Below are 115,343 nucleotides of genomic sequence, written 5' to 3' on the forward strand. Positions count from 1 at the left end.
CGAGCTGTGCTGGGACCTGGCGACGACCCTGACGACCTTGTTCGAGGGGCGCGGATACTTCGACGAGTGGGAGCGGACGCACGAACTCGCCCTGGCCGCCGTCCGGGCGGCCGGCAACACGCGCGGCCGGCGGGCGGGGAGCGGGGCGCGGCGGGGGCGGACCGGCCCCCCTCGGACGGTTCCTGGCCAAGGCCGCCGCCGTCACCGCCGGACTCACCGCGGCGGGCGCGGTGTTCGGCCTCGTACGGGATCAGACCATCGCGCACCTCTTCGGCGCGGGCCACGACAGCGACGCCTTCCTGATCGCCTGGACCGTCCCCGAGATGGCCTCCACGCTGCTCATCGAGGACGCCATGGCACTGCTGATGGTGCCCGCCTTCAGCCACGCCCTGGCCCGCCGGGCCGCCAGCCGGGCCGGGCTCACCCGCAAACAGGCCCGCAGCCAGGACCCGGTACGGCTGCTCGTCGGCGCCACCCTGCCCCGACTCGCCGTGTTCCTGGCCGCCGTCGCCTCCCTGCTCGTCCTCGCCGCGCCGCTCGTGGTGAGTGTGCTCGCACCGGGTCTGCCGGACCCGGAACTCGCCGTCCAGTGCACCCGGATGACCGCCCTCACGGTGCTCACCTTCGGGGTCGCCGGTTACTTCAGCGCCGCGCTGCGCGCACACCGCTCGTTCCTGCCACCCGCCGCGATCTACGTCTCGTACAACGTCGGCATCATCGGCACGATGGTCGTGCTGCACGCGCTCTGGGGCGTACGCGCGGCGGCCGCCGGAGTCGCCGTCGGCGGCGCGCTGATGGTCCTCGTGCAACTCCCCGCGTTCATCCGCAACGTGGGCTTCGGACCGAACCGCGTCAAAGCGGCCACGCGCAGCCAGCGTGACCGGGACCGGCCGACGCTCATCGCCTTCGGCCTGATCGCGCCCGTCATCTTCTTCGCCGTGTTCCGCCAGTCACAGGTGCTCGTGGAACGCTTCCTCGCCGCTTCCCTGCCACCCGGCGCCATCTCGCACCTCAACTACGCGCAGAAGGTCGCGCAGATGCCGATGGTGCTCTCCCTGATGATCTGTACCGTCACCTTCCCCGTCGTCGCCCAGGCCATGGCGGGCGGCGAGCGGGAGAAGGCCCGCCGGCGCGTGGAACAGGACCTGGCACTCGCCTCGCTCGCCGTCCTGATGGGCACCGCCCTCGTCATCGGGTACGCCCCCCAGATCATCCAGGTCCTCTTCGAGCGGGGCGCGTTCACCCACCTCGACACCGTGGCCACCGCCTCCGTCATGCGCGTCTACGGCCTCGGGCTGCTGGGCCACTGCCTCGTCGGGGCGCTGAGCAGGCCCTTCTTCTCCACCGACCGGCCCACCTGGTTCCCCGCGCTCGCGATGGGCGCGGGGCTCCTCGTCAACATCGTGGCCGGTGCCTTCGCCGTCGGCTGGTGGGGCACCTACGGCATCGCCGCCGCCAACGCGGCCGGCATCACCACCACCGCCGTCCTCCTCCTCACCGGACTCGGCTCCCGAATCGTCCCCATCCAGCTCCGCCGGGTCGCCGTCAGCATCGGCCGGCTCGCCGTCGCCGCCCTCGCGGCCTGCGGCACCGGGTGGATCGCCGGACCGATGATCCCCGACCCGCTGCTCAGCGCCGCGCTCGGCTGCCTGCTCGTCCCCGCCATGTTCGGGGCCACCGGGATGGCCATGCGGGCCCTGGAGATCACCGCCCTGCCCGAACAGATCAGCCAGCTCACCTCCCAGCTCACCCAGAGGTTCCGCCATGCCCGCTGACACCGACACGGCGCCCGTCGCCTCGGTGGTGCCCACCCGCCGGACCGCATCGCCGTGGGTCCTGATGTACCACTCCGTCGCCGAGTTCACCGACCCCGCCGAGGACCCGTACGGGATCACCGTCACCCCGGGCGCCCTGGAGGCCCAACTGCTCTGGCTGCGCTCCCGGGGCCTGCGCGGGGTGTCCGTCGGCGAACTGCTCCGGGCCCGCGACGCCGGGCGCGACGCCGGCCTCGTCGGGCTCACCTTCGACGACGGCTACACCGACTTCCTGACCCGGGCGCTGCCCCTGCTGCGCCGCTACGACTGCACCTCCACCCTGTTCGTGCTGCCCGGCCGGCTCGGCGTGGACAACGTGTGGGACCCGCTCGGCCCGCGCAAGCCGCTGCTCACCGCCGAGGGCATCCGCGAAGTGGCCGCGTCGGGTCAGGAGATCGGCTCGCACGGGTTGCTGCACCAGGACCTCACCGTCACGCCCGACGACGTGCTCCAGCAGGAGCTGCGCGGCAGTCGGGAGCTGATCCGCGAGCTGACCGGGACCCTGCCCGAAGGGTTCTGCTACCCGTACGGACACCTCGACGCCCGGGTGGTCGGGGCGACGGAGGCCGCCGGTTACGGGTACGCCTGCGCCATCGACCCCGGCCGGCTCGCGGGACGCCACGCCATGCCGCGCACGCACGTCAGCCAGGCCGACGGCGGAGCCCGGCTGCGGGTCAAGCAACTGCGCCACCAGGGCCGGCAACTGGTCCGCGGGGTGCGGTGGTGAAGGCACTGCACGTCATCACGGGGCTGGGCGTGGGTGGCGCCGAGCAGCAACTGCGTTTGCTGCTGCGGCACCTGCCGATGCACTGCGACGTGCTGACGCTGACCAACCCGGGACCGGTGGCCGAGGGGCTGCGGGCCGACGGGGTCCGGGTCGTGCACCTCGCCATGAACGGCAACCGGGACCTGGCCGCGCTGCCGAAGCTGGTCCGGTTCATCCGGCGCGGCCGGTACGACCTGGTCCATACGCACCTGTACCGGGCCTGCCTGTACGGGCGGCTCGCCGCCCGGCTCGCGGGGGTCCGGGCGATCGTCGCCACCGAACACTCCCTGGGCGCCGCCGAGATCGAGGGCCGGCCGCTGTCCGGCGGGGTGCGGGCGCTGTACCTGGCCGGTGAACGGCTCGGCGCTGCGACGGTGGCCGTCTCGGAGACGGTGGCGACCCGGTTGGAGGCCTGGGGGGTGCCGGCCGAGCGGGTGCACGTCGTACCGAACGGGATCGAAGCCGTCCGTTTCCGCTTCGACGAGGGCGTACGCCGCTCCACGCGGGCCCGGACCGGGCTGCCCGAGCGGGCGTTCGTCGTGGGCGGGGTCGGGCGGCTGGTGCCGGGGAAGCGCTTCGACGTACTGGTACGGGCCGTGGCCGCGCTGCCGGGAGCGCACCTGGTGCTGGCCGGGGACGGTCCGGAGCGGTCCGCGCTGCGGCGGCTGGCCGGGGAACTCGGGGCGCAGGCCCGTGTCCACCTGCTGGGAGAGCGGGACCCGTTGGGGGACGGCTCGGACGGGCGCACCCCCGGGGTCGCGGCACTGCTCGCGGCGATGGACGTGTTCGTCTCGCCGTCGCGGGAGGAGGCGTTCGGGCTGGCGGTGGTCGAGGCGCTGGCCGCCGGCCTGCCGGTGCTGCACGTGACCTGTCCGGCGATCGACGACCTCCCGGCGGCGCAGGCGCCGGGGGCACGGCGGATCGGCACGGGCACGGAGGAACTGGTCGCCGCGCTGCGGGGGCACATGGAGGCGGGGGCGCGTCGTCTGCCGGTACCTCCGGTGGTGCGGCGGTACGACATCGCGCGCAGCGCGGAACAACTCCTGGCCGTCTACGCGACGGCCCTGTCCCCCCGGGGCGCCCCCCCGGGCCCCGTGCCGGGCGCCGCACAGGTTCCGGCCCCGGCCCCTGCCCCGCGCCCCGGGGCCGCCACGCCGCAATCGCAGGTGGCACCGGACGCGCCGGCGCCCGGCGGGTCGGACGGGCGGTGCGCCGGTGCGGGGTCGGATGGGCCGGACAGTGCCCCGCCCGCCGCGCGAGCTCCGGCGGGAACCGAGTCGTCACGGCCCGGCGGGTCGGACGGGCCGGGGGCCGACCGTCAGTGCGCCGGAGTCACACCGGAGCCGCAGGCTCCGGGGTGCGCCGGCGCGGGACCGGACGCGCGCGGCACCGGCCCCGGCGAAGCCCCGTCACTTTCCGCGCCCGGCCAGGGCAACGGCGCCGGCGATCACGTCGGGTGAACAGTCCCCCCGCAAGGGTCCCCGTTCGGGGGCCGAAGGAAGTCCCCTCCACTCAGGAAGCGAGCACGCACATGGCCGACACCGCCGATCAGAAGAAGTCCGACCACCGCCGCAGGGTCCGGGTCCCGCGCCCGCCCGCGTGGTGGCCGTTGCCCGCCTGCGCGCTGCTGGGGATGGTGGCGGGCGGAGCGTACGGGGTGCTCAAGGCGCCCGAGTACGCCGCCACCAGTTACGTCGTCGCCGTACCCAACGAGGCCACCGAGCCCGCCACCGCACTCGGCTTCGCCCAGGCCTACGCCCGCATCGCGACCAGCAGTTCCACCCTCGCCTACGCCCAGCCCCGCGCGGGCATCGGCGCCCGGCAGCTGCGCACGCGGGTGCGCGCGGAGACCTCGCCGGACTCCCCGATGATCGCCATCACCGGCACCTCCAAGAGCCCGGCGGAGGCCGCCGACATCGCCAACGCGGTCGCCGACGCCCTTTCCCTGAGCAGCAATCAGGCCGCCAAGAACACCGGCGTACAGCTGATCCTGTTCAACCAGGCCGTCGCCCCCACCGACCCCGCGTCGCCGTCCGCGCCCGTCAGCGGCGCCGTCGGCCTGTGCGCCGGCGGCCTGCTCGGCGGCCTGTGGCTGCTGGCCAAGCCCGCGCGGCGACGGCGTGGGACGTCCGCCGCCGAGGCCGGCGCAGGCGCCGTCGCCCCCGCCGAGCCCACCACCGGGACCGTCGTGGAGGAGTACGCCTCGCTGCCCGCGCAGAGCGAGCCCACCCCGGCCAAGGAGAAGGAGTCCGTGCGATGACCTCGGGCTCCACGGGGGCCCTGGCGGTGACGCTGTGCCGCGATCCCCGGCAGTTCGCCGCGCTGGAGGAGCAGTGGAACCTGCTCCTGCGCGCCTGCCCCACCGCCACCCCCTTCCAGAGCCACGCCTGGCTGCACTCCTGGTGGCTCTCCTACGGCCGCGAGGGAAGGCTGCGGTTGCTCCTCGTACGGCGGGGCGAGGAACTGGTCGGCGCGGCCGCCCTGACCCTCGTACACCGGCCGCTGCCGCTGCTGGTGCCGCTCGGCGGCGGGATCACCGACTACTTCGACGTGCTCGTGCACCCGGACCACGCCGACCAGGTCGTCCCGGCACTGGCCCGCGGACTGCACCGGGCCGCCCGCGGCGCCGTGGTGGACCTCCGCGAGGTCAGGCCCGGCGCCGCGGCCGAGGCCGTCTTCGAGGCGTGGACCGGGGCCCGGGCCAAGCTGGCCGACTCCACCTGCATGGAGCTGCCGACGCTGCCCTTCGACGAGCTGGTCAAGCGCATGCCCGCCTCCGGCGCGCAGCGGGTCCGGGCCAAGCTCCGCAAGACCCACGCCGCCGGGATCGAGGAGCACGAGGTCACCGAGGACGAGGTACCGGACGCCGTGCGGACGCTGCTGCGGCTGCACGAGAAGCAGTGGCGCGGCCGCGGGGTGACCCCCGAACACCTCAGGCCGCGCTTCGCCGAACACCTCACGCGGGCGACCCGACGGATGGTCCGGGCGGGCGAGGGGCGGCTGACCGAGTTCCGGCTGGACGGGAAGGTGGTGGCCGCCAACGTCACGCTGCTGTCCGCGGCCCTGAGCGGCGGTTACCTCTACGGGGCCGACCCGGACCTGCGGGACCGGAAGGTGGACGTGGCCACCCTGCTGCTGCGCTACGAGACCGGCCGCGCCGTCGCCGAGGGCCGTCCGGTGGTGAGCTTCCTGCGCGGGAACGAGCCGTACAAGAACCACTGGCGGCCCGAGACGGTCGTCAACCAGCGCCTCCTGCTGTCCACCAAGGCCCTCGCGCCCCTGCTGCGACTGCACGAGTCGCAGGTCACGGGGCGCGAGCGGGCGGTGGGCGCGCTGCGCGAGGCGCTGCCGGCCGCCAGGGACTGGCGGGCGCGGCTGAACGAACTGCGAGTGCGATGACAGGAGGTACGCGCCCGTGCCCGTGCCGGTGGTGCCCCGACCGGGGCCGGGGCCGGGGCGGACGGCTAGAACGGCCAGAGCGAGTTCTTGCTCCAGTCGATCTTGATGCAGACGGCCTGGTTGCCGACGAGCTTGGACAGCCACTCGCCGAAGTTGATGGGCACGCACCACTGGGTGCTGTTGGCGGTGGGCGGCTGTGGCTTCGGCTTGGGCACCACGGGCACGACGGGTACCGCGGGAGCCGTCGGGCGCGGCACGACCGCGGAGGGCTTCGGCGTGGGCGTGGGCTTGGGCGTCGGTGTCGGTGTGGGAGTGGGGGAGGGGTCGGGGACCGCCGGGACGGCCGGCGGGACCTCGGGGCCCGTCGGGGTGGGATCGGACGTGCTGGGCAGCGGGACCGGGGCCTCGGATGCCGGAGCCTCGGGTGTGGGGACGACCGGGGTGACGGCCGGAGCGGGGACGGCGGGCGTCGGGGTGGGAGTGGGCGTGGGTGTGGGAGTCGGGGTGGGGGTCGGCGACGGCGCCTGTGGGCTCGGCGACTGCGGCTCGGTCAGGGCGGGGCTCGGGACGGCGGGGCTCGGGACGACCGGCGGCGTCGGGACGGCGGGTGGCGTCGGGACGACCGGCGGGCTCGGGACCACGGGTGGCGTGGGGACGACCGGCGGGCTCGGGACGGCGGGTGGCGTGGGGACGACCGGCGGGCTCGGGACCACGGGGGTCGGGACCACCGGCGTCGGGGTGACCGGGGCCGGCTTGTGCGGGGTCAGGGCGGCGCGGAAGGCCTTGGCCGACTGCGGGTTCGCCTTGCACTGCCAGACGCCGTGCGGGCAGTAGTCCGTGATGGTGTGGTAGAGCGGCCTGTGCTGCTCGATCCACTGGAGCATGCGCCGTACGTACTCGGGGTTGTCCCCGCGCCGGAACAGTCCCCACTCCGGGTACGAGATCGGCTTGCCGTGTGCCTTCGCGAAGTCGATGTGCCGCTGGAGCCCGTACGGCTGGGTGACCTGGTCGTCGAACGTCCGACCGGGGGACTGGTCGTACGAGTCCATCCCGATGACGTCGACGACGTCGTCACCCGGGTAGCACCGGGTCCAGCCGATCGCGTCCGAACCCCGGTTCGGGGCGAAGTCGAACTTGAACTTCTGTCCGGGCACGGCGCGCATGGCGTTGACCACACGCTTCCAGTACACCTTCCAGTTCTCGGGGTCGGGACCGCAGCGGTGGGTGTAGGTGGACCCGTTCATCTCCCAACCGAGCACGATCACGGTGTCCGGCACGTCCAGTTCCACCAGCCGCTCCGCGAGCTTGCGGAAGTGGCCGTCGTAGTCGCCCCGCGCGCCCGCCCTGATCAGCCGGGCCACCTGCCAGTCGGACACCCGGTCCTCGTTGCGCGCCTGCATGGGCACGTTGAGGACGAACATCCGGTCGGCCCGGGCCCGACGCCACTCGGCCCAGTCCTCCAGGAAGTCGACGGACCCCTCGATGCCGGCCCACCGGTCGCCGGGCAGATAGGTGTGCCCGACGCGGATCTCCTTGCCGCCCAGCCAGCGCGACAGGTACGGGATGCGGGCGACACCCGGCGGCCCGTAGTCGAGGTAGGCGCCCATGGCGATGTCGGAACCGGAGCCGGCCGGCGGCTGCGGCGCCGGCGCCGCCAGTGCGGCGCCCGAGGCGAGGAGTCCGGCCGTGACCGTACCGACGCAGGTGCTCGCCAGTCGGCGGTGTGGTCTGCGCATGGCGTCTCCCGAGCTTCCTGAACCGGTGTGGTCACCAACGACGTTAGACATCACATCCGACGAATGGCCTGTCCGATGACCCATCAGTAGCCCATTCGCAGGTGCGTACCCTTCCCGCTTGGTCCGACTAGGTGAAAGACACCGCTGCCATGCACGCGTTCGCCAACCATGTGCCCGCTGTTCTGCTCAGACTCGATCGCAATCCGTTCCACCACGGAACCCTGGGGGCCGTCAGATCCCTCGGGCGCAAGGGCGTGGAAGTCCATGCCGTCGTCGAGGCCGGGGGAGGTCCCATGGGACGTTCGCGGTATTTGCGCGCCGCGCATCCGGGGCCCGAGGGCGGCCTTGACCCGGAGGCGCCGGAGGCGTTGTCGGAGTGCCTCATCGGGGTGTCCGAGCGGATCGGGCGCCCGGCCGTCCTGGTCGCGATGGACGACCTGAGCGCCATCGCGGTGGCGCGGACGGCGTCGACCCTGACCGGGCGTTACCGGATTCCCCATCAGCCCGACGGCCTGCCCGCCCGGGTGGCCGACAAGGCGGAGCTGTCCGCCCTGTGCGCGCGCTGGGACGTCCCGCACCCGGAGACGGTGATCCCGGCGAGCGGAGCCGAGGCGGCGGAGGCCGCGTGGCGGCTCGGCCTGCCGGTGGTGGCGAAGTGGAGCCGGCCCTGGCTGCTGCCCGCGGGCGCCGGACTGCGGAGCACCACGCTGGTGCACGGCGCCGCCGAGGCGCGGCGGCTGTACGAGCGCTCGGCGGAAGCGGGGAGCCGACTGCTGCTCCAGCGGTTCCTGCCGGCCGGTAGGGACACCGACTGGTTCTTCCACGGCGCCTTCACCCGGGGCGGCCACCCGCTGCTGGTCGGCTCGGGCCGAAAGGAGCTGTCCTGGCCGGTGCGGACCGGGCTGACGGCCGTGGGGCGGTGGCTGCCCGATCCGGCGGTCGAGGAAGCGGGGCTGCGGCTCGCCGAACGGCTGGGCTACCAGGGAATCCTGGACCTCGACTTCCGCCGCGACGAGCGGGGCTGCTTCAGGCTGGTGGACTTCAACCCGCGTCCCGGCGCGCAGTTCCGGCTGTTCACGGACGCGAGCGGACTGGACGTGGTCCAGGCGATGTACATGGACCTGACGGGGCAACGGGTACCGGAGCCGTCCGGCGGCCCGGGCCGGGTCTTCGTCGCCGAGAACTACGCGCTGCTGGCGGCCGTACGGGGGCGGCGCCTGCCGTTCGCCCCGGCCGGGGCACGGGACGCGGTGAAGGCCGGCCCGGCCGCCCCCGCCGCGCCGCGGCGCGATCCGGGTCCGGGGCGGGTCAGGGGTTCGGGGCGGGGGCGGGTGGAGGCGGCCTGGTTCGCCGCCGACGACCCGAGGCCGTTCCTGGCGATGCTGGCCGCCTTCCTCGGGCGGGGCGCGGACAAGGGGGCGGGGTTGCTGCGCGGGGTTCCCGCGCGGGGCCGGCGCACCGCCCGCGCCGTGGTCCGGGCGCCCCGTCAGCGCGACCGTCTGCCTCCGGCGGCTTCGGGCGGCCCCGCCGCCCGCACCGCCCCGCCGCCGGAGGCCCCGGCGGAACCGGACGAGCTGGTGACCCGGTGAAGCGGTGACCCGGTGAAGGGGTGAAGCGGTGAGACCGTCCGCCGCGCGCGCGGACGATGCGGCCGGGTATCCATGGGACTGGGAAGGACATCGATGACGCGGATGGACGATCTCGTGGTGGTCGGCGCGGGACCGTACGGGCTGTCGATCGCCGCGCACGCGGCGGCCGCGGGGCTCGGGGTGCGGGTCCTGGGACGGCCCATGGCGTCCTGGCGGGACCACATGCCCGCCGGCATGTACCTCAAGTCGGAGCCCTGGTCCTCCAACCTCTCGGCGCCCGGGGGTCGGCACACGCTCGCCGACTACTGCGCCACCCGGGGCCTGGTCGCCGAGCACGGCACCCCGCTGCCGATCGGCACCTTCAGCGCGTACGGGCTCTGGTTCGCCCGGCACGCCGGCGGTCCGGAGGTGGAGGAGGCCACCGTCACCGAGGTGGCGCCGCGCGGTGACGGGTTCGTGGTCAGGACGGCCGAGGGGCCGCCGAGGCTCACCCGTGCGGTCGCGCTCGCCGTCGGCGTGATGCCGTTCGTGAACTTCCCCCCGGCGCTGCGCGACCTCCCTCCCACCCACTACTCGCACAGCAGCGGCCACCGCGACCTGTCCCGCTTCGCCGGCCGGGAGGTCGCCGTCCTGGGCGCCGGACAGGCCGCACTGGAGACGGCCGCGCTGCTGGCCGAGGCGGGGGCCATGCCGTGCCTGGTGGCCCGGCGGTCGAGGCTGAACTGGAACACCGCCCCCCAGCCCCTGAAGCGGCCCCTGGCCCGCGCCCTGCGCGACCCGCACAGCGGCCTGGGCACCGGCTGGCGCAGCTGGATGTGGTCGGAGCTGCCCTGGGCGGTACGGAGACTGCCGGCGCCGACCCGGGAGCGGATCGCCGCCACCGCCCTGGGACCGGCCGGGGCGTGGTGGCTGAGGGACCGCTTCGAGCAACGCGTCCCCGTACTGCTCGGGCACCATCTGCACCGGGCGGTCGCGGTCGGCGAGCGGACCCGGCTGGGGCTGACCACGGCGGCCGGGGAGTCCGTCGTCCTGGATGTCGCGCACGTCATCGCGGCGACCGGCTTCGTCCCGGAGCTGCGCCGACTGGAGCTGCTCGACGCCGGGCTGCGGGCCGCGTTGGCGACCGTGGGCGGGGGCGGCACACCGGAGCTGGACCCCCGCTTCGAGTCGTCGTGGCCCGGTCTGTTCTTCGCCGGGTTGCTGACCGCTCCCTCGTTCGGCCCTTCCATGCGATTCGTGCACGGCGCCGGCTTCACGGCGGGGAGACTGGTCAAGGGAGTCCTCAGGCGCCTCGCCGGCCGGGGGGCGCCGCCCGGCTCCTGCGGTGGTTCCCGGGTCGACCGGGCGGCCGCGGGGTATCCCAAGACGTATCTGCGGTGAACGACGTCGGTGCGCTGAGAAGGGGTCGTGATGGGCGCGGAGCGAGCACAGGGCGGCGGCCGTGGCTGGGTACGCATTCCGGCGAGCCGCGGGGAACAGTCCCCGGCCGGGGCCGCCGCCGGTCCCGGTCACGGCTTCGCCCCCGGTCCGGCCTCCCTCGCCGGTCCAGGTTCCGGTCCAGGTCCAGGTCCAGGCGAGCCGTACAGCATCTACCTTTCCCTCCTCTCGCGCTGGCGAGAGGCCGGGCGGACCCTTCCGGGGCATCCTGACGAGGAGTGGGAGCGGCTCATTTCCCAGCCGTGCTGGCCAGGCCGTTAGGTGGTGTGTGTCTCTTGGCAGCGGCGGAGCGATCCGACGGACCCGGGCCGGAGGGCCCGGAAGCACGGGAGTCCCTGACCGGGCCCGGGGAACGGCTTGCCCTGAACGGCATGGGCAGCTTCGACTGGAACCTGGTCACCGGTGTCCTGGTGCTGGACGATCCCGGTCTGGTCGTCTTCGACCTGGAACGGGACGAGTTCGACGACACGCCGGAGGGTCTCGGGCTGCGCATCCCGGCCGACGACAGCGCGCGGCTGGCGGACACCGTGCAAGGAGTCCTCGCCGCCGGGGAGGAGACGTACGGCGCCTACTTCACCGTCCGTCGGCGGGACGGCCGCGACCAGTGGACGCACACGCAGGGCCGGGTGCTGCGCCATCCCGACGGCCGCCCCTCGCGGATCGTCGGGATCGTCCGGGACGCCACGGCCGAACTCGCCCACCTGTCCGCGCTGCGGAAGCTGGAGACGGCGCGCGCCCATCAGGCGACCATCGTGCAGCGCACCACGGAGGCACTGTCGCGGGCGGTGACGGTCGACGACGTCACGGCGAGCCTGACCGGCGCGGGCGCGCTGGAGCGGCTCGGCGCGGACGGACTGGCGCTGGGACTGGTCGAGAACGACTCCATCAAGATCATCGCGTTGAGCGGGGAGAGCCTGGAGATCCTCAGCGAGCGGCAGTTCACCCGGCTGGACGGCTCGCTGCCGCTCTCGCACGCGGTGACCACCAGGCAGGCGCGGTTCGCCACTTCGCTGACCGAGGTCGCGGCCGAGTTCCCGCTGCTCGCGGACTACCTGCTCCGCATCCCGTACGGCGCCGCCGCCTACCTGCCGTTGATCGCGCAGGCCAAGGCCATCGGCGGGCTCGTGCTGTTCTACCGGCGGCGCACCGAGTTCAGCCCCGAGGAGCGGAACCTGTGCCTGGGCCTGGCCGGCATCGTGGCCCAGTCGCTCCAGCGGGCCCTGCTCTTCGACCAGGAGCGGGAGTTCGCCACCGGGCTCCAAGCCGCCATGCTGCCGCGCCGGATCCCCGAGATCAGCGGCGGGGAGATCGCCGTGCGTTACCACTCGGCCTGGAGCGGGCGGGAGGTGGGCGGGGACTGGTACGACGTGATCGCACTGCCCCGCGACCGGGTCGGCATCGTCGTGGGAGACGTACAGGGCCACGACACCCACGCGGCGGCGATCATGGGCCAACTGAGGATCGCGCTGCGCGCCTACGCGGGCGAGGGGCACCCGCCCTCCACCGTCCTGGCCAGGGCCTCCCGCTTCCTCGCCGAACTCGACACGGAACGCTTCGCGACCTGTATGTACGCGCAGGTGGACCTGGAGACGGGAGGCGTACGGGCGGTCCGGGCGGGCCACCTCGGACCGCTGATCCGGCACACGGACGGCCGTACCGGCTGGCCGAACGTGCGCGGCGGCCTGCCCCTCGGCCTGGCCTCGGTGTTCGAGCAGGAGGAGTTCCCAGAGACCCGCCTCGACCTGGTGCCCGGCGAGACGCTCGTGCTGTGCACCGACGGGCTCGTGGAGGAGCCCGGGACCGCCATCACGCAGGGCATGGAGGCGCTCGCCCACGCGGTGCGCAGCGGCCCCGAGGACGCCGGGGCCCTCGCCGACCACCTCTCGGACCGGCTCTGGGAGCGCTGGGGCTCCGGTGACGACGTGGCCCTGCTGGTGCTGCGGCGGGCCCCCGACCCGGGCACGCACCGCGCGCCCCGCATCCACCAGTACATCCACCAGGCAGATCCGGAGGGACTCTCGGAAGCCCGTTACGCCCTGCGGCAGGCGCTGCGCGACTGGGGGATGCCGGAACTCGCCGACGACGTGGAGCTGGCGGCCGGGGAGCTGTTGGTCAACGCGCTGCTGCACACCGACGGCGGCGCGGTGTTGACCATGGAGGTCCTGCCGGAGCCCGTCCGGCGGATTCGACTGTGGGTGAAGGACCGTTCCAGTGTGTGGCCGCGCCGGCGTACCCCCGGGGAATCGGCGACCACCGGGCGCGGGCTGCTCCTCGTGGACGCGCTGGCCTCGCACTGGGGAGTGGAGTCCCGCGGCGAGGGGAAGGCCGTCTGGTGCGAGTTCGAGGCGACGGGGGTTCGGTCCGCCGGAGCGTGACCGATCGGTCACGGGTTGTGCGTCGGGGGGTGTGGGGTGATGATGCGGCCATGGAACCGACGTGTGACGCGGGGATCGTGACGTGCGCCGCCTGAACGGGCGGCTCGCCACCGCCGTCTTGGCCCTGCTCCTGCTGGTGGCCGGCATTCCGGCCGTCGTGGACTGGACGACGGGGCTCCCCCACGTGGACCCCGGCTGCCAGACGGTGGCGTTCATGTCGATGACCGGCGTCGCGCCCCATTGCCGCTGACGACCCGTGGCCGACTGCCCGGGGGCGTAGCGAAAGACGCGGTGGCCCAGCCCGGTAGCGGCGGCTACCGGACCGGCCGGTGCTATGTCTCCCGGGGGCGCGGTCGTCACCGGTGGTCGACCACCTCGGCGCCGCGGACGTCCTGCGCGAGCGTGTCGACGGACTTGGGCATGATGCCGCCGGCCCGGTTGGCGCGCTGGAGCCTCGCCTCGACGTGCGCGTCACCGGCGTGCAGCCCCGGCGTCCAGGTGAGCCTGGCGTGGCTGTGCCACCGGTGCGTCGCGCCGTCGCAGACGGGCTCCTCGGCCGCGGTGCTGCCGAGGCGGACGGAGTCCTGGACGATCACGGCCGTCAACTGGACCGCCCCCGCGGGCGACGGGTCGTTGCAGACGTACGTCCCGGAGAGGGTGATCGTGTCGTCCGACATGATGTGGGCGTACGGCCGTACGGAAATGGAATTGTCGTACGAAGTGGCTGCGGCGGGGGCGGCGGACACCGCTGCGGCGGCCAGTGCGGAGAACGCGGCCAGGGCCATTCGGGAGCCGGTCGGGGTCATCATTCCTCCAGGTGGATGCGGGCGACGGAATTCCGCCGGAACGCATTGTGCTGGCAGTCGGGCCCCGACGCGCTGTGCGGGATCGTGTCGGTGTGTGCAATTTCCCGGTCGGGGGCGTGAGACTGGCCGCAATACATCCCCGGAGATCCCCGAAGGGATCGCGTATGCGCAGCCACTCCGCTTCCGCCCTCGTCGTCGCCGCACTCCTGCCCTGCCTGCTGTTCGGTGCCACCGCCTGTCAGAGCGCGCCCGCGGGGGACTTCCCGGCCCCGGCGGGGGCGCCCGCCGTCCCGGTGGACGACGGGGCGCCCGGGGCCGGTGAGGACCCGGCCGGGCCCGGGGGCCAGGCGCCGCCCGGCGCCGCGAAGGACGCTCATGTGGGTGAGTCCGTACGGGTGCGTGGGCGCCAGGTGGGACGCCACCTCCAAGTGGTGCTGAACGCGTTCGTGGACCCCGCCGTCAGCGTCGACAAGAACTTCGCGCCGGCGGCCGGGACGCGCTGGGTGGGTGCCTCGATGTCGTTCGTCAACGTGGGCGGCGCCTCGTACGGGGCGCTCGGGCGCATGTGGGCGTACGACAGCGCCGGCGGGCGGCACGCGGTGGTCCCCACCGGCGAACTGACGACGGGCAAACCGCTCGTCTTCGATTCCCTGGAGGTCGGGGAACGGGTCGAAGGGTGGGTGGTGTTCGAAATCCCGGAAAAGGTGCGCGTCGTACGGCTCCAGTACCAGGACGCGAACATCCAGGCGAATTCCGGCGGGGGTTTCTGGGCGGTGTAGGGGTGTCGTAGCCCGCCCGGGTGAAAGGCCGTGAAATGGGCGCGGGAGAGAGCACTAAGGTGCGGCGCATGACTTCAACCCAAGCCGAAATCGACCGGTCCGAACTCGGCACCCTCTCGGTGCTCGCCTGGATCGGCGACCCTTCCGAAGGCCATGACATCCCCTACCTCCTCGCCTACACCCTCGGCGACGGCCCGAAGGGCAAGGAGGCCGGCGAGGCGGCGGCCCGCGGGTTGCTGGAGGAGATCGGGCTGCCCATCGGCGACGTGGTCATGGACGGCACCCGCAACCCTTCCACCTTCGCGGTGCAGATTCTGCTGGCGGGCAATCAGGTCGCGCTCACCCTGCCCGGTCTGAACGCCACCTGCACCGCCCCCGACGAGTGGGTGGCGGCGGCGAACGAGAGCGGGCAGGCGTACTTCCTCTTCGCGACCACCGCCTGGCCCGAGGCCGTCCCGGGCCGGCCGGTCAGCCCGGAGCTGCTCCAGGCGTTCGCGGGCGACGAGGCGGTGCTCACCAGCAGCGCCCACTGCGTCATCACGGTGCAGAGCCTGCGCCAGTAGCGGCACGCGCCCCCTTCCCCGGCCGCCGGGCCCCCAGCCCGCCCGGTGGCCGGCCCCCGACCGGCGGGGCCGGCCACCCGACCCGACCGCCCGGGCCTGTCACCCCCCGCGGGGCCCCGTCAGGGCCGGTCGAAGGCGAACCGGAGGGAGCGGACCCGGTTGTCGAAGTTGGAGCCCGCCAGATCGGGCAGGCCCACCGCCCGCAACCCCACCGGCCGCGTCAACAGCTCCCGGAACAGCGCCTTCATCTCCACCCGGGCCAGGTGCGCGCCCAGGCAGAAATGCGGTCCGCCGCCCCCGAACCCCAGGTGGGGGTTGGGCGAGCGGGTGATGTCGAAGGCGTCCGGGTCGGGAAAGACCGCCTCGTCGCGGTTGGCGGAGGCGTAGTACAGCACCACCTTGTCGCCCGGCGCGAACGTGTGGCCGCCCAACTCGTGCTCGGCGGTCACCGTCCGACGGAACTGGATGATCGGCGTCGAGTGGCGGATCATCTCGTCCACCGCGCCGTCGGCATACCGCTCGAAGTCGCCGAGCAACAGATCCCGTTGGTCGGGGAAATCGGTCAGCAGGGTCAGACCGTGGGTGATCGCGTTACGGGTGGTCTCCACCCCCGCCACCATCAGCAGCGAGAAGAAGGCGCCCAGCTGCCGGGCGCCGAGCGCCTGACCGTCCACGTTCGCCCGGACCAGCGCGGAGATCAGGTCGTCCTGCGGGTTCCTGCGCCGCTCGCGCCCGATGCCCGCGACCATCCGCTGCATCCGGGCCAGCGCCCGCAACCCCCGACCGGGCATCCGCAGGCGCGCCGTCAGGCCGCGCTCCACCCCGATGTTCTCGGAGGCGTGGTTGACCCAGTCGGCGATCTCCGGGCGGTAGTGCTCCGGGATGCCCATCATGTTGCAGATGACCTCCAGGGGCAGCCGGGAAGCCACCGCCGAGACGAACTCGTCGGGCCGCTCGGCCAGCACGTCGTCCACGATCCGGGCCGCCACCGCGTGGATGTCGGCCTCGGCCGCCGCCAGCAGCCGCGGCGTGAAGGCGCGCTGGACGATCTTGCGCAGCTGCGCGTGGTCCGGTCCGTCCAGATTCACCATGGAGTCCCCGAACAGCGCCCGTACCCAGCGGGCCGGTTCGGGGGTCGTGACCCCGGGCGCGCTGGCGAACACCTTCGGCAGTCGGCTCGCCTCCTGCACGTCCGCGTGCCGTACGAGCGCCCAATGGCCGCGCCCGCGACCCTCCGCCACGAACACCGGGGCGTCGAGCGCCCGCAGCCGCGCGAAGGCGGCCTGCCGCTCACCGGGGGGCAGCTGCCAGAAGGCCGGATCGGCCAGTTCCTGCCCGGGCCGGTCCGGGTACCGCTGTGTCGGGACCGTCATGGCCCGCACCTACTTCCTCGTCGTCGGCGCAGTCGCCGTACCGCCCCCCGACCGTCCGTACTCGTCTGTACTCACGCACCAGAACGCGTCCGCTCGGACAAGGTCACGCCCACCGCCACCGAGGCCGTCATGACCAGCCCGGCCCACAGCACCGCGTACTCACCGGTCCAGGCGCAGGCCATGATCGCCACCGCGGTGAGCGGCAGCAGCATCTGCTGGGCCGCGGTGCGCTTGAAGTGACGGGCGTGCAGGAACCAGACGGCCACGAGGAAGAGGGCGGTGGGCACGGTGACCGCCAGGTCGGCCGCCAACCGCGAGATGTGCGCCGTGCCGACCGCGTGTTCGACGTCCACCTCGATCCCCGCGCCGATGGCCGCCGCCGACCCGAGGATCACGTAGTGGCCGTACCCCCACGGGATCGCCTGGCGGTTGGTGGACAGCCGCTCGTGCGCGGGTACCGCGAAGTAGATCCACCAGGCGCCGAACACGATCAGCAGGCCGCCCGCGGCGATCGGCAGCAGCACGCCCAGGGCCTCGTGCTCGTCGAGGGCGGACTGTACGGCGACGGTGCTCGCCGAGATCGTCTCGCCGAGGACGATCAGCGTGAACAGGCCGTACCGCTCCACGATGTGGTGCGGGTGCCAGGCAGTCTGGTGGTGGTTCTCGGCGATCACGGGGACACACATCTCGGCCAGTACGAGCACCAGGAACAACCAGCGGCGCGCCCCCACCGGGGCGGCGATCAGGGCGATCCACCCGGCCTGGCACACCAGCAGGCCGACGGCGTAGAACAGCGCCGAGCGGCGGGCCGGGCCGCTCTCGCCCGCGGCGGCGCGCAACCACTGCGCGGTCAGCGCGACCCGCATCACCACGTAGCCGAGGATCGCGATGGTCCAGTCCTGGCTGTCGAAGGCGCGCGGCACCCCGGCCGCGTAGATCAGCACGCCGGCGATCTGGACGAGGGTCGCCAACCGGTAGGGGATGTCGTCACAGTCGTAGGCGGAGGCGAACCAGGAGAAGTTGAGCCAGGCCCAGAAGACTCCGAAGAAGACGAAGAGGTAGCCGGTGACGCCGGCGCCGACATGGCCCTCGGCGAGTGCGTGGACCAGCCGCGCGCCGGCCTGCGCGACGGCGACGACGAAACAGAGGTCGAAGAAGAGTTCCAGCGGTGTCGCGGTCCGGTGTGCCTCGTCCGGGCGCCGGGCGGTCATGTGTACGTAGATCATGGCGCCCAGAACAGCAGTCGTGCCCCGGGCGACCGCCGAGGCGCGCGGGCCCCCGGGGAAAAACGGGTGCCCCGCACGGACCCTCACCGCCTCACCCGGACGGCGCATCCCATAAGCCACCGAACCGCCCCAAAAGGGGTGAATCGCCTAGCGTAGGGCTGTGCGCGAGCCCTCAGAGGTACTCACCGCGGCCCCGCCGCCTCCCCTTCCGGCCACGGCCGACACACCCGGAACTGCGAAGCCGGGCGGCCGGCGGCCCGTCACCATCCGGGCGACCCCTGCCGGTGCGGCGGTGTCGCTCACGCTCCTGCTCGTCGCCGCGATCGTGTCGGGCCGCCGGCTGCCGCGCGATTTCCACCCCACCCTGCTCCCCTACGCGGTCGCCGGCGTCCTCCTGGCCTCCGGCGTGGCCTACCGGTACCCGGTGCGGGTCTGTGGGCCCGGTGCCCGCCGACTCTTCAGCCCCGTATCGGCACCTCGTGACCGGGCCCCGCTCCGCTGCCGGGGGCCGGGGCCGGCCCACGCGGGCGGCCGAAGGCACCGGCGCGCCGTGGCTCTGCGTCGGTTTCCCCGCAGGCTGTCCGGCCGGACGCCCGTGGTGCTACGCCCGCCAGGACGCGCGAGCCCCCCGCCGGCCGGGGGCGCCGACCGGGGCGCCCGTACCCTGGAGGCATGAGCACCGCTCCCGCCTCCGACAGCCAGGACCCCGCGGACCCGTCGGGTTCCACGACCGGACCCGGGGCCACCGCACCCGACACGGCGGCGAAGCCCAAGCCCACGGCCAAGTCCAAGCCGAGGCTCGACTTCGGCGACCCGCTGGACCAACAGTCCTCGGACGACACGGACCGGGGTTGGGGCGAGCGGCCCCCCGCCGGCGGGAGCGCGGCCGACCTCGCCCGCTTCCTCGACGAGAAGCCCCCGCACCACGTCTGAGCGCGCGGGCTCAGATCGAGCCGTCGCGCCCCTGGCCGTAGCCCGAACCCTGGCCGTAGCCCGGCCCCTGCGCGTAGCCCTGTCCCTGGACCCCCTGGACGTGCCCACCGGCCGACCCGGAGCCGTTCCGCTGGGCGACCAGGTTGTCGCGGATCTCCTTGAGGACCTCCAGCTCGGTGATCTCCATGGTCTCCTGGACGCCCTCCCGGGCCTTGCGCCGCTGCTCCATCCGGGCCAGGTACTTGGCCATCGGCAGCACCATCAGGAAGTAGACGACCGCCGCGGTGATCAGGAACGTCAGCGTGGCGTTCAGCACCGATCCCCACATGATGTTCACGCCGGTCGGCTCCCCCTTGGCGTCGACGCCGCACGGGGCCTTCAGGCAGGAGGAGTAGCCCTCCAGGCTCTTCGTGCCGACGGCGCCCACCACCGGGCTGATGATTCCCTTCACCACGGAGTTCACGATGTTGGTGAACGCGGCGCCGATGACCACGGCCACCGCCAGGTCGACGACGTTGCCGCGCATCAGGAAGGCCTTGAAGCCCGCCAGGACGCTCTCGTTCTTCTTGCTCACGACTGAGCCTCATCTCGCATCTACGGAACACGGAGCCGACGGCTTCGAAAACTACGGCAGTCGGGGCCCCGCGTGTCCAATCGGTGCCCGCCTCGGGGCCGGGTGACAGCTCGCTCGTTCGATTCAGCACACCGTCACCGCCAGCCGTGACACGCTGCCCGCGCCCACGAGGGCCCGCGCGGTGTCCCGGGGCACCGACAGGACCACCAGGGCCCCGCCGTCGCCCGGCGTCTTCTCCGGCTCCGGCACCTCGGCGACCCGAGCCGCGACCGCCACCACCCTGGGCGGTCCCGCCCGCTCCGCCGCCACCACGTCCACCCGGTCCCCGGGCCGCAGCAGCCGCACCGTTGCCCCGTCCGCGATGCGCACGGGCGCCGACACCATCCGCACCACGGCCGGCGGCGGTTTCTCCTGCGGCGGCGCGGCGCCCCGGGAGGCCCGCGCCTCCGTCCCGCCCACCGCCAGCGCCGCCGCCACGACGGCCAGCCCGGCCGCCCCGGCCCGCCGCCGGCGACGCAGGGCGCGCCGGAGCCGGTCCCCGCCACGCCCCACCCGCAGGGGCGGGAAGAGCGGTACGGGACGCGCCGGCAGGGGCGTCGGAGCGGACACCGGAGGGGACGGGGGAGGGGGACAGGTGGGGGAGAGGAAAGCGGACATGCTGAACACCGCCTGGAAGTGAGTTCCGTGTCCGGACCGGGCGTCCGGACACCCCTCACGATCCGCCTACGCCGAGCATCCCGCTCGCGCCTGTGGACGGTCCCCAGGTTGTGGACAACTCCCTCACCCCCAGGGGTGACAGGACCTACGGCAGCTCGATGCCCAGGTCCCAGCCGTCATGCGCGTGCGTGCACAGGCAGTCCCGGGACTCCGTCCCCGGCAGGGCCGCGACCGCGTCGAACAAGACCTCGCGCAGTCGTCCGACGTTCTCGCCGAACACCCTCAGCACCTCCGTGTGGGAGACGCCCTCGCCGGTCTCGGCGCCCGCGTCCAGGTCCGTGACCAGGGCCATCGAGGTGTAGCAGAGCCCCAGCTCGCGCGCGAGGACCGCCTCCGGGTGCCCCGTCATGCCGACCACCGACCACCCCATGGCCGCGTGGAAGAGGGACTCGGCGCGCGTCGAGAAGCGGGGCCCCTCCACCACGACCATCGTGCCGCCGTCCACCGGTTCCCAGCCCCGCCCCCGTGCCGCGCCCATCGCGGCCGCCCGGCCGACCGGGCAGTACGGATCGGCGAAGGTGGTGTGCACGACGTTCGGCACCGAGCCCCCGGGCAGCGGCTCCCCGTCGAAGTAGGTCTGCGCCCGGGACTTCGTACGGTCCACCAGCTGGTCCGGCACGAGCAGCGTGCCCGGCCCGTACTCGGCCCGCAGGCCGCCCACCGCACAGGGACCCAGAACCTGGCGCACGCCCACCGAACGCAGCGCCCACAGGTTGGCCCGGTAGTTGATCTTGTGCGGCGGCACCGTGTGGCCGCGCCCGTGGCGCGGCAGGAACGCCACCGACCGGCCGGCCAGCTCGCCCAGGTACAGGGAGTCGCTCGGGGGGCCGTAGGGGGTCTCCACCTGGATTTCGGAGACGTCCTCCAGGAAGGAGTAGAAGCCCGAGCCGCCGATGACACCGATCTCTGCGTTCGCCATACGGTCACATTAGCCGGGTACGCGTAAGGCCCCGCCGCCCAGGAGGGCGGCGGGGCCTTACGGAAAGCGGACGGCGTCAGGCGGCCGAGCCGGCGCTGCTGCTCGCGCTCGACGTGGACGACGACGAGGAGGCCGGGGCGGCGGCGGGGGCGGCGGTGGACGAAGCGGCCGGCTTGGAGGCCGGCGTGCTGCTCGACGACGCGCCACGGCTGTCGTTCCGGTAGAAACCGGAGCCCTTGAACACGATGCCGACCGCTGAGAACACCTTCTTCAGGCGTCCGTCGCAGTTCGGGCACACGGTCAGCGCGTCATCGGTGAACTTCTGCACGGCCTCAAGGCCCTCACCGCACTCGGTGCACTGGTACTGGTAGGTCGGCACGAATTTCCTCCTGGCACTCTCACTCAATGAGTGCTAACGACGCTCCATGGTGACGTATTCCGGCGGAACAGTCCACCGATCTCGGCCGCGCGGTGACCGATACCACCCTCAGACGGTGCTGAGGTCCCGCTGCCGGTCCTGGCTCTCGCGGGCCTCCCGGTCCTCCGGGGCGCCCGAGGAGCTCACGATCCGGCCACCGGTCCTCGGCGCGAGCCGGGCCCGCAGCGACAGCAGCGTGAGCAGCGCCAGCGCCGTGGCGGCGGCCGGCACGAGGAAGCCGTAGGCGGAGCCGTGCGCGTCCGTCAGGCGGCCGGCCACGATCACCGCGATCGCCTGTCCGAAGGCGACCGCGCCGGTCAGCCAGGTGAAGGCCTCGGTGCGGGCGTTCGCCGGGATCAGCGACTCGATCATCGTGTAACCGGTGATCAGGGCCGGGGCGATGCACAGACCGACGAGGAGGCCGAGCGCGGCGAGCAGGATCATCGAGTCGGCGGTCCACAGCAGGGACGCGGCGGCGGTCAGACCGATGTAGCCGAGCAGCAGCCGGCGGCGCGGGCCGATCTTCCAGGCGATGGCACCGCAGGCGATGCCGGCGACCATGTTGCCCGCCGCGAAGACGCCGTACAGCAGGCCGTTCGCACCCGGGTTGCCCATCTCGTTGGAGAAGGCGGCCATCGAAACCTGCATGCCGCCGAAGACGGCGCCGATCCCGAGGAAGGCGACGATCAGGACGCGCAGGCCCGGGAAGGACAGGGCCGACGCGCGCCGCGTGCCGGTGGCGGTCTGGGCGTGTGCCTTGGGCTGGGTGGCGCGCTGGGCGGCGAAGAAGAGCCCGCCGATCAGCGACAGGGCGGCTTCGGTCAGCAGGCCGGCCGAGGGGTGCAGGCCGGTGCACAGCGCGGTGGCGAGGACCGGGCCGACGACGAAGGTGAACTCGTCGGTGACGGACTCGAACGCGGCGGCCGTCGGCAGCAACGGCGAGCCGTCCAGCTTGGCGGCCCAGCGGGCCCGGACCATCGGGCCGACCTGCGGCACCGAGGCGCCGGCGGGGATCGCGGCGGCCGCGAGGGCGAGGACGGGGGCGCCGAGCAGCGCGAGCGCGGCCAGGGCGCTCACGGCGGTGGCGTGGACGAGCACGACCGGCAGCAGGACGGCGCTCTGGCCGTGCTTGTCGGTGAGGTTGCCCATCACGGGGGCGCAGAGCGCCATGGAGATGCCGGTGACCGCGGCGACGATGCCGGCGTTGGCGTACGAGCCGGTGGTGTGCTGGACGAGCAGCAGGATGCTGATGGTCAGCATTCCGAAGGGCAGCCGGGCGGCGAAGCCCGGGAGCAGGAAGCCGAGGGCGCCGGGCGTGCGCAGGAGCTGCCCGTAGCCGGGGCGGGCGGACGTGTCGGTCGTGACCGCGGATGTCACGGCCTTGCCTTTCCGCTGCCTGGTAGAACTCCCCGTCTGCGGACGGTGCATCGCCTTGTGGGCGAGTCGCACCCGTACATGTGGGAGCCCCGAGAGCTGTCCTCTTGCGCAGAACCGAGTGATACCTGGGCGCCCACTGCGGGAGGGTGCCACGGCCGCTTTGCGGTCGCGCCAGCTCTGCGTCAGGCAGAGTTGGTTCGATGTGGTGTGCCTTTATCGTACAGAGAGAGTGGCTCATGTGCCCTGTGATTCCGGCGACAAGGAATGTCTTCACCTGCGATTAACTGGAACTTCGCATTCCGTGTGCCCCCAAAGCAGGGCAGAAACCCCCACCGGACCGCGAAATCACAGATTTAGAACGTCGCTCTAACGTTCCGTGTCGGCCGGGCTCACGTCCCGTCGGGGCCCGTACCCAGCCATCCGGCGAGCTTGCCGCCCCGCGCGACCGCCCGCAGCCGCGCCTCCGCCGCGTCCCGCACCGGGTCCGTCGCCACGACCAGCAGCTCGTCCCCCCGGCGCAGCACCGTGGACGGCGCCGGTACGAAGCTCTTGGCGTCCCGGACCACCAACGTCACCGAAGCCCCGGCCGGGAGCCGCAGCTCGCCGACCTCCACGCCGTGCATCCGCGAGGCCGCGGGTATGGCGAACGACAACAGGTGTCCGCGCAGCTTCTCCAGCGGAGCGGACTCGATGCCCAGGTCCGCCGCGCCCTCGCCGGTGTCACCCAGCTCCAGCTTGCGCGCCAGCCAGGGCAGCGTCGGCCCCTGGACCAGCGTGTAGACGACGACGAGCACGAAGACGATGTTGAAGACCCGGTCGCTCCCCTCGATCCCGGTGACCATCGGGATGGTGGCCAGGATGACGGGCACGGCGCCGCGCAGGCCCGCCCACGACATCAGGGCCTGCTCCTGCCAGGGGATGCGGAAGGGCAGCAGGCTGACGAATACCTCCAGCGGTCGCGCCACCATCGTCAGCACCAGTCCGATGATCACCGCCGGCCAGAAGTCGCCCACCAACTCGTGCGGGGTCACCAGGAGGCCCAGCAGGACGAACATGCCGATCTGGGCGATCCAGCCGAGCCCGTCGGCGAACCCCCGGGTGGCGGGCCAGTGCGGCAGCTTCGCGTTCCCGAGCACCATCGCCGCCAGGTACACCGCGAGGAAGCCGGAGCCGTGCGCCATCGCGCCGGCCGCGTACGCGGTGATGGCGATGGCCATGACGGCGATCGGGTAGAGGCCGGAGGCGGGCAGCGCCACGTGTCGCAGGCCGTACGCGCCGAGGAAGCCCACCGTCAGTCCGATGGCGACGCCGATGGCCAGTTCCAGGGCGATCTTGCCGATCAGGACGTACCAGTCGTCCACCGGCCCGACGGTCGCGAAGGACACCACCAGGATGACCACCGGGGCGTCGTTGAAGCCGGACTCCGCTTCCAGCACACCCGTCACGCGGGAGGGGAGCGGCACCTTGCGCAGGACCGAGAAGACGGCCGCGGCGTCGGTCGAGGAGACGACCGCGCCGATCAGGAGGGCCTGGCGCCACTCCAGCCCGACCAGGTAGTGCGCCCCCGCCGCCGTGACCCCCACGCTGATCGCCACCCCGACCAGGGAGAGCATGATCGCCGCCGGCAGGGCCGGCTTGATCTCTTTCCACTTGGTGCCCAGACCACCCTCGGCGAGGATCACGACGAGTGCGGCGTAGCCGATGACCTGCGTCAGCTCGGCGTTGTCGAATACGACGTTGCCTATGCCGTCCTGGCCTATCGCTATGCCTATGCCGAGGTAGATGAGCAGGCTGGGAAGACCGCTGCGCGAGGAGACGCGTACCGCCGCTACCGCGACGAGCAGCACGAGCGAGCAGACCAGCAGGAGCTCATTGAGCGTGTGGACGGTCAGCGGGCGGCCCTTTCCCTCATGTGCCCTGACGGATCGTTCCTCCGAGAGCACGTATGACAAGCACTTTCGTTACCTTACCTAATCTTTGACGGAGTCTTTACTCGACAACCACATTGTGAAACGCCGGTCCGGCCCTGTCCTTCGGACCTCGACCCCTGGCGGATCACCGGGGGTGGTCCTGCGCCTATGGTTGCTTCCAGCAATCCCAGGACCACCCTGCCCCTCTAAGGACAGCGATGCCCGCCAACTCATCCGGCCCTTCCGTCAAGAAGAAGGGACGACGCGCACGTCTGATCGTGCTCGTCATGGTCCTGGCGCTCTTGGCGGGACTCGGCTACGGGGCGTACTGGAGCGTCGACGGCGTCCGTGCCTCCCATCCCCAGACCACCGGCTCCCTCAAGCTGCCCGGCCTGACCGGGACCGTCGACGTCAAACGCGACGAGCACGGAATTCCGCAGCTCTACGCCGACAACGACGAGGACCTCTTCCGCGCGCAGGGCTTCGTCCACGCGCAGGACCGCTTCTGGGAGATGGACGTCCGCCGCCACATGACCTCCGGGCGGCTCTCCGAGATGTTCGGTTCCGGCCAGGTCGAGACCGACGCCTTCCTGCGCACGCTGGGCTGGCGCCAGGTCGCGCAGGCCGAGTACGACACCAAGCTCTCACCCGAGACCAAGAAGTACCTCCAGGCGTACGCCGACGGGGTCAACGCCTACCTGAAGGGGAAGTCCGGCAAGGACCTCTCCGTGGAGCACGCGGCCCTCAAGCTGACCGGCGACTACACGCCGGAGCCGTGGACGCCGGTGGACTCGGTGGCCTGGCTCAAGGCGATGGCCTGGGACCTGCGCGGCAACATGCAGGACGAGATCGACCGTTCGCTCATGGCCGGCAAGCTCTCGCCGCAGCAGATCGAGGACCTCTACCCGCCGTACCCCTTCGACCGGAACAAGCCGATCGTCGAGGGCGGCTCCGTCTCCGGCGGCAAGTACGCGCCCCAGGGCACGGCGTCCGCGGGCTCCACGGGCGCGGGCACGACGGGCACCGGCACGAGCGGCACGGGCACGAGCGGCACGGGCTCCACCGGTACGACCGGCACCGGCTCGCAGGCCACCCCGAACGGCGGTATCACCACGGGCCTCGCCGACAACGCCTCCGCCCAGGGCGCGAGCGTCGGCCTGCGCACCCAGTTGTCCTCCCTCGCCAAGACCCTGGACGAGATCCCGGCGATCCTCGGCCCCAACGGCAGCGGCATCGGCTCCAACTCCTGGGTCGTGGCGGGCAAGTACACGACCACCGGCAAGCCGCTGCTCGCGAACGACCCGCACCTCTCGCCCCAGCTGCCCTCCGTCTGGTACCAGATGGGCCTGCACTGCCGCGCCGCCTCACCGCGCTGCCAGTACGACGTGGCCGGTTTCACCTTCTCCGGCATGCCGGGCGTGGTCATCGGCCACAACGCCGACATCGCGTGGGGCATGACCAACCTCGGCGCCGACGTCACCGACCTCTACCTGGAGCAGATCAAGCCCGACGGCTACGTCTACGACAACAAGGTGGTCCCCTTCACGACCCGTGAGGAGGAGATCAAGGTCGCCGGCGGCAAGAGCAAGCGGATCACGGTGCGCACCACCAACAACGGCCCGCTGATCTCCGACCGCAGCGACGAGCTCGCCACCGTCGGCTCCCGAGCCCCGGTCTCCGGCTCCGCCCCCGACCGCGGCGACGGCTACGGCGTGGCCCTGCGCTGGACGGCGCTGGACCCTGGCAAGTCGATGGACGCGGTCTTCAAGCTGGACCGGGCCAAGGACTTCGCCGGCTTCCGCGCCGCCGCGCGCGACTTCGAGGTGCCGTCCCAGAACCTGATCTACGCCGACAACAAGGGCCTCAACGGCAACATCGGCTACCAGGCTCCGGGCCGCATCCCGATCCGCGGCGCAGGCGACGGCCGCATGCCGGCGCCCGGCTGGGACCCGAAGTACGCCTGGAAGGGCGGCAAGGACGGCGCGACCGGCTACGTCCCGCAGGACGAGATGCCGTACGACCTCAACCCCACGCGGGGCTACATCGTGACGGCCAACCAGGCCGTCACCGAGAGCGGGACGGGCGCGGGCAAGTACCCGTACGTGCTGACCACCGACTGGGGCTACGGCGCCCGCAGCCAGCGGATAAACGACCTCATCGAGGCGAAGACCAAGGACAACGGCAAGATCTCCACCGATGACATGCGCACCATGCAGATGGACAACAGCAGCGAGATCGCCGCGCTGCTGACCCCGATGCTGACCAAGATCCCGGTCTCGGACCCGGACGTGCGCTCGGCGCAGAAGCTGCTGGACGACTGGAACTACACCCAGGAGCCCGACTCGGCGGCCGCCGCCTACTTCAACGCGGTGTGGCGCAACATCCTCAAGCGGGCCTTCGGCGACAAGATGCCGAAGGAACTGCGCGTCACGAACAGCTGCATGAACGTCCAGGACAGCGGCAACGGGCCCGCCGACGACCTCGCCGACGTCGTCCGCGAGTGCGGTACCCGAGGCTCGGACTCGGCGCAGCCGGACGGCGGCGACCGCTGGTTCGAGGTGGTCCGCCGGCTGGTCAAGGACGAGAAGTCGCCGTGGTGGAAGTCGCCCGGCACCGTGCGGGAGAAGCCGACCACGACCCGCGACGAGCTGTTCGCCCGGGCCATGAAGGACGCCCGCTGGGAGCTGACCGCCAAGCTCGGCAAGGACCAGTCCACCTGGAGCTGGGGCCGACTGCACCAGTTGACGCTCAGGAACCAGACGATCGGCACCGAGGGCCCCGGCTTCATGCGGTGGCTGCTGAACCGCGGTCCGTGGAACCTGGGCGGCGGCGAGGCCACGGTCAACGCCACCGGCTGGAACGCCTCCAGCGGCTACGGGGTCACCTGGGTGCCCTCCATGCGGATGGTCGTCAACCTCAACGACCTCGACAAGTCCCGCTGGATCAACCTGACCGGCGCCTCGGGTCACGCGTACAGCGCCCACTACACGGACCAGACCACGCTGTGGGCCAAGGGCGAACTGCTGGACTGGCCGTTCGGGAAGGAAGCCGTGGACAAGGCCACGGTCGACACCCTGACGCTCAAGCCGTAGGGCTCAGAAGCGGACCACCCCGGACGGGGTGGCCACCGCCCTGACGGGGTGGTCGTGCGGTTCCTCCGGGACCCGCGCGACCACCTCTTCGTCGTAGAGGAGCACCACCAGCGCGGGATGTGCCCCGGCGCGTTCCAACCGCTCCAACACCCTGTCGTACGAACCCCCGCCGCGGCCCAGCCGCATGCCGCGCGCGTCGACCGCCAGGCCGGGCAGCAGGACGGCGTCCGCCCCGGTCACCGCGTCCGCGCCGAGGGGCCGCCCGGAGGGTTCGAGCAGCGTCATCTTCCCCGCGTGCCCGGTCTCGGTGAGGCTTTCCGGGCCCTCGTACACCGCCCAGTCGAGGTCGTTGTCGGGCAGGAGCAGCGGCAGCAGCACCCGCTTCCCCGCGGCCCGCAGCGCGTCGAGCAGTTCGCGGGTGCCCGGCTCGGTGCCGACGGAGACGTACGCCGCGACCGTCGCCGCTCCGGCCAGTTCGGGCAGTGCCAGGGCGGAGCGGGAGAGCGCGCGGGCCGCCGTACGACGTGATCGGGGGGACCGGGCCCGGCGGGCGGCGAGCAGCTCGCGGCGCAAGGCCGCCTTCTCGGCCACGCGGGCCGCCCGCTCGCCGGACGGGTCCGACTGGTTGCCTACCACAGTTGAATCAGATTTCCTTCCGAATCGGCACAGACCGGGAGCTTCGCCCCGGAATCTGACCTGGCGTTTGCCCGTAACCCACTATCGTTCTGCGCATGAATCAGTTGCACCCCGTGATCAAGAAGGCCGTCATCCCGGCCGCGGGCCTCGGCACTCGCTTCCTCCCGGCGACCAAGGCGACCCCGAAGGAAATGCTTCCGGTCGTGGACAAGCCCGCCATCCAATACGTGGTCGAAGAGGCCGTGTCGGCGGGACTCGACGACGTACTCATGATCACAGGACGTAACAAGCGCGCGCTCGAAGACCACTTCGACCGCAACTACGAGCTGGAGTCCGCGCTCATCGCCAAGGGCGACGACGACCGGCTCAAGAAGGTCCAGGAATCCAGCGACCTGGCCACCATGCACTACGTCCGCCAGGGCGACCCGCGCGGCCTCGGCCACGCCGTGCTGTGCGCCGAGCCGCACGTCGGCGACGAGCCCTTCGCCGTCCTGCTCGGCGACGACCTCATCGACCCCCGCGACCCCCTGCTGCGCCAGATGGTCGACGTCCACGGCCGCAGCGGCGGCACCGTCATCGCCCTGATGGAGGTCGACCCGGCGAACGTGCACCTCTACGGCTGCGCCGCCGTCGAGGCCACCGACGACCCGGACGTCGTGCGGATCACCGGACTCGTGGAGAAGCCCGAGCCCGCGGACGCCCCCAGCAACTACGCGGTCATCGGACGCTATGTCCTCGACCCCGCGATCTTCGGCATACTGCGGGAGACCGAGCCGGGCCGCGGCAACGAGATCCAGCTGACCGACGCCCTGCAGAAGCTTGCCGCCGACGAGAGCGTGGGCGGACCGGTGCACGGCGTGGTCTTCCGGGGCCGCCGCTACGACACCGGGGACCGCGGCGACTACCTGCGGGCCATCGTCCGACTCGCGTGTGAGCGGGAGGACCTGGGCCCCGAGTTCCGTACCTGGCTTCACCGTTACGTCACGGAGGAGATGTAGGACCTTGAGCAGTCCCGACGCACCGCAGGAAACCGGCACGCACCGCCTGTGGTCGGTGGACGAGCACCTCGCGGACGTCCTCGCCGCCGTCCGACCGCTGGAGCCCATCGAACTCCAGTTGCTCGACGCCCAGGGCTGTGTCCTGGTCGAGGACGTCACCGTGCCCGTCGCCCTGCCCCCCTTCGACAACAGCTCCATGGACGGTTACGCCGTCCGCGTGGCCGACGTCCAGGGGGCGAGCGAGGAGTTCCCCGCGGTGCTGACGGTGATCGGGGACGTGGCGGCGGGCAGCGGTGAGCTGCCCACCGTCGGGCCCGGCCAGGCCGCCCGCATCATGACCGGCGCGCCGCTGCCGCCCGGAGCGGAGGCCGTCGTACCGGTCGAGTGGACCGACGGCGGCGCGGGAGGCGGCGCGGCTTCGGGGATGACCCCGGCCAGCGCCGCGCCCGAGGGCGCGGGCGGCGAGGTGCGGGTGCACCGGGCCGCCGACGCCCGGGCGCACGTCCGCTCGCGCGGCAGCGACGTACAGGCCGGTGACCTGGCGCTGGCCACCGGCACGGTGCTCGGCCCGCCCCAGATCGCGCTGCTCGCCGCCATCGGGCGGGGCAGCGTACGGGTCCGGCCGCGACCTCGGGTGGTCGTCATGTCCACCGGCAGCGAACTCGTCCAGCCGGGCGAGTCGCTGACCGCCGGCTCGATCTACGACTCCAACAGCTTCGCGCTGGCGGCGGCCGCGCGGGACGCCGGGGCCATCGCGTACCGGGTCGGCGCCGTCGCCGACGACGCCGAGACGCTGCGCGCCACCATCGAGGACCAGCTGGTCCGGGCCGATCTGCTGGTCACCACGGGCGGGGTCAGCGTCGGCGCGTACGACGTCGTCAAGGAGGCGCTGACCTCGGTCGCCACCGGCTCCGAGGAGATCGACGGCGGGGGGATCGACTTCCGCAAGCTGGCCATGCAACCGGGCAAGCCGCAGGGCTTCGGCACCATCGGCCCCGATCACACCCCGCTGCTGGCCCTGCCCGGCAACCCCGTGTCGTCCTACGTCTCCTTCGAGCTGTTCGTCCGCCCCGCGATCCGCGCGCTGATGGGCCTGCCCGACGTCAGTCGTCCGGCCGTACGGGCCGTGCTCAAGGCCGACCGGGCGATCGGCTCCCCGGCCGGCCGCCGCCAGTTCCTGCGCGGCGCGTACGACGCGGAGAGCGGGACGGTCAGCCCGGTCGGCGGATCGGGGTCCCACCTGATCGCCGCCCTCGCGCACGCCGACTCGCTGATGGTCGTACCGGAGGACGTCACGACCCTGGAGCCGGGGGCCGAGCTGGAAGTGATCCTGCTCGGCTGAGGACCGTCCGGTGCGGGTAGCGTGTTGCACCACACAGGCCCTTGCGGGGCCCGGAGCGGGAGCGGCACGAACCTATGGCAGCGTTTTCCCGGGGGGAGCCCCCCCGACCCCCTCAGCACGGCAGGCTGACGCACATCGACGAGGCCGGGGCGGCCCGGATGGTCGACGTCTCGGCGAAGGACGTCACCACCCGGACGGCCCGCGCGAGCGGGCGCGTCCTCGTCTCGCCCCGGGTGATCGAGCTGCTGCGGGGCGAGGGCGTGCCCAAGGGCGACGCCCTCGCCACCGCGCGGATCGCCGGGATCATGGGGGCGAAGAAGACCCCCGACCTGATCCCGCTCTGCCACCCGCTGGCCGTCTCCGGGGTGAAGGTCGACCTGTCGGTCGCCGACGACGCCGTCGAGATCCTGGCCACCGTCAAGACGACCGACCGCACCGGCGTGGAGATGGAGGCGCTGACCGCGGTCGCCGTCGCCGGGCTCACCGTCATCGACATGGTCAAGGCCGTCGACAAGGGCGCGGTCATCACCGACGTCCGGGTGGAGGAGAAGACCGGCGGCAAGTCCGGCGACTGGAGCCGCGCGTGAACCCCCCGCGCGGCGGTGAGGCCTTCAGCCACAGCCACGTCCCGCCGGTGGCGGGCGAGGCGTGGGCGGCCGAGCCGGACGCGGCGCGGAAGCCGGTACGCATCCCGCGCGCCCTGGTGGTCACCGCGTCGAACCGCGCCTCGGCGGGCGTGTACGCGGACAAGGGCGGCCCGTTGCTGGCGGAGGGCCTCGGCCGGATGGGCTTCGCCGTGGACGGGCCGCGCGTCGTGCCGGACGGCGAACCCGTCGAAGAGGCGCTGCGCGAGGGCGTCGCCGCCGGGTACGACGTGATCCTGACCACCGGCGGCACCGGCATCTCGCCGACCGACCGCACCCCCGACGTCACCGCCCGGGTACTGGACTACGAGGTGCCCGGCATCCCGCAGGCCATCCGCGCCGAGGGCCTGGCCAAGGTGCCGACGGCCGCGCTGTCCCGGGGCCTGGCGGGCGTGGCGGGCCACACCCTGATCGTGAACCTGCCCGGTTCCACGGGCGGGGTGCGCGACGGCCTCGCGGTGCTGGAGCGCATCCTGGCGCACGCCGTCGACCAGATCCGGGGCGGCGACCACCCCGCGCCCCCCCGCAGACCCTCCGGGAGCGCGAGCTGAACGGCCCCTCCTGGCCCGTGGTGCTGACGGACGGTGATGTCACGCTCCGGCCGATAAAGCTGCGCGACCAGCGCGCCTGGCGTGAGGTCAACCGCCGCAACCGCGACTGGCTGCGGCCGTGGGAGGCGACGATCCCGCCGCCCGCGCCGTGGGGGCCGGTGGTACACCGGCCGACGTACCGTCAGATGGTGCGTCACCTGAGGGCGGAGGCGAACGCGGGGCGGATGTTGCCGTTCGTCATCGAGTACCGGGGGCGGCTGGTCGGCCAGTTGACGGTCGCCGGGATCACCTGGGGGTCGATGTGCGCGGGGCACGTGGGCTACTGGGTGGACCGCGACGTCGCGGGGCGCGGGGTGATGCCGACGGCCGTGGCGCTCGCCGTGGACCACTGTTTCGCGAAGGTCGGGCTGCACCGGATCGAGGTGTGCATCCGGCCGGAGAACGGCCCGAGCCGGCGGGTGGTGGAGAAGCTCGGCTTCCGCGAGGAGGGGCTGCGACCGCGCTACCTCCACATCGACGGGGCCTGGCGGGACCACCTCGTCTTCGCGCTCACGGCCGAGGAAGTGCCGGAGGGGTTGCTGCGCCGCTGGCACCGCACCGTGACGGCGCGACGCGGGGAAAGACCTCCGGGCGGCGCGGGACCCACGGGCACCGCCGGGCCTTCGGGTCCCACGGGCTCTCAGGGTCCCCGGGGGCTCTCGAAATAGCGAAATCGCAAAAGCGTTCGAATTCTTGGCCGATTCGCCCATAACCTGATCCGAAGAATCACAAAAAAAGTCCGTGATATCAGCGAGATCGTGCGACACGCCGGCTCAATTGGCCGATCCCCGCGGCCGCATCCCTCTACGGTGTGGGGTGTGAGCAGCAGCGGCCTCATCTACGCAGTCATTGTCGGGGCCTGGGCCGCCTACTTGGTGCCCATGTGGCTCCGGAGGCAGGACGAGCTGAACGAGGCCCGTCCGACGGAACGCTTCTCCACTGCCATCCGGCTGCTTTCCGGCCGGGCGGGAATGGAGCGCCGTTACGCCAAGGGACTGCGTGAGCGCGGTGCCGAAGAGGTGGAAGCCCAACCCCACGCGGACCCGGACGCGGCGACGGAAACGGTGAATTCCGTGGACGCCGACGCCCGGGCTTTCGTCGTGCCCCCGACCAGGGCGGAACCGAGGTCGGCCGGCGCGCAGCGCGCGGAGCGGGCCCGGCGCGAGCAGCGTCTCCAGGTCCTCGCCCGCCGCCGGCGCACCACCGCGCTGCTCTTCCTGATCTTCACGCTGGGCGCGGTCGTCGCCGCCGTCGGCGGTCTGCGCTTCCTGTGGGCGCCGGCCGTCCCCGCGCTGCTGCTGAGCGCGTACATCGTGCACCTGCGGGTCCAGGAGCGCCGCCGCTACGAGTTCACCATGGACCGCCGGCGCGCCGAGGCGGCCGCCCGGCGGCTGCGCGAGCACCACTCGCGCCGCCGGGAGTCCGAGGCCCAGGCCGGCGTCGAACCGGACCCCGCGCCGCCGGTGTCCCCGCAGGAGGCCGGGCGGCGAGCGGTGGTGGAACAGACCGACCACGCCGAGTGGGTGGACCAGCAGCGCGAGCGCGAGCGGGGTCCCGCGCGCGGCGACAGCTGGGAGCCCGTCCCGGTGCCGCTGCCGACCTATGTCACGGCCCCGGTCGCCCCCCGGGCCACCGGCCCGGCGGCCCCCGACGCCTGGAGCGCGACCCGCTCCAGCACCGCGGAACCGACGGAACCCCGCCTGCGCGCCCAGCCGGGCCCCCCGAAGGCCGCGGCGGCCGAGCAGAAGCCCCCGACCCCGTCCGCCCCGCGCCCCCGCGGCCGCGAGCGCGGCCGTACCCCGCTCTTCGACCAGTACGAGGGCGAGTCCCGCCCGCGCGCCGCGAACGAGTGATCGATGACCTGCGCTGACGCTCCGGTAACCGGTTTTGGAGCACCAGCGCGGGGATGCTAATGTTTCACACGTCGCAAGGGCCTGTGGCGCAGTCTGGTAGCGCACCTCGTTCGCATCGAGGGGGTCTGGGGTTCAAATCCCCACAGGTCCACAAACGACAGTTCGCGGGTAGCTCCCGGGGACGTCAAAGATCCCGTCCGGTCGCAAGACCGGGCGGGATCTTCTGCGTTGTGGGCCGGATGGTTCCCCGGCCGCCCACGACCCGGGCGCCGCGGGCCGTCGGGCGGTGCCCGCCGTCACGGGGTCAGGGGCTTGGCCATGCAGACGCTGGCCTCGTACGCGCGGTAGTAGCCGAACTTGGCGCAGTCCGAGTCGGAGGAGCGGTAGAGGGCTATCGCCTCCGGCTGGCGGTCGCCCGTCTCCAGGACCATGCGCAGGCGTCCCGCCGCGCGGGCGTCGGCTTCGAGGACGGAGAGGATGCGGCGAGCCAGGCCCAGGCCGCGGGCCTCGGGTACGACGTACATGCGCTTGAGTTCCGCGTCGCCGTCGAGGTAGCCCTCCGGGCTCTCGTCCCGGGCGCGCCAGCCGCCGCTCGCGACCGGGGCCTCCCATGTGTCGTACGCCACGTAGTACAGGCCGTTCGGCGGGGCGAACATCAACGGGTCGAGGAAGGTGGCATCGCCCTCGCCCTCGTATCGGGCCTGGTATTCGAGCTGGACCTGGTCGTTGAGCTTGACCGCGTCCGGGTGGTCGTACGGCACGGCGCGGAGGGTTATCCCGTGAGACATCGGAACATCGTACGGAACGCTCCCGCTATCGTGCGGGGATGCTCACCGTGACCACCGTGAATGTGAATGGGATCCGCGCCGCCGCGAAGAAGGGCTTCGTCGAATGGCTCGCCGGGTCCGACGCCGACGTCGTGTGCCTCCAGGAGGTACGGGCCGAGGAGGGGCAGATTCCGGTGGAGGCGCGGGAGCCTGAGGGGTGGCACACCGTGTTCGCCCCGGCCGCCGTCAAGGGACGGGCCGGGGTCGCGCTCTACACGCGCCGGGCGCCCGAGCGGGTGCGGATCGGCTTCGGGAGCGCGGAGTTCGACGCTTCCGGCCGGTACGTCGAGGTGGACCTGCCCGGCGTGACCGTGGCGAGCCTGTACCTGCCGTCCGGCGAGGCGGGGACCGCGAAGCAGGACGAGAAGTACCGGTTCATGGAGGAGTTCATCGCCCACCTCGCCGAGCTCAGGGTGCGGGCCGCCGCCGACGGGCGCGAGGTCGTGGTCTGCGGTGACTGGAACATCTGCCACCGGGAAGCCGACCTCAAGAACTGGAAGACCAACCGCAAGAACGCCGGGTTCCTCCCCGAGGAACGGGAGTGGCTCGGCAGGGTGTACGACGAGGCCGGGTACGTCGACGTGGTGCGGGTGCTGCACCCGGACACCGACGGGCCGTACTCCTGGTGGTCCTACCGGGGCCGGGCCTTCGACAACGACGCCGGCTGGCGCATCGACCTCCAGGTCGCCACCCCGAAGCTCGCGGAACGGGCCGTCAAGGCGTGGGTGGAGCGCGCCGAGACGCACCCCGAGCGGTGGTCCGACCACGCCCCGGTGACGGTCGTCTACGAGCTGGGCTCCTGACCCCTGTCGTAGGCCTGTCGGCGGTCCATCGCCATGGTGAGCTCCGCCTCGACCACGCTCTTCGCGAGCGGACGCAGCCGGGGCAGCGCGTCCTGCGGCAGGTGCGCGGAGATCAGCTCCGTGAAGAGGGCCGCCATCGCGTCGGCGTGCTCGCGCACCCGGCGGCCCGTCTCCAGCACCGCCGCGAGCGGTACGCCCTCGCGGACCAGCGCGGAGGAGACCTCCAGCAGGCGGCGGCTGACGTGCACGATCTCGTCGCCGTCGACGGCGAGGTAGCCGAGGTCCAGGGAGGCCGCCAGGTTCTCGGGTGTCACCTCCCCCTCGAAGTAGTCGGCGAGCGCTTCGGGCGTCAGTCGTACCGGGGTCTCCTCGGACGAGCCGATGCCGAGCAGCTCACCGAGTTGGCCGACGTCGCGGCCGTTCTCGAAGGCGGCCGTCAGCTCGGCGATCCCGCCGAGGGTGTGGCCGCGTTCCAGGAGGGCGGCGATGGTGCGCAGCCGGGCGAGGTGGTGCTCGTCGTACCAGGCGATCCGGCCCTGTCGGCGCGGTGGTGGCAGGAGCTTGCGCTCGCGGTAGAAGCGCAGGGTGCGGACCGGGATGCCGGCCGCCTCGGCCAGCTCCTCCGTACGGTATTCGTGTGTCTTTTCTTCCGCCACATGCGCAGCGTAGGGCGTACCCCCGGTAACTTTCCCGCCGCGACCCCTACCCATGGGTACGGCGCTGCTCTACGCTCCCGATTGTGCCAGTGATTGCTGGCAGGGTTCGTTGACGGTGCGGCTGGGACAGTGGAAGCGGAAGGCGGGCGGGCATGGGCGGCATGGACGGGCGCGAACACGTACGGGTGGCGGTGATCGGCTCCGGGTTCGGCGGGCTGGGCGCGGCGGTGCGGCTGCGGCGCGAGGGGATCACCGACTTCGTCGTACTGGAACGGGCCGACTCGGTCGGCGGGACCTGGCGCGACAACAGCTATCCCGGGTGCGCGTGCGACGTCCCGTCGCACCTGTACTCGTTCTCCTTCGCACCCAACCCGGACTGGCCCCGGACCTTCTCCGGGCAGCCCGCGATCCGCGCGTACCTGGAACACGTCGCCGACACCTTCGGGCTGCGCCCGCACATCCGACTGCGGTCCGAGGTGCGGATGATGCGCTGGGACGCCGAGGAACTGCGCTGGGAGATCGAGACCTCCGTCGGCGAGCTGACCGCCGACGTGGTGGTGTCGGCGACCGGGCCGTTGTCGGACCCCAAGACACCGGAGATCCCGGGGCTGGCCGACTTCCCCGGCAAGGTCTTCCACTCGGCGCGCTGGGACCACGACTACGACCTGCGCGGCAAGCGCGTCGCGATGGTCGGCACCGGCGCCTCGGCCATCCAGATCGTCCCCGCCATCGCCCCCGAGGTGGAGCGCCTGACGCTGTTCCAGCGCACCCCGCCGTGGGTGATGCCCCGTACGGACCGGGCGATCTCCACCGCCGAGCGCTGGCTGCACCGGCAACTGCCCTTCACCCGGGCCGCGCGGCGCGGGCTGCTGTGGGGAATCCGGGAACTCCAGGTCAGCGCCTTCACGAAGCGGCCGAACCAGCTCGGGCTGATCGAGTCCCTGGCCAAGGCCAACATGGCGCGCTCGATCAAGGATCCCGGGCTGAGGGCCAAGCTGACCCCCTCCTACCGGATCGGGTGCAAGCGCATCCTGCTCTCCAGCGAGTACTACCCGGCGCTCGCCCGGCCGGACGTGGACGTGGTCGCCTCCGGGCTGACGGAGGTCCGCGGGCGCACGCTGATCGCGGCGGACGGGACCGAGACCGAGGTCGACGCGATCATCTTCGGCACCGGCTTCCACGTCACCGACATGCCGATCGCCGACCGGGTGGTGGGGGCGGACGGCGAGACGCTCGCGGACGCGTGGAAGGACGGGATGCGGGCCCTGCGCGGTGCGACGGCGGCCGGCTTCCCCAACTGGATGACGATCATCGGACCCAACACCGGGCTCGGCAACAGCTCGATGATCCTGATGATCGAGTCGCAGCTCAACTACATGGCGGACTACCTGCGCCAGTTGGACGTGCTGGGTGGGCGGGCCGCCCTCGCCGCCAGGCCCTCGGCGGTCAACGCCTGGAACCGGCACGTCCAGGACCGGATGAAGCGGACGGTCTGGAACACCGGCGGCTGCACCAGCTGGTACCTGGACGCCGACGGCCGCAACACGACCGTCTGGCCCGGCACCACGGGCGAGTTCCGGCGCGAGACGCGGTCGGTCGACCTCGCGGAGTACGAGGTCCTGCGCGTCCGGGAGCGGGAGCGCGTCACCGCCCGGGCGGCCGTTCCCGCGCCCACGGCGCCGGCCGTCGTTCCCGGCCCCGCCCCGGCCCCGGAGGGCGCCCCCGCCGCCCCCGCCGCCTCCGTCGAGGAGGGCGCGGCATGAGGCGCCCGGCGTACGTCACCTCCGGCCGGTACGCGCCCCCGGCCGCCCGGCGCGAGCTGGTCGCCGTCTCCGCCGACGGGGCCCGACTGCACGTCGAGGTCCACGGCGACGAGGACGCGCCGGCCGTGGTCCTGTCCCACGGCTGGACCTGCTCCACCGCGTTCTGGGCCGCCCAGATACGGGACTTGGCCCGCGACCACCGGGTCGTCGCCTACGACCAGCGCGGGCACGGACGCAGCCCCGCCGGACGCTGGTACACCACCGGCGCGCTCGCCGACGACCTCGTCGCGGTCCTGGAGGCCACCCTCGCCCCCGGCGAGCGGGCGGTCGTCGCCGGCCACTCCATGGGCGGCATGACGATCATGGCCGCGGCCGGGCGGCCCGGCTTCGCCGAGCACGTCGCCGCCGCCCTGCTGTGCAGCACCGGCAGCGCACGGTTGGTCGCGGAGGCGCTGGTCCTGCCGGTGCGCGCCGGGCGCGCGCGGACCCGTATCACCGGCGCGATCCTCGGATCACGCGCTCCCCTCGGGCCCGTCACGCCCCTGGGCAAACGGGTCCTGAAGTACGCCACCATGGGCCCCCGTGCCACGGCCGACCAGGTCGAGGCCTGCGCCCGCATCGTGCACGGCTGCCCCACCGGCGTCCGGTACGCCTGGTCGCAGGTGCTCGCCGGCCTGGACCTGGAGGCGAACCTGGCCGGGCTGACCGTGCCCACCGCCGTCATCGGCGGCACGGACGACCGCCTGACCCCGATCCCGCACGCCCGCGCCCTCGCCGAGGCGCTGCCGGACTGCGCCGGTCTCACCGAACTGCCCGGCGCGGGCCACATGACCCCGATCGAGGCGCCGGAAGCCGTCACCCGCGTGATACGCGAGCTGACCGCCCGGCTCCCCGCACCGCGACGACCCGACACCGCCCCGCTCGACACCACCCCGAAGGAGAAGACAGCGTGAGCGCTCGCAGGAGTCTGGAAGGCCAGGTCGCCGTCGTCACCGGCGCCGCCCGCGGGGTCGGCGAGCTGCTGGCCCGGAAGCTGTCCGCGCGCGGTGCCAAGGTCGCCCTGGTCGGGTTGGAGCCGGAGGCCCTGAAGGAGGTCTCCGAACGGCTGCACACCGACAGCGACCACTGGCACGCCGACGTCACCGACCACGAGGCCATGGCCCGCGTCGCGCGGGAGGTCAAGGAGCGCTTCGGCAAGGTGGACGTCGTCGTCGCCAACGCGGGTGTCGCCGCCGGCGGCCCGTTCGTCGACTCCGACCCGGACGCCTGGCGCCGGGTGATCGAGGTGAACCTGATCGGCGGCGCGGTGACCGCCCGCGCGTTCCTTCCCGTACTGACGGAGAGCCGCGGCTACTTCCTCCAGATCGCCTCCCTCGCGGCGATCACCCCGGCGCCGATGATGACGGCCTACTGCGCCTCCAAGTCCGGGGTGGAGGCCTTCGCGCACTGCCTGCGCGCCGAGGTCGGCTACAAGGGAGTCAAGGTGGGCGTCGGTTACCTCTCCTGGACCGACACCGACATGGTGCGCGGCGCCGACCGGGACGAGGTCATGCGGGAGTTGCGCGGGCGGCTGCCGTGGCCGGCCAACCGCACGTATCCGCTGGGGCCGGCCGTCGACCGGATCGTGGCCGGCATCGAGCGACGCTCGCCGCACGTATACGCGCAGTGGTGGCTGCGGGGCATGCAGGGCGTACGGGGTTACCTGCCGGCGGTCATAGCGGCCGGCGGGCAGCGCGAGATGCGGCGCTTCGAGCCGCGGCTGGCCGGTGTCCCCCGGGGCTTGGTCGGTGCCGGGGGCGCCGCCGACGAGCGGGAACGGACGGCGGGAACGCGGCGCGACTGATCGAAATGCGGCCGTTGTCCGCCCGTGCGAATGTGGTCGGTGCCCGACCACCGACACCCCTCACGGAGCGGACAGCATGGGTATCGAGGACCGGTTCCACGGCGAGGAGAGGCGGCGCGAGGAGCGGGAGGAGCCGCGCGGGCGGGGGGAGGCGCCGCACCCCGGACGCAAGGCCGGGGACCCGAACGCCCGGGACCGCGATCCCCAGGACCCGAACGCCCAGGGCCGGAACGCCCGGGGACGGGGCCGGGTGGACCGGGTCCGCGACGAGTTCGACGACCCCTGGGACGCCTAGGCCGTGTCCGGGCCCTGTCGTCCCCGAGCCCGGGGTGAGGCGCCCCGAGACGCGCCGAGGGGCGCGACCCGTCCGACGGGTCGCGCCCCTCCCGCATGCCCATGGCCGACCGGCTACGGCCTCGGCGGCAGCTTCGGGCGGCGCAGGTCCGGGACGTCCTCGTAGCCGGGCGGGACCGCCGCCGGGTCCTGTTCCAGCAGCTCCAGCGCCAGGTGGACGGCGTCGTCCAGCTGCGCGTACCGCCCCTCCGCCCAGTCGAGCGGAGTGCGCAGGACCGCCAGGTCCGGCTCCACGCCGTGGTTCTCCACGGACCAGCCGTACTCCGGGAACCAGGCCGCGTTCATCGGCACCGTGATGACCGTGCCGTCGCCCAGCGTGTGCCGGCCGGTCATCCCGACCACGCCGCCCCAGGTGCGCTGGCCGACGACGGGCCCCAGCCCCAGCAGTTTGATCGCCGCGGTGATCATGTCGCCGTCCGAGGAGGTCGCCTCGTCGGCCAGTGCCACGATCGGCCCCCGGGGCGCGTTGGAGGCGTAGGACACCGGTTGCGCGTTGCGGGTGAGGTCCCAGCCGAGGATCGAACGGGTCAGTTTCTCCACCACCAGCTCGCTGATGTGCCCGCCCGCGTTGCCGCGCACGTCCACGATCAGCGCCGGACGCGACATCTCCATCCGCAGGTCGCGGTTGAACTGGGCCCAGCCCGAGCCGCCCATGTCGGGGATGTGGAGGTAGCCGCACATACCGCCGCTGAGCTCCCGCACCACCGCCCGCCGCTTGGAGACCCAGTCCTGGTAGCGCAAGGGCCGTTCGTCGATCAGCGGGACGACCGCCACCCGCCGGGAGGGGCCGCCCTCGGCCGGCTCGAAGGTCAACTCCACCGTGGTGCCGCCCGCCGCCGACAGCAGGGGGTAGGGGCCCGCCACCGGGTCGACCGCGCGGCCGTCGACGTGGGTGAGGGCCGCGCCCTCGCGGATGCCCGTACCGGCGAGCGGGGAGCGGGCCTTGGAGTCCGAGGACTCGCCGGGCAGGATGCGCGAGACGGTCCAGGCGCCGTCGCGCGGGACGAGGTTCGCGCCGAGCAGGCCGATGGCCCGCTGGTAGTGCGGGGGGCCCTCGTTGCGGCGCGCGGGGGAGACGTAGGCGTGCGAGGTGCCGAGCTCGCCGAGCACCTCGCGCATCAGGTCGGCGAACTCGTCGGGGGAGGCGACCCGTTCGACCAGGGGGCGGTACTGGCGCAGCACCCCGTCCCAGTCGATGCCGCACATGTCCGGCTCCCAGAAGTAGGCGCGGATCAGCCGGCCCGCCTCCTCGAAGGCCTGGCGCCATTCGGCGGCCGGGTCGACCTCGTGCAGGATGCGCCGCAGGTCCAGGTAGACGGTGGAGTCGCTGTCGCCCGACTCGGTCGCCGGGACCGCGCGAAGGTCGCCGTCGTCGTTGACGACCAGCCGGGTGCCGTCCCCGCTGACCGCGAACCAGTCCAGTCCGGAGGCCAGTTCGGTCTTGCGCGCCTTGGTGATGTCGAAGTACTCCAGCGTCGGCTTGCCCGTCATGTCCGCCGGGTTGGCGAAGGTCTCGCCGAGCGCGCCCGAGATCGGCCAGCGCAGCCAGACCAGCCCGCCGCCGTGGACGGGGAAGAGGGCGGAGTACTTCGACGCCGAGACCGGGAAGGGCGTCACCCGGCTCTCCAGCCCCTCGACCTCCACCGTCACCGCGCCGTCGCCCTCGCCGGACTCGCCCTCCACCGGGTCCAGTCCGCCGGCGGCGGGCCTGCCGTCGGGGGTGAACGCGAAGGGCGAGGGGGTGGCCGAGGAGAGTGGCACCAGATACGGGCGGCAGCCCAGCGGGAAGGAGAGGTCGCCGGTGTGCACGTCGTACACGGGGTCGAAGCCGCGCCAGGAGAGGAAGGCGAGGTAGCGGCCGTCCCGGGTGAAGACGGGGTTCTCGTCCTCGAAGCGGCCGTTGGTGACGTCGACGATCGTGTGGGGGCCCGGGCCGGAGATCCGCGCCATCTTGATCTGGCGCAGCGAACGCCCGATGCCGGGGTGCGACCAGGTCAGCCAGCAGCCGTCGGGGGAGAACGCCAGGTCGTTGACGGGCCCGTTGTCGGACCGGACCAGTTCGGTGACCTCGCCGTCGGACTCCTCGGTGGCGTCGAGGAGGAGCAGCCGTCCGTCGTTGGAGGCGATGGCGAGCCGCTCGCCGTCCGGGTCGGACAGCAGTTCCAGGACGCGGCCGAGCTTCCCGGAGGCCAGCCGGCGCGGCCGGCGCGGCCCGGAGGCCCGGGGCAGGTAGGCGATCTCGACGGCGTCCTCGCCCTCGGCGTCGGTCACGTACGCGACCTGCCCGGCGCTGCCGAGCATCTCGGGCAGTCGCACGCGCACGCCCGGTGTGTCGGCGATGGTGCGGGCCGGGCCGTCGCGGTGGGTGAGCCAGTACAGGCTGCCCCGCACGACGACGGCGCTGGCCCGCCCGGTGGTGTCGACGGAGAGCGAGTCGACGTGGCTGGCGGCCGGGACCTGGTACGCGCGCCGGCCGGCGCGCGGGCCGCCGAGGCGGACGTCGAGCTTGCGCGGGGAGGCGTCGGCGGCCAGGGAGTCGACGAGCCAGAGGTCGCCCGCGCACTGGTAGACGACCCGGCTGCCGTCGCTGGAGGCGTGCCGGGCGTAGAACTCCTCGTGGTCGGTGTGGCGTCGCAGGTCGGTGCCGTCGGGCAGGCAGGAGTAGAGGTTGCCGATCCCCTCGTGGTCGGAGAGGAAGGCGATCCGGCCGTCCACGAACATGGGGGAGTCGAGGTGGCCCTCGATGTCCTCCAACAGGCGGGTGCCGTGCAGCCAGAGCCGACCGGTGGCGCCGCCCCGGTAGCGCTTCCAGGCGGCGGGCTCGTGCGGCGGCTTGCCGGTGAGCAGGAGGGTGCGCCGCTCGGGGGCGCCGTTCCCGTTCGGGACGTCCTGGACCGCGATGTCGGAGACCGGGCCCCAGGGGAGCCGGCCGCCGGGGCTGCCGTCGGTGGGCAGGCAGTAGGCCCAGGAGTAATAGGAGAAGGGCTGGCCGTGCGAGGAGACGGCCAGGATGTCGCTGCGGCCGTCCTTGTCCGGCGGGGTCCAGCCGCAGACACGGGTGTCGGTGGAGCCCCAGTAGCTCAGTCTGCGGGCGGGCCCGCCGTCCACGGGGGCGAGGTGGATCTCGGGGTCGAGGCTGCGCCAGGTGGTGAAGGCGATGTGGCGGCCGTCGGGGGAGAAGCGCGGGTGCCCGACCCGCGTCCGGTCCACGGTGATGCGCCAGGCCCGTCCGGCGTCCGCGCCGGGTGGGACGAGGGGCGCCACCCAGAGGTCGTCTTCGGTGGCGAAGCACAGGAGGTCGTCGTGCAGGTGCGGATATCGGAGGTACGCGCCGTCGTGACTCACCCCCCAATGCTTTCCGTGCGGAGGGGCCCTGGCAACTCGTACAGGTGATCCATGCCACGCCGCCGATCGAAACGGAACGGTTTCGTTTCGATGGCGGCCCGGGTATGGTCTGAGGAGTACGAAACCGTTTCGTTCGGATGGGAGGCCCGGAGATGATCGAAGAGGTCGCGTCGCGGCGCACCCGGATCAGCCCCGAACGGGAAGCCGAACTCCACGGGGCGGTCCTCGACCTCCTGCGCGAGGTCGGCTACGAGGCGCTGACCATGGACGCGGTCGCCGCCCGTACGAAGTCCAGCAAGGCGACCCTCTACCGCCAGTGGGGGAGCAAGCCGGAGCTGGTCGCGAAGGCCCTGCGGTGCACCCAGCCGGTCTCTCTCCGGGAGATCGACACCGGCAGCCTGCGCGGGGACTTCGCCCTCATGGTCGAGCACTCCGACGACGCGCAGATGGCCAAGGACACCGCCCTGATGCGGGGCCTGGCCCACGCCGTCCACGAGAGCCCGGAGCTCCACAAGGCGCTGCGGGACCTGTTGGTGGACCCCGAGATCAACGGCCTGCAGGTGATGCTGCGGCGCGCGGTGGACCGAGGGGAGATCGCACCGGACTGTCCGGCGCTCGATTTCGTACCGCACATGCTCATCGGGGCGTTCATCGCGCTCCCGCTGATCGAGGACCGCTCGGTGGACCGGGCCTTCCTCGGTTGCTTCATCGACGCCGTGGTGTTCCCCGCCCTCGGCGTCTGATCCCTCCCCCACCCTCCCCGGGGTGGGTCCGCTGCTCCTGACACGCCGCTCTCGTCGTCGGGCCGGCTCTCCATGCCCTCGGGGGGCGCCCCACGGCGCCCCCACCCACTCCACGACCCGAACGGGAGAACCACCGACGTGGCCACCTTCCTCTACCGACTCGGCAGGGGCGCCTTCCGGCGCCGCCGCTTCGTCGCCCTCGTCTGGGTGGCACTGCTGTTCGCCGCCGGCTTCGGCGCGGCGTCGGCGTCCGCCCCCACCTCAGGCTCGTTCTCCATACCCGGCACGGAGGCCCAGAAGGCCTTCGACCTGCTGGAGCAGCGCTTCCCGGGCATGACCGCCAACGGCGCGACCGCCCGCATCGTCATCAAGGCGCCGGACGGCGCCAAGGTCACCGACCCGGCCCCCAAGGCCCAGGTCGAGAAGATCGTCTCCGGCCTGAAGGGCGGCGCCGGCGCCGACCAGATCGCCTCGGTGGACGACCCGTTCCAGTCCAAGGCGATCAGCAAGGACTCCCGTACCGCCTACATCAGCGCCAAGTACAAGGTCAGCGGCATGGAGCTGACCGACGCCACCCGCGACTCGCTCAAGGAGTCCGGCCACGCCGCCCAGGCCGCCGGGCTGACCGTCGAGATCGGTGGCGACGCGCTGATGACGGCGCCCGAGACCGGCTCCGGCGAGGTCATCGGCATCCTGATCGCGGCCGTCGTGCTGGTGGTCACCTTCGGCTCGCTGGTCGCGGCCGGGCTGCCACTGCTGACCGCGCTGATCGGCGTGGGCATCGGTGTCTCCTCCATCACCGCACTCGCCAACGTGTTGGACCTCGGCTCCACCACCTCCACCCTCGCGATGATGATCGGCCTCGCCGTCGGCATCGACTACGCCCTCTTCATCGTCTCCCGCTACCGCGTGGAGCTCGCCGAGGGACGCGAGCGCGACGAGGCCGCGGGCCGGGCCGCCGGAACCGCCGGCTCCGCCGTGGTGTTCGCAGGTCTGACCGTGGTGATCGCCCTGGTGGGGCTGGCCGTCGTCAACATCCCGATGCTGACGAAGATGGGCTTCGCGGCCGCCGGCACCGTCGTCATCGCGGTGCTCGTCGCCCTGACCCTGGTCCCCGCCATCCTCGGCTTCGCGGGCAAGAAGGTCCTGCCGGCCGGCACCAAGAGCAGGCTGTTCGGCAAGGGCAAGCCGGCCGGCGCCGAGCCCAAGGCCAACGGCGGCACCCGCTGGGCCCGCTTCGTGCTGCGCCGCCCGGTCCTGGTGCTGCTGGCCGGTGTGATCGGCCTCGGCGCGATCGCGATCCCGGCGGGCAAGCTGGAGATGGGCCTGCCGGACGACGGCGCCCAGCCGGTCTCCACCACCCAGCGCCGCGCCTACGACCTGCTGTCCGACGGCTTCGGCCCGGGCTTCAACGGCCCGCTGATGGTGGTCGTGGACGGCGACAAGGCGCTCGCTGACAAGACGGTCGACCGGATCAAGGGTCTGGACGGCGTGGCCGTGGTCACTCCGCCGATGCCCAACAAGGCGGGCGACGCGGCGATCATCAACGTGATCCCCAAGGACCGCCCGTCCTCCACCGAGACCGAGAAGCTGGTCCACACCATCCGCGACGGCAGCGGGGACGACGTGCTCGTCACCGGCGCCACCGCGATGAACATCGACTTCTCGCAGAAGATGAACGACGCGCTGGTGCCCTACCTCGCGCTCGTCGTCGGTCTCGCCTTCCTGCTGCTGATGCTGGTGTTCCGCTCGATCCTCGTGCCGCTCAAGGCGGCCCTCGGGTTCCTGCTGTCGGTCGTCGCGGCCCTCGGTGCGGTCGTCGCGGTCTTCCAGTGGGGCTGGCTCGGTTCGCTCTTCGGGGTGGAGCAGACCGGTCCGATCATGTCGATGATGCCGATCTTCATGGTGGGCGTCGTCTTCGGCCTGGCGATGGACTACGAGGTCTTCCTGGTCACCCGGATGCGTGAGGCGTACGTGCACGGCGAGCGCCCGGGGCAGGCCGTCGTGACCGGCTTCCAGTACAGCGCGCGGGTGGTCGTGGCCGCCGCCGTCATCATGATCGCGGTGTTCTCGGGCTTCATCGGTGCCAGCGAGCAGATGGTGAAGATGATCGGCTTCGGTCTCGCCGTCGCGGTGTTCTTCGACGCCTTCGTGGTCCGCATGGCCATCGTCCCGGCGGTCTTGGCGCTGCTCGGGCACAAGGCCTGGTGGCTGCCGAAGTGGCTCGACCGGCTTCTGCCGAACGTCGACGTGGAGGGCGAGAGCCTGCGCAAGCACCTCGGGGAGTCCGGGGGTCCCGAGAAGGACCGGGAACTCGTCAACGCCTGACCCGGCTTTCCGCCACCCGGGTGAACGGCCGGCAGCCATGCGGGCCGACAGTGCCTAGCGCGCCGACGCGAACGTACGGCGCAGGAAGCGGCGCAGCGCGGCGCTGTCGAACTGGACGACGGCCACGCCCTCGGGCGCGTGGAACTCGACGATGACCTGCACCCGACCGCAGGGCCAGATGCGTACGTCGCCGGTCCCGCTCGGGGACAGCAGCCCCGCCTCCAGCAGGGCTCGCGGGAAGACCCACTCGTTGTCCGTGCCTTCGGGGGAGACCCCGGCGGGGAAGACGATCCGGACGGCGAGCGGCTCGTCGGGAGCGAAGCGCAGGGCGACCGGGACGGCGCGGTAGAGCGGATCGTCGGTGATGACGCGGGCACGGACCCGTTCCTCGACTGCGGTCGCGGTGACGGTCACGTGGGGATTCTCGGCGGTGGCTGACATCTCCACGACTCCTCCATATCGGGACATATGGGTCCGTATGCCACCCAGCCTCGCACATTCCCACGAAACCGCTCGCTCCTACTTGTGCGGTGAGCGCTCTTGCCAACGGTTTGCAACAAGGCACTATTCTTGAACGGTTAAAGAGTGTTGCGAGTCAACCGCAGGAAGCGGAGCGAAACCCATGCACGTGCCCGACGGCTTCATCGATGCCCCCGTCTCCGTCGCCGCAGGTGTCGCGGCCGCCGGAGCGGTGGCGATCAGCCTCCGCGGCGCCCGCCGGGAGCTCGCCGGCCACTCGGGGTCGGCGGGCTCCGCCGCGGAGCGGGCCGCGCCGCTCGCCGGACTGGTGGCGGCCTTCATCTTCGCGGTGCAGATGCTGAACTTCCCCGTCGCCGCCGGCACCAGCGGACACCTCCTCGGCGGCGCACTCGCCGCGATCCTCGTCGGCCCCTACACCGGCGTGCTGTGCGTGTCCGTGGTGCTGCTCATGCAGGGCGTGCTGTTCGCGGACGGCGGCCTGACCGCACTCGGCGTCAACATCATGAACATGGCCGTCGTCACCGTCGTCGTCGCCTACGCGGTGTTCCGCGTCCTGGTGAGGGTCCTGCCCAGGACGCGGCGCTCGGTCACCGTCGCGGCGTTCACCGGCGCCCTGCTGTCCGTGCCCGGCGCCGCCGTCATGTTCACCCTCCTGTACGCCCTCGGCGGCACCACCGACGTACCGCTCGCCAAGGTCTTCACCGCCATGGTCGGCGTGCACGTCCTGATCGGCGTCGGCGAGGCCGCCATCACGGCCGCGACGGTGGGCGCGGTGCTCGCCGTACGCCCCGACCTGGTCTACGGCGCGCGCGGCCTGAGCACCCCGCTCAAGCTGCGCGTCGGCGGCGAACTGGTCGACGCCCCCGCCGCCGCGACGCCCGCCGCCGGACGCCGCTCCACCAAGCCCGTGTGGATCACCGGCCTGGTCACCGCCCTCGTCCTCGCCGGCTTCGTCTCCTACTACGCCTCCGCCAGCCCGGACGGCCTGGAGAAGGTCGCCGCCGACAAGGGCATCGACCGCAAGGTGGAGCGGCACGCCGCCGCGAACTCCCCACTGGCCGACTACAGCGTCAAGGACGTCACCGACACCCGACTCTCCGGCGGTCTCGCGGGCGTCATCGGGGTCGGCGCGACCGTCGTCGTCGGCACCGGGATCTTCTGGACCGTGCGCCGCCGGCGCGCCGAGGACCTGACGGCCACCTCCACCACCGCCCCGACCGGCCCCGCGGCGAACTGACATGGGCGCCGGACACAGCCACACGCTCTACCGGCACGGCCAATCGGCCGTGCACGCGCTGCCGCCGCAGTGCAAGCTCGCCGCCGCCTTCGCCTTCGTGGTGGTCGTCGTCTCCACACCGCGCGAGGCCGTATGGGCGTTCGCGCTCTACGCCGCCCTCCTCGCCGCGGTCGCGGCGGCGGCCCGTGTCCCCGCCGGCTTCCTGCTGCGCCGGCTGCTGATCGAAGTGCCGTTCGTCGCCTTCGCGGTCCTCATGCCCTTCGTGGCCCAGGGCGAGCGGGTCGAGGTGCTCGGCATGTCGCTGAGCGTCTCGGGCCTGTGGGGTGCCTGGAACGTACTCGCCAAGGGCACCCTCGGCGTGGCCGCCTCCGTACTGCTCGCGTCGACGACCGAACTGCGTGCCCTGTTGCTCGGCATGCAGCGGCTGAAACTGCCGCCGCTGCTGGTCCAGATCGCCACCTTCATGATCCGGTACGGCGACGTGATCACCGGTGAGCTGCGGCGGATGTCCATCGCCCGCCGCTCGCGCGGCTTCGAGGCGCGCGGCGTCCGGCACTGGGGGGTGCTGGCGAAGACCGCCGGCTCGCTCTTCATCCGTTCCTACGAGCGCGGCGAGCGGGTCTACCTCGCGATGATCAGCCGTGGCTACACCGGCTCGATGCCGGTGATCGACGACATCACGGCCTCGCGCGCCCAGTGGGCGTACGCGGCCGTACTCCCGGTGACGGCGCTCGCCGTCTGTCTGATGGGATGGACGCTGTGACCACCGACGCACCCTCTCTGCACGTCTCCGGCCTCGCGTACGCCTACCCCGACGGGCACCAGGCCCTGTTCGGCGTCGACCTGACCGTCGGGCGCGGGGAACGGGTGGCACTGCTCGGCCCCAACGGTGCGGGCAAGACCACCCTCGTCCTCCACCTCAACGGCATCCTGGGCGGTGGTGTCGGCGCGGTGACGGTGGCGGGGCTGCCCGTGGAGAAGCGGAACCTCGCCGAGATCCGGCGGCGCGTCGGGATCGTCTTCCAGGACCCCGACGACCAGCTGTTCATGCCGACGGTGCGCGAGGACGTGGCCTTCGGCCCCGCGGCGGCCGGAATGCGGGGCGCGGAACTTGAGGCACGGGTGACGGAGGCGCTGGAGCAGGTCGGCATGGCCGCCTTCGCCGACCGGCCGCCACACCACCTGTCGTTCGGGCAGCGCCGCCGGGTGGCGGTGGCGACCGTGCTGGCGATGCGGCCGGAGATCCTCGTCCTGGACGAACCCTCCTCCAACCTCGACCCGGCCTCGCGCCGGGAGCTGGCGGACATCCTGCGCTCGCTGGACGTGACGGTGCTGATGGTGACCCACGACCTGCCGTACGCGCTGGAACTGTGCCCGCGCGCGGTGGTCCTCAGCGAGGGTGTCATCGCCGCCGACGGACGCACGCAGGACCTGCTGTGCGACGAGGAGCTGATGCGGGCCCACCGGCTGGAGCTGCCGTTCGGCTTCGACCCGCGGTCGGTGACGCTGCCGGCCGCCCTGGCATAAGTACCTTCGACCGATTGTTGGACCGCTCGTGAACATCCAGGGTGAGGTGGCGGAGGGCTTCGAGCCCGTCCGTGAGGCTTTCGTACGCAACTTCGAGGTGCTCGGGGACCGGGGCGCGGCCGTCGCCGTGTACCGGGACGGGCGCCGGGTCGTCGACCTGTGGGCCGGGACGAAGGACGCGGACGGGACCGAACCCTGGCGGGCGGAGACCGCGCAGGTGGTGCGGTCCGCGACCAAGGGCGTGTCGGCGGCGGTCCCGTTGCTGCTGCACCAGCGGGGGTTGCTGGATCTGGACGCGCCGGTCGGGACGTACTGGCCGGAGTTCAAGGCGGGCGGCAAGGAGCGCGTACTCGTACGGGACCTGCTCGCCCACCGCGCCGGGGTACCGGCGTTGGACCGGCCGCTGACCCCGGCCGAGGCCGTCGACGGGGTGTCGGGGGCGCGGGCGGTCGCCGAGCAGCCGGCGTTCTGGGAGCCCGGCACCGAGCACGGCTACCACGCGCAGACGTACAGCTGGCTGCTGTCGGAGCTGGTGCTGAGGGTGACCGGGGAGACGATCGGCGCCTGGCTGGCGCGGGAGGTGACCGGCCCGCTGGGGCTGGACTTCTGGATCGGCCTGCCGGAATCGGAGGCGGCGGCCGGCCGGGTGGGGCGGGTGGCCGCCGTGGAGCCGCCGGAATCGGCGGGCGCGCTGCGAACGCGACCGCGCAGGAACGTTTCGCAGGCGTACGCGGACCCGCAGTCGCTGACGCGGCGCGCCTTCGCGGCGATCGACCCGCTGCCCGACGAGAACGCCCCCGAGTACCGGGCGGCGGAGCTTCCGGCCTCGGCGGGGATCGGGACGGCGCGGGCGCTGGCCGGGTTCTACGCGGCGCTGCTCGGGGACACCGAGGACGGCGCCCGACTCTTCGACCCGCGGACGACGGCGCTGGCGTCGCGCGAACTGTCGTCGGGCCCGGACCGGGTGCTGGTGGTGAACACCCGCTTCGGGCCGGGGTTCATGCTGCACGGCCCGGCGTCGCCGCTGCTGTCCCCGGCGTCGTTCGGCCACCCGGGGCGGGGCGGCTCGCTGGCGTTCGCGGACCCGGAGGCGGGCATCGGCTTCGGCTACGTCACGAACGCCCTGGCCCCGTCGGTCACCGCGGACCCCCGCGCCCAAGCGCTGCTCCGGGCCCTGCGCCTGGCCCTCTGACCTTCCCGCCGCGCCCCTCGCGCCCCTCGCACTCGCTCGGCCCGGCCCCGGTCTCGGCGGCGGACCGGGGCGGGGCGGACCGGGGCGGGGCAGAGGACAGGTCGTCAGGAGTGGACGCGCAGTACGGCCGCCACGATCGGGCCCGCCGCGTCCGCGCCGTGGCCGCCCGATTCGACCATGGCCGCCGCCGCCACGTCGTCGCTGAAACCGGTGAACCAGCTGTCCGGGCTGACGCCGTCCACCTCCGCCGAGCCGGTCTTGGCGCCCTTGTCGCCGCCGACCGAGGACATCACCCCCGCGGCCGTCCCGTTGGACGCCGTCAGCCGCATCATCGAGAGCAACTGCTGCCGCACCGCCGGCTTCATCCCGCGCGCCGCCTCGGCTATCGGTCGGCCGTCCAGCTCCGCCGGGACCAGCAGCGGCTGGTGGAACCGGCCGCTGCGCGCCGTGGCCGTGAGGGACGCGACGTTCAGCGGGTTCATGGTGATGTCGCCCTGGCCGATGTACTCCGCCGCCGCCTCCGCCCCCGTCGCGACGGGGACCTTGCCGTCGACCGACTTGATGCCCGTCTTCCAGTCCAGCCCGATGCCGAAGACCTCCTGGGCCTCCTTCGACAGCGCCGCGTCGTCCTTGACGTCGTCGATCTGCTTGATGAAGGCGGTGTTGCAGGACTTGGCGAAGCTGGTCGCGAAGCTCGCGCCGGGCAGCGCGAAGTCGTTCAGGTTGTGGAAGGCGCGGCCGCCCCAGACCGCTTCCTTGACGCACTCCGCCGGCCGGTCGGCCGCCGCCTTGCCCCGGTCGAGCAGCATCTCCGCCGTCACGATCTTCATCGTCGAGCCGGGGGCCCGGGCACCGCGCATGGCCGCGTTGAAGCCGTCCTTGCGGTTGTTCGCCACGGCCAGGACGTGGCCGGTGCTCGGCTGGACGGCGACCACCGAGGACTCCGGGTACCCGGCGACGGCCTTCTCCGCCGCCGCCTGCACCCGCGCGTCCAGGTACGTCTTGAGCGTGGCGGGCTCGCCCTCCGCGAGGGTCAGCAGGGTCCGCTTCGGCGCCGCCGCCTCGGCGGGCTCGATCCACAGCTCCGCGCCGGGTTTGCCGCCCGCCTTCGCGCCGTAGGTCTGTCGCAGCTCGGCGAGGACCGGCCCCAGCGAGGGGTACTTCTCCGCCGTCAGCTCCTCGCCGGTGTGGTCCACGGCCTTGACGGGCGCGCTCGCGGGCGCCCCGGCGCGCAGTCGCTCGCCCTTTTGGAGCTGCGGGTGGAGGACCGAGGGCTGCCAGTCGACCAGCGGTTTCCCGCTGGTGAGACCGCGTACGACGGTCAGCCGCGAGTCGTACGCGAGGGGCTTGGTGGCGCCCTCGTACGTCACCTCGGCCTCGACCTTGAACGGCACGGTGGCGCCGTTCGGCGTGCCGGGGGTGATCACGGCCTTGGACACGTACGCCTTGGTCTTGAAGTCGGCGACCGCCCCATGGGCTTCCTGCGCGTTGTTCGTCAGGTCGGCGGCCGCGCGCTCGTCCCCCGAGGCCCAGGCGGCGAGGAAGGCCTTCGCGGTCTGCGCCGTTTCCTTGGCCGTCGGCGGTCCGCTGTTCTTGGCGGCGGCCTCGACGCCGGTCGCGCCGCCGTGGCCCGCGTCCTCCCCGACCAACGCGTACACGCCGTACCCGCCCCCGCCGACCACCGCGAGGATCACCCCGCCGACGATGGCACCCTTCGCCGCCCCGTTCACTTGCGTCCCCTCCCCGACCACCGTCCCTGAACATGTTCAAGAACTCTTTGGTGTGGACCTTACGCGGTGTGCGACGGCGGGGCCCGCCCCGTTACCGGACCGCGACGTCGTGGCCGGTTCCCGCTCCCGCGCGGGATCGGGGCCTCACACCCAGGTGTCCAGCCACATCCGGCCGCGCCAGGAGTCCAGTGGGATGCTCTGGCCCGTGTAGATCGGCCAGAAATAGATGAAGTTCCAGACGATCAACAGGACCAGGACACCCGCGCCGATCGCGCCCAGGGCCCGGCGGCGTTCCGACGACCCCGCCGGTCCCAACAGCGCTCCGATCATCATCGTCACCGCCAGGCACAGGTACGGGACGAAGACCACCGCGTAGAAGTAGAAGATCGTCCGCTCCTGGTAGTTGAACCAGGGGAGCAGACCCGCGGCCAGGGCGCACGTGATCGCACCCGCCCGCCAGTCGCGGCGGAAGAACCAGCGCCACAGCACGTACAGCAGCGCGAAACAGCCCGCCCACCACAGCAGCGGCGTGCCCAGGGCCAGCACCTCGCGGGCGCACTTGCCCGTCGTGGTCGTCGGGCAGCCGTCCGTACCCGGCGCGGGGGACTCGTAGAAGTAGGAGACGGGCCGGCCCAGCACCAGCCAGCTCCACGGGTTCGACTCGTACGTGTGACCCGAGGTCAGGCCCACGTGGAACTTGTAGACCTCGGTCTCGTAGTGCCACAGGCTCCGCAGCCACTCCGGCAGCCAGGACAGCGAGCTGTGCCGGTCGTTCTTGGCGGCCCAGTCGCGGAAGTAGCCGCCCCTGCCGTCGTCCGGGCTCAGGAGCCAGCCCGCCCAGGAGGCCAGGTAGACGCCGATCGCCACCGGCACGGTCGAGAGGAAGGCGGGCAGCGCGTCGCGGCGCAGCATCGCCGCGTACGGGGCGCCGGCGCCCGCCGTGCGGCGCGCGGCCGCGTCCCACAGCACCGTGAGGACCCCGAAGAAGGCCAGAACCACCAGGCCGTTCCACTTCGTGCCGAACGCCAGGCCCAGACAGACGCCGGCCAGCAGCCGGTACGGGCGCCACCCCAGCCGCAGCGTCTGCGCGACGAGCGCGTCCGGCCGGGTGCGGCCCTCGCCGTCCACCGGCAGCGCCGCGGCGAGCCGTGCCCGGGTCCGGTCCCGGTCGATGAGCAGCGCCCCGAAAGCGGCCAGCACGAAGAACATCAGGACCAGGTCGAGCAGCGCGGTCCGGCTCATCACCAGGTGCAGCCCGTCCACCGCCAGCAGCGCGCCGGCCAGGCAGCCCAGGAACGTCGAGCGGAACAGCCGGCGGCCGATCCGGCACAGCATCAGGACGGACAAGGTGCCCAGCAGGGCGGTCATGAACCGCCAACCGAAGGGATCGAAGCCGAACATCCACTCGCCGAGACCGATCACCCACTTCCCGACCGGCGGGTGGACGACGTAGCCCGGCTCCAGCGGCAGCGCCACCCCGTTCGGGTCGGCGAGGATCGACTTGTCGACGTCCTTGGGCCAACTCGCCTCGTAGCCCTGCCGGATCGTGGCCCAGGCGTCCTTCGCGTAGTACGTCTCGTCGAATATCACCGCCTTCGGGCTGCCAAGGTGGACGAACCGCAGCACCCCCGCCACCAGCGTCACCAGCAGCGGCCCCACCCACGCCATGACGCGCTGCCACCGCTCGCGCGCGGCGACCGGCACACCGAGCGCCGTCCACAGCTGCTCGGAGGGGCGGGCGTACGGCGGCACGAGGCGGCTGCCGACGTCCGCGCCCCGCGTGCGCGGGGCGTAGCCGAAGCCGCGCAGGCGACGGAGCCAGACGGGCGGATCGGGTTCGGAGCCGTGTCCGCCCGGCGGGACGGGCGGGGCCCCCGCGGGGCTGGGCGGCGGCGTCGCGGTACTGGTCACCGGGTCATCGTAGGGAACTCCCCTGTCGGAACCCCAGTGGCTGCGCGAGTCAGGTGGGACGGCTGAGAGGATGGACGGGTGACGACTGACCAGCCCCGCGCCGCCGAAGCCCCCTCCACCGCCGGCGTGCTCGTGCTCGCCGGGACCCCGATCGGTGACCTCGCCGACGCCCCGCCCCGCCTCGGGGCCGAGTTGGAGCGGGCCGACGTGATCGCCGCCGAGGACACCCGGCGGCTGCGCCGGCTCACCCAGGGCCTCGGCGTGCACACCACCGGGCGCGTGCTGTCGTACTTCGAGGGCAACGAGTCCGCCCGCACCCCCGAGCTGGTCGAGGCCCTGGAGTCCGGCAAGCGGGTGCTGCTGGTCACCGACGCCGGGATGCCCTCGGTCTCCGACCCCGGCTACCGGCTCGTCGCCGCCGCCGTGGCCAAGGACATCAAGGTCACCGCCGTTCCCGGCCCCTCCGCCGTCCTGACCGCGCTCGCGCTGTCGGGGCTGCCCGTGGACCGCTTCTGTTTCGAGGGGTTCCTGCCGCGCAAGGCCGGCGAGCGCCTCGGTCGGCTCCGCGAGGTGGAGGGCGAGCGGCGCACGCTCGTCTACTTCGAGGCCCCGCACCGGCTGGACGACACCCTGGCCGCGATGGCCGAGGTGTTCGGCGAGGGCCGCCGGGCCGCGGTGTGCCGCGAGCTGACGAAGACCTACGAAGAGGTCAAGCGCGGCGGTCTCGGCGAGCTGGCGGCCTGGGCCGCCGAAGGCGTGCGTGGCGAGATCACCATCGTCGTCGAGGGCGCACCGGCCGCCGCGCCGGGAGACGTGGACGACGAGGAGCTGGTGCGCAGGGTGCGGGTGCGAGAGGAGGCGGGGGAGCGGCGCAAGGAGGCCATCGCGGCGGTCGCCGCCGAGGTCGGCGTACCCAAGCGCGACGTCTTCGACGCGGTCGTCGCGGCAAAGAATGCGGCCCAAAAGGTGCCGTAGATCGGTAAAGGGATAACCTGAAAAGCAAAGCTCAGACCGGGTAGCGGGCTCTTTTGGCATGAGTGGGCCAAAGTCCGCCCAACACTGGACAGGGCCTGATGCGCTCCCGCCCGAAGAGGCGTCCACTGGCAATGCACCAGTGGAACAAGAGGAGCTGGCATGAGTGAGATCGCCGAGACCCCCGCACCCGCTACGACCGCAGCCACCGCCATACCCACCGCCCCGTCGAGGCCGGCCGCGCACATCGTGCACGAGGCGTACTCGTTCGCCTGCATGAAGTGCGGATTCGGCTGGGAGCAGGGGTACGAGATCGAGCACCACGTGAACGGCCGGGGCGAGCCGTTCATCGTGTACACGGTCAACAGCGAGCGGGTCCCCTCCCCCCTGTCCAACCCGACGTGCATGAACTGCGACGGCCACGTGGTCCGCATCATGCGCGAGGGACAGGTCAAGTCGGTTCTCGGCCTGCTCGACCAGCTCTACCAGCAGGCCATCCCCGCCATCGCCGGGCCGCCCCCGGCCATGTACGACGCCCCCCGCCCGCCCCGGCAACGCAGGAGCGTCGTCCCCGACCACCCCGCCCCCGGCCCGGTCGTCGCGGAGGAGGCCGAAGGCCGGCGCGTCGGGCCGCTGGCCCGGCTGCGGAGGCGCTTTCGGAAGTGAGCGGCGGGACCAGCCCGCCCGACCGGTCATAAGATCGGCCTCATGAGCCGTACCCCGAACGACGCGCCGCCCCCGCTGCCCGAACCGCTGCGGGTGGCGGTCGCCGACTCCCACACCCACCTGGACATGCAGTCCGGAACCGTCGAAGAAGGCCTGGCCAAGGCCGCCTCCGTGGGCGTGACGACCGTCGTCCAGGTGGGTTGCGACGTGAAGGGATCGCGCTGGGCCGCCGAGACCGCCGCCGCGCACGAGAACGTCCACGCGGCCGTCGCCCTTCACCCGAACGAAGCGCCCCGCATCGTGCACGGGGACCCCGGGGGACACGGGCCCAGGCAGGGCGCCCGGGCCGGCGGCGGCGAGGGCGCGCTCGACGACGCGCTGGCCGAGATCGACGCCTTGGCCGCGCTCCCGCACGTCAAGGCGGTCGGCGAGACCGGACTCGACTACTTCCGCACCGGACCCGAGGGCATGGCCGCGCAGGAGCGTTCGTTCCGCGCGCACATCGAGATCGCCAAGCGCCGGGGCAAGGCCCTGGTCATCCACGACCGTGACGCCCACGCCGACGTGCTGCGCGTCCTGCGCGAGGAGGGCGCCCCGGAGCGGACCGTCTTCCACTGCTACTCCGGCGACGCCGCCATGGCCCGGGAGTGCGCGGCCGCCGGCTACTACATGTCCTTCGCCGGGACCGTCACCTTCAAGAACGCCGCGTCGTTGCGCGAGGCGCTCGCCGTGGCCCCGTCGGAGCTGGTGCTCGTCGAGACGGACGCCCCGTACCTCACCCCCGCGCCGTACCGGGGCCGGCCCAACGCCCCCTACCTGATCCCGCTGACGGTACGGGCGATGGCGGCGGTGCGCGGCATCGACGAGGACGCGATGGCCACCGCCCTGGCCGCCAATACCGCCCGCGCCTTCGACTACTGAGACGTCCGTACGACCCGGCGTAGGCCCCCCGTGCCCCGACACGCTGGGTAGCCGTCCGACTTTGGTGCGTGACGCCCCTTCCCGCTAAGGTGCCGTGCCCGAACCAGCGGGTGCCGGACACGTGGAGCGAGCGTCGTGAGCGAGACACAGGGCAGTGGCGGACACCGCCGTGGCGGCCGCGCCGTGCAGACGGCCGCTCGCCGGCCGGCCGGCGAGCGGGACGGATGGGGTGCCGACGCGGCGGAGCCGCCCCCGGCCGCCCTGGCTCCCGACCCGACCTGGGCCGATCCCGGGCCCTGGTCGCCCGACGGGCACCCCGGCGGCCCGGACGGCCGGGGCGACGACCCGTACGACGGTCATGGCGAGGGCCCCTACGGGAGCCGTCCCGGCGGTCCGCTCGACGGTTTCTTCGCCCCCCGCGCCGACCCCGAACCGCCCGCGCCCCGGGAGCCCGACCCCGGCAGTCCCCGACCCGAGCCCGACCCCGGCCTCCCCGCCCCCCGCTCCGCCCGGCGCCGCAAGGGCCGCGGCCACACCACCACCCCGCACGAGGCCCCGTACCGCACCCCCCCGGAGGAGCCCCCCGGACCCGGCCGACGCCGCCGCCCGGAGACCGGCCCCACCGTCCGGCCCCCCACCGCTCCCGGCCCCTCCGAGACCGGGCGCCGGCGCCGCGGCGAGAGCCCACCGGCCGATCCCGCCCCCGCCCCGGCGGGCACCGGAAGACGCCGCGCGGCCCCCGCCCCGGCCGGCCCCGACCAGTGGCGCCGCATCGTCCCCCAGGCCCTCGTCGTCGCCTTCCTCGCGGGCGGCACCACCGCGTTCGTCGCCGCCGACAAAACGGTCCGCCTCACCGTCGACGGCGTACCCCGCACCCTCCACACCTTCGCCGGCGGCGTGGACGACCTGCTCGCCGCCGAACACCTCGGCGTCGGCCCCCACGACCTCGTCGCCCCCGGCCGGGAAACGGCCCTCGAAGACGGCGAAGAAGTCGTCGTCCGCTACGGGCGCCCCCTCCACCTCACCCTCGACGGACAGCGCCGCCAGGTGTGGACCACCGCCCGGACCGTGGACGGCGCCCTGCGCCAGCTCGGAGTCCGCGCCGAGGGCGCCTACCTCTCCGCCCCCCGCACCACCGCCGTACCGCGCGCCGGACTCACCCTGACCGTCCGCACCGAACGCGGCGTCACCTTCATGGCCGACGGACGCGAGACCACCATCCGCACCAACGCCGCCACCGTCGCGGAAGCCCTCGGCCAGGCCGGCATCACCCTGCAAGGCCAGGACACGACATCCGTCCCCCCGGACTCCTTCCCCCGCGACGGGCAGACCGTGACCGTGCTGCGGATCACCGGCACCCGGGAGGTCCGCGAGGAACGCATCCCGTTCGAGACCGAGAAGGCGCAGGACGACAGCCTGTTCGTCGGCACCGAGCTGGTGGAACGCGCGGGCCGGCCCGGCGCCCGCCGGGTCACCTACAGCCTGCGCACCGTCAACGGCGTACAGGAGAAGCCCCGCCGGATCGCCGACGAGGTCGTCCGCCAACCCGTCACCCAGCTCGTCAAGGTCGGCACGAAGCCGCTGCCGGCCTCCGTCGCGGGCGCGGACGACCTCGACTGGGACGCGCTGGCCCAGTGCGAGTCGGGCGGCCGGCCCTCGGCGACCGACGCGTCGGGCACCTACGGCGGCCTGTACCAGTTCGACGTGACCACCTGGCAGAGCCTGGGCGGCAGCGGCCGTCCCCAGGACGCCCCGGGCCCGGAGCAGACGTACCGGGCCAAGAAGCTCTACGTGCAGCGGGGGGCGACTCCCTGGCCCCACTGCGGCCGTAGGCTTTACCGGTGAGCACCGCAGAGCAGCAGCCCCACGAGACCCCTTCCGACGCCCTCCTCGGCCCGGCCGACATCCGGGAACTGGCCGCCGTACTCGGCGTCCGGCCGACGAAGCAGAAGGGCCAGAACTTCGTCATCGACGCCAACACGGTCCGCCGGATCGTCCGCACCGCCGAGGTACGGCCGGACGACGTGGTCGTGGAGGTCGGTCCGGGTCTGGGCTCGCTCACCCTCGCGCTGCTGGAGGCCGCGGACCGGGTCACCGCCGTGGAGATCGACGACGTCCTCGCCGCCGCGCTGCCCGCCACCATCGAGGCGCGGATGCCGCAGCGCAAGGACCGCTTCGCGCTCGTGCACTCCGACGCCATGCTCGTCACCGAGCTGCCCGGCCCCGCGCCGACGGCGCTCGTCGCGAACCTGCCCTACAACGTGGCCGTGCCCGTCCTGCTCACCATGCTCGACCGTTTCCCCAGCATCGAGCGGACACTGGTGATGGTGCAGGCGGAGGTCGCCGACCGGCTCGCCGCCGAGCCGGGCAACAAGGTGTACGGGGTGCCCTCGGTCAAGGCCAACTGGTACGCGCACGTCAAGCGGGCCGGGTCCATCGGCCGCAAGGTGTTCTGGCCCGCCCCCAACGTCGACTCCGGCCTGGTCTCGCTGGTCCGCCGTTCCGAGCCGATCAAGACCACCGCCTCCAAGGCGGAGGTCTTCGCGGTCGTCGACGCGGCCTTCGCGCAGCGCCGCAAGACCCTGCGCGCCGCCCTCGCCGGCTGGGCGGGCTCCGCGGCGGGCGCCGAGGCCGCGCTGGTGGCCGCGGGCGTCTCCCCGCAGGCCCGCGGGGAGTCCCTGACGGTGGAGGAGTTCGCCGCCATCGCCGAGCACAAGCCGGCCGCCGAGAGGCCCGCGCTGTGAGCCGCCCCGTGACCGTACGGGTCCCCGCGAAGGTCAACGTCCGGCTGGCGGTCGGCGCCGCCCGGCCCGACGGCTTCCACGACCTGGCGAACGTCTTCCTCGCCGTGTCCCTCTACGACGAGGTGACCGCGGCGCCCGCCGACGGGCTGACGGTGACCTGCGAAGGACCCGACGCCGACCAGGTCCCCCTGGACCGGGGCAACCTCGCGGCCCGCGCGGCGGAGATCCTCGCCAAGCGCAGCGGCATCCTGCCGGCCGTGCACCTCCACATCGACAAGCGCATCCCCGTGGCCGGCGGCATGGCCGGAGGCAGCGCGGACGGCGCGGCGGCCCTCCTGGCCTGCGACGCCCTGTGGGGGCTGGACACCCCCCGCGCCGAACTGCTGGACATCTGCGCCGAGCTGGGCAGCGACGTCCCGTTCAGCCTGGTCGGCGGGGCGGCGCTCGGCACGGGACGCGGGGAGATCCTCACACCGGTCCCGGCCGGAACCTTCCACTGGGTCTTCGCGGTCGCGGACGGCGGGCTGTCGACGCCGGCCGTGTTCCGCGAGTTCGACCGGCTCGCCGAGGGGCGGGACATCCCGGCGCCCGAGGCCTCCCCGGCGCTGCTGGACGCCCTCGCCTCCGGCGACCCGGACGCGCTCGCCGCGACACTGGCCAACGACCTCCAGCCCGCGGCGCTGTCGCTGCGGCCCCGGCTCGCCGACACCCTCGCGGCGGGCACGCGCGCCGGAGCCCTGGCCGGCCTGGTCTCGGGCTCCGGCCCCACCACCGCCTTCCTGGTGCGTGACGCGGAGTCCGCCGCGCGGGTGGCCGCCGCCCTGGAGGCCTCCGGGACCTGCCGCACCACCCGCGTGGCGACCAGCCCCGCCCCCGGAGCCACCGCCCTCCCGGAGGGTTAGGCTGAGGGGCTGATCCACAGCTGATCCACACCCTCTCCCGGACACCGGCCGGGGGGACCCCCACCTGGAGCGCGTCTGATGGCCGTCAATCTGGTCAATGTCGAGGCAGTCAGCAAGGTGTACGGCACCCGTACCCTGCTCGACGGCATCTCCCTCGGCGTGTCCGAGGGAGACCGCATCGGCGTCGTCGGCCGCAACGGCGACGGCAAGACCACCCTCATCCGGATGCTCGCCAAACTGGAGGAACCCGACACCGGACGTGTCACCCAGTCCGGCGGGCTGCGCATGGGTGTCCTCACCCAGCACGACTCCCTGGACCCCCAGGCCACCGTCCGCCACGAGATCATCGGCGACATGGCCGACCACGAGTGGGCCGGCGACGCCAAGATCCGCGACGTGCTGACCGGTCTCTTCGGCGGCCTCGACCTGCCCGGCTTCGGTCAGGGGCTCGACACCGTCATCGGCCCGCTCTCCGGCGGCGAGCGCCGCCGTATCGCCCTGGCCAAGCTCCTCATCGCCGAGCAGGACCTCCTCGTCCTCGACGAGCCGACGAACCACCTCGACGTCGAGGGCATCTCCTGGCTCGCCAAGCACCTCCAGGAACGCCGCTCCGCACTCGTCTGCGTCACCCACGACCGCTGGTTCCTCGACCAGGTCTGCACCCGCATGTGGGACGTCCAGCGCGGAGCCGTCCACGAGTACGAGGGCGGCTACAGCGACTACGTCTTCGCCCGCGCCGAACGCGAACGGATCGCCGCCACCGAGGAGTCCAAGCGGCAGAACCTCATGCGCAAGGAGCTCGCCTGGCTGCGCCGCGGCGCCCCGGCCCGCACCTCCAAGCCGCGCTACCGCATCGAGGCCGCCAACGAGCTCATCGCCGACGTGCCGCCGCCGCGCGACACCTCCGAGCTGATGCGCTTCGCCAACGCCCGCCTCGGCAAGACCGTCTTCGACCTGGAAGACGTCACCGTCCAGGCCGGCCCCAAGATCCTGCTCAAGCACCTCACCTGGCACCTCGGCCCCGGTGACCGCGTCGGCCTGGTCGGCGTCAACGGCGCCGGCAAGACCTCCCTGCTGCGCGCCCTCGCCGCGGCCGCCCGCACCCAGGGCGAGGAGCAGCCCGCGGGCGGCAGCGTCACCGTCGGCAAGACCGTCAAGCTGGCCTACCTCTCCCAGGAGGTCGGCGAACTCGACCCGTCGCTGCGCGTCCTGGAGGCCGTCCAGCGCGTCCGCGACCGCGTCGACCTCGGCAAGGGGCGCGAGATGACCGCCGGTCAGCTCTGCGAGCAGTTCGGGTTCACCAAGGAGAAGCAGTGGACGCCGGTCGGGGACCTCTCCGGCGGCGAGCGGCGACGGCTGCAGATCCTGCGCCTGCTGATGGACGAGCCCAACGTCCTGTTCCTCGACGAGCCGACCAACGACCTCGACATCGAGACCCTGACCCAGCTTGAGGACCTCCTCGACGGCTGGCCCGGTTCGATGATCGTCATCTCCCACGACCGGTTCTTCATCGAGCGCACCACCGACACCGTGATGGCGCTCCTCGGCGACGCCTCCCTGCGGATGCTGCCGCGCGGTCTGGACGAGTACCTGGAGCGCCGCCGGGCGATGATCGAGGCCGCCGCCCCGGCGCCCGCCCCCGCGGCCGTCAAGTCCTCGTCCTCGGGCGACGCGCGCGCCGCCAAGAAGGAGCTCCAGAAGATCGAGCGGCAGCTCAACAAGATGTCGGACCGCGAGTCCAACCTGCACGCGCAGATCGCCGAGAACTCCACCGACTACGACAAGGTCGCCAAGCTCGACGCGGAGCTGCGCGAACTCATCGCAGAACGGGACGAGTTGGAAATGCGCTGGCTGGAGCTGGCCGAAGAGGCCTGAGCCGCGCCGCGCACGGCCGCCTGCCGGCCGGATAACGGCCACGTCACGGGCCGGTCCTCCCTTGGGAACAGGGCGTGGACCGGCCCGATGTATGTCCGGCGTCAGTGATAGAAAGGTCATCCTCCCGTCACGACCGTCCGACGCCGAAGGTATGCGCTGATGACCGAGCCGCCCCAGCCGCCGCCGAACCAGCCGCCACCGCCTTCCGGTTACGGCCACCTGCCCGGCCCGCCGCAGCCCGCCCAGGTACCCCCGCCGGGTGCGAACCCGTACGCCCAGCAGCCCCCCACGGTCCCTCAACCCCAGGCCGGGCAGGCGCACTTCCCGCAGCCCGGCTACGGCTACCCGCCGGCCCCCGGCGCCACGCAGGGCATGCCCGGCGTCCCCGGCGACCCCGCCGGGCGCCGGCGGAAGCTGGTCGTCACCATCGCCGCCGTCGCGGCCGCCACGATCGTCCTGGGCACCGGCGCGTACTTCGCCTTCGGCCGGGACGGCGGCGGCTCCCCCAAGCCTCCTGTAGCGCAGGGCAGTACGCCCGCCGACGACAAGCCCTCCGATTCGCCCTCCGTCGACACGGGCGACGGAAGCGGCAACGGCAGCGGCGACCAGGAGGACTTCAACGCGGGGCGCAAGCCCGGCGAGGACAAGGTCCTCTGGTACAAGAGCGCCAAGATCGACGGACCGGGCGCGGGCATTCCCGCGCAGGGCCAGTGGGTCGTCGGCGACTCCGTCGTCAAGACGGTGGGCAAGTCCCTCGTCGGCTACCAGGTCACCGACGGCCAGCAGAAGTGGAAGCTCGATCTGCCGGCCGACGTCTGCGGGACCACCGACCAGACCACCGGCGACGGCAAGACCGTCATCGTGCTCAAGAACGGCGACGACGGCGCGGCCGACTGCGGCGTCGTGAAGCTGGTCGACCTCAAGACGGGCAAGGAGGTCTGGACGAAGACGGTCGAGCAACAGAACCTCTTCGACACCTCCATCGACGGCTACCCGAGCATCGTCGGCGACACCGTCGCCGTCAACCGGAGCATCTCCACCACGGCCTTCAAGATCAGCACCGGTGACAAGCTCTTCACGGGCAACGTCCCCGAGGGTTGCAAGCCGCGGTCGTACATCGGTGGCGGCAACGCCAAGATGATCGGGATCGCCACCTGCGAGGACGCCGACCGCATCGTCGAGGTCCAAGGCATCGACCCGGTCACCGGCAAGAAGGGCTGGACCTACCGCCTGCCCAAGGGGTACGCCGTCAACAGCGTCTACTCCGTCGACCCCGTCGTCCTCGATGTCGGCAACCGCGACAGCAAGGAACGGGCGATCGTCTCCCTCGGGCCCGACGGGCAAAAGCGCGCGAGCATGTCGGCCGAGGGTTCCTTCGCGACCTGCCCGTCGGGGGTCGAAGGCCGGCAGGGATGCGGTACCTCCGCCGTCGCCGACGACACCCTGTACCTGGCGACGGGGACCGCGACCGGAGCCAAGTCCAACGAGATCGTCGCCTTCGACCTGGGCACCGGCAAGGCGAAGTGGCGCACGTCCTCCGGGGACAACGCCCGCATCCTCCCGCTCGGGACCGAGAAGGGGCGGCTCATCGCCTACCGCAAGAGCTTCTCCTCCGACCTGGGCGGCGAGATCGTCGCGGTGCCGGCCGCCGGCGGCAACCCCACCGTGTTGCTGCACAATCCTTCGGGACCCGCCTCGAAGGTCGAGAGCGCGTTCTACTCCCCGCAGCTCGGCTACGTGGACGGCCGGTTCTTCCTGTCCGTCACCCGTCTGCAGGCCGACGGCAAGGACGAGAAGCTCCTGATGGCCTTCGGCAAGTGAACGAGTCCACCGAGCCGCCCACCGAGAGGCAGTAGATCCCCCCATGAGCACGCCGAGCACCCCGCCGCCGCCGAACCAGCCGCCCCCCGGCGGCTACGGCGCACCGCCGCCGCCGAACCAGCCGCCGAACCAGCCCCCTTCCGGCGGTTACGGCGCGCCGCCGCCGGTTCCGCCCGTGCCGCCGCAGGCCCCGCAGCAGCCCCCGACCGTCCCGGTGGCCGCGCCCGGGCAGCCCTCCTACGGCTACCCCCCGCAGGCACCGGCCGGCTACGGCTACCCGCAGCAGCAGCCCCCCGGCTTCCCCACCGTGCCGCAACCGGCCGCCGGCCAGGGCGGCGGCTCGGGCGGCGGCGGTGACAAGCGCACCCAACTGATGATCGTCGGTGCCGCGCTGCTGGCCATGGTCCTCATCATCGGAGGCGGTTTCTGGTACGTCTCCGGCGAGGACGGCGGCGGCACGAAGCCCGTCGCCAAGGGCGACCCCAGCGGCTCGTCCGGCAACAACAAGGGCCCCGCGCCCCAGGGCGGCACGGAGAAGGTGCCGGCCAACCCCAAGTCGCGGACCCTGATCAACGTCCCCAGCCCGACCCCCGATGACGTCGTCTCCGTCGACGGCTCCTGGCTCACCGACAGCACCTACGTCAAGTCCGACGTGGCCAAGGTCGTCGGGTACAACCTCGTGGACGGCGGCAAGAAGTGGGAACTCCCGCTCCCCGCCCAGATCTGCGGCGCGACCAAGCACGTCAGCGACAACAAGACGGCCATCCTCTTCCAAGAGGGCATGGCCAGTGACAGCAACAAGTACCCCCAGTGCACCCAGGTCGGCGTGATCGACCTCGACACCGGCAAGCTCCTCTGGTCCGGTACCGCCAAGTCCCAGACCAACGGCGACAAGCCCGTCCCCTTCACCGAGGTCACCCTCAGCGGCCAGACCGTCGCCGCCGGCGGCCTGCGCGGCGGCGCCGCCTGGAACCTCACCGACGGCAAGTCCCTGTGGACGCCCAAGGCCGACGCCGACGGCTGCTACGACCTCGGCTACGCGGGCGGCGAGGCCCTCGCCGTCCTCCGCAAGTGCGGCCACGACCCGAACGAGACCCTGACCGCGCAGACCCTCGACCCCGCCACGGGCGCGCCGAAGGCCTCGTACAAGCTCGCCCCCGGCATCGAGTGGGCCGGCATCATCTCCACCAAGCCGCTCATCGTCGCCGCCAACGTCGGCAACACCGCCAAGAACGCCACCAACGTCAGCGACCTCTTCGTCGTCGACGACGCGGGCCAGCTCAAGTCCCGCATCGGGCTCTCCAGCGGCAACTACGCGCCGGACTGCCCCGCGACCGAGGTCGAACAGTGCACCGGCATGGTCGTCGGCAACGGCAAGGTCTACCTGCCGACCTACGAGCACCAGGGCGCGTCGTCCTCCGTCGGCCGCACCAACGAGATCGTCTCCTTCGACCTGGAGACGGGCAAGGGCACCACCGACCGCGCCGACGCCGGTGAGCGGTACACGATGTTCCCGCTGCGCATGGACGGATCGAACATCATCGCCTACAAGGAGCCCCCGTACGACGGAGGCGGCCAGATCGTCAGCATCGACGGCAAGACGATGAAGCAGACCGTCCTGATGCAGAACCCGTCGGACAAGAGCACCCACAGCGCCGAGACCCAGTTCGTGGTCGACCACTCGGAGTTCCGCTACCACAACGGGCACCTCTTCATCGCCCGCACGATGGTCCGCAAGCCCTACGGCAGCGCCGGCGACCCGGAGCACCTCTTCGTGTCCTTCGTCGCCAACTGACCGCCCTTCCCGCACGCGAGCCCCCGGACGACCCAACGCTTCCGGGGGCTTTCGCGCGGTAACCGGGACGCCCCGTCGAACAAGCGTGTAGCTTGCCGGGTCAGGAGGAACGGGGAGGGTGCCCTGATGGGCGTACGGGTCATGGTGGTCGACGAGCACCGCCTGCTGGCCGAGGCGCTCGCCTCGGCCCTCAAACTGCGCGGCCACCGGGTCCTCGCCGCGGCCGCGCCCGCCGCCGGTGCGGCCGAACTGGTCATCAGCCGCGCCCCCGAGGTGTGCCTCTTCGGCACGGCCACCCCCGCCGAGCCGGCCGTCTTCGAACCCGTCGTCCGCATCCGGCGCGAGCGCCCGCAGATCGCCGTCGTGGTCCTCGGCCCGGTGCCGAGCCCACGCGGGATCGCCGCCGCGTTCGCCGCCGGCGCGTGCGGGTACGTACGCCACGACGAGCGCATCGAGGGCGTGGAACGGGCCTTGTCCAAGGCGCGGGCGGGGGAGGTCGCCATCGCCCCGCAGCTGTTGCAGGGCGCCTTCGCGGACCTGCTCAACCCCGCCGTCCAACCCGACGACGAGGGGAGCCGGCTGCTGCGCCTGCTCACCCCGCGCGAGGTGGAGGTACTGGTCCGGGTCGCCGAGGGCGAGGACACCCGGCTCATCGCGGCGGGCATGGCCATCGCGCCCAGCACCGCCCGCACGCACGTCCAACGGGTGCTGATGAAGTTGGGCGTGGGCTCGCGGTTGGAGGCGGCCGCGCTGGCCGCCCGTACCGGCCTCCTGGACCGGGCGGCGCCGCCCGTGTGGCCGCCGGCCGGCCGGGACTGAGGGCCGGTCCCACCGGAACCCGGTGGGCGGGCGCTCCGAGTCGCGGGGGATTGGGGCAGGATGTCCGGGGCGGATTTCCCCGGAGGCCCCCGATCCGGTAATCCGGACCCAGCACGCGGTCCAGCGTGCGTCACCCCGCGAGAGGCAGCAGCAAGTGAGCAAGTACCTGGTCACGGGCGGCGCCGGATATGTGGGCAGCGTCGTCGCCGCCCACCTCCTGGAAGCCGGCCACGAGGTCACCGTCCTCGACAACCTTTCCACCGGCTTCGGCGAGGGCGTCCCCGCGGGCGCCACCCTGATCAACGGGCGCATCCAGGACGCCGCCGAGTACCTGGACCCCTCCTTCGACGCCGTGCTGCACTTCGCGGCCTCCTCGCAGGTCGGCGAGTCCGTCACCAACCCCGGCAAGTACTGGGACAACAACGTGGGCGGCACCCTGGCCCTGCTGACCGCCATGCGCGGGGCGGGCGTGCGCAAGCTCGTGTTCTCCTCCACCGCCGCCACCTACGGCGAGCCCACCGAAGGCCTGCTGACGGAAGCGTCGGTGACCGCGCCGACCAACCCCTACGGCGCCTCCAAGCTTGCCGTCGACCACATGATCGCGGGGGAGTGCGTGGCACACGGCCTGGCCGCCGTGTCGCTGCGCTACTTCAACGTGGCGGGCGCGTACGGCGAGTTCGGCGAGCGGCACGACCCCGAGACGCACCTGATCCCGCTGGTGCTCCAGGTCGCGCTCGGGCAGCGCGAGTCCATCTCCGTGTTCGGCGACGACTACCCGACCCCCGACGGCACCTGTGTCCGCGACTACATCCACGTCGCCGACCTCGCGCAGGCGCACCTGTCGGCGCTTCGCGTCGCGACCGAGGGCGAGCACCTGATCTGCAACCTCGGCAACGGCAGCGGCTTCTCGGTCCGCGAGGTCATCGAGACCGTCCGCAAGGTCACCGGCCGGGAGATCCCCGAGATCGTCGCCCCGCGCCGCCCGGGCGACCCGGCGGTCCTGGTGGCCTCCGCCCGCACGGCGCACGAGCGCCTCGGCTGGACCCCCACCCGCTCCGACCTCACCGGCATCGTGACCGACGCGTGGAACTTCGCGCGCGGCCACCACTCCTGACCGACCCGCACGTCCCGACCGGTCCTCGCACCGGCGACCGGTCCGCGCCCCCCTGCCCCGGGGGGCGCTCGCGTCCGCGCCGGTGACGCCCGGCGGTGGGGGCGCGGGCGAATGGCTCGCGCGCCATGGCCGGGCGCCCCGCGCGGGCGCCCGGCGTGTGTACGCCGGGTGAGCCGAGCCGCGTGCAACTGCCCGCGGCACGCGCCGGAGCCCCGACCTCCGCCGGGCCGACCGGGCCGGTGATATCCGGCCATGCCAAAGGCCGTTCGGGGCCGCCGGGCCGGAAAATCGCTCGAAAAACTTCCGCTATTCGGCCAACGCCGGAGCCCACCCGCTCTACGCTGATGCGTGACACCGGTGGGGGCCGGTGTTGATTCAGGGGTCGAGATACGCCGGGTACGGCGTCCGCTCCGGGGTAGTGCAGAGATGTCTCGGCGGCGGCCGCGGCCGCTGCGGATCACCACCCGGTCCGGGCGCCGTACCCGCCGTCGTCCGTTCCCCGACCCGTGGGGGTTTTCGTGGTCCGTATCCGCGTTCTCGTCGTCGACGATCACCGCATCTTCGCCGAATCTCTCGCGGCCGCGCTCGCGGCCGAGCCGGACGTGGACGTGTCCGCGGCCGGCAGTGCTCCCGCCGCCGCGCGCTGCCTCGAACGCGCGGCGGCCGAGGGCCGCCGCTTCGACGTCATGCTCGTGGACGCCGACCTGGGCGCCGCGGCGGGGACCGTGCCCGCACAGCGGGCACCGGGCTCGGGGCCACCGCCGCCGCCCACGGCGGACGGGATCGCGCTGGTCGCGAGTGTGCGCACGGCGCATCCGGGGGTGCGCACGGTGGTCCTAGCCGACCGCGACGACCCCCGCCGGGCCGCGCACGCGCTCCAGGCGGGGGCGTCCGGCTGGGTCGCCAAGGACTGTTCGCTCTCGCGGCTGTTGGCCGTCATCAGAGGCGTCCTGCGGGAGGAGACCCACCTTCCGCCCGCGCTGCTGACCGGGGTGCTGCGGGAACTGACCGCGGCGCGCAAGCACCGCACGGACAGCGAACGGCTGGTGGAGTCGCTCACGCCGCGCGAGCACGAGGTGCTGCGCTGCATGGTGGCCGGGCTGGGCCGCAAGGACGTGGCCGCGCGGCTGTTCCTGTCCCCGCACACCGTCCGCACCCACATGCAGAACGTCCTGGGCAAGCTGGGGGTGCACTCCACGCTCGCGGCGGTGGCACTGGCCCGGCGGGCCGGGGTGCGGCCGGCGGAGCTAGCCGGGGATGTTGTCGAACGGAGCGGTCAGCCTGCGTAGCAGCGCGGCGAGGTCACCGCGCTGGCCCTGGGAGAGCTGGGCGAGGATGGCGCGTTCCTGCGCCAGCAGCCCGGCCAGGGACTGGTCGGCGCGGTCACGGCCCTCGGGGGTCAGCCGGACCAGTACGCCGCGCCGGTCGCTGGGGTCGGGCAGCCGCTCCACCAGGCCTTTCTTGGCGAGCCGGTCGATGCGGTTGGTCATGGTGCCGGAGGTGACCAGCGTCTGGGTCAGCAACTGGCCGGGGGAGAGCTGGTACGGGGCGCCGGCGCGGCGCAGCGACGTGAGGACGTCGAACTCCCAGGGCTCCAGGCCGTGCTCGGAGAAGGCGAGCCGGCGGGCGCGGTCGAGGTGGCGGGCGAGCCGGCTCACGCGGCTGAGCACCTCAAGCGGTTCCACGTCGAGGTCAGGGCGCTCTCGCCGCCATGCCGCGACCAGTCGGTCGACCTCGTCCTCCATGCCGATCAGTGTAAGGGGTCTGTCGATGTGAAGTCTCTTCAATTCAAGGATCTTGGGCACTGGAAATCTCGATCTCGTGTATCTTGACGTCAAGATATATATTCGGCCAGGATGGGAATGGAGGGGCCGGACGGCTTCCGCTTCCAACCGCCCCATCAGCAGGGAGGCTTCGCATATGCATTCCGACACCGCCTCGGTTCCGACACCCGTCGCCACCGCTCCCGTGGCGCCGGTCTGGGACCCCCAGCAGTACCTCCGACACGCCGGACACCGCACACGCCCCTTTCTCGACCTGCTGACCCGCATACCCGAGCTCCCCACCGCCCCCGCGCGCATCGCCGACCTCGGCTGCGGCCCCGGCAACGTCACCGCGCTGCTCGCGGACCGGTGGCCCGATGCCCGCATCACCGGCTTCGACCTCTCCCCGGACATGCTCCGCCGCGCCGGCCAGGACCACGCCGGACCCACCCCCGGCGGCGGATACCTCGACTTCGCACGGGCCGACCTCGCCGACTGGCACCCGGAGGAGTCCTACGACCTGATCGTCTCCAACGCGGCCCTCCAGTGGGTGCCCAACCACCCCGGCTCCTTCGCGGCCTGGATCACCGCCCTGCGGCCCGGCGGCACCTTCGCCTTCCAGATCCCCGGCAACTTCACCGCCCCCAGCCACCGGATGCTCGCCGAGCTCTGCGACACCCCCCGCTGGCGCGACCGCCTCGCCGGCCACGGCGCGCGCTACGTCCACATCCTGGAACCCGCCGAATACCTCGCCCGTTTCACCGAACTCGGCTGCGTCGTCGACGTCTGGGAGACCACCTACCACCAGATGCTGTCCGGCCCCGACCCCGTACTCGACTGGGTCAAGGGCACCGCCCTGCGGCCCGTCCTCACCGAACTCGGCGACGACAAGGCCGCCGTCGACCGTTTCCTCGACGAATACCGGGAAGCGCTGCGCGCCGCCTACCCGCCCGGCCCGCGCGGCACGGTGTTCCCCTTCCGCCGCATCTTCGCCGTCGCCCGCAAGGAGGCCTGACGTGCTCGCCGCGCTCGACCACGTGCAACTCGCCGCCCCACCCGGCTCCGAGGACCTCCTGCGCCGCTACTACACCGACGCCCTCGGCATGACCGAACTGCCCAAGCCGGCCGCCCTCGCCGCCCGCGGGGGCTGCTGGTTCGCCGCCGGACCCGTACAACTCCACGTCGGGATCGAAGACGGCTTCCGGCCCGCCGGCAAGGCCCACCCGGGCCTGCGCGTCACCGGCATCGAGGCCTACGCCCGCCGGCTGCGCGAGCACGGCGCCGAGGTGCACTGGGACGGCGACCTGCCCGGACACAAGCGGTTCTACTCGCACGACCCCGTGGGCAACCGCCTCGAATTCCTCGAACCCCTCGGCTGACCGCACGACGGCGCCCCGCCACCGGACATCCGGTGACGGGGCGCCGTCTCGGGTACACGTGGGGGGCGTCGACCGCGCCTCAGCTCTTGCGGTGCCCCACCAGGCGGGGGCGGGCCTCCAGGTTCTCCAGGCCGTGCCAGGCCAGGTTCACCAGGTGCGCCGCCACCTCCGCCTTCTTCGGGCGCCGCGTCTCCAACCACCACTGGCCGGTCAGTGCCACCATGCCCACCAGCGCCTGCGCGTACAGGGGAGCCAGCTTCGGATCGAAGCCCCGGGCCTTGAACTCCAGGCCCAGGATGTCCTCGACCTGCGTGGCGATGTCACTGATCAGCGACGCGAAGGTGCCCGTCGACTGCGCGACCGGCGAATCGCGTACGAGGATGCGGAACCCGTCCGTATAACTCTCGATGTAGTCCAGCAGCGCGAAGGCGGCCTGCTCCAACAGCTCGCGCGGGTGCCCGGCCGTCAGCGCGCCCGTCACCCCGTCCAGCAGCTGCCGCATCTCGCGGTCCACGACCACCGCGTACAGGCCTTCCTTGCCGCCGAAGTGCTCGTACACCACCGGCTTCGACACCCCGGCCTTCGCCGCGATCTCCTCCACCGACGTGCCCTCGAAACCCTTCTCGGCGAACAGCGCCCGACCGATGTCGAGCAGCTGCTGACGCCGCTCCGCACCCGTCATCCGCACCCGGCGACCCCGCCGGGGCTTGTCATCGCTGGAACCGCTGCCGTCGATCGCCACGTCCCCCATCATGCCGCGTTCGAAGACATTTCCTTGCGCCGGGCGTCGACGCGGGACTCCGACGGCCATCGCACGTCGGAGGCCCAGCCCGACTGCTCGAACCAGCGGATCAGCCGTGCGCTGGAGTCGACCTGCCCGCGCAGCACGCCGTGCCGCGCCGAGGTCGGATCGGCGTGGTGCAGGTTGTGCCACGACTCGCCGCACGACAGGACGGCCAGCCACCACACGTTGCCCGAGCGGTCCCGAGACTTGAAGGGACGCCTGCCGACCGCGTGACAGATCGAGTTGATCGACCAGGTCACGTGGTGCAACAGCGCGACCCGCACCAGCGAGCCCCAGAAGAACGCCGTGAAGGCCCCCCACCACGACATCGTCACCAGCCCGCCGACCAGCGGCGGGATCGCCAGCGACACCACCGTCCACAGGACGAAGTCCCGGGAGATCCGCCGGATCGCCGGGTCCTTGATCAGGTCCGGCGCGTACTTCTCCTGGTTCGTCTGCTCCTCGTCGAACAGCCAGCCGATGTGAGCCCACCACAGGCCCTTCATCAGAGCCGGCACGGTCTCACCGAACCGCCACGGCGAATGCGGGTCGCCCTCGTGGTCCGAGAACTTGTGGTGCTTTCGGTGATCCGCCACCCACCGCACCAGCGGGCCCTCCACCGCCATCGACCCCATGACCGCCAACGCGATCCGCAGCGGACGCTTCGCCTTGAAGGAGCCGTGCGTGAAGTAGCGGTGGAAGCCGATCGTGATGCCGTGGCAGGTCAGGAAGTACATGAACACCATCAGGCCCACGTCGAGCCGGCTCACCCCCCAGCCCCACGCCAGCGGGAGAGCGCCCGCCAGTGCCACGAAGGGGACGGTGATGAACAACAGCAACGCGATCTGCTCGACAGACCGCTTGTTCTCGCCGCCGCGCGTCGCGGACGGCCCGGATGGATGAGACGGCGCCGAAGCGCCCTCGAACAGATCGTCGGTGATGGTCACAGTTGATCCCCTGGGGGTGAGGAGACGAGGGGCGCGTGATCACGGACCCTACGGTCCCGTAACCTACGGCAGGGTAAGTATGGCAAAGCTCGCGCCCGCGGCAAGGGGAGCACGCCCGCGGCGAGAGGAGCACGCCCCGCGCTGCCGTGACCCGAGCACCGGCCACCTATCCTGGTCACGTCGGACAGCGCGGTCCGCACGGGCAGCCCGAGCTGCGCAGCGGCACCGCCGCGCCCGCCCGGGGAGCCCACCGCCCAGTAGCGCTCGAACACTGCAAGGAGCCGCACCTGTGAGCAGTGCTGACCAGGCCGCCCAGGCCCCCGTCACCCAGGCCCAGGCCACCAAGGCCACCCTCACGCAGACCGCCACCGCCAACGCGGAGCTGCGCGCCGACATCCGCCGCCTCGGCGACCTCCTCGGCGAAACCCTCGTACGCCAGGAAGGCCAAGACCTCCTCGACCTCGTCGAACGCGTCCGCGCCCTCACCCGCACCGACGGCGAGGCCGCAGCCCGGCTCCTCGGCGACACCGACCTCGAAACCGCGGCCAAGCTCGTCCGCGCCTTCTCCACCTACTTCCACCTCGCCAACGTCACCGAACAGGTACACCGCGGCAAGGAACTGCGCGCCCACCGCGCCGCCGAAGGCGGCCTGCTCGCCCGCACCGCCGACATGCTCAAGGACGCCGACCCCGCGCACCTGCGCGAAACGGTCAAGAACCTCAACGTCCGGCCCGTCTTCACGGCACACCCCACCGAAGCGGCCCGCCGCAGTGTCCTCAACAAGCTGCGCCGCATCGCCGCCCTCCTCGAAGAGCCCGCCACGGGCGCCGGCGAACGCCGCCGCCACGACCTGCGACTCGCCGAGAACATCGACCTCGTCTGGCAGACCGACGAACTGCGCGTCGTCCGTCCGGAGCCCGCCGACGAAGCCCGCAACGCCATCTACTACCTCGACGAGCTGCACGCCGGCGCCGTCGGGGACGTACTCGAAGACCTCGCGGCGGAACTGCAGCGCGTCGGCGTGGAGCTGCCGCCGGGCACCCGCCCCCTCACCTTCGGCACCTGGATCGGCGGCGACCGCGACGGCAACCCCAACGTCACCCCCGACGTCACCCGCGACGTCCTGATCCTCCAGCACGAACACGGCATCACCGACGCCCTCGCCGCCATCGACGAGCTGCGCGGACTCCTGTCCAACTCCATCCGCTACACCGGAGCCACCGAGGAGCTCCTGACCTCGCTCCAGGCCGACCTCGAACGCCTGCCCGAGATCAGCCCGCGCTACAAGCGGCTCAACGCGGAGGAGCCCTACCGCCTCAAGGCCACCTGCGTCCGCCAGAAGCTCCTCAACACCCGCGAGCGGCTCGCGAACGGCACCACCCACCAGGACGGCCGCGACTACCTCGGCACCGCCGAACTCCTCGCCGACCTCACCCTCATCCAGAACTCCCTGCGCGAACACCGCGCGGCCCTCTTCGCCGACGGCCGCATGGACCGCACCATCCGCACCCTCGCCGCCTTCGGCCTCCAGCTCGCCACCATGGACGTCCGCGAACACGCAGACGCCCACCACCACGCCCTCGGTCAGCTCTTCGACCGCCTCGGCGAGGAATCCTGGCGCTACGCCGACATGCCCCGCGACTACCGGGGCAAGCTCCTCGCCAAGGAGCTGCGCTCCCGCCGCCCGCTCGCCCCCACCCCGGCGCCCCTCGACGCGGCGGGCGCCAAGACCCTCGGCGTCTTCTTCGCCATCAAGGACGCCTTCGAGAAGTTCGGCCCCGAAGTCATCGAGTCCTACATCATCTCGATGTGCCAGGGCGCCGACGACGTCTTCGCCGCCGCCGTCCTCGCCCGCGAGGCCGGCCTCATCGACCTCCACGCCGGCTGGGCCAAGATCGGCATCGTCCCGCTCCTGGAGACCACCGACGAGCTCAAGGCCGCCGACGTCATCCTCGACGCCATGCTCGCCGACCCCTCCTACCGCCGCCTCGTCTCCCTGCGCGGCGACGTCCAGGAGGTCATGCTCGGCTACTCCGACTCCTCCAAGTTCGGCGGCATCACCACCAGCCAGTGGGAGATCCACCGCGCCCAGCGCCGGCTGCGCGACGTCGCCCACCGCTACGGCGTCCGCCTGCGCCTCTTCCACGGTCGCGGCGGCACCGTCGGCCGCGGCGGCGGTCCCTCCCACGACGCGATCCTCGCCCAGCCCTGGGGCACCCTCGAAGGCGAGATCAAGGTCACCGAACAGGGCGAGGTCATCTCCGACAAGTACCTCGTACCGTCCCTCGCCCGCGAGAACCTCGAACTGACGGTCGCGGCCACCCTCCAGGCCTCCGCCCTGCACACCGCCCCCCGCCAGTCCCACGACGACCTCGCCCGCTGGGACGCGGCCATGGACACCGTCTCCGACGCAGCCCACCGCGCCTACCGCGCCCTCGTCGAAGACCCCGACCTCCCTGCCTACTTCTTCGCCGCCACCCCCGTCGACCAGCTCGCCGACCTCCACCTCGGCTCGCGGCCCTCCCGCCGCCCCGACTCGGGCGCCGGCCTCGACGGCCTCCGCGCCATCCCGTGGGTCTTCGGCTGGACCCAGTCCCGCCAGATCGTCCCCGGCTGGTACGGCGTCGGCTCGGGCCTCAAGGCCCTGCGCGAAGCCGGCCAGGACGACGCCCTCGCCGAGATGGGCAAGCGCTGGCACTTCTTCCGCAACTTCCTGTCCAACGTCGAGATGACCCTCGCCAAGACGGACCTGCGGATCGCCCGCCACTACGTCGACACCCTCGTCCCCGACCACCTCAAGCACGTGTTCGACCGCATCCAGGCCGAACACGAACTCACGGTCCGCGAGGTCCTGCGCATCACCGGCGGGGAGAAGCTCCTCGACTCCCACCCCGTCCTCCAGCAGACCTTCGCCGTCCGCGACGCCTACCTCGACCCCATCTCCTACCTCCAAGTCTCCCTCCTCGCCCGTCAGCGCGCCGCCGCCGAACGCGGCGAGGACCCCGACCCGCTCCTCGCCCGCGCCCTCCTGCTCACCGTCAACGGCGTCGCCGCCGGCCTGCGCAACACCGGCTGACCGACGACCGGCCCACACGAAAAGGGGGTCCTTCCGTGCCCGACGGCACGGAAGGACCCCCTTCCCGTACGACCCGCTACGCGTTGTACGCCGACTGCGCGCGCTCCAAACCCTCCTGGAGCAGGCACTCCACCGCGTCCGCGGACCGGTCCACGAACCAGTCCAGCTCCTTGCGCTCCGTCGACGAGAAGTCCTTCAACACGAAGTCCGCCACCTGCATCCGGCCCGGCGGCCGGCCGATCCCACACCGCACCCGGTGGTAGTCGGGCCCCATCGCCTTCGTCATCGACTTCAGCCCGTTGTGCCCGTTGTCCCCGCCGCCCAACTTCAACCGGAGCGTCGGGTAGTCGATGTCCAGCTCGTCGTGCACGGCGACGATCCGCTCCAACGGCACCTTGTAGAAGTCCCGCAGCGCCGACACCGGACCCCCCGACAGGTTCATGAACGACATCGGCTTCGCCAGCACCACCCGCCGGTTCGCCGGGCCCGGAGGACCGATCCGGCCCTCCACCACCTGCGCCCGCGCCTTGTGCGCCTTGAACTTCCCGCGCATCCGTTCCGCCAGCAGGTCCACCACCATGAACCCGATGTTGTGGCGGTTGCCCGCGTACTCCGCCCCGGGATTCCCGAGACCGACGATCAGCCAGGGCGCCGCGTCGTCCGACATCAAAAAGCTCCTTAACGAAGACGACCGCCGTCCCGCTCCAGTGGAGCCGGACGGCGGTCGTTCAGCAAGTGCTGCGCATGCCGAGAGGCAGAGGCGTGGATCAGGCCTCGGTGCCCTCGGCGGCCTCGGCGGCCGGCTCCTCGGCCTGCGGGGCGACGACCTGCAGGACGGCGGTGTCACCGTCGACGGCCAGCGTGGTGCCCTTCGGCAGGACCAGGTCGGACGCGTGGATGGTGGCGCCGGCCTCCAGACCCGCGATGGAGACGGTGACCTCGGTCGGGATGTGCGTGGCCTCGGCCTCGACGGAGATGGTGTTCTGGAGGGTCTCCAGCATGTTGCCGCCCGGGGCCAGCTCGCCCTCGGTGACGATCGCGACGTCGACGGTGACCTTCTCGCCCTTCTTGACGATCAGGAAGTCGACGTGCGAGATCGAGCGCTTCAGCGGGTGCTTCTGCACGGCCTTCGGGATGACCAGCTCGGTGCCGCCGTCCTTGATGTCCAGGGAGATCAGGACGTTCGGGGTGCGCAGCGCCAGCTGGAGGGCGTGGGCGTCGACGTTGACGTGCTTCGGGTCGGTGCCGTGGCCGTAGATGACGGCGGGGGTCAGGGCGTCGCGACGGGCCTGACGGGCAGCGCCCTTGCCGAAGTCGGTGCGGGACTCGGCGGAAAGCTTGACCTCGGACATGCTCACTCCTCGTGGGGTGACGGAAAAAAGGACGACGGTCACCCGGCCGAAACGGCCTGCTACGAAGAGCGCGTCGATAACGGAGCATCCGCACCCGAAAACAGGTACGGCCTCCCTCGCCGAGCAACTCGAAGAGTCTACCCGGCCGGGAGGCCTTACCCAAAAGGATCAGCGGCGGGGTCCGCCGGCGGCTCCTTCGCCCGCTGCTACTGCTGCTCTTCGAACAGGCTCGTGACCGAACCGTCCTCGAAGACCTCGCGCACCGCACGCGCGATCATCGGGGCGATCGACAGCACCGTGATCTTGTCCAGCTCCAGGTCCGACGGGTCCGGCAGCGTGTTCGTGAACACGAACTCGCTGACCTTCGAGTTCTTCAGACGGTCGGCGGCGGGACCCGACAGGATGCCGTGCGTCGCCGTCACGATGACGTCCTCCGCGCCGTGCGCGAACAGCGCGTCGGCGGCGGCGCAGATGGTGCCTCCCGTGTCGATCATGTCGTCCACCAGGACGCACACCCGACCCTTGACCTCACCCACGACCTCGTGGACGGTCACCTGGTTCGCCACGTCCTTGTCACGACGCTTGTGCACGATCGCCAGCGGCGCGTCCAGACGGTCGCACCAGCGGTCCGCCACGCGCACCCGACCGGCGTCCGGGGACACGATGGTGAGCTTCGACCGGTCCACCTTCGCGCCCACGTAGTCCGCGAGGACCGTCAGCGCCGACAGGTGGTCCACCGGACCGTCGAAGAAGCCCTGGATCTGGTCCGTGTGCAGGTCCACCGTCAGGATGCGGTCCGCACCCGCCGTCTTCAGCAGGTCCGCCACCAGACGCGCCGAGATCGGCTCGCGGCCCTTGTGCTTCTTGTCCTGACGGGCGTACCCGTACGACGGCACGATCACCGTGATGGAACGCGCCGACGCACGCTTCAACGCGTCGATCATGATCAGCTGTTCCATGATCCACTTATTGATCGGAGCCGTGTGGCTCTGGATCAGGAAGCAGTCCGCACCCCGGGCCGACTCCTGGAAGCGGACGTAGATCTCACCGTTCGCGAAGTCGAAAGCCTTCGTCGGCACCAGGGCGACGCCCAGCTGATGCGCGACCTCCTCGGCCAGCTCGGGGTGGGCGCGGCCGGAGAAGAGCATCAACTTCTTCTCGCCGGTCGTCTTGATCCCGGTCACAGCACAGTCTCCTCAGACGTGTTGAAAGCTGCTCGCCCCCGTGTGCGTCCGTCCCGCACACGGTGAGCCAGCCGAATTGCGTGCACCTATCACGGTACGCCGTCGAGGGCGCACCTGTTTCCGGTCAGTTCACCCGGACAGCCGCTCAACGCGCCGCCGAGTCCTCCCCGACCGCCGACTCGGCCGCCGCGGCGGCGGCGCTCCCCGGACGCTTGCGAGCCACCCAACCCTCGATATTCCGCTGCTGGCCACGGGCCACGGCCAGCGCACCCGCCGGCACGTCCTTCGTGATGACGGAGCCGGCCGCCGTGTAGGCGCCGTCCCCGACCGTGACGGGCGCCACAAACATGTTGTCCGAGCCCGTCTTACAGTGTGAACCGATCGTCGTGTGGTGCTTGTGCTCGCCGTCGTAGTTCACGAAGACGCTCGCCGCGCCGATGTTGGAGTACTCGCCGATCGTCGCGTCCCCGACGTACGACAGGTGCGGCACCTTCGTGCCCTCGCCGATCGTCGCGTTCTTCATCTCGACGTACGTGCCGGCCTTGGCCTTCGCGCCCAGGTTCGTCCCCGGACGCAGGTACGCGAACGGGCCGACGGTCGCCGACTCACCGATCACCGCGGAATCCGCGACCGTGTTGTCCACCCGCGCGCCCGCGCCGACCCGCGTGTCCGTCAGCCGGGTGTTCGGACCGACCTCGGCCCCCTCGGCGACATGCGTGCTCCCCAGCAACTGCGTCCCCGGGTGGACCACCGCGTCCTGCCCGAAGGTCACCGTCACGTCCACGAACGTGCTCGCGGGGTCGACCACGGTCACCCCGGCGAGCATCGCGCGCTCCAGCAGCCGCGCGTTCAACAACGCCCGGGCCTCGGCCAACTGCACCCGGTTGTTGATGCCGAGGATCTGCCGGTGGTCCGCGCCCACGGCCGCGCCCACGCGGTGCCCGCTCTCGCGCAGGATGCCGAGGACGTCGGTCAGGTACTCCTCGCCCTGGCTGTTGTCGGTACGGACCTTGCCGAGCGCATCGCTCAGCAGCGCCCCGTCGAACGCGAACACCCCGGAGTTGATCTCACGGATCGCGCGCTGGGCGTCGGTGGCGTCCTTGTGCTCGACGATGGCCGTCACGGCGCCGGTCGCCTCGTCCCGGACGATCCGCCCGTATCCGGTCGAGTCGGGGACCTCGGCGGTCAGCACGGTCACGGCGTTGCCGTCGGCCCCGTGGGTCGCGACCAGGGAGGCGAGGGTCTCGCCGGTCAGCAGCGGGGTGTCGCCGCAGACGACCACCACGGTGCCGGCGATCTCGCCGCCGAGCTCTTCGAGGGCCATCCGGACGGCGTGCCCGGTGCCGTTCTGCTCGTACTGGACGGCGGTGCGGACACCCGGGTCGATCTCGGCGAGGTGCGCGGCGACCTTCTCGCGGGCGTGGCCGACGACGACGACGAGGTGCGCGGGGTCCAGCTCGCGCGCGGCGGCGACGACGTGGCCGACGAGCGAGCGCCCGCCGATCTCGTGCAGAACCTTGGGAGTGGCCGACTTCATGCGGGTGCCTTCACCCGCTGCGAGTACGACGACGGCTGCCGGGCGGGTTGCGCTCACGGGTGTGCCCTTCGGCTTCGGGGGTGGACCCGTGAAGGATACCGGTGGGCCGGGGGCCGAAAACGAGGCCGGGTCCCGACCGCGGAGGTCGGGACCCGAACTTGTATTGCTCCCCTGCCAGGACTCGAACCCGGACATAGGACTCCAAAGGTCCCAGTGCTGCCGATTACACCACAGGGGATAGCAAACCCGACTAAATCGGGCATTCGCCTCTGTTGATCGAGTCGACGGCACCTACTATGCCGCACCAAGTGCCCTCAATGCGACGGTACAAGTCGCAGCTCGCGGACACACGGACGATCAGGCATCCACGGTAGTCGCTTCCGGTGTTCTTCCGGACGGTCTTGGGGTTGTGTTTCTTGAGCGTGGTCTTCTGGAGCTGCGCCCGCCGCACCCCGACGAAGTCCGCCCAGTACAGCTCCGCGCCGACCACGTCCGCCGTCTCGTGGATCATCACCCGGAAGCGCAGTCGCTCACGGCTGACGCCGACGAGGTTCAACCAGGCGATGTAGACGCGGATGACGCCGGGGTCGCTGTTGATGAACGTCACGGTCTCGCTCCGCCGATATGTCTTGCTCTTGCTGCCCTCGGCCCAATAGAGCGCCGCGCCGACCAGGAAGAGTTCCCTGTCGCTCAGGCCGCCGACCGCTGCTCTGGCGGCGTCGATCGAGGCGTTGCGCGCGGCCTCCCGGCGTGGACCCTCGAAGGCCCAGCGCTTCAGGGCGGCGTCGCGGCCCTGCTCCTCGGGTGTGCGGTGATCCACCTTGGGAAGGTCGCGAACCCAGAGGGAGATGGAGCTTTTGGAGCAGCCCAGCTCGGTCCGGATCTGGTCGTACGTGAGGCCTTGGAGACGGAGCTCGCGGGCTCGATCGCGGAGGTCGTCCTTGGCGTTCGGGCGGCGGGTCCACTCCGGGGCCGGCTCCCCGTGCAGTAAGCGGTTCAGGATCTCGCCGTTGAAGACTTGTAGGCGGTCGCGGATCTCGCGGCGGCTGAGGCCCTCGCGTCGGAGGGCCACGGCCCGGGTGCGGAGACCCTCGAAGTCGGCGTATTTGCTCATGGACCCAGGTTCGTCCGGAATGCGGGATTCAGGTCTCGACAGGCGGCACATTCAGTCGTATGTGCGATTACCGGCGGTTTCCCGGAAAATTCCGCCGGGGCGTGGTGGGGGTGCTGCGTACGCTGGACGGCATGACCAGTACGGGGGAAGAGCAAGGCCGCGCTGGGCCGCCTTTGTGGTGGGAGCGGCGGCGGGACGTCGTGGTGGACGTGGGGATCGGGGCGGTGTCCGCCCTGGAGTGTGCTTGGGAGGGTGTGGGTTTCGCCCGCGAGGCCGGGGTGCCGGTGCTGCTCGGGGTGGTGTTCGGGTTCGTGGTGGGGGCCACGCTCGTACTGCGGCGGCGTTGGCCGGTCGCCGTGGTGCTGGTGGCGATCGCGGTGACACCGGCGGTCATGGGGTTCCTGCTGGGAGTGGTGGGGCTCTACACGCTGGCCGCCTGTGAGGTGCCCCGGCGGGTCACGGCGACCCTGACCGCGCTGTCGCTCGCCGCGACGCTGGTCGTGATGTACCTGAGGACCGACGACGAGACGGGCGTGACACCGACCCTGGTGATCTCGTTGTCGGTGTTCGTCGCGGTGGCGCTGACCGTGCCGCCGGTGTTGCTCGGCATGTACATCGGGGCGCGGCGCCGGCTGATGGAGAGCCTGCACGAGCGGGCTGATTCGCTGGAGCGCGAGTTGTCGCTGCTGGCGGAGCGCGCCGAGGAGCGGGCCGAGTGGGCGCGCACGGAGGAGCGCACGCGGATCGCGCGGGAGATGCACGACGTGGTGGCGCACCGGGTGTCGTTGATGGTGGTGCACGCCGCGGCGTTGCAGGCGGTGGCGGCGAAGGACCCGGTGAAGGCGGCGCGGAACGCGGCGCTGGTGGGGGACATGGGTCGGCAGGCGTTGACGGAGTTGCGCGAGATGCTGGGGGTGTTGCGGGCGGAGGCACCGAAGCGGGTGGAGCCGGTGGCGTCGGTGGCCGTTGCGGTGTCGGAGGAGGGGCCGTCGCTGGCGGAGCTGGAGGCGCTCGTCGGGCAGTCCCGGGCGGCCGGGATGGCGGTGGAGCTGACCGTGCGCGGGGAGTGGCCGGGGTGTGCGCCGGAGGTGGAGCAGACGGCGTACCGGGTGGTGCAGGAGGCGTTGACCAACTGCCACAAGCACGCGCCGGGGGCGCGGGTCGCGGTGCGGCTGGCTCACCGGGAGGGTGAGGTGGCGATGCAGGTGGAGAACGGGCCGTGTGACGGCGAGGCGGGCGGGGCCGGTCTGCCGAGCGGGGGGAACGGTCTGCTGGGGATGCGCGAGCGGGTGCTGGGGCTCGGTGGGGTGTTCGTGGCGGGGCCGACGGACGCGGGTGGCTTCCGGGTGTCGGCCGTGCTGCCGTGCGTGCGGCTGTGAGGCCCCGGTCCGGGCGGTCTTCGAGCGCTGCCGAGGGGGTCGCCCGGACGGGCCTGGGGTGGGGGGCCTCGGCTAGCCGGTGGTGAGGCGGGTGGGTTGCAGGCCGGTGAGGAGGAGGGTGAGGGCCTCGTCGAGGGATGCGCCGAGGTACCAGTCGCCGGTGTGGTCGATGCCGTAGACGCGGCCTTCGCGGTCGATGGCGAGGTGGGAGCCGGTGTCCGCGTCCACGCCGAGGGGGCTGAGCTCGGTGGAGAGGGCTCGGCCGAGGTCGGCGAAGGTACGGGCGAGGTGGAGTCCCGTGAGCGGGTCCAGGTGGACGGGGGTGGGGGCTATCTGGCGGCCGGGCCCGGGGGCGGTGACGGTGAGTCCGCCGAATTCCGCCCAGGCCTCGACGGCGGCCGGGAAGACGGTGTGGCGGTGTCCGGCCGGGGTGGTGTGGTCGCGGAGGGCGTCGGCCCAGTACTCGGCCTGCTTGATGTCCCAACGTCCCGGTTCCCATCCGGCGGTGCGCAGGGCGGCGTCGATGGCGGCGGGGAAGCGGGTGGCTGAGGAGCGGTCGTAGGACGCGGAAGTGGTCATGGCGGCTACTCGGTGTGGGAGAGGTCGACGGGGCGTACGCCGAAGTGGGCGAGGAGGGCCTCGCAGGAGCGGCAGGGGGGCGCGTAGCTGCCGTGGAGGGGGTCGCCGTCCTCGCGGATGTGACGTGCGGTGATCTTCGCGTGCTTCAGGGAGCGGCGGGCCTCGCTCGCGCTGAGGGGCTTGCGGGACGCGCGTCTGCTGCGGGCGGCCTCGGTGGCGGTGATGTGGCGGGAGAGGAGTATCGCCTCGGGACATCGGCCGGTGAAGCGTTCGCGTTGGCTGCTGGTGAGGGTGTCGAGGTAGTCCTGGACGAGCGGGTGCAAGGTGGGGGGCTGGTCGGCCTTGCCGGCGGTGCCGGTCAGGGTCTCGCCGCGGACGGAGAGGGCCGCGGCGATGGTGGGGAGGATGCCGTCGCGGCGGAAGCGCAGGACGGGGACGGTGTGGCCGTCCGTGCTGCTCCAGCGCAGGCGGGGGTCGCCGGTGGCGCCGGTGGGTGCCGGTTCGGCGTGGTCCGTGCGTGTTGCCGTGTGCTGCATGTCGCTCTTCCCTCCCGTGGCGGCGGTGGTGGCCGCTGTCGCGCACGCCCCCGTGCTGAGGGGACAGCCTGTCAAATGTCCCGTGTGGTGTGGAAGCGGGGTCGAATTTTCGTATCAATTCGGATGTTGCGGGTCGTGCTGTGGGTGCGGGGCCGGTGGGCGGGTGTCGCTCTTGCGGGAGCACATAGGCTGTGGTGAACCAGCCAGATCCAGCAGGGGGCTACCGCCATGACGACAGGTCGGCTCGGGCAGCAGGCCCCGCCACCCAACGCCGCTTATTCGGGGCAGGTCGTGCATTTTCCGGACCCGGTCCGGGCTGCCCGTCATCCCCACGGGGTCCGGATGGGCGGTGAGGGGCACCCCGATTTCTCTCCCTACGCGCGGGCGGCGGTGGAGATCGCGGAGCCGCCGGAGGGCTTCGGCGTGGACGAGCTGCGTCTGACGGACTACGTGTCCGCGAACGCCGCGATGCGTGCGGTGGGCCACGAGCTGTGGGACACGGTCGGCGCGGTGTCGACGCCGCACGGGTGGACGTGGCACCACGTGGCCGCCACGCGCCGGTTGGAGCTGGTGCCGGTCGAGGTGAAGGCGCTGCTGCGCCACCACGCGGGATTGGCGACGGCGCCGGTGGACCACGACAAGCGCGGTACGCGGCCCTTGCAGGAGGCGCGGCCGGCGCACCTGGAGCTGCCGAAGTCGGTGGTCTCGGTGTCGGAGCGCCAGGTACAGGGGGTCGAGGAGGACCTCGGGTACCGGCTGCCCGAGGCGTACCGCGCGTTCCTCAAGGCGGCCGGGGGCTGCGCCCCGAAGGGCACGGGCCTGGACGTGGAGCTGGGTCTGCTGGTGGACCAGCCGTTCTTCACGGTGCGTGAGGAGGCGGCGGTCAACGACCTCGTGTACGTCAACAAGTGTCTGCGGGACCACCTGACGAAGGACTACCTGTGCGTGGCCTTCGTGCAGGGCGGGTTGCTCGCGGTGAAGGTGAAGGGCGAGGGGATCGGCTCCGTGTGGTTCTCCCCGTACGACGACGCACGGGACCGGGACGGTTGGTCCGTGCAGGAGCGCGTGGAGCGGCTGTTGTTGCCGTGCGGTGCCGATTTCGACGCCTTTCTGGAGCGGTTGGCGGGCAATCCGCCGGAGTTGGAGACGGTGGCCGGTCTGATGGTGGACGGCGGATTCGCACGCTCGGTTCCCGTGGCGGGTTCCGCTCCGGTGGAGGGGTGACGGCGCGGTGGTGACGTTTGCGCAGGCGCAGGAGCGCGCCGAGGAGTGGATCAACGGGGACGTGCCCGCCTACCAGCACCGTGAGGTGCGGGTACGGGAGTTCGGACTCGGGTTCGTGGTGTGGTCGGAGGACCGGGCGGGCGGTCCGGTGTCCGGTGGTGGTCGGCAGCGTCTGGTCATCGCGCGGGACAGCGGTGAGGTGACGCTGTGGCCCGGGTTGCCGGTGGGTGAGGTGATCCGGCGGTACGAGGAGGAGTACGGGGTGGCTTCGGCGCCGGTGGCGGAGGCTTCGGTGCCGACGCCGCGGATCGACTCGGAGCAGACGTCGTTCATGTTGAGCCCTCCGGAGTGGTTGCAGGAGGCGGCGGACCGGGCGGGGATCGGGCCGGTGGGCACCGATTCCTCGGGGGGCGGTCGTTCCGGGGCGTCCGGGGCGTCCGAGGCGTCCGAGGCGTCCGACGCCGCCGCCGGTTCGGGTGCCTCCGCCGCGCCCGCGGTGCCTTCCGCGCCCGCGGTGCCTTCCGCTCCCGCCGCGTCCGGACGTGTTTCCGACGCGGTGCCGCTCAGCCGCGGGGGCGAGGTGCCGTACGAGCCGACCGCCAATGACGGGGTGCCGCCGGCGGGGGCGACGCCGTGGGCGGGGACGGATGTGAATTCCGGCGCGGACGAGCCGTCGGTGCCGCTGCCGGCGACGGTGTTCGCGCCGCCGCTGTCGGGGTCGGACCTGGAGGAGGGCGCCGGGGCGCCTTCGGGGGTGGCCCCGGAGGCGAAGACGACGTTGATGTCGGGCGGCAGTCAGCTGCCGAGGACGGCCATAGCGCCGGCCCTGGCGGAGGGTGCCGGGGACATCGCCGACGCGCCGACGAGCAAGGCGCAGGTGTCACGCCCGGGGGTTTCCAGGGCAGCGGCCGGTGCGCCGGCCGACGTGCCGTCCGCGCCTCCCGCGCCGCCGGGGGCTTCTGGTGCGCCGGGTGGTGGGCTTGATCACGCTGCGACGATGTTGGCCGGTCCTGCTGTGGTGGGGCCGCCGGCTCCGCCCGGGCCGCCGCCTGCTCCTGGTGTGCCTGCGGGGCCTGGTGTGCCTCCGGGGCCGCCCGGGGTTCCGGGTGCCGGGGGTCGGCCGGGTGGTGGGCTTGATCACGCTGCGACGATGTTGGCGGGTCCTGCTGTGGTGGGGCCGCCGGCTCCGCCCGGGCCGCCGCCTGCTCCTGGTGTGCCTCCGGGCCCTGGTGCTCCCGCTGCTCCCGGGGTTCCCGGTGGCGGGGCTCACCACGCCGCGACGATGCTCGCGCATCCCGCGGCGCCGCAGCCGCCCGGCCCTCCCGGCCCCGCGCCGGCGGCGCCGCAGCACGGTCCCGCTCCCGTGGCGCAGCCCGGGGTCCCCACCGTGGGTCCCGGCTACCAGGCGGTCTTGCGCTACCGCGCGCCCGACGGCTCCGAACAGCAGCTGATCCGTCGTTCCGCGCCGGGCACGCCGCACCCCGAGTGGCAGATCCTGTACGAGCTGCGCGCCATGAACGTGCCGCCGCAGCAGGTGCTGGAGCTGCACACGGAGCTGGCGTCCTGCGAGCTGCCCGGTGGTTACTGCGCGCGGATGATCCGGGAGACCTGGCCGCAGGTGCGGATCACGAGCGTGGCCCCGTACGGCACGGATCACGCGAGCCGTCAGCAGGGCATGCGGCATCTGATCACCCATCAGAGCGAACTGCACCAGGTGGCGGACGGTCCGGCGCGTCCCGCGCCGGTGCGGGCGCCGCTGCCTCAGGTCCCGCTCCAGCCGGCGATCCCGCTGGACGCGATCGCCCAGGAGCTGGCGGGGGCGTTCGGGCCGCAGGGCGTGTTCCGTTTCGACCAGCGGGCGGTGTCCCGTCAGGGCGTGCCGGAGATCGTGGCGCAGACGCTGATGTGGTCGGGTCTGCCGGTGGACTTCGGGCCGTTCTTCTGGGCGCAGGCCGTGCCGGGGCAGCCGTTGCCGACGCTGGCGGAGCTCGCGGCGCAGCGGCAGGTGCAGCCGGCGTCGGACGCGGGTTCGTACCTGGTGGTCGGCAGCGACTTCGGCAAGGCGCTGTGCGTGCAGTACGGGACGGCGCACATCGTGGCGGTCCCGGTGGAGGCCGGGCCGGGCGGTGCCCCGGTGCCGCCGCAGTTCGTGAATTCGAGCCTGCCGCAGTTCGTGCGCTCGCTGGCGATGCTGGGTCAGATGTGGCGGCTGCGCCAGCATCTGACACCGGAACAGGCCGGTCGGTGGACCGTCGATTTCCAGGCGAATCTGGCGGGGCTGGACACCGCGGCGCTGGCTTCGCCGGAGAGCTGGTGGTCGGTGGTGCTGGAGCAGATGTGGGACGGGCTGCTCTGATCGCACCCGTCGGCGGGCGTGGCCGGGCCGGAACCCCTCGCGGGGGGTTCCGGCCCGGCCATTCCGGCTTCTGGGAGCAAATGACGCATCCTTGACGGGAATCCCCGCGAGAGAGGCGCTTCCAGGATGAGTGCACCGATGTCACCTCAGGGACCCCAGGGTTTGGCGACCGCGCGCGGTCGCGGATACCGGACGGATCAGGTCGACCGGTATCTCGCGCGGCTGGCGGGCAGCCGGGACGAGGCCTGGGAGCGGGTGGCGCGGCTGACGGTCCTCGCGAAGCGGATGGAGGCGGAGGCCGACCGGTTGCGGGAGGCGGTGGCCGCGCTGGCGCCGCAGACCTACGACGAGCTGAGCGAGCGGGCGCGCCGCATCCTGGCGCTGGCGCTGGAGGAGGCGGAGGCCGTACGGGGGGACGCGCGCGCGGACGCGGCGGCGACACTGGGCGCGGCGGACGCGTACGCCGACCGGGTGGCCGAGCTGGCGCGGCAGGACGCGCACGCGGTGGTGGAGCAGACAGAGGTGCGGGCGCGGCAGGGGTTGGAGCGGGCGCAGCGCGAGGCGGACGAGACGCGGGCGGAAGCCCGGGACGACGCGGCGCGGTGGCGGGCGGAGGCGCACGCGACGCTGGTGGAGACGCGCCGTCGGGCGGACGTGCTGGTGGCGGAGCGGGAGCAGGAGCAGCGGGAACGCCGGGAGGCGGCGGAGCGGGAGATCGCCGCGCGGGAGGCGGACCAGGAGGCGCGGCTGTCGGAGCTGGAGCGCCAGGCGGAGGCGCGGCTGTCGGAGGCGCGGCGCGGCTTCGCGGAGGCGGAGGAGGCGGCGCGGCACGGGCAGGAGGACGCGGAGGCGCGGGGCGCGGAGTTGGTCGCGGCGGCCCGGGCGCGGGAAGAGCGGGTGGGGCGGGAGACGGAGCGGGTCCTGCGGGAGCACACGGAGGCGCAGGAGGAGATGCGGGCACACATGAGCCATGTGCGGTCGAGTCTGGCGGCGTTGACGGGGCGGGCTCCGGCGGAGGGCTGACGTCGGCCCGGGGCCCCGGCCCCGGGCCGCGCCCACCCTGGCTCCGCCCCCGGCCGCCCGCGCCGTACGGCCCCGCGCACGTCCGGGGCCTGATCGGGGCCGGCCCGCGACGGTGTGCGGCGCCGTCGCGCGGAACGCTCCCGGCTGCGCCGGGCATCGCGGCACGACGCCCCGCGGCCCCGCGCCCCACGTCCCCTCGGCCTGTCGCGCTGGCGACGGGGTCGGGGGCTCGCCTCAGGCGCCCTCGGGGCCGCGGGACGGCCCCGAGACGAGGAAACGGCGGATCAGCGGGGCGATCTGCGGGAGGTGGGTCTCCAGGGCGAAGTGGCCCGCCCCGTCGAAGAGGTGGAGTTCCGCGTCGGGTGCGTCGCGGAGGTAGGCCTTGGCGCCCGCCGGGGTGAAGAAGGGGTCGCCCGCACCCCAGAGCACCAGCACCGGAATGCCCGCCGAACGCAGCCAGGCCTGCCAGGTCGGGTAGTGGCCGAGGTTGGAGGCGTAGTCGAAGGCGAGGTCGGCCTGGGCGTCGGCGCGGCCGGGCAGGCCGAGGTAGTGCAGGTCCAGGGTCGGGCCGTCGGGGGGGATCAGGCTCGGGTCGGCGACCCCGGTCTCGTACTGGGAGCGGACGCCTTCGGGGGTGAACAGGGACCGGACCGTGTCCTCGGCGCCGGGGACCTCGCGGCGCAGCGCCGTCAACTCCCGGGCCGCGTCGGACAGTCCCTCCTCGTAGGCGTTGCCGTTCTGGACGATGAGCGCGGTGATGCGTTCCGGTCGGCGCACCGCGATCCGCAGTCCTACGGGGGCGCCGAAGTCGAAGGCGTAGAGCGCGAAGCGGTCCAGTCCGAGGGCGTCGGTGAAGCCCTCCACGATGTCCGCGAGCCGGTCGAAGGTGTAGGAGAAGCCCGGCGGGGTCTCGGTCCGGCCGAAGCCGGGGTAATCGGGGGCGATGAGGCGGTGGGGGACGTTGCCGAGGGCGTCCATCAGCCGCGTGAACTGGTGGGAGGAGGTGGGGAAGCCGTGCAGGAGCAGGAGGACGGGGGCGTCGGCGGGGCCGCTTTCGCGGTACGCGACGGTGACGCCGTCCACCTCGACGGTGCGGTGGCGGGGCGAGGGGATGCGGGGGCCGACGGTCATCACATGCCTCCAAGGCGGGGGGTGGCATTAGTCTGGGCGGTGATCACTAATGGGTCAAGCGGCATGAGTAGCATTAGTTTGTGACAGAGACCTTTCCCCTCGTCGGGGAGCCGCTCGCGTTGGACCTGCTGAACACCTGCCCCGTGGACGGGGATCTGATCGCCGACCCGGCGGGTCTGGCGGATTGGCTGGCCGCGCAGTCGGGCCGGCTGGGCCCGGTCGGCGGGGCGGTGGGAGCGGCGGAGGTCGCCGCGGTGCAGGGCGTACGGGAGGCGGCGCGGGCGGCGCTGGAGGCCGTACGGGGCGGCGCCCGGCCCCCGGCCGAGTCGCTGCGCGTGCTGAACGAGGCCATGGCGGCCGCCCCGGCCCACCGCGAGCTGGTCCGCGCCGAAGGGGGCGGCCTGGCGGTGGCGGCTCGCCGGGCCGGCGGCACCCCCGCGCGGCGGCTGGCGGCGGAGTTGGCCGAGGCGGTGGCGGACCTGCTGACGGACGCCCGGGTGGGGCAGGTGCGCCGGTGCGAGGGGCCGGGCTGTGTGCTGCTGTTCCTCCCCGTGAACCCCCGGCGGCGGTGGTGCGTGGCGACGGCGTGCGGCAACCGGGCGCGCGTGGCCCGCTATTACGCCCGCCACCGCCCGGACGGGGCCTGACGGCCGCCCGCGCCGGCTACCGCTGCGCGGAGTCCCCCACCGGAGCCGAAGCCGGTGCCGAGGCCGCGGGCAGGGCCGGAGCCGGCGCCGGAGCGGTGGCAGGGGTCGGGGCGGGGGCCGGGGTCGCTGCGGGCGTCCGGGCCGGCGCGGTCGGGGAGGCCGGGGCGGTGGTGACGAGGTACGGGTCGCTGCGCAGGCCGCGGGAGGTGACCACCACCGGGAACGGAGCGGCCGGGAGGGGGGCGGGGACGGAGGCGGTGAGGGTGCCCGTCAGCGGGTCGAAGACGGCGGGGACCACGGTGTCGGCCACCGTCACGCGGGCCTGGTCGAAGCCCCCGCCCTCGATGACGAGGGTGCCGCCCGCGAGGGTGACGTTCGTGATCACCGGATTGGCGCGGGTGGCCAGCTTGTTGACCAGGTACGCGCCCGCCGGGGCCCCGGTCAGGGCCCAGATCTCCCCGGGCAGGCGCGGCAGCCCGCCGCCGACGTCGGCGAGGAAGAAGAGGACGACGTAGAGCATCGTGACCGCGCTCAGCGACACGTACTGGAGGTCGACCAGGTCCGTGCGGCCGCTGTCGTTCGCGATCAGTTCCCGCAGCGGCCGCCGGCCCGTGGTGGTGGGCCTGGGGGCCGGTTTGGCGAGGCTGCCGTTCTCGACGCGGATGCCGACGACCGTCTTGGCCCCGATCAGCGCCAGGTAGGGGCCGCCCAGCAGCGGCAGGTAGACCGAGTCGAGGTTGGACAGCGGGCCGTGTTCGCCCTGGAACCAGGTGATGCCGCCCCCTGCCGTCAGCCCGTAGGCGAGGCAGGTGAGCAGCAGCCAGATCAGGATGACGGTCCAGGCCAGGGCGAGGGTGGTGGAGGTGGAGAGCCGGCCGTCGCGGCCGGTGATGAAGCCGGGGTGGTGGTAGAGCCGCAGGGCGGTCGGGCCGGCGAGGGCGGCGAGTAAGGCCAGGGCGAGCAGTGCGGAAGTCATGGGTCCCCCGTGTGGTGTCGCGGGGCGGCGATCCGCCCCTCGAAGAGATACCCGCCGGCCCGGAGCATGACAACTCGCGTGCACTACTCCCGGCCCGGCCACCGGCCCGGCCCGGCGACGGGGGGCGGTCGGGCGACCGGGACCGGGGGCTACTCCTGACCCGGCAGGACGGGGAACCTGCGCGGCGCCACCGTCAGCAGGATCAGCAGCGTGGCCACGGCGGCGAACGCCGCACCGAGGAAGATGTGGTGCACGGCGGCGTCCACGGCGGCCCGCAGGTGGTCGGCGGCGGCCCGGGGGAGGAGTTCCGGCCGATCCAGTGCCTTCGACACGTCGTCCAGGTGGTCGGGGAGACCGGGAACGGGGGCGTGCGTCAACCGGGCGGCGATGGTGGCGTTGGCGACGGCACCCATGAGGGCCGCCCCCACGCTCTGGCCCACCTGGCGGGAGAACAGGACGGAGGCCGTCGTCGTACCCCGTTCCGCCCAGACCACCGTGGACTGGACCCCGGCGATCAGCGGGAGTTGGAACAGCCCGAGGGCGGCGCCGAGCAGCAGCATGATCGTCGCGACCTGCCAGGGCCGGGCCGGGTAGGGGAGCAGGGTGAAGGCGAACAGCACCACGGCGGCCGTACCGACCCCGGTGGCGGCGGTGTCCCGGAAGCCGATGCGCCGGTAGACGTGCTGCGCGAGGGAGGCGGTGACGGGCCAGGTCAGCGTCATGGCGGAGGCGACCAGCCCGGCGTTGACCGCGTCGAGGCCGAGCACGGTCTGGGCGTACGTCGGCATGAACACCTGCGGGGCGGCCATGAGCAGGCCGAGCGCGGCCATGGCGAGGTTGACCGCCGCTATGGTGCGCCGGCGCCACACCCAGCCGGGCAGGATCGGTTCCTCCGCCCGGCGTTCCACCCGGACGACCAAGGCGGCCAGCAGGGCGCCGGTGGTCAGGAGTCCCAGGGAGGGCGCGGAGAGCCAGGGCCAGGCGACGCCGCCTTCGACCAGGGCGAAGAGCAGCACCCCGCCGCAGGCGAACACGGCCAGCGCGCCCGCCCAGTCGACGCGTCCCCGGCGCCCCGGGGGCCGCAGGGGCTCGGTGAGGTGGCGGACGATGACGACCAGCGCCGCGAGGGCGAGCGGCAGGTTGAGCAGGAAGATCCAGCGCCAGTCCGCGTAGGTGGCGATGACCCCGCCGACCGCCGGGCCGCCGACGGCGGAGGTCGCCCACACGACGGTCATCCGGGATTGGATGCGGGGCCGGTCCCGGAGGGGGTAGAGGTCGGCGGCCAGGGTCTGGACCGTGCCCTGGAGGGCGCCGCCGCCGAGGCCCTGGAGGACCCGGAAGGCGACGAGGGCGGCCATGTTCCAGGCGGCGGCGCACAGCAGGGAGCCGAGGAGGAACAGGCTTATGCCGATGAGCAGGACGGGCTTGCGGCCGTGGGTGTCGGAGAGCTTCCCGTAGACGGGCAGGGTGACCGTGCCGGCGAGCACGTAGCCGGCGAAGATCCAGGAGAAGACGGAGAAGCCGCCGAGGTCGCCGACGATCCGGGGGACGGCCGTGGAGACGATGGCGCCGTCGAGCGCGACGAGGCCCATGGTCAGCATCAGCGCGGCGACGACGACGCTCTTCGGCCGACCGGACGGCGCCTCGGCCGGGTCCGCCTCGGCCGGGTCCGCCGCGTTCGATCCCGCCGCGATCGCCGCCGCTTCGGTCGCCGCCGCCTGGGCCGCCTCCGCCCCGGTCTTCCCCGGTCCGCCGTTCCCCGAGTTGGCTGAAACGTTTCGCCTACCCCGGTTCCGCACACCCTTCCCAGGGCGGCTCCGCGCCCTCTCCCCCATGGCCACCCAAGTCCCCTCCCCCGTATCCGCGTGTGCGGGGAACACCTTCTCACCGCGGGCGCGGCCGGGGGTATCCCCGAGGTCCGCCGTCCCGAAGGGTGGAGAGACCCGTAGGGGTCCCTCCACACAAAGGGCGAGGGGTCTTTCGTCCTGGCGGAGGAGGTGGCGGGGTCCGGCGGGTCCTTGACTGGTTCATACGAGCGGCTCGCCCGGGGGTGGGGGTAACCCCCGGACGGACAGGGCCACGGGCACCAGTGCGCCGCGCACCCCCGCTCAACAGACTTCGACAGGCGATACGCGCCGACCACCGACGAGGGGAAACACCGTGACAACGGCCATGACCGAAACCAGGCAGGGGGGCACTGGGGGGCGTTCCGCCGTCGCGGCCCGGGCGCGCGAGGTCGTCAAGGCGTACGGCTCGGGCGAGACCCGGGTCGTCGCCCTCGACCGGGTCGACGTGGACATCCACCGCGGGAGGTTCACCGCGATCATGGGCCCCTCCGGCTCCGGCAAGTCCACCCTGATGCACTGCCTGGCCGGTCTGGACACCGTCACCAGCGGCCACATCCACCTGGACGACACCGAGATCACCGGCCTGAAGGACAAGAAGCTCACCCAGCTGCGCCGCGACAACATCGGCTTCATCTTCCAGGCGTTCAACCTGCTGCCGACGCTGAACGCCCTGGAGAACATCACGCTCCCCATGGACATCGCCGGCCGCAAGCCCGACGCCCAGTGGCTGGCCCGGGTGGTGGACACCGTGGGCCTCGCGGGCCGACTGAAGCACCGCCCGACCGAGCTGTCCGGCGGCCAGCAGCAGCGCGTGGCGGTCGCCCGCGCCCTCGCCTCCCGGCCGCAGATCATCTTCGGCGACGAGCCCACCGGCAACCTCGACTCCCGCGCCGGCGCCGAAGTCCTCGGCTTCCTGCGCCAGTCGGTGGACGAACTGGGCCAGACCATCGTGATGGTCACCCACGACCCGGTCGCCGCCTCCTACGCGGACCGCGTCATCTTCCTCGCCGACGGACGCATCGTGGACGAGATGGCGAACCCGAGCGCCGAGCAGGTCCTGGACCGGATGAAGGACTTCGACGCACGCGGGCGGACCTCGTGACCGTCATGAAGACCGCGCGGCGCAACTTCGTCGCGCACAAGGGGCGCATGGCCCTCTCCGCCGTCGCCGTACTGCTCTCCGTCGCCTTCGTCTGCGGCACCCTGGTGTTCACCGACACCATGAACACCACCTTCGACAAACTGTTCGCGGTCACCGGCTCCGACGTCACGGTGAGCCCCAAGGAGCCCGACGCCGGCAAGGCCCCCGGTGACAGCGGCAAGCCCGAGGTGCTGGCCGGCGCGGTCGTCGAGCGCGTCTCGAAGATCGAAGGCGTGAAGTCCGCCGAGGGCGGTGTGATCTCGGCGGCGGTCACCGTCGTCAACGCCGAGAACGAGAACCTCGGTTCGGACGGCGGCGCCCCGACCCTCGCGGGCAGTTGGACCGAGAACGAACTCAAGTCCATGAAGATCACCTCGGGTCACGCCCCGCGCGGCCCGACCGAGGTGATGATCGACGCCGACACCGCGAAGAAGCACCACCTCGCGCTCGGGGACGACATCCGCACGATCGCCGTCACCGGCGACAACCGGGCGAAGATCAGCGGTATCGCCTCCTTCACCGTCACCAACCCGGGCGCCACCGTCGTCTACCTCGACACCGCCACCGCCCAGCAGCTGCTGCTCGGCACTCCCGGCGCCTTCACGCACGTCAACGTCACCGCCAAGGACGGGGTCAGCGACGAGCAACTCAAGCAGAACATCGCGAAGGCCGTCGGCGCGGGCACCTACAAACTGCAGACCGCGAAGGAATCCGCGGACGCCAACCGCAAGAGCGTCGGCTCGTTCCTCGACGTGATGAAGTACGCGATGCTCGGCTTCGCCCTGATCGCCTTCCTCGTCGGCATCTTCCTCATCTTCAACACCTTCTCGATGCTGGTCGCCCAGCGCACCCGCGAGATCGGCCTGATGCGTGCCATCGGCGCCGACCGTAAGCAGATCAACCGCTCCGTCCTCGTCGAGGCCTTCCTGCTCGGCGTCGTCGGCTCGCTTCTGGGCGTCGGCGCCGGCGTGGGCCTGGCCGTCGGTCTGATGAAACTGATGGGCCGGATGGGCATGGACCTGTCCACCGACGACCTGACCGTCGCCTGGACCACGCCCGCCGTCGGCCTGTTCCTCGGCATCCTCGTCACCGTCGTCTCCGCCTACATCCCCGGCCGCCGCGCCGGGAAGGTCTCGCCGATGGCCGCGCTGCGCGAGTCCGGGACCCCCGGCGACAAGCGGGCCGGCCGCGTCCGGGCCGGCTTCGGCCTGGTCCTGACCGGGCTCGGCGGCGCCGCGCTCTACCTCGCCTCCGCCGCCGACAAGGCCACCCAGGGCTCGCTGTGGCTGGGGCTCGGCGTCGTCCTGACCCTCATCGGGTTCATCGTGACCGGCCCCTTCCTCGCCGGGATCGTCGTACGGGTGCTGGCCGCGCCGGTGCTGCGGCCCTTCGGCTCCGTCGGCCGGCTCGCGGAGCGCAACGCGCTGCGCAACCCGCGCCGTACCGGTGCCACCGCCGCCGCGCTGATGATCGGTTTGGCGTTGGTCGCCTGCCTGTCGGTGGTCGGCTCCTCGATGGTCGCCTCCGCCACCGCCGAGCTCGACAAGTCGGTCGGCGCGGACTACATCGTCAGCTCCCCCTCCGGCCAGCCCGTCGTGCCGCAGGCCGAACAGGCGCTGCGGGCCGCCGCGAACCTGGACCACGTCACCGCCTACCGCGACATCCCGGTGAAGATCACCGCCCCCGACGGCTCCAGCTCCGATGACGGCCTGGGCGCCCAGGACCCCACGTACGCCAAGGACATCCGGCGCACGATGACAGCCGGCGAGCACGCGGCCGCGTACGGGCCGAACGCCATGTCGGTCGGTTCCCTCTACGCCGGCGAGCACCACCTGAAGCTCGGCGACGAGCTGACGGTCGCCTTCAACGGCGGCAAGACGGCCAAGCTGAGGATCGCGGCGATCACCAGCGACGAGGGCAACCTCGACAAGGGGATGAAGTACATCAGCACCGCCGTCGCGGAGGCCAACCTCCCGGCCGACCGGCTGCCGCGCCCCGTCATGCTGCTGGCCACGGCCAAGTCCGGCCAGGCTGACACCGCGTACGAGGGGGTCAAGGCCGCGCTGGCGCAGTACCCGCAGTACAAGGTGCTCAACCAGGCCGACTACAAGCAGGTCCTGCGTGACCAGGTCGGTCAACTGCTGAACATCGTCTACGGGCTGCTCGCCCTCGCGATCATCGTCGCGGTGCTGGGTGTCGTGAACACGCTGGCGCTCTCGGTGGTCGAGCGCACCCGGGAGATCGGCCTGATGCGCGCCATCGGTCTCTCGCGGCGCCAGCTGCGCCGCATGATCCGCCTGGAGTCGGTGGTCATCGCCCTGTTCGGCGCGCTCCTCGGGCTCGGCCTGGGCATGGGCTGGGGCGCGACGGCGCAGCGGCTGCTGGCCCTGGAGGGCCTGAAGGTGCTGGAGATCCCCTGGCCGACCATCCTCGGGGTGTTCGCCGGCTCGGCCCTGGTGGGCCTGTTCGCCGCGCTGGTCCCGGCCTTCCGGGCGGGGCGGATGAACGTACTGAACGCGATCGCCACCGACTAGTCGGGCCGCGGTCGTCATGAACGCGATCGCCACCGACCAGTCGGGCGGCGGTCGTCACGGGGGTACACCGGCCCCGGTCCCGCCCGTGGGGGTGGGGCCGGGGCCGGTGTCGTACCCGGGTCACAGCCGCTGGAGGACGGTGATCCCGCCGGCCTCCCCGAGCACCCCGAACCGGGCGCCGGGATGCAGGCGCACGGCGTAGGCGACCGGGTCGTCGCCGGCCGGGCCGGAGGAGGTGTCGAGGGCGACGAAGGCCGGTAGCACGCCCTTGGCGGAGCCGATCCAGTACACCCGGCAGCGGGAGGTCAGCCGGGACAACGGCGGGATGTCGGCCTCCACGCTCACCCCGTCGGGTATCCGGGCGAGGAGCCGGTCGGCCTCGGTGACGTGGGCGGGCGTGGTGTAGGTGGACGCGTGCCCCAGCCGCTCCAGGGGGAGGGTCGTGGCGCTGAGGGCGAGCGCGACGGCCAGGACGGCGCCGGGCAACTGGAGGGCGTAGGCGCGCAGCCACGGACGGGTGGAACGCGCGGACGTGTCTAGGGCGTCGACCAGGGCGAGGGCGACGATCGGCATGAGTACGGCGCTGTAGTGCCAGTCGGTGGACCAGTAGTGGTCGTCGCCGGACAGGAACCGCCAGCCGAGGGTGGGCAGCGCCACCAGCAGCAGCGGGGAGCGCAGGGCCAGCAGGCCGGTGGTGGGGACCAGCACCCAGGCGAGGGTGTCGAGTTTGGTGGCGAGTCCGGCGGTCGGCGAGGCGCCCCCGACCTTCTCCCAGTAGGCGTAGCCGTTGCCGAAGGCCGGTATCACCACGGTGAACAGCAGGGCGGCCACGAGCACGGCCAGGGCCGCGGTCGCGACGCCGGCCAGGGCGGCCCGCCGGTCGGTGCGCCGGGCCTGGCGGGCGACGAGCAGGGCCACGACGGCGAGGGTGAGACCGAGGTCCTCCTTGACGAGCAGCAGCGGCAGCCCCCACAGCAGCGCGGCGCGCGGACGCCGGGCCAGCAGCGCCTCCAGTGCGAAGGCGAGCAGCGGGACGGCGAAGCAGATCTCGTGGAACTCGAAGTCGACGGCCCGCTGGATGCCCCAGCCCAACCCGTACGCGGCGCCCAGCGACAGGCCCCGGGCCCGCCCGAGCAGGCGGGTCGCGGCGCGGGTGACGGGGACCGAGGAGAGGGCGAACAGCGCGGCCTGCGCGACGAGCAGCGTGGCGGGGCCCGGGAACAGCCGGTAGAGGGGTGCGAGGAGGGCGATGACGGGGCTGAAGTGGTCGCCGAGGATGTCGGCGCCGGGCCCCTTGAGGTCGACGACGGGCGCTTGGAGGTGCGCGTACGCCCTGACCGCCTGCTCGAAGATGCCCAGGTCCCAGGAGAGGGCCTCCATCCGCCGGTTCCGGGAGAGGGAGAGCACGGCGTAGGCGACGAACAGCAGGGCGGCCGGTGCGTACGGCTCCGCCCGGCGCAGGAGCCGGCCCGTCGCGCCCCGGGGGACGGCGGCGGGCCCGGCTATGGCGTCAGTCGTCACGCGGTGGTGCTCCCTCTGCCGGTCGGGTGAGGGGGTGAACCCTTGCGGCGGGGCGACTCGGCACGCTCGGTCGGTACGTCCGGACATCGTAGAGCGGCGGGGACGCGGCCCGGGCGCCCGGGGCGGGCCGCCCGGTCGTTGGCCGCCGCCGGGGCGGGCGGTGGGTGCGCCCGCGTCCGGGGCGGCAATCCCACGCGCGGCTGTCGGCCCCGCGTCGTAGGCTGGAGCCCCCGGCCCGTTCACGTGTCGGGCCCTTCGCGTTGCCCCTCCACCGGACGGAAAGCCTCCTTCATGAGCCTGCACGGACTGCTCGACGCCGTCACCCGGGACCCCGCGCTCGCCGAGGCGGTCGCCGCGGCCGGGGACGGCAACCGGATGCACGTCGACCTGGTGGGTCCGCCCGCGGCGCGGCCCTTCGCGATCGCCGCGCTGGCCCGACGCACCGAGCGGACCGTCCTCGCCGTGACCGCCACCGGGCGCGAGGCGGAGGACCTGGCGGCAGCGCTGCGGTCCTTCCTGCCCGCCGACGAGGTGGCGGAGTACCCCTCCTGGGAGACGCTGCCGCACGAGCGGCTCTCGCCGCGCAGCGACACCGTGGGCCGGCGGCTCGCGGTGCTGCGCCGGCTCACCCACCCCAGCAAGGACGATCCGGCGGCGGGTCCGGTGAGTGTCGTCGTCGCACCGATCCGTTCGGTGCTCCAGCCGCAGGTCAAGGGGCTGGGCGAGCTGGTGCCGGTGAGTTTGCGGCAGGGGCGGAGCGTCGACCTGGGGCAGGTCACCGAGGCGCTGGCCGCCGCCGCGTACGCGCGGGTCGAGCTGGTGGAGAAGCGCGGCGAGTTCGCGGTGCGCGGCGGCATCCTCGATGTGTTCCCGCCCACAGAGGAGCACCCGCTGCGCGTGGAGTTCTGGGGCGACGAGGTCGAGGAGATCCGCTACTTCAAGGTCGCCGACCAGAGGTCCCTGGAGATCGCCGAGCACGGTCTGTGGGCGCCGCCGTGCCGGGAGCTGCTGCTGACGGACGAGGTGCGGGAGCGGGCGGCGGCACTGGCCGAGGAGCACCCCGAGCTCGGGGAACTGCTGCACAAGATCGCGGAGGGCATCGCCGTCGAGGGCATGGAGTCCCTCGCGCCCGTCCTCGTCGACGACATGGAACTGCTGATCGACGTCCTGCCGGCCGGGTCCATGGCGGTGGTCTGCGACCCCGAGCGGGTCCGGACGCGGGCCGCCGACCTGGTGGCGACCTCGCAGGAGTTCCTCATGGCGTCATGGGCGGCCACCGCCGGCGGCGGCGCGGCGCCCATCGACGTCGGCGCGGCCTCGCTGCGCGGCATCGCGGACGTCCGCGACCGGGCCCGCGAGATCGGCATGATGTGGTGGTCGGTGTCCCCCTTCGCGGCCGACGACACCGACCTGAGCGCCGACACCCTCAAACTCGGCATGCACGCCCCCGAGGCGTACCGCGGCGACACCGCCCGCGCCCTCGCCGACACCAAGGCCTGGATCGCCGACGGCTGGTACACCGTCTACCTGACCGAGGGCCACGGCCCGGCCGCCCGCACCGTCGAGGTGCTCGGCGGCGAGGGCATCGCGGCCCGCCTGGAGGCGGACCTGCGCACCCTGGAGCCGTCGCTCGTACACGTGTCGTGCGCCTCCCTCGACCAGGGCTTCGTGGACCCGGACCGCAAGATCGCCGTCCTGACCGAGACCGACCTGACGGGCCAGCGCACCGCCAGCAAGGACCTGGGCCGGATGCCGACCCGGCGCCGCAAGTCCATCGACCCCCTCACGCTGGAGACCGGCGACTACATCGTGCACGAGCAGCACGGCGTCGGCCGCTACATCGAGATGGTGCAGCGCACCGTCCAGGGCGCCACCCGCGAGTACCTCCTCGTCGAGTACGCGCCCGCCAAGCGCGGCCAGCCCGGCGACCGGCTGTACATCCCCACCGACCAGCTGGAGCAGGTCACCAAGTACGTCGGCGGCGAGGCCCCGACGCTGCACCGGCTCGGCGGCGCGGACTGGACGAAGACCAAGGCGCGCGCGAAGAAGGCCGTCAAGGAGATCGCCGCCGACCTGATCAAGCTCTACAGCGCGCGGATGGCCGCCCCCGGCCACACCTTCGGCCCGGACACGCCCTGGCAGCGGGAGCTGGAGGACGCCTTCCCGTACGCGGAGACCCCCGACCAACTCACCACCATCGCCGAGGTCAAGGAGGACATGGAGAAGTCCGTCCCCATGGACCGCCTCGTCTGCGGCGACGTCGGCTACGGCAAGACCGAGATCGCCGTGCGAGCGGCGTTCAAGGCGGTCCAGGACGGCAAGCAGGTCGCGGTCCTCGTCCCCACCACCCTCCTGGTGCAGCAGCACTTCGGTACCTTCTCCGAGCGCTACAGCCAGTTCCCCGTCAACGTGAGGGCGCTGTCGCGCTTCCAGTCCGACACCGAGTCCAAGGCCACCCTGGAGGGGCTGCGCGAGGGCTCGGTGGACGTGGTCATCGGCACCCACCGGCTGTTCTCGCAGGAGACGAAGTTCAAGGACCTGGGCCTGGTCATCGTCGACGAGGAGCAGCGCTTCGGCGTCGAGCACAAGGAGCAGCTGAAGAAGTTGCGCGCCAACGTCGACGTGCTGACCATGTCCGCGACGCCGATCCCGCGCACCCTGGAGATGGCGGTGACCGGCATCCGCGAGATGTCGACGATCACCACCCCGCCGGAGGAGCGGCACCCGGTGCTCACCTTCGTCGGCCCGTACGAGGAGAAGCAGATCGGCGCGGCCATCCGGCGCGAGCTGCTGCGCGAGGGCCAGTGCTTCTACATCCACAACCGGGTGGAGTCCATCGACCGGGCCGCCGCGAAGCTGCGCGAGATCGTGCCCGAGGCGCGGATCGCGACGGCGCACGGCCAGATGTCCGAGCAGGCCCTGGAGCAGGTGGTGGTGGACTTCTGGGAGAAGAAGTTCGACGTGCTCGTCTCCACCACGATCGTCGAGTCGGGCATCGACATCTCCAACGCCAACACCCTCATCGTGGAGCGCGGCGACAACTTCGGTCTGTCGCAGCTGCACCAGCTGCGCGGCCGCGTCGGCCGCAGCCGCGAGCGCGGGTACGCGTACTTCCTCTACCCGCCGGAGAAGCCGCTGACCGAGACCGCGCACGAGCGGCTCGCGACGATCGCCCAGCACACCGAGATGGGCGCCGGCATGTACGTGGCGATGAAGGACCTGGAGATCCGCGGCGCGGGCAACCTGCTGGGCGGCGAGCAGTCCGGGCACATCGCGGGCGTCGGCTTCGACCTCTACATCCGCATGGTCGGCGAGGCCGTGGCCGACTACCGGGCCGCGGTGGAGGGCGCCGTGGAGGAGGAGCCGCCGCTGGAGGTGAAGATCGAGCTGCCGGTCGACGCGCACGTCCCGCACGACTACGCGCCCGGCGAGCGGCTGCGCCTCCAGGCGTACCGGTCCATCGCGTCGGCGAACTCCGAGGCCGACATCAAGGCCGTACGCGAGGAGCTGACCGACCGCTACGGCAAGCTGCCCGAGCCGGTGGAGAACCTGCTGCTGGTGGCGGGGCTGCGGATGCTGGCCCGCGCCTGCGGGGTCGGCGACATCACCCTCCAGGGCAACAACGTCAGGTTCGGCCCGGTGGAGTTGCGCGAATCGCAGGAGCTGCGGCTGGGGCGGCTCTACCCGGGGGCGGTGCTCAAGCCCGCCACCTCACAGGTGCTGATCCCGCGGCCGAAGACCGCGAAGGTCGGCGGGAAGCCGCTCGTCGGGCGGGAACTGCTGGCCTGGACGGGCGAGTTCCTCACCACCGTCCTCGGCTCGTAACGGCGGACGCGAGGCGGTCCGGAACCCCAGGTTCCGGCCGCCTCGCCGGTGTTCGCGCGGCGACCGTACAACGGTTGCGCACATCCCCTCTCCATGGCCGGAAACGCTGTATACGCTCATACCCGCAACCCTTCCGCACGGCCCGTCAGGAGCACCGATGCACGCCCCCGGCATCCCGCCGCAGCATCAACACCAGCCCCGTAACGAGGGCGTGGTGGCGCTGCGCGTGCTGTTCGCGCTGCTGCCGGTCCTGAGCTGCGGATTCCTGGCCTGGGGCTCGATGCTGCGGCTCGCGATCGTGACCCGCGCCGCCCGCGACTGGACGCTGCTCGCGCTCAGCTGCGTGCTCTCGGTCGTGTGGATCGCGCTGATCGGCGCCGACCCGACCCCGGACACCAGCGGCTGGCAGGGCAACGCCGGCGCCGGCGGCACCCTCCTCACGGGCTTCGCCACCTGCGTGTACTTCCTCGTCGCCGACATCCGGCACCACGAGAAGCAGGCGGTCGCACCCGCCGCGCACTGGTACGCGGCCCCGAACCCGCCCTACCCGAACCCGCGGCAGGCCACGCCGGCCTACGGTTACCCGCCCGCCCAGACGCCCGTCCCGACGCCCCCGCCCCCGCAGGTCCCGCCGCAGCCCACCCCGCCGCCGCGCATCGGGCAGGTCCGCGCCGAGCTCGACGAGCTCAGCGAGCTGCTGCGCAAGCAGACCCCGCACCCGCCGCGCCCCGGCGGCCCCTACCAGGAGCCGAACCCGACCGCCGTGCAGGACCCCCAGCCGTGACCGACCGGCTGATCGGCGAGCGCTACCAGCTCGCCTCCATCCTGGGCCAGGGCGGCATGGGCCAGGTGTGGACCGCCTACGACCGGCGCCTGGACCGCCGCGTCGCCGTCAAGCTGCTGCGCCCCGACAAGGTCGCCGGCCCCGGCACCGTCGCCGAGGAGCTGCGCCGCCGCTTCGTGCGCGAATGCCGGGTGACGGCGCAGGTCGACCACCCCGGGCTGGTCACGGTGCACGACGCCGGCGACGACGGAGACGAACTCTTCCTCGTGATGGGGCACGTCGAGGGCTCCAACCTGGCCGACCACCTCGTCGAGCACAGCCCGTACCCCTGGCAGTGGGCCGTCGCGGTCGCCGCGCAACTGTGTTCCGTGCTGTCGGCGGTGCACGCGGTGCCGATCGTGCACCGCGACCTGAAGCCCCGCAACGTGATGGTCCGCCCGGACGGCACCGTGCTGGTGCTCGACCTCGGCGTCGCCTCGGTGATGGACACCGACACCACCCGCCTCACCAGCACCGGCACGCCCATCGGCAGCCCCGCCTACATGGCCCCCGAGCAGGCCATGGGCGGCGCGGTGGGCCCGGGCACCGACCTGTACGCGCTCGGTGTGCTCCTGTACGAACTCCTCAGCGGCAACGTCCCCTTCGCCGGGTCGACCGCGCTCGGCGTGCTGCACCGGCACCTGTACGAGCCCCCGGCCCCGGTGCGCCGCACACGGCCGGAGATCCCGCACGCGCTGGAGGCCGTACTCCTGCACCTGCTGGCCAAGGACCCGCAGGACCGGCCCGACTCCGCGCAGGCGGTCTACGAGGCCCTCGCGCCGCTGCTGCCCCGCCAGGGCGGCTCCCCCGCGGGGCCGCTCGACCCGACCCGGCCCTTCCTGCGCCCCCAGGCCCCCTGGCCCGACCGCGCCACGGCTCCCCAGACCCCGCCGCAACCCCCGGCCGCGCCCCGGCCCGACATCCCGGGAGCGGTGGACGAGGCGCGCGAGCTGCTGGACCAGGGGCGGCTCACCCAGGCCGTGGACATCCTCGGCGGCATCCTCCCGGCGGCGGCCGCCGAGCACGGGGAGCACTCACCGGTGGTCCGTTCGCTGCGCAAGCAGTACGCGGCCACCCTGATGGACGACGGCCAGTACCGCCGCGCCCTGCCCGAACTGCGCCGGCTCGCCGAGGAGTTCCCGGCCGGGGACGCCCAGTCGCTGCGGTTCCGCTACGACGCCGCGCAGTGCCTCGAACAGCTCGGGGAACCGGCGGCGGCGCTCGCCGAATACCGCTCCCTGCTCCCGCTGTTCGAGAACCACTACGCGAACCCGGACCCGGGCCTGCCGCTGGAGGTCCGGCGCCGAATAGCCCACCTGCTGCTGTCCATGGGCGACCGGGCGTCGGCCCACGACACCCTGGTCCGCCTCCTGTTCGACGCGGACCGCCTGCACGGACCGAACCACCCCCTCCCGTCGGAGATCCGCCGCACCCTCCAGTGGCTCGGCCAGGTCCGCTGAGTCACCCCCGGCGGCGTCGCCGGGCCCGAACCGTCACCGCTCGCAGGGCAGCCACCACCAGGGCGGGCCGCCGCCGACGGTCGAGCACCGCCCAGGCCGCCGTCGCCAGGGCCGCCCGCGGTGACGACGTACACCGCCAGATCGATGTCCGTACGCGGGAAGAGCCCCACCAACGGGGCGAAGGGGCTGCTCAGCGCCCTCGGCGGGGCCGTGCAGCAGGTCCCACAGGTACGCGTGGAAGGGCACGAACTGGTTGCCGAGGTCGTTGACGCCGCGGTGGCGGTGCCCGTACGGGAACACGCGCGCGACGGCGTCCCCCGCGCACACGGCCGTCGTCGTCGGCAGGGCGGCGAAAGCGGCGCCCAGGAGCGAGGCGCGGCGCCGGGAGCGGTGCGGTGTCGACATGGTGGGCCGACCCTGGCAGCGGCACCGGTCCGCGCGATGACCGCGGGATGGCGCCGGCGCGAACACGCGCCGCACCCCGACACCCCGGTAATCGTTGGTCGAACCGGTGGCTCGGAACCCCCCGACTGCATACCATCGATCACCGCACGGCCTTCTTGTGCATTGCCGCACAATCTCCCGGCCCTGGAGGCTCCTTTGCACCGTCGCACAGCGCTCTCCGTCTCCGCCGCCCTGCTCGCGGCGGCCCCCCTGCTGTCCGCTTGCTCCGGCCAGGCACATCCCGGCACGGCGGCCGTCGTCGGCGGCGAACGGATCACCACCTCAGCGCTCCAGGCCCAGGTGAACGATGTCCGCAGCGCGCAGAACCGTTCCGAGCAGGGCGCCCAACTGATCGAGGCGACGCCCCGCCTGGACCGGTCCAAGCTGAACCGGATGATCCAGAGCGCCGTCCTGGAACGCGCCGCGAAGGACGCCGGGATCACCGTGACGACGCGGGAGATCGAGGACGTCCGCAAGGCCCAGCTCCAGCAGGCCGGCACCCCCGCGGCGCTGGAGACGGCGGCCCTCCAGCAGGCCCAGCTGGCGCCCGACCAGATGGACGCCGACACCCGCTTCAAGCTGTTGCGCGACAAGCTGTTCGAGCACTACGGCAACCAGGACAAGGCGCTGGAGAAGCTCGGCGCCGCCGCGAACGCGCTGCACGTCCAGGTGAACCCGCGCTACGGCCGCTGGGACGCGCGGCAGATCCTGCTCGGCGACGAGACCACCCCGTGGATCAACCGGCAGACCCGACCCGAGCAGGCCCCCGCCGGGGCCTGAGCCCTACGCGGGCCCGCCCCGGCGGGACCCCTGTCGTACGCGCGGAGGTAGGTTCGGAGGGTGACTGAGCACGCGCCGCCCCCCGAGCCCACCGGCCGCATCGTCCTGCTGACCACCAGCCACCGGGTCGCCCCCGGCCTGCTGTCCTGGTCCGCCTGGCAGGCCCTGCGGACCGCCGACCGGGTGCTGTGCGCCGACGCCGGCCACCCGCAGCTTCCGTACCTGCGCGAGGCGGGCGTGGACGTGGAGCACGAGATCCCCGACGCCCACGCCCTCGTCGAGGCGTGCGCCGGCGGCCGCACCGTCGTGGTGCTGCCGACCGGCGAGGGCGACCAGCGGCTCACCGACGGACTGGCCCGCCTGGCCGGCTCCGGCCGCCTCGCCATGCCCGACCTGGAGTTGCTGCCCGGCTCCTACGACCTGCCAGGCGCCCGCCTCCTCGACCTGGTCCAGGTGATGGACCGGGTGCGCCGCGAATGCCCCTGGACCTCGCGGCAGACCCACGAGGGGCTGGTGAAGTACGCGCTGGAGGAGGCGTACGAGCTGGTCGAGGCGATCGAGGCGGGCGACCGCGAGGAACTGCGCGAGGAACTGGGCGACGTGCTGCTCCAGGTCGTCTTCCACGCGCGGATCGCGCAGGAGGGCGGCCCCGAGGACGAGGACGAGCCGTTCTCCATCGACGACGTGGCCGGGGACCTGGTCGAGAAGCTGATCCGGCGGCACCCCCACGTCTTCGGCGACGAGGCGGCCGAGACGCCCGAGGACGTCAGCGCGCACTGGCAGCGGACCAAGGCGGTGGAGAAGCAGCGGCAGTCGGTCACCGACGGCATCCCGCTGGGCCAGCCCGCTCTCGCGCTCGCGGCCAAGCTGGCGGGCCGCGCCCGGGCCGGCGCGCCGGACGTGGGCCTGCCCCGCGGCGAGGGTGTCGGGTACGAACTGCTCGAACTGGCGGCGCGCGCCGAGGCGGAGGGCGTCGACCCCGAGACGGCGCTGCGCGCCGCGGCCCGCGCCTACCGGGCGGCGATCCGGGCGGCGGAGGGCCTCACGGAGTAGCGGAGCACGGCAGCGGGGAAGCAGGGGAGAAGAGGAGAAGAGGAGAAGGGGTGCGGGGGTCAGGGCTCCCGCGGCGCGCGGGCGGCGGGGTCGAGCCAGTGCGGTGACGGGCGGCTGAGGAACCATTCGCCGAAGCCGAGGGGACGCCCGTTCGGGCCGTGGCCGCCTCCGGTCCCGACGGCGGGCACGGTGTCGTGGAAGACGTGCCCGGGGTGCGCGCCCAGCCGCTCCAGGAGGCGGGCGGTCGACTCGATGAACGGCGCCGGCCCGCTGAGGTAGACGTCCTGCTCCCACCACAGCCCGCGGTGGCCGAGCGCGGTCGCGAGCCGGTCGGTGGCCTCGTTGCGGTGCTGTCCGGGGGCCGGGGTGATGTAGGTGACGGCGAGCCACCCGAAGGCGTCGGCGTACGCGTCGATGAACGGGCGGTCGTAGAGGTGCGCGGCGTCCCGCGCGACCACGAAGAGCCGTACGTCCCGGTCCGGCGGGCGCTGCGCGAGCTCCTCCAGCAGGGCGCGGACCGGTGCCCAGCCGGTGCCGGCGGCGATGAGGGTGACGGGGCGGCCGTCACGGCGCAGCGTCAGACCGCCGCCGGGCGCCCCCAGGCGCAGCGTCTCGCCCGGGTCGGTGCCGCCGACCAGGACGGTGCTGAGCCGGCCCCCCTCGATCCGGCTCACGTGCAGGTCGACCGTCCCGTCGGGGCGGGGCGCGTTGCCCAGCGAGTACGTGCGCCATGTCGCCGGGACGCGGTCGCTGCTCACGCTCACGTACTGGCCCGGCCGGTGGCCCAGCGGGAGGTGCGGGTGCAGGGTCAGTACGGCGACGTCCCGCCCGTACCGCAGGTGGCGCACGATCCGCGCGTCCCACCAGGGTGGGTCCTCGCTCTGCGCGGCCGCGGCGGTCATCACCCCGGCGATCACCCGGTACGCCTCGGCCCAGGCCCGCGCGACGGGCGGGGTCCACGCCTCGCCGGCGGCCTCGGCCAGCGCGGCGAGCAGGCTGGTGCCGACGGCCTCGTACTGCTCGGGGCCGGCCAGGAACTTGCGGTGGTCCCGTCCGAGGTCGCGGAGATAAGGGAGGAGCGACTCGCTCTCCAGATGCGCGACGACGTGGGCGAGGGCGGCGAACAGCCGGTCGCGCTGGCGTTCCATCTCCTCCCGGGAGGCGGGGAAGAGGGAGCGGATCTCGGGGTGGTGCCAGAAGAGGTGGGAGTAGAAGAACCTGGCCGCGTGCTCGGCGCGTCTCTCCACCACGGCGAAGCTGCTCTTCAAGATCCTTACGTCCACAGCACCGAAGTAGGAACGGCGGACGCGGGCCGGGTCAAGGGATGGCGTATCTACGGCCAGCCCCGACGAACCGCTCATAGCGGATGCCGGCCGGCGGCCGGGATACGGTCGTCGGGTGCACGAGCCGACTCCCGCAGCCCCCGAAGACCCCGCCTCCCCCCAGGGCCCCACCCTGTTCGACTGGGAGTTCGCCACCGACCCGTACCCGGCGTACGCCTGGCTGCGCGAGCACGCGCCCGTGCACCGGACCAAGCTGCCCAGCGGGGTCGAGGCATGGCTCGTGACCCGGTACGCCGACGCCCGCCAGGCCCTCGCCGACCAGCGGCTCAGCAAGAACCCGGCGCACCACGCGGAGCCGGCGCACGCCAAGGGCAAGACCGGCATCCCGGGCGAGCGCAAGGCCGAGCTGATGACGCACCTGCTGAACATCGACCCGCCCGACCACACCCGACTGCGGCGGCTGGTGTCGAAGGCCTTCACCCCGCGCAGGGTCGCGGCGTTCGCCCCGCGGGTGCAGGAGCTGACCGACCACCTCATCGAGCGGTTCGAGAGCAGGGGTGAGGCGGACCTCATCCACGAGTTCGCGTTCCCGCTCCCCATCTACGCCATTTGCGAGATGCTCGGCGTCCCCCGCGAGGACCAGGACGACTTCCGGGACTGGGCCGGGATGATGATCCGCCACGGCGGCGGTCCGCGCGGCGGTGTGGCCCGCTCGGTCAAGCAGATGCGGACCTACCTCGGTGAACTCATCCACCGCAAAAGGGATGATCTGGGCGATGATCTCATCTCGGACCTGATCCGGGCCAGTGACCACGGCGACCACCTGACGGAGGCCGAGGCCACCGCCATGGCCTTCATCCTGCTTTTCGCCGGTTTCGAGACCACGGTCAACCTGATCGGGAACGGGCTGCACGCGCTGTTCATGAACCCCGGTCAGCGCGCGCGCCTACAGGCGTCGCTGGCCGCCGGGGAGAGCGCCCTGCTGGCCACGGGCGTCGAGGAACTCCTGCGCTACGACGGCCCGGTGGAGCTGGCGACCTGGCGCTTCGCCACCGAGTCCTTCGTCCTCGGCGGGCAGGAGATCGCGCTCGGGGACCCGGTCCTCGTGGTCCTCGCGGCGGCGGACCGGGACCCGGAACGGTTCGCGGAACCGGACACCCTGGACCTCTCCCGAAGTGACAATCAGCACCTCGGGTACGGCCACGGCATCCACTACTGCCTCGGCGCCCCGCTCGCCCGGCTCGAAGGCCAGACCGCGCTCGCGAGTTTGCTGTTGCGTCTGCCCGATCTGGAACTGGCCGTTCCACCTGCGGACCTGCGGTGGCGCGGCGGACTGATCATGCGTGGCCTGCGCACGCTTCCGGTCCGCTTCACACCCCGAAACATCTGAGGGCATAACCGGGCAGCACCTGACCCGAAGTCAGTTACCGGTCGAACTTGTGACATGCGTTCGAAGGGGGCTAGGTTCTGCCGTTACCCCGCCGTTATGCGAAAGGTGCACTACATGCGTTCCGGGAACGGCCGCCACAGACGCCCCCGCCAGGTACCCGCCCTCGTCGTCACCGCCGGAGTCACGGGCTCCGCGTTGGCGCTCCCGCTGCTCGCGGCCACCAACGCCTCGGCCGCCGACACGTCCACGTGGGACAACGTCGCCGAGTGCGAGAGCGGCGGGACCTGGAGCGCCGACTTCGGCAGCGGGGCCTACGGCGGACTCCAGTTCACCCAGGAGCAGTGGAACAACGCGGGCGGCCTGGAGTACGCGAAGCGTCCCGACCTCGCCAGCCGGTCGCAGCAGATAGCCGTCGGCGAGCGGGTCCTGGCGTCGCAGGGCCCCCAGGCCTGGCCCCTGTGCGCCGCGTCGTCCGGGCTGGTCAAGGACGGCCCCGCCGCCGACGTGGACCCGGGCGCGTTGGGCACCCCCCGGAAGGTCGCCCCCAGCCCGTCCCGCCCCGACACCGCCGTACCGAACGCCGACCCGGGCGACCCCGCCACCGACTTCGGCGCGCCCACCCCGACCCCAGCCGCCCCGGGCCCGTCGGCCACGGCGCCGTTCACGCTGCCCATCGCGCCGCTCGCGCCGAACAGCGGACTGCCCGTCATGCCCGACCCGGACCTGCCGACGACTCCGGCGCAGCCCGGCGACCCGGCCACCACCGCGCCGGTGACGCCGACGACCCCGGGCACGCCGACCACGCCGACCGCCCCCGGCACCCCCACCAACCCGGCCACGCCGTCCCCGTCCGGGACGCCCGCCACCCCTGCCGAGCCGGCCACCGGGACGCCGTCCGCCCCCTCGAACGCGCCGACCACCGACTCCGCGACGGAGGGCAGCGGCAAGCACCGCGGCCCGGCGGCGGTCGAGGCACCCGCGGCGTCTGACGCGGCGTCGGAGCCCACGTACACGGTGAAGGCGGGCGACAGCCTGACCGCCATCGCGAACGCCCAGGGGCTCAAGGGGGGCTGGAACGCGCTCTACCAAGCCAACGAGCAGGTCATCGGCAACGACGCCGACCTCATCAAGCCCGGTCAGAATCTGGATCTAACCAAGAAATAACGGGCACTTCGGGCAGCCGTAAAGACCTGAATGCCCGTTATCCGCAAGTGAGACATGCGTCTCTTCAGGTCAACTGGCGTGTCTCGTACCGAAGCTCCCACAAACCCCGCCCTCACCTGCGAAAACGCCCCTAAGCGGAACGCAAGCAGGTCGATTTCTCCCCGATGTCCCTCGTTGAACATCGGGGAGAGACCTGTCTACCTTCTGAATCGCTCGTCACCGCGAGCCTCTTCGACCGCATCGCCGAATCCTGCCGGCGGACGGAGAGAACAGTCGTCGCGTAAAGCGCCGAAGGCAGGAGCGGGGGAACCAAGGTAGGCGCCGGGAAAGGCCGTTGAGAGACGGTCGCAACCGGCTAGGGGTTAAGCCGCGCGCTGGTCGCGCGGCCGGGCAACTCACTCGCCCGAACCCGACAGCTCACCTCGCAGGCGTCGGTGAGGAGAAACTCCATGCTGCTTTCCGGCAAGGGCAAGCACCGCCGCGCCTCCAAGGCGACCCGCATCGTCACGCTCGCCGGTGTCACCGGTGTCGCCGTCGCCGCGCCCCTCATGGCCGCCGGCTCCGCGAGCGCCGCGACCGCCTCCGAGTGGGACCACGTCGCGGCGTGCGAGTCCGGCGGCAACTGGGCCATCAACACCGGCAACGGTTACTACGGCGGCCTGCAGTTCTCGTCCTCCACCTGGGCCGCCTACGGCGGCAAGGCGTACGCCTCCCAGGCCAACCAGGCCTCCAAGGCGCAGCAGATAGCCGTCGCCGAGAAGGTCCTCAAGAGCCAGGGCAAGGGCGCCTGGCCGTCCTGTGGCGTGGGCCTGTCGAACTCCTCCTACAGCGGCGGCGGCTCGGCCTCGGCCCCCAAGCCCGCCCCGAAGGTCGAGACCAAGAAGAAGGAAGCCGCCCCGGCGCCGAAGACGGCGACCAAGCGCGCCGAAGCCCCGGTCACCCGCTCCGAGCGCTCCACCGAGGCCGCCCCCAAGACCTCCCCGAAGACCGAGGCCCCGAAGACGGGCAACGGTTCGTACGAGGTCAAGGAAGGCGACACGCTGGGCACCATCGCCCAGGTGAACGACGTCAAGGGCGGCTGGGAGAAGCTCTTCGAGCTGAACAAGGACATCGTCCCCGACGCAGACCTGATCTTCCCGGGCCAGAAGCTGAAGCTCAGCTGAACCATCGGGTAACCCCGAGTCCGACCACCGCCCGGCGCGTACCCCTCCACGCGCCGGGCGGTGGTGCGTCCGCGGCCGGAAGCCGGCGGGGCACACGGGGTGGCGGCCGCACGGCGGTCGAAGGCACTCGCTTTGTCCGGGAAAGCAGGCGTACGGCCGCTTTTTCGTCCCAGGACCCGGGCAGTCGGCCGGTCCAGTGCCCGGAGCCGGTTAGGCTCTAGTCGGCAGGGCCGTCCCATCGGCCCCTGCCACCGCACACCCAGCGTCACATCCCAGAAGGAGATGCTCGTGCCGTCCATCGACGTCGTCGTAGCCCGGGAAATCCTGGACTCCCGAGGCAACCCCACGGTCGAGGTCGAGGTGGGCCTCGACGATGGCAGCACCGGCCGTGCTGCAGTCCCGTCCGGCGCCTCCACCGGAGCGTTCGAGGCCATCGAGCTCCGTGACGGTGACCCCAACCGTTACATGGGCAAGGGTGTCGAGAAGGCCGTCCTCGCCGTCATCGAGCAGATCGGCCCGGAGCTCGTCGGCTACGACGCCACCGAGCAGCGGCTGATCGACCAGGCCATGTTCGACCTGGACGCCACGGACAACAAGGGCTCCCTCGGCGCCAACGCCATCCTCGGCGTCTCCCTCGCCGTGGCGCACGCCGCGTCCGAGGCCTCGGACCTGCCGCTCTTCCGCTACCTCGGCGGACCGAACGCGCACCTGCTGCCCGTTCCGATGATGAACATCCTCAACGGTGGGTCGCACGCCGACTCCAACGTGGACATCCAGGAGTTCATGATCGCCCCGATCGGCGCGGAGTCCTTCTCCGAGGCGCTGCGCTGGGGCGCGGAGGTCTACCACACCCTCAAGAAGGTCCTGCACACCAAGGGCCTCTCCACCGGTCTGGGCGACGAGGGCGGCTTCGCCCCGAACCTGGAGTCCAACCGCGCCGCGCTCGACCTCATCATCGAGGCCATCAAGCAGGCCGGTTACACCCCGGGCAAGGACATCGCGCTCGCGCTCGACGTCGCCGCGTCCGAGTTCTACAAGGACGGCAAGTACGAGTTCGAGGGCCAGTCCCGCTCGGCCGCCGAGATGACCGACTACTACGCCGAGCTCGTCGAGGCGTACCCGCTGGTCTCCATCGAGGACCCGCTGTTCGAGGACGACTGGGCCGGCTGGAAGACCATCACCGACCGCCTGGGCGCCAAGGTCCAGATCGTCGGCGACGACCTCTTCGTCACCAACCCCGAGCGCCTGGCCCGCGGCATCGAGGAGGGCTCCGCGAACGCCCTGCTCGTCAAGGTCAACCAGATCGGTTCGCTGACCGAGACCCTGGACGCCGTCGAGATGGCCCAGCGCAACGGCTTCAAGTGCATGATGTCGCACCGCTCCGGCGAGACCGAGGACGTCACCATCGCCGACCTCGCCGTCGCCGTGAACTGCGGCCAGATCAAGACCGGCGCCCCGGCCCGCTCGGACCGCGTCGCCAAGTACAACCAGCTGCTGCGCATCGAGGAGATCCTCGACGACGCCGCCGTGTACGCGGGCCGCTCCGCGTTCCCGCGGTTCCGCTCCGCGGACCAGTAGGCACAGCACGGGCCAATAGCCGCCTCGCGGCGCCGGCCTCCGTACGTCCCCGCACTCGGTCCCGTACCGTGTGCGGGGACGTATTGCGTAGCGCGTGCGAAGGGGAGGCGGGACCATGGCCGGGAACCGGGATCGGTTCTCCACCTTCTCGACGGCGACCAGGCTCAAGCAGCTCGGCGAGCGGACCGCCGCGCACGTCTACCGCTCCCAGTCGCGCCGCCAGGTCCGCCGCAGCCGGCTCACCGGCCGGGCGGCGCTCCTCGTCCTCGTCCTCTGTACGCTGGTCGTCGCCCTGGCGTACCCGATGCGCCAGTACGTGTCCCAGCGCTCGGAGATCGCGGACCAACAGCGGGCCGCCGACGGCGCGCGCAAGCGCCTGGAACAACTGCGCGACGAGAAGGCACGCTGGCAGGACCCGGCCTATGCCGAGCAGCAGGCGCGCAAGCACCTGCACTTCCTGCGCCCCGGCGAGATCGGCTACATCATGAACGACCCCGGTGCCGAGGCCGCCGAGCACCGCCGCACCGGGCAGGCCGGCTCCGACCGGCCCTGGTACTCGAACGTCTGGGACGGCGTCGACAAGGCCGACCGGCCCGGCGACTGACCCAGACCACCCATACGAAACGAAGAGACGTACCCCAGGCATGCAGACGCCCCCGCCCCAGACCGACCGCACCGAGCCGACCGCCGCGGACATCGAGGCGTTCGAGCAGCAGCTCGGCCGCCCGCCGCGCGGCCTGCGCGCCATCGCCCACCGCTGCCCCTGCGGGCAGCCGGACGTCGTGGAGACCGCGCCCCGGCTCCCCGACGGCACTCCCTTCCCGACGCTGTACTACCTGACCTGCCCGCGCGCCGCCGGTGCGATCGGCACGCTGGAGGCCAACGGCGTCATGAAGGAGATGCAGGCCCGGCTCGCCGAGGACCCGGAGCTGGCCGCCGCCTACCGGGCCGCGCACGAGGACTACATCAGCCGCCGCGACGCCATCGAGGTGCTCCAGGGCTTCCCGAGCGCCGGCGGCATGCCGGACCGGGTCAAGTGCCTGCACGTCCTGGTCGGCCACTCGCTGGCGGCGGGGCCCGGCGTGAACCCCTTCGGCGACGAGGCGTTGGCGATGTTGCCGGAGTGGTGGGCCAAGGGGCCCTGCGTCACCCCGTGCGCGGGGGAGAAGGAGTCGTCGCGGTGACCCGGGTGGCGGGTATCGACTGCGGTACGAACTCCATCCGCCTGCTGGTCGCGGACTGCGACCCGGCCACGGGCGACTTCGTGGAGCTGGACCGCAGGATGACCATCGTCCGGCTCGGCCAGGGCGTCGACAAGACGGGCCGGCTGGCCCCGGAGGCCTTGGAGCGGACCTTCGCGGCCTGCCGCGAGTACGCGGCTGTGATCAAGGAGCTGGGCGCCGAGCGGGTGCGTTTCGTGGCCACCTCGGCCTCGCGGGACGCCGAGAACCGCGAGGAATTCGTCCAGGGCGTCCTGGACATCGTGGGCGTCGAGCCCGAGGTGATCACCGGGGACCAGGAGGCCGAGTTCTCCTTCACCGGCGCCACCAAGGAACTCACGGGCCGTACCGACCTGGAGCGGCCGTTCCTGGTCGTGGACATCGGCGGCGGCTCCACCGAGTTCGTGGTCGGCTCGGAGCACGTCGAGGCGGCGCGCTCGGTGGACGTGGGATGCGTCCGGATGACCGAGCGCCACCTGGTGGTGGACGGGGTCGTGAGCGATCCGCCGACCGAGGCGCAGATCGCCGCCATACGGGCCGACATCGAGGCGGCGCTGGACCTGGCCGCCGAGACGGTCCCGCTGGGGCGGGCCCGCACCCTGGTCGGTCTCGCGGGCTCGGTGACCACCGTCGCCGCCATCGCGCTCGGCCTGCCGGAGTACGACTCTCCGGCCATCCACCACTCCCGAATCCCCTACGAGGAGGTCCGCGAGATCGCCGAGCGGATGCTGACCTCCACCCACGCCGAGCGGGCGGCCATCCCCGTGATGCACCCGGGCCGGGTCGACGTGATCGGCGCGGGCGCACTCGTGCTGCTCGCCGTCATGGAACGCGTCGGCGCCTCGGAGGTCGTCGTCTCGGAGCACGACATCCTCGACGGCATCGCCTGGTCCGTG

The 115,343-nt window shown here is 72.6% G+C and carries 94 protein-coding genes, 2 tRNA genes, 4 pseudogenes and 1 riboswitch (1 of these 101 running past the window's edge); of the genes and pseudogenes, 66 read left to right on the plus strand and 34 right to left on the minus strand.

All coding sequences use genetic code 11. The features are described 5' to 3' along the window. The first annotated feature begins 230 nt into the window (after positions 1-230). The 5 genes and pseudogenes from murJ to E6R62_RS12905 all read left to right on the plus strand — a co-directional run bounded on the left by murJ (position 231) and on the right by E6R62_RS12905 (position 5,979). Positions 231-1,775 (plus strand): murein biosynthesis integral membrane protein MurJ, encoded by a 1,545-nt coding sequence (murJ, locus tag E6R62_RS12885; protein ID WP_240801638.1) that lies wholly within the window; start codon positions 231-233, stop codon positions 1,773-1,775. Then, positions 1,765-2,541, plus strand: a complete 777-nt coding sequence (locus E6R62_RS12890) for a polysaccharide deacetylase family protein (RefSeq protein WP_136213524.1) — start codon at positions 1,765-1,767, stop codon at positions 2,539-2,541. The genes murJ and E6R62_RS12890 overlap by 11 nt, the downstream gene beginning before the upstream one ends. Continuing rightward, positions 2,538-3,647, plus strand: a pseudogene (locus E6R62_RS12895) (glycosyltransferase); the annotation flags it as partial. The gene E6R62_RS12890 and the pseudogene E6R62_RS12895, both read left to right, overlap by 4 nt. A 464-nt stretch (positions 3,648-4,111) precedes the next feature. Continuing rightward, positions 4,112-4,840 (plus strand): lipopolysaccharide biosynthesis protein, encoded by a 729-nt coding sequence (locus E6R62_RS12900; protein ID WP_136213525.1) that lies wholly within the window; start codon positions 4,112-4,114, stop codon positions 4,838-4,840. Further along, a complete protein-coding gene (locus E6R62_RS12905) occupies positions 4,837-5,979 on the plus strand; it encodes a GNAT family N-acetyltransferase (RefSeq protein WP_136213526.1) in 1,143 nt (380 codons plus the stop codon). Before E6R62_RS12900 ends, E6R62_RS12905 begins: the two co-directional genes overlap by 4 nt. 602 nt (positions 5,980-6,581) lie before the next feature. Here E6R62_RS12905 and E6R62_RS41720 read toward each other — a convergent pair. Continuing rightward, positions 6,582-7,586 (minus strand): annotated as a pseudogene (locus E6R62_RS41720) (glycoside hydrolase family 26 protein); the annotation flags it as partial. 278 nt (positions 7,587-7,864) lie between these two features. On the opposite strand from E6R62_RS41720, the gene E6R62_RS12915 reads away from it, so the two are divergent. The 4 genes from E6R62_RS12915 (at position 7,865) to E6R62_RS39490 (ending at position 13,366) form a co-directional block, all read left to right on the plus strand. Beyond that, positions 7,865-9,304, plus strand: coding sequence for an ATP-grasp domain-containing protein (locus E6R62_RS12915; protein WP_136213528.1), 1,440 nt, complete (start codon positions 7,865-7,867; stop codon positions 9,302-9,304). A gap of 102 nt (positions 9,305-9,406) precedes the next feature. Further along, entirely contained in the window at positions 9,407-10,684 is a 1,278-nt protein-coding gene (locus E6R62_RS12920; RefSeq protein WP_136213654.1) for an FAD-dependent oxidoreductase, read from the plus strand. Positions 10,685-11,076: 392 nt separating this feature from the next. Beyond that, positions 11,077-13,116, plus strand: coding sequence for a SpoIIE family protein phosphatase (locus E6R62_RS12930; RefSeq protein ID WP_240801653.1), 2,040 nt, complete (start codon positions 11,077-11,079; stop codon positions 13,114-13,116). An 82-nt stretch (positions 13,117-13,198) separates the two neighbouring features. Next, positions 13,199-13,366, plus strand: coding sequence for a hypothetical protein (locus E6R62_RS39490; RefSeq protein ID WP_168714038.1), 168 nt, complete (start codon positions 13,199-13,201; stop codon positions 13,364-13,366). A gap of 106 nt (positions 13,367-13,472) precedes the next feature. On the opposite strand, the gene E6R62_RS12935 is transcribed toward E6R62_RS39490, so the two are convergent. Beyond that, positions 13,473-13,925 carry a DUF6299 family protein gene (locus tag E6R62_RS12935; protein ID WP_136213531.1) on the minus strand — a complete coding sequence of 151 codons (453 nt, stop codon included), beginning with the start codon at positions 13,923-13,925 and terminating at the stop codon, positions 13,473-13,475. 161 nt (positions 13,926-14,086) lie between these two features. Between E6R62_RS12935 and E6R62_RS12940 the strand changes: the two genes are divergently transcribed. Continuing rightward, positions 14,087-14,701, plus strand: a complete 615-nt coding sequence (locus E6R62_RS12940) for a DUF4352 domain-containing protein (protein WP_136213532.1) — start codon at positions 14,087-14,089, stop codon at positions 14,699-14,701. Positions 14,702-14,769: 68 nt separating this feature from the next. Continuing rightward, positions 14,770-15,264: a DUF5949 family protein gene (locus E6R62_RS12945; protein WP_136213533.1), complete on the plus strand. Its 495-nt coding sequence runs from the start codon at positions 14,770-14,772 to the stop codon at positions 15,262-15,264. Between the two features lie 119 nt (positions 15,265-15,383). On the opposite strand, the gene E6R62_RS12950 is transcribed toward E6R62_RS12945, so the two are convergent. Together E6R62_RS12950 and E6R62_RS12955 are read right to left on the minus strand one after the other, a co-directional pair. Further along, positions 15,384-16,637, minus strand: coding sequence for a cytochrome P450 (locus tag E6R62_RS12950; RefSeq protein ID WP_136213534.1), 1,254 nt, complete (start codon positions 16,635-16,637; stop codon positions 15,384-15,386). A 71-nt stretch (positions 16,638-16,708) separates the two neighbouring features. Further along, positions 16,709-17,863, minus strand: coding sequence for a low temperature requirement protein A (locus E6R62_RS12955; RefSeq protein ID WP_240801639.1), 1,155 nt, complete (start codon positions 17,861-17,863; stop codon positions 16,709-16,711). A 160-nt stretch (positions 17,864-18,023) separates the two neighbouring features. Here E6R62_RS12955 and E6R62_RS40805 point away from each other — a divergent pair. Both E6R62_RS40805 and E6R62_RS12960 read left to right on the plus strand, forming a co-directional pair. Further along, positions 18,024-18,323: pseudogene (locus E6R62_RS40805) on the plus strand (MFS transporter); the annotation flags it as partial. A 212-nt stretch (positions 18,324-18,535) separates the two neighbouring features. Continuing rightward, entirely contained in the window at positions 18,536-18,796 is a 261-nt protein-coding gene (locus E6R62_RS12960) for a hypothetical protein (protein ID WP_136213535.1), read from the plus strand. Between the two features lie 10 nt (positions 18,797-18,806). Here E6R62_RS12960 and mscL read toward each other — a convergent pair whose 3' ends face one another. The 6 genes from mscL to E6R62_RS12990 all read right to left on the minus strand — a co-directional run bounded on the left by mscL (position 18,807) and on the right by E6R62_RS12990 (position 24,744). After that, positions 18,807-19,370: a large conductance mechanosensitive channel protein MscL gene (gene mscL, locus E6R62_RS12965; RefSeq protein WP_136213536.1), complete on the minus strand. Its 564-nt coding sequence runs from the start codon at positions 19,368-19,370 to the stop codon at positions 18,807-18,809. 123 nt (positions 19,371-19,493) lie between these two features. Then, entirely contained in the window at positions 19,494-19,979 is a 486-nt protein-coding gene (locus tag E6R62_RS12970; RefSeq protein WP_136213537.1) for a hypothetical protein, read from the minus strand. A 193-nt stretch (positions 19,980-20,172) separates the two neighbouring features. Further along, the gene (locus E6R62_RS12975; protein ID WP_136213538.1) at positions 20,173-21,006 is read right to left on the minus strand and encodes an S-methyl-5'-thioadenosine phosphorylase; all 834 of its coding nucleotides are present in this window, start codon (positions 21,004-21,006) and stop codon (positions 20,173-20,175) included. Between the two features lie 76 nt (positions 21,007-21,082). Beyond that, positions 21,083-21,385 carry an FmdB family zinc ribbon protein gene (locus E6R62_RS12980; RefSeq protein WP_136213539.1) on the minus strand — a complete coding sequence of 101 codons (303 nt, stop codon included), beginning with the start codon at positions 21,383-21,385 and terminating at the stop codon, positions 21,083-21,085. 108 nt (positions 21,386-21,493) lie between these two features. Further along, complete coding sequence (locus E6R62_RS12985) at positions 21,494-22,801, minus strand: MFS transporter (RefSeq protein ID WP_240801641.1); 1,308 nt, start codon at positions 22,799-22,801, stop codon at positions 21,494-21,496. A gap of 389 nt (positions 22,802-23,190) precedes the next feature. Continuing rightward, positions 23,191-24,744 carry a potassium/proton antiporter gene (locus tag E6R62_RS12990; RefSeq protein ID WP_136213657.1) on the minus strand — a complete coding sequence of 518 codons (1,554 nt, stop codon included), beginning with the start codon at positions 24,742-24,744 and terminating at the stop codon, positions 23,191-23,193. Positions 24,745-24,929: 185 nt separating this feature from the next. Between E6R62_RS12990 and E6R62_RS12995 the strand changes: the two genes are divergently transcribed. After that, on the plus strand, positions 24,930-27,803 hold the full coding sequence (locus E6R62_RS12995; RefSeq protein WP_136213540.1) for a penicillin acylase family protein: 2,874 nt from the start codon (positions 24,930-24,932) through the stop codon (positions 27,801-27,803). 3 nt (positions 27,804-27,806) lie between these two features. Here the strand turns inward: E6R62_RS12995 and E6R62_RS13000 are convergent, their stop codons facing one another. Beyond that, positions 27,807-28,439 (minus strand): 5-formyltetrahydrofolate cyclo-ligase, encoded by a 633-nt coding sequence (locus tag E6R62_RS13000; protein WP_136213541.1) that lies wholly within the window; start codon positions 28,437-28,439, stop codon positions 27,807-27,809. 95 nt (positions 28,440-28,534) lie between these two features. Between E6R62_RS13000 and galU the strand changes: the two genes are divergently transcribed. The 7 genes from galU (at position 28,535) to E6R62_RS13035 (ending at position 34,017) form a co-directional block, all read left to right on the plus strand. Continuing rightward, complete coding sequence (gene galU / locus E6R62_RS13005) at positions 28,535-29,437, plus strand: UTP--glucose-1-phosphate uridylyltransferase GalU (RefSeq protein ID WP_136213542.1); 903 nt, start codon at positions 28,535-28,537, stop codon at positions 29,435-29,437. Between the two features lie 4 nt (positions 29,438-29,441). Next, complete coding sequence (gene glp / locus E6R62_RS13010; RefSeq protein WP_240801642.1) at positions 29,442-30,779, plus strand: gephyrin-like molybdotransferase Glp; 1,338 nt, start codon at positions 29,442-29,444, stop codon at positions 30,777-30,779. Between the two features lie 74 nt (positions 30,780-30,853). Continuing rightward, entirely contained in the window at positions 30,854-31,366 is a 513-nt protein-coding gene (gene moaC, locus E6R62_RS13015) for a cyclic pyranopterin monophosphate synthase MoaC (RefSeq protein WP_136213543.1), read from the plus strand. 101 nt (positions 31,367-31,467) lie between these two features. Beyond that, complete coding sequence (locus tag E6R62_RS13020) at positions 31,468-31,974, plus strand: molybdenum cofactor biosynthesis protein B (protein WP_136213659.1); 507 nt, start codon at positions 31,468-31,470, stop codon at positions 31,972-31,974. 17 nt (positions 31,975-31,991) lie between these two features. After that, complete coding sequence (locus E6R62_RS13025; protein WP_136213544.1) at positions 31,992-32,681, plus strand: GNAT family N-acetyltransferase; 690 nt, start codon at positions 31,992-31,994, stop codon at positions 32,679-32,681. A 150-nt stretch (positions 32,682-32,831) separates the two neighbouring features. After that, a complete protein-coding gene (gene glpR, locus E6R62_RS13030; RefSeq protein ID WP_136213545.1) occupies positions 32,832-33,866 on the plus strand; it encodes a gephyrin-like molybdotransferase receptor GlpR in 1,035 nt (344 codons plus the stop codon). Between the two features lie 77 nt (positions 33,867-33,943). Next, positions 33,944-34,017: transfer RNA gene (locus E6R62_RS13035), tRNA-Ala, on the plus strand. 145 nt (positions 34,018-34,162) lie between these two features. Here the strand turns inward: E6R62_RS13035 and E6R62_RS13040 are convergent. After that, the gene (locus E6R62_RS13040) at positions 34,163-34,654 is read right to left on the minus strand and encodes a GNAT family N-acetyltransferase (protein WP_206308715.1); all 492 of its coding nucleotides are present in this window, start codon (positions 34,652-34,654) and stop codon (positions 34,163-34,165) included. Between the two features lie 38 nt (positions 34,655-34,692). Between E6R62_RS13040 and E6R62_RS13045 the strand changes: the two genes are divergently transcribed. Further along, the gene (locus E6R62_RS13045; RefSeq protein WP_136213546.1) at positions 34,693-35,496 is read left to right on the plus strand and encodes an exodeoxyribonuclease III; all 804 of its coding nucleotides are present in this window, start codon (positions 34,693-34,695) and stop codon (positions 35,494-35,496) included. Here E6R62_RS13045 and E6R62_RS13050 read toward each other — a convergent pair. Beyond that, complete coding sequence (locus E6R62_RS13050) at positions 35,478-36,152, minus strand: MerR family transcriptional regulator (RefSeq protein WP_136213547.1); 675 nt, start codon at positions 36,150-36,152, stop codon at positions 35,478-35,480. The genes E6R62_RS13045 and E6R62_RS13050 overlap by 19 nt on opposite strands. 161 nt (positions 36,153-36,313) lie before the next feature. Between E6R62_RS13050 and E6R62_RS13055 the strand changes: the two genes are divergently transcribed. From E6R62_RS13055 to E6R62_RS13070, 4 genes are all read left to right on the plus strand, one after another. Then, on the plus strand, positions 36,314-37,915 hold the full coding sequence (locus E6R62_RS13055; protein ID WP_136213661.1) for an NAD(P)/FAD-dependent oxidoreductase: 1,602 nt from the start codon (positions 36,314-36,316) through the stop codon (positions 37,913-37,915). Then, entirely contained in the window at positions 37,912-38,868 is a 957-nt protein-coding gene (locus E6R62_RS13060; protein ID WP_136213548.1) for an alpha/beta fold hydrolase, read from the plus strand. The genes E6R62_RS13055 and E6R62_RS13060 overlap by 4 nt, the downstream gene beginning before the upstream one ends. Beyond that, positions 38,865-39,758 carry an SDR family oxidoreductase gene (locus tag E6R62_RS13065; RefSeq protein ID WP_136213549.1) on the plus strand — a complete coding sequence of 298 codons (894 nt, stop codon included), beginning with the start codon at positions 38,865-38,867 and terminating at the stop codon, positions 39,756-39,758. The genes E6R62_RS13060 and E6R62_RS13065 overlap by 4 nt, the downstream gene beginning before the upstream one ends. 76 nt (positions 39,759-39,834) lie before the next feature. Continuing rightward, the gene (locus E6R62_RS13070) at positions 39,835-40,053 is read left to right on the plus strand and encodes a hypothetical protein (RefSeq protein WP_136213550.1); all 219 of its coding nucleotides are present in this window, start codon (positions 39,835-39,837) and stop codon (positions 40,051-40,053) included. 113 nt (positions 40,054-40,166) lie between these two features. On the opposite strand, the gene E6R62_RS13075 is transcribed toward E6R62_RS13070, so the two are convergent. Further along, entirely contained in the window at positions 40,167-43,457 is a 3,291-nt protein-coding gene (locus tag E6R62_RS13075; RefSeq protein ID WP_136213551.1) for a S41 family peptidase, read from the minus strand. A 152-nt stretch (positions 43,458-43,609) separates the two neighbouring features. Here E6R62_RS13075 and E6R62_RS13080 point away from each other — a divergent pair, with 152 nt between their 5' ends. Both E6R62_RS13080 and E6R62_RS13085 read left to right on the plus strand, forming a co-directional pair. Further along, complete coding sequence (locus E6R62_RS13080) at positions 43,610-44,200, plus strand: TetR/AcrR family transcriptional regulator (RefSeq protein WP_136213552.1); 591 nt, start codon at positions 43,610-43,612, stop codon at positions 44,198-44,200. A gap of 138 nt (positions 44,201-44,338) precedes the next feature. Continuing rightward, positions 44,339-46,528, plus strand: coding sequence for an MMPL family transporter (locus E6R62_RS13085; RefSeq protein WP_136213553.1), 2,190 nt, complete (start codon positions 44,339-44,341; stop codon positions 46,526-46,528). Between the two features lie 54 nt (positions 46,529-46,582). Here E6R62_RS13085 and E6R62_RS13090 read toward each other — a convergent pair whose 3' ends face one another. Beyond that, positions 46,583-46,969: an SsgA family sporulation/cell division regulator gene (locus tag E6R62_RS13090; RefSeq protein ID WP_136213554.1), complete on the minus strand. Its 387-nt coding sequence runs from the start codon at positions 46,967-46,969 to the stop codon at positions 46,583-46,585. A 181-nt stretch (positions 46,970-47,150) separates the two neighbouring features. Here E6R62_RS13090 and E6R62_RS13095 point away from each other — a divergent pair, with 181 nt between their 5' ends. Genes E6R62_RS13095 through E6R62_RS13110 form a run of 4 tightly spaced genes read left to right on the plus strand, consistent with a single transcriptional unit; the run spans position 47,151 to position 50,964 of the window. Then, positions 47,151-48,245 carry an energy-coupling factor ABC transporter permease gene (locus E6R62_RS13095; RefSeq protein ID WP_136213555.1) on the plus strand — a complete coding sequence of 365 codons (1,095 nt, stop codon included), beginning with the start codon at positions 47,151-47,153 and terminating at the stop codon, positions 48,243-48,245. 1 nt (position 48,246) lies between these two features. Beyond that, entirely contained in the window at positions 48,247-49,008 is a 762-nt protein-coding gene (gene cbiQ, locus E6R62_RS13100; protein WP_136213556.1) for a cobalt ECF transporter T component CbiQ, read from the plus strand. Next, positions 48,996-49,772: an energy-coupling factor ABC transporter ATP-binding protein gene (locus E6R62_RS13105; protein ID WP_136213557.1), complete on the plus strand. Its 777-nt coding sequence runs from the start codon at positions 48,996-48,998 to the stop codon at positions 49,770-49,772. The genes cbiQ and E6R62_RS13105 overlap by 13 nt, the downstream gene beginning before the upstream one ends. Before the next feature lie 28 nt (positions 49,773-49,800). Then, a complete protein-coding gene (locus E6R62_RS13110; protein WP_136213558.1) occupies positions 49,801-50,964 on the plus strand; it encodes a serine hydrolase domain-containing protein in 1,164 nt (387 codons plus the stop codon). A gap of 104 nt (positions 50,965-51,068) precedes the next feature. On the opposite strand, the gene E6R62_RS13115 is transcribed toward E6R62_RS13110, so the two are convergent. Together E6R62_RS13115 and E6R62_RS13120 are read right to left on the minus strand one after the other, a co-directional pair. Next, on the minus strand, positions 51,069-52,694 hold the full coding sequence (locus E6R62_RS13115) for a penicillin-binding transpeptidase domain-containing protein (protein WP_136213559.1): 1,626 nt from the start codon (positions 52,692-52,694) through the stop codon (positions 51,069-51,071). Between the two features lie 144 nt (positions 52,695-52,838). Beyond that, a complete protein-coding gene (locus E6R62_RS13120) occupies positions 52,839-54,503 on the minus strand; it encodes a dolichyl-phosphate-mannose--protein mannosyltransferase (protein ID WP_240801655.1) in 1,665 nt (554 codons plus the stop codon). Between the two features lie 180 nt (positions 54,504-54,683). On the opposite strand from E6R62_RS13120, the gene rsmI reads away from it, so the two are divergent. The 12 genes from rsmI to E6R62_RS13180 all read left to right on the plus strand — a co-directional run bounded on the left by rsmI (position 54,684) and on the right by E6R62_RS13180 (position 69,523). Continuing rightward, a complete protein-coding gene (rsmI, locus tag E6R62_RS13125) occupies positions 54,684-55,580 on the plus strand; it encodes a 16S rRNA (cytidine(1402)-2'-O)-methyltransferase (protein WP_206308716.1) in 897 nt (298 codons plus the stop codon). Between the two features lie 273 nt (positions 55,581-55,853). Further along, positions 55,854-56,243 (plus strand): hypothetical protein, encoded by a 390-nt coding sequence (locus E6R62_RS13130; RefSeq protein WP_240801656.1) that lies wholly within the window; start codon positions 55,854-55,856, stop codon positions 56,241-56,243. Between the two features lie 42 nt (positions 56,244-56,285). Beyond that, a complete protein-coding gene (locus E6R62_RS13135; RefSeq protein ID WP_136213562.1) occupies positions 56,286-57,164 on the plus strand; it encodes a TatD family hydrolase in 879 nt (292 codons plus the stop codon). Between the two features lie 135 nt (positions 57,165-57,299). Next, positions 57,300-59,009 carry a ubiquitin-like domain-containing protein gene (locus E6R62_RS41725; protein WP_276615568.1) on the plus strand — a complete coding sequence of 570 codons (1,710 nt, stop codon included), beginning with the start codon at positions 57,300-57,302 and terminating at the stop codon, positions 59,007-59,009. Next, complete coding sequence (rsmA, locus tag E6R62_RS13145) at positions 59,006-59,908, plus strand: 16S rRNA (adenine(1518)-N(6)/adenine(1519)-N(6))-dimethyltransferase RsmA (protein WP_136213563.1); 903 nt, start codon at positions 59,006-59,008, stop codon at positions 59,906-59,908. Before E6R62_RS41725 ends, rsmA begins: the two co-directional genes overlap by 4 nt. Beyond that, the gene (locus E6R62_RS13150; RefSeq protein WP_136213564.1) at positions 59,905-60,810 is read left to right on the plus strand and encodes a 4-(cytidine 5'-diphospho)-2-C-methyl-D-erythritol kinase; all 906 of its coding nucleotides are present in this window, start codon (positions 59,905-59,907) and stop codon (positions 60,808-60,810) included. The genes rsmA and E6R62_RS13150 overlap by 4 nt, the downstream gene beginning before the upstream one ends. Positions 60,811-60,888: 78 nt before the next feature. Then, the gene (locus E6R62_RS13155; protein WP_136213565.1) at positions 60,889-62,685 is read left to right on the plus strand and encodes an ABC-F family ATP-binding cassette domain-containing protein; all 1,797 of its coding nucleotides are present in this window, start codon (positions 60,889-60,891) and stop codon (positions 62,683-62,685) included. 159 nt (positions 62,686-62,844) lie between these two features. Next, entirely contained in the window at positions 62,845-64,506 is a 1,662-nt protein-coding gene (locus E6R62_RS13160) for a PQQ-binding-like beta-propeller repeat protein (RefSeq protein ID WP_136213566.1), read from the plus strand. Between the two features lie 43 nt (positions 64,507-64,549). Then, complete coding sequence (locus E6R62_RS13165; protein ID WP_136213567.1) at positions 64,550-66,301, plus strand: PQQ-binding-like beta-propeller repeat protein; 1,752 nt, start codon at positions 64,550-64,552, stop codon at positions 66,299-66,301. A gap of 126 nt (positions 66,302-66,427) precedes the next feature. Next, a complete protein-coding gene (locus E6R62_RS13170) occupies positions 66,428-67,120 on the plus strand; it encodes a response regulator transcription factor (protein WP_136213568.1) in 693 nt (230 codons plus the stop codon). A 154-nt stretch (positions 67,121-67,274) separates the two neighbouring features. Then, the gene (gene galE, locus E6R62_RS13175) at positions 67,275-68,234 is read left to right on the plus strand and encodes a UDP-glucose 4-epimerase GalE (RefSeq protein WP_136213569.1); all 960 of its coding nucleotides are present in this window, start codon (positions 67,275-67,277) and stop codon (positions 68,232-68,234) included. Positions 68,235-68,752: 518 nt separating this feature from the next. Continuing rightward, positions 68,753-69,523 carry a response regulator transcription factor gene (locus E6R62_RS13180; protein ID WP_240801643.1) on the plus strand — a complete coding sequence of 257 codons (771 nt, stop codon included), beginning with the start codon at positions 68,753-68,755 and terminating at the stop codon, positions 69,521-69,523. On the opposite strand, the gene E6R62_RS41730 is transcribed toward E6R62_RS13180, so the two are convergent. Further along, complete coding sequence (locus tag E6R62_RS41730; protein ID WP_136213571.1) at positions 69,482-69,979, minus strand: MarR family winged helix-turn-helix transcriptional regulator; 498 nt, start codon at positions 69,977-69,979, stop codon at positions 69,482-69,484. The genes E6R62_RS13180 and E6R62_RS41730 overlap by 42 nt on opposite strands. A gap of 175 nt (positions 69,980-70,154) precedes the next feature. On the opposite strand from E6R62_RS41730, the gene E6R62_RS13190 reads away from it, so the two are divergent. After that, entirely contained in the window at positions 70,155-71,012 is an 858-nt protein-coding gene (locus tag E6R62_RS13190) for a trans-aconitate 2-methyltransferase (RefSeq protein WP_136213572.1), read from the plus strand. Between the two features lies 1 nt (position 71,013). Then, on the plus strand, positions 71,014-71,376 hold the full coding sequence (locus E6R62_RS13195) for a VOC family protein (protein WP_136213573.1): 363 nt from the start codon (positions 71,014-71,016) through the stop codon (positions 71,374-71,376). A gap of 79 nt (positions 71,377-71,455) precedes the next feature. On the opposite strand, the gene E6R62_RS13200 is transcribed toward E6R62_RS13195, so the two are convergent. Next, a complete protein-coding gene (locus E6R62_RS13200) occupies positions 71,456-72,130 on the minus strand; it encodes a TetR/AcrR family transcriptional regulator (RefSeq protein WP_136213574.1) in 675 nt (224 codons plus the stop codon). After that, the gene (locus E6R62_RS13205; RefSeq protein ID WP_136213575.1) at positions 72,127-73,107 is read right to left on the minus strand and encodes a fatty acid desaturase; all 981 of its coding nucleotides are present in this window, start codon (positions 73,105-73,107) and stop codon (positions 72,127-72,129) included. The genes E6R62_RS13200 and E6R62_RS13205 overlap by 4 nt, the downstream gene beginning before the upstream one ends. Before the next feature lie 382 nt (positions 73,108-73,489). Here E6R62_RS13205 and ppc point away from each other — a divergent pair, with 382 nt between their 5' ends. Then, positions 73,490-76,183, plus strand: a complete 2,694-nt coding sequence (ppc, locus tag E6R62_RS13210) for a phosphoenolpyruvate carboxylase (RefSeq protein WP_136213664.1) — start codon at positions 73,490-73,492, stop codon at positions 76,181-76,183. A gap of 76 nt (positions 76,184-76,259) precedes the next feature. Here the strand turns inward: ppc and pth are convergent, their stop codons facing one another. The 6 genes from pth to E6R62_RS13240 all read right to left on the minus strand — a co-directional run bounded on the left by pth (position 76,260) and on the right by E6R62_RS13240 (position 81,370). Then, positions 76,260-76,850, minus strand: coding sequence for an aminoacyl-tRNA hydrolase (pth, locus tag E6R62_RS13215; RefSeq protein ID WP_136213576.1), 591 nt, complete (start codon positions 76,848-76,850; stop codon positions 76,260-76,262). A 100-nt stretch (positions 76,851-76,950) separates the two neighbouring features. After that, a complete protein-coding gene (locus E6R62_RS13220) occupies positions 76,951-77,535 on the minus strand; it encodes a 50S ribosomal protein L25/general stress protein Ctc (RefSeq protein ID WP_136213577.1) in 585 nt (194 codons plus the stop codon). A gap of 206 nt (positions 77,536-77,741) precedes the next feature. Continuing rightward, the gene (locus E6R62_RS13225) at positions 77,742-78,719 is read right to left on the minus strand and encodes a ribose-phosphate diphosphokinase (protein WP_136213578.1); all 978 of its coding nucleotides are present in this window, start codon (positions 78,717-78,719) and stop codon (positions 77,742-77,744) included. Positions 78,720-78,864: 145 nt separating this feature from the next. After that, complete coding sequence (glmU, locus tag E6R62_RS13230) at positions 78,865-80,313, minus strand: bifunctional UDP-N-acetylglucosamine diphosphorylase/glucosamine-1-phosphate N-acetyltransferase GlmU (RefSeq protein ID WP_136213579.1); 1,449 nt, start codon at positions 80,311-80,313, stop codon at positions 78,865-78,867. Between the two features lie 109 nt (positions 80,314-80,422). Next, positions 80,423-80,494: transfer RNA gene (locus tag E6R62_RS13235), tRNA-Gln, on the minus strand. A 12-nt stretch (positions 80,495-80,506) separates the two neighbouring features. Then, positions 80,507-81,370 carry a hypothetical protein gene (locus tag E6R62_RS13240; RefSeq protein WP_136213580.1) on the minus strand — a complete coding sequence of 288 codons (864 nt, stop codon included), beginning with the start codon at positions 81,368-81,370 and terminating at the stop codon, positions 80,507-80,509. A 131-nt stretch (positions 81,371-81,501) separates the two neighbouring features. Between E6R62_RS13240 and E6R62_RS13245 the strand changes: the two genes are divergently transcribed. Next, positions 81,502-82,749, plus strand: coding sequence for a sensor histidine kinase (locus E6R62_RS13245; protein ID WP_136213581.1), 1,248 nt, complete (start codon positions 81,502-81,504; stop codon positions 82,747-82,749). 72 nt (positions 82,750-82,821) lie between these two features. Here the strand turns inward: E6R62_RS13245 and E6R62_RS13250 are convergent, their stop codons facing one another. Beyond that, complete coding sequence (locus E6R62_RS13250) at positions 82,822-83,328, minus strand: SUKH-3 domain-containing protein (RefSeq protein WP_136213582.1); 507 nt, start codon at positions 83,326-83,328, stop codon at positions 82,822-82,824. A 5-nt stretch (positions 83,329-83,333) separates the two neighbouring features. Beyond that, on the minus strand, positions 83,334-83,864 hold the full coding sequence (locus tag E6R62_RS13255; RefSeq protein WP_136213583.1) for a YwqJ-related putative deaminase: 531 nt from the start codon (positions 83,862-83,864) through the stop codon (positions 83,334-83,336). Between the two features lie 228 nt (positions 83,865-84,092). Here E6R62_RS13255 and E6R62_RS13260 point away from each other — a divergent pair, with 228 nt between their 5' ends. The 3 genes from E6R62_RS13260 (at position 84,093) to E6R62_RS13270 (ending at position 88,467) form a co-directional block, all read left to right on the plus strand. Next, the gene (locus E6R62_RS13260) at positions 84,093-85,088 is read left to right on the plus strand and encodes an SMI1/KNR4 family protein (protein WP_136213584.1); all 996 of its coding nucleotides are present in this window, start codon (positions 84,093-84,095) and stop codon (positions 85,086-85,088) included. A 7-nt stretch (positions 85,089-85,095) separates the two neighbouring features. Next, positions 85,096-87,444, plus strand: coding sequence for an SUKH-4 family immunity protein (locus E6R62_RS13265; RefSeq protein ID WP_136213585.1), 2,349 nt, complete (start codon positions 85,096-85,098; stop codon positions 87,442-87,444). 162 nt (positions 87,445-87,606) lie between these two features. Then, on the plus strand, positions 87,607-88,467 hold the full coding sequence (locus E6R62_RS13270; RefSeq protein WP_306432427.1) for a cellulose-binding protein: 861 nt from the start codon (positions 87,607-87,609) through the stop codon (positions 88,465-88,467). A gap of 234 nt (positions 88,468-88,701) precedes the next feature. Here the strand turns inward: E6R62_RS13270 and E6R62_RS13275 are convergent, their stop codons facing one another. Further along, positions 88,702-89,598: an alpha/beta fold hydrolase gene (locus tag E6R62_RS13275; protein WP_136213587.1), complete on the minus strand. Its 897-nt coding sequence runs from the start codon at positions 89,596-89,598 to the stop codon at positions 88,702-88,704. A gap of 80 nt (positions 89,599-89,678) precedes the next feature. Here E6R62_RS13275 and E6R62_RS13280 point away from each other — a divergent pair, with 80 nt between their 5' ends. Beyond that, positions 89,679-90,245, plus strand: a complete 567-nt coding sequence (locus tag E6R62_RS13280; protein WP_136213588.1) for an ABATE domain-containing protein — start codon at positions 89,679-89,681, stop codon at positions 90,243-90,245. Between the two features lie 16 nt (positions 90,246-90,261). Here E6R62_RS13280 and E6R62_RS13285 read toward each other — a convergent pair whose 3' ends face one another. Further along, entirely contained in the window at positions 90,262-91,221 is a 960-nt protein-coding gene (locus E6R62_RS13285; protein ID WP_240801644.1) for a hypothetical protein, read from the minus strand. Positions 91,222-91,370: 149 nt separating this feature from the next. Next, on the minus strand, positions 91,371-92,822 hold the full coding sequence (locus tag E6R62_RS13290) for an MFS transporter (RefSeq protein ID WP_240801657.1): 1,452 nt from the start codon (positions 92,820-92,822) through the stop codon (positions 91,371-91,373). Between the two features lie 559 nt (positions 92,823-93,381). Between E6R62_RS13290 and E6R62_RS13295 the strand changes: the two genes are divergently transcribed. Together E6R62_RS13295 and E6R62_RS13300 are read left to right on the plus strand one after the other, a co-directional pair. Continuing rightward, positions 93,382-94,170 (plus strand): ABC transporter ATP-binding protein, encoded by a 789-nt coding sequence (locus tag E6R62_RS13295; RefSeq protein ID WP_136213589.1) that lies wholly within the window; start codon positions 93,382-93,384, stop codon positions 94,168-94,170. Continuing rightward, complete coding sequence (locus E6R62_RS13300; protein WP_136213590.1) at positions 94,167-96,743, plus strand: ABC transporter permease; 2,577 nt, start codon at positions 94,167-94,169, stop codon at positions 96,741-96,743. Before E6R62_RS13295 ends, E6R62_RS13300 begins: the two co-directional genes overlap by 4 nt. 120 nt (positions 96,744-96,863) lie before the next feature. Here the strand turns inward: E6R62_RS13300 and E6R62_RS13305 are convergent, their stop codons facing one another. Next, positions 96,864-98,264 (minus strand): DUF2079 domain-containing protein, encoded by a 1,401-nt coding sequence (locus E6R62_RS13305; protein ID WP_240801645.1) that lies wholly within the window; start codon positions 98,262-98,264, stop codon positions 96,864-96,866. Between the two features lie 291 nt (positions 98,265-98,555). Between E6R62_RS13305 and mfd the strand changes: the two genes are divergently transcribed. The 3 genes from mfd (at position 98,556) to E6R62_RS13320 (ending at position 104,372) form a co-directional block, all read left to right on the plus strand. Next, positions 98,556-102,089, plus strand: coding sequence for a transcription-repair coupling factor (gene mfd, locus E6R62_RS13310; RefSeq protein WP_136213592.1), 3,534 nt, complete (start codon positions 98,556-98,558; stop codon positions 102,087-102,089). 157 nt (positions 102,090-102,246) lie between these two features. Next, positions 102,247-102,873: a hypothetical protein gene (locus E6R62_RS13315; protein WP_136213593.1), complete on the plus strand. Its 627-nt coding sequence runs from the start codon at positions 102,247-102,249 to the stop codon at positions 102,871-102,873. Then, positions 102,870-104,372 carry a serine/threonine-protein kinase gene (locus E6R62_RS13320; protein ID WP_276615570.1) on the plus strand — a complete coding sequence of 501 codons (1,503 nt, stop codon included), beginning with the start codon at positions 102,870-102,872 and terminating at the stop codon, positions 104,370-104,372. Before E6R62_RS13315 ends, E6R62_RS13320 begins: the two co-directional genes overlap by 4 nt. A 119-nt stretch (positions 104,373-104,491) precedes the next feature. Here E6R62_RS13320 and E6R62_RS13325 read toward each other — a convergent pair. Further along, positions 104,492-104,777, minus strand: a pseudogene (locus tag E6R62_RS13325) (hypothetical protein); the annotation flags it as partial. Between the two features lie 195 nt (positions 104,778-104,972). On the opposite strand from E6R62_RS13325, the gene E6R62_RS13330 reads away from it, so the two are divergent. Further along, positions 104,973-105,596, plus strand: coding sequence for a SurA N-terminal domain-containing protein (locus E6R62_RS13330; protein WP_136213594.1), 624 nt, complete (start codon positions 104,973-104,975; stop codon positions 105,594-105,596). A 60-nt stretch (positions 105,597-105,656) separates the two neighbouring features. Continuing rightward, entirely contained in the window at positions 105,657-106,649 is a 993-nt protein-coding gene (locus E6R62_RS13335) for a nucleoside triphosphate pyrophosphohydrolase (RefSeq protein ID WP_136213595.1), read from the plus strand. Between the two features lie 59 nt (positions 106,650-106,708). Here E6R62_RS13335 and E6R62_RS13340 read toward each other — a convergent pair whose 3' ends face one another. Next, complete coding sequence (locus E6R62_RS13340) at positions 106,709-107,917, minus strand: globin domain-containing protein (RefSeq protein WP_240801646.1); 1,209 nt, start codon at positions 107,915-107,917, stop codon at positions 106,709-106,711. 130 nt (positions 107,918-108,047) lie between these two features. On the opposite strand from E6R62_RS13340, the gene E6R62_RS13345 reads away from it, so the two are divergent. From E6R62_RS13345 to E6R62_RS13375, 7 genes are all read left to right on the plus strand, one after another. Continuing rightward, on the plus strand, positions 108,048-109,322 hold the full coding sequence (locus E6R62_RS13345) for a cytochrome P450 (RefSeq protein WP_136213597.1): 1,275 nt from the start codon (positions 108,048-108,050) through the stop codon (positions 109,320-109,322). Between the two features lie 114 nt (positions 109,323-109,436). Continuing rightward, positions 109,437-110,486, plus strand: a complete 1,050-nt coding sequence (locus E6R62_RS13350; protein ID WP_136213598.1) for a transglycosylase family protein — start codon at positions 109,437-109,439, stop codon at positions 110,484-110,486. A 276-nt stretch (positions 110,487-110,762) separates the two neighbouring features. Continuing rightward, positions 110,763-110,932: riboswitch (cyclic di-AMP (ydaO/yuaA leader) on the plus strand. Positions 110,933-110,935: 3 nt separating this feature from the next. Then, positions 110,936-111,649: a transglycosylase family protein gene (locus E6R62_RS13355; RefSeq protein ID WP_136213599.1), complete on the plus strand. Its 714-nt coding sequence runs from the start codon at positions 110,936-110,938 to the stop codon at positions 111,647-111,649. 282 nt (positions 111,650-111,931) lie between these two features. Further along, positions 111,932-113,227, plus strand: coding sequence for a phosphopyruvate hydratase (eno, locus tag E6R62_RS13360; RefSeq protein ID WP_136213600.1), 1,296 nt, complete (start codon positions 111,932-111,934; stop codon positions 113,225-113,227). A 115-nt stretch (positions 113,228-113,342) separates the two neighbouring features. After that, positions 113,343-113,831 carry a septum formation initiator family protein gene (locus E6R62_RS13365; RefSeq protein ID WP_136213601.1) on the plus strand — a complete coding sequence of 163 codons (489 nt, stop codon included), beginning with the start codon at positions 113,343-113,345 and terminating at the stop codon, positions 113,829-113,831. A 40-nt stretch (positions 113,832-113,871) separates the two neighbouring features. Next, a complete protein-coding gene (locus E6R62_RS13370) occupies positions 113,872-114,411 on the plus strand; it encodes a DUF501 domain-containing protein (RefSeq protein ID WP_136213602.1) in 540 nt (179 codons plus the stop codon). Further along, on the plus strand, positions 114,408-115,343 hold the 5' portion of the coding sequence (locus E6R62_RS13375; protein ID WP_136213603.1) for a Ppx/GppA phosphatase family protein. Its footprint extends 6 nt past the window's final position; the window shows 936 of its 942 coding nt (coding positions 1-936); it begins with the start codon at positions 114,408-114,410; the stop codon falls past the right edge of the window. Before E6R62_RS13370 ends, E6R62_RS13375 begins: the two co-directional genes overlap by 4 nt.

It is taken from the genome of Streptomyces sp. A1136 (genome assembly GCF_004795055.1).
Lineage (GTDB): Bacteria > Actinomycetota > Actinomycetes > Streptomycetales > Streptomycetaceae > Streptomyces.

What these genes read in the sequence shown, in the direction of transcription:
- pth (WP_136213576.1), bottom strand. Translation starts at nt 76,850, where the DNA reads ATGTCGGACGACGCGGCGCCCTGGCTGATCGTCGGTCTCGGGAATCCC.
- eno (WP_136213600.1), top strand. Translation starts at nt 111,932, where the DNA reads ATGCTCGTGCCGTCCATCGACGTCGTCGTAGCCCGGGAAATCCTGGAC.
- E6R62_RS13250 (WP_136213582.1), bottom strand. Translation starts at nt 83,328, where the DNA reads ATGACCACTTCCGCGTCCTACGACCGCTCCTCAGCCACCCGCTTCCCC.
- E6R62_RS41730 (WP_136213571.1), bottom strand. Translation starts at nt 69,979, where the DNA reads ATGGAGGACGAGGTCGACCGACTGGTCGCGGCATGGCGGCGAGAGCGC.
- E6R62_RS12905 (WP_136213526.1), top strand. Translation starts at nt 4,837, where the DNA reads ATGACCTCGGGCTCCACGGGGGCCCTGGCGGTGACGCTGTGCCGCGAT.
- E6R62_RS13275 (WP_136213587.1), bottom strand. Translation starts at nt 89,598, where the DNA reads ATGACCGTCGGCCCCCGCATCCCCTCGCCCCGCCACCGCACCGTCGAG.
- cbiQ (WP_136213556.1), top strand. Translation starts at nt 48,247, where the DNA reads ATGGGCGCCGGACACAGCCACACGCTCTACCGGCACGGCCAATCGGCC.
- E6R62_RS12915 (WP_136213528.1), top strand. Translation starts at nt 7,865, where the DNA reads ATGCACGCGTTCGCCAACCATGTGCCCGCTGTTCTGCTCAGACTCGAT.
- E6R62_RS13200 (WP_136213574.1), bottom strand. Translation starts at nt 72,130, where the DNA reads ATGATGGGGGACGTGGCGATCGACGGCAGCGGTTCCAGCGATGACAAG.
- E6R62_RS13040 (WP_206308715.1), bottom strand. Translation starts at nt 34,654, where the DNA reads ATGTCTCACGGGATAACCCTCCGCGCCGTGCCGTACGACCACCCGGAC.
- E6R62_RS12920 (WP_136213654.1), top strand. Translation starts at nt 9,407, where the DNA reads ATGGACGATCTCGTGGTGGTCGGCGCGGGACCGTACGGGCTGTCGATC.
- E6R62_RS13350 (WP_136213598.1), top strand. Translation starts at nt 109,437, where the DNA reads ATGCGTTCCGGGAACGGCCGCCACAGACGCCCCCGCCAGGTACCCGCC.
- E6R62_RS12945 (WP_136213533.1), top strand. Translation starts at nt 14,770, where the DNA reads ATGACTTCAACCCAAGCCGAAATCGACCGGTCCGAACTCGGCACCCTC.
- E6R62_RS12935 (WP_136213531.1), bottom strand. Translation starts at nt 13,925, where the DNA reads ATGATGACCCCGACCGGCTCCCGAATGGCCCTGGCCGCGTTCTCCGCA.
- E6R62_RS12995 (WP_136213540.1), top strand. Translation starts at nt 24,930, where the DNA reads ATGCCCGCCAACTCATCCGGCCCTTCCGTCAAGAAGAAGGGACGACGC.
- E6R62_RS13365 (WP_136213601.1), top strand. Translation starts at nt 113,343, where the DNA reads ATGGCCGGGAACCGGGATCGGTTCTCCACCTTCTCGACGGCGACCAGG.
- E6R62_RS12955 (WP_240801639.1), bottom strand. Translation starts at nt 17,863, where the DNA reads ATGATCTACGTACACATGACCGCCCGGCGCCCGGACGAGGCACACCGG.
- E6R62_RS12900 (WP_136213525.1), top strand. Translation starts at nt 4,112, where the DNA reads ATGGCCGACACCGCCGATCAGAAGAAGTCCGACCACCGCCGCAGGGTC.
- E6R62_RS13220 (WP_136213577.1), bottom strand. Translation starts at nt 77,535, where the DNA reads ATGTCCGAGGTCAAGCTTTCCGCCGAGTCCCGCACCGACTTCGGCAAG.
- E6R62_RS13285 (WP_240801644.1), bottom strand. Translation starts at nt 91,221, where the DNA reads ATGACTTCCGCACTGCTCGCCCTGGCCTTACTCGCCGCCCTCGCCGGC.
- E6R62_RS13155 (WP_136213565.1), top strand. Translation starts at nt 60,889, where the DNA reads ATGGCCGTCAATCTGGTCAATGTCGAGGCAGTCAGCAAGGTGTACGGC.
- E6R62_RS12890 (WP_136213524.1), top strand. Translation starts at nt 1,765, where the DNA reads ATGCCCGCTGACACCGACACGGCGCCCGTCGCCTCGGTGGTGCCCACC.
- E6R62_RS13045 (WP_136213546.1), top strand. Translation starts at nt 34,693, where the DNA reads ATGCTCACCGTGACCACCGTGAATGTGAATGGGATCCGCGCCGCCGCG.
- E6R62_RS13090 (WP_136213554.1), bottom strand. Translation starts at nt 46,969, where the DNA reads ATGTCAGCCACCGCCGAGAATCCCCACGTGACCGTCACCGCGACCGCA.
- E6R62_RS13055 (WP_136213661.1), top strand. Translation starts at nt 36,314, where the DNA reads ATGGACGGGCGCGAACACGTACGGGTGGCGGTGATCGGCTCCGGGTTC.
- E6R62_RS13245 (WP_136213581.1), top strand. Translation starts at nt 81,502, where the DNA reads ATGACCAGTACGGGGGAAGAGCAAGGCCGCGCTGGGCCGCCTTTGTGG.
- E6R62_RS13170 (WP_136213568.1), top strand. Translation starts at nt 66,428, where the DNA reads ATGGGCGTACGGGTCATGGTGGTCGACGAGCACCGCCTGCTGGCCGAG.
- E6R62_RS13165 (WP_136213567.1), top strand. Translation starts at nt 64,550, where the DNA reads ATGAGCACGCCGAGCACCCCGCCGCCGCCGAACCAGCCGCCCCCCGGC.
- E6R62_RS13290 (WP_240801657.1), bottom strand. Translation starts at nt 92,822, where the DNA reads ATGCTGACCATGGGCCTCGTCGCGCTCGACGGCGCCATCGTCTCCACG.
- E6R62_RS13105 (WP_136213557.1), top strand. Translation starts at nt 48,996, where the DNA reads ATGGACGCTGTGACCACCGACGCACCCTCTCTGCACGTCTCCGGCCTC.
- E6R62_RS13060 (WP_136213548.1), top strand. Translation starts at nt 37,912, where the DNA reads ATGAGGCGCCCGGCGTACGTCACCTCCGGCCGGTACGCGCCCCCGGCC.
- E6R62_RS13135 (WP_136213562.1), top strand. Translation starts at nt 56,286, where the DNA reads ATGAGCCGTACCCCGAACGACGCGCCGCCCCCGCTGCCCGAACCGCTG.
- mfd (WP_136213592.1), top strand. Translation starts at nt 98,556, where the DNA reads ATGAGCCTGCACGGACTGCTCGACGCCGTCACCCGGGACCCCGCGCTC.
- E6R62_RS13130 (WP_240801656.1), top strand. Translation starts at nt 55,854, where the DNA reads ATGAAGTGCGGATTCGGCTGGGAGCAGGGGTACGAGATCGAGCACCAC.
- E6R62_RS13095 (WP_136213555.1), top strand. Translation starts at nt 47,151, where the DNA reads ATGCACGTGCCCGACGGCTTCATCGATGCCCCCGTCTCCGTCGCCGCA.
- moaC (WP_136213543.1), top strand. Translation starts at nt 30,854, where the DNA reads ATGGCAGCGTTTTCCCGGGGGGAGCCCCCCCGACCCCCTCAGCACGGC.
- E6R62_RS13240 (WP_136213580.1), bottom strand. Translation starts at nt 81,370, where the DNA reads ATGAGCAAATACGCCGACTTCGAGGGTCTCCGCACCCGGGCCGTGGCC.
- E6R62_RS13160 (WP_136213566.1), top strand. Translation starts at nt 62,845, where the DNA reads ATGACCGAGCCGCCCCAGCCGCCGCCGAACCAGCCGCCACCGCCTTCC.
- E6R62_RS13080 (WP_136213552.1), top strand. Translation starts at nt 43,610, where the DNA reads ATGATCGAAGAGGTCGCGTCGCGGCGCACCCGGATCAGCCCCGAACGG.
- E6R62_RS13260 (WP_136213584.1), top strand. Translation starts at nt 84,093, where the DNA reads ATGACGACAGGTCGGCTCGGGCAGCAGGCCCCGCCACCCAACGCCGCT.
- E6R62_RS13370 (WP_136213602.1), top strand. Translation starts at nt 113,872, where the DNA reads ATGCAGACGCCCCCGCCCCAGACCGACCGCACCGAGCCGACCGCCGCG.
- E6R62_RS12950 (WP_136213534.1), bottom strand. Translation starts at nt 16,637, where the DNA reads ATGACGGTCCCGACACAGCGGTACCCGGACCGGCCCGGGCAGGAACTG.
- E6R62_RS13355 (WP_136213599.1), top strand. Translation starts at nt 110,936, where the DNA reads ATGCTGCTTTCCGGCAAGGGCAAGCACCGCCGCGCCTCCAAGGCGACC.
- E6R62_RS13315 (WP_136213593.1), top strand. Translation starts at nt 102,247, where the DNA reads ATGCACGCCCCCGGCATCCCGCCGCAGCATCAACACCAGCCCCGTAAC.
- E6R62_RS12940 (WP_136213532.1), top strand. Translation starts at nt 14,087, where the DNA reads ATGCGCAGCCACTCCGCTTCCGCCCTCGTCGTCGCCGCACTCCTGCCC.
- E6R62_RS12975 (WP_136213538.1), bottom strand. Translation starts at nt 21,006, where the DNA reads ATGGCGAACGCAGAGATCGGTGTCATCGGCGGCTCGGGCTTCTACTCC.
- E6R62_RS13190 (WP_136213572.1), top strand. Translation starts at nt 70,155, where the DNA reads ATGCATTCCGACACCGCCTCGGTTCCGACACCCGTCGCCACCGCTCCC.
- galU (WP_136213542.1), top strand. Translation starts at nt 28,535, where the DNA reads ATGAATCAGTTGCACCCCGTGATCAAGAAGGCCGTCATCCCGGCCGCG.
- E6R62_RS12960 (WP_136213535.1), top strand. Translation starts at nt 18,536, where the DNA reads ATGAGCACCGCTCCCGCCTCCGACAGCCAGGACCCCGCGGACCCGTCG.
- E6R62_RS13255 (WP_136213583.1), bottom strand. Translation starts at nt 83,864, where the DNA reads ATGCAGCACACGGCAACACGCACGGACCACGCCGAACCGGCACCCACC.
- E6R62_RS13070 (WP_136213550.1), top strand. Translation starts at nt 39,835, where the DNA reads ATGGGTATCGAGGACCGGTTCCACGGCGAGGAGAGGCGGCGCGAGGAG.